General features: G+C 41.4%; 78 protein-coding genes, 3 tRNA genes and 1 other RNA gene (1 of these 82 cut by a window edge). 38 read left to right on the top strand and 44 right to left on the bottom strand.

The window, feature by feature from the left end; genetic code table 11:
* The first annotated feature begins 363 nt into the window (after positions 1 to 363).
* Positions 364 to 1,407, top strand: coding sequence for an acyltransferase (locus FTU46_RS05720; protein WP_257224602.1), 1,044 nt, complete (start codon positions 364 to 366; stop codon positions 1,405 to 1,407).
* A gap of 163 nt (positions 1,408 to 1,570) precedes the next feature.
* Here the strand turns inward: FTU46_RS05720 and FTU46_RS05715 are convergent, their stop codons facing one another.
* From FTU46_RS05715 to FTU46_RS05705, 3 genes are all read right to left on the bottom strand, one after another.
* Positions 1,571 to 1,810 (bottom strand): DUF378 domain-containing protein, encoded by a 240-nt coding sequence (locus FTU46_RS05715; protein ID WP_034703714.1) that lies wholly within the window; start codon positions 1,808 to 1,810, stop codon positions 1,571 to 1,573.
* A gap of 399 nt (positions 1,811 to 2,209) precedes the next feature.
* Complete coding sequence (gene pepP, locus FTU46_RS05710) at positions 2,210 to 3,544, bottom strand: Xaa-Pro aminopeptidase (RefSeq protein WP_180104523.1); 1,335 nt, start codon at positions 3,542 to 3,544, stop codon at positions 2,210 to 2,212.
* Between the two features lie 150 nt (positions 3,545 to 3,694).
* Positions 3,695 to 4,327: a UPF0149 family protein gene (locus FTU46_RS05705; protein WP_034703706.1), complete on the bottom strand. Its 633-nt coding sequence runs from the start codon at positions 4,325 to 4,327 to the stop codon at positions 3,695 to 3,697.
* A 65-nt stretch (positions 4,328 to 4,392) separates the two neighbouring features.
* Here FTU46_RS05705 and FTU46_RS05700 point away from each other — a divergent pair, with 65 nt between their 5' ends.
* The 5 genes from FTU46_RS05700 (at position 4,393) to lon (ending at position 8,960) form a co-directional block, all read left to right on the top strand.
* Positions 4,393 to 4,950 (top strand): hypothetical protein, encoded by a 558-nt coding sequence (locus FTU46_RS05700; RefSeq protein WP_004782884.1) that lies wholly within the window; start codon positions 4,393 to 4,395, stop codon positions 4,948 to 4,950.
* Positions 4,947 to 5,234 carry a cell division protein ZapA gene (locus FTU46_RS05695; protein WP_180010784.1) on the top strand — a complete coding sequence of 96 codons (288 nt, stop codon included), beginning with the start codon at positions 4,947 to 4,949 and terminating at the stop codon, positions 5,232 to 5,234. The genes FTU46_RS05700 and FTU46_RS05695 overlap by 4 nt, the downstream gene beginning before the upstream one ends.
* A 97-nt stretch (positions 5,235 to 5,331) precedes the next feature.
* A non-coding RNA gene (gene ssrS / locus FTU46_RS05690) (6S RNA) lies at positions 5,332 to 5,516 on the top strand.
* Positions 5,517 to 5,804: 288 nt separating this feature from the next.
* Positions 5,805 to 6,386, top strand: a complete 582-nt coding sequence (locus tag FTU46_RS05685; protein ID WP_180104532.1) for a 5-formyltetrahydrofolate cyclo-ligase — start codon at positions 5,805 to 5,807, stop codon at positions 6,384 to 6,386.
* Positions 6,387 to 6,533: 147 nt separating this feature from the next.
* The gene (gene lon / locus FTU46_RS05680; RefSeq protein WP_180002307.1) at positions 6,534 to 8,960 is read left to right on the top strand and encodes an endopeptidase La; all 2,427 of its coding nucleotides are present in this window, start codon (positions 6,534 to 6,536) and stop codon (positions 8,958 to 8,960) included.
* Positions 8,961 to 9,025: 65 nt separating this feature from the next.
* On the opposite strand, the gene FTU46_RS05675 is transcribed toward lon, so the two are convergent.
* Positions 9,026 to 9,985, bottom strand: a complete 960-nt coding sequence (locus tag FTU46_RS05675; RefSeq protein ID WP_180104522.1) for a M28 family peptidase — start codon at positions 9,983 to 9,985, stop codon at positions 9,026 to 9,028.
* A 155-nt stretch (positions 9,986 to 10,140) separates the two neighbouring features.
* Here FTU46_RS05675 and rlmH point away from each other — a divergent pair, with 155 nt between their 5' ends.
* The 3 genes from rlmH to FTU46_RS05660 all read left to right on the top strand — a co-directional run bounded on the left by rlmH (position 10,141) and on the right by FTU46_RS05660 (position 12,428).
* Positions 10,141 to 10,623 (top strand): 23S rRNA (pseudouridine(1915)-N(3))-methyltransferase RlmH, encoded by a 483-nt coding sequence (gene rlmH, locus FTU46_RS05670; RefSeq protein WP_004782895.1) that lies wholly within the window; start codon positions 10,141 to 10,143, stop codon positions 10,621 to 10,623.
* A gap of 106 nt (positions 10,624 to 10,729) precedes the next feature.
* Positions 10,730 to 11,506: a dioxygenase gene (locus FTU46_RS05665; protein ID WP_180104521.1), complete on the top strand. Its 777-nt coding sequence runs from the start codon at positions 10,730 to 10,732 to the stop codon at positions 11,504 to 11,506.
* A gap of 139 nt (positions 11,507 to 11,645) precedes the next feature.
* Positions 11,646 to 12,428, top strand: a complete 783-nt coding sequence (locus FTU46_RS05660; RefSeq protein ID WP_180104520.1) for an META and DUF4377 domain-containing protein — start codon at positions 11,646 to 11,648, stop codon at positions 12,426 to 12,428.
* 69 nt (positions 12,429 to 12,497) lie between these two features.
* On the opposite strand, the gene gdhA is transcribed toward FTU46_RS05660, so the two are convergent.
* Positions 12,498 to 13,841, bottom strand: a complete 1,344-nt coding sequence (gene gdhA / locus FTU46_RS05655) for an NADP-specific glutamate dehydrogenase (protein WP_004782901.1) — start codon at positions 13,839 to 13,841, stop codon at positions 12,498 to 12,500.
* 347 nt (positions 13,842 to 14,188) lie between these two features.
* Here gdhA and FTU46_RS05650 point away from each other — a divergent pair, with 347 nt between their 5' ends.
* Positions 14,189 to 14,980, top strand: coding sequence for an RnfABCDGE type electron transport complex subunit B (locus FTU46_RS05650; protein ID WP_166136924.1), 792 nt, complete (start codon positions 14,189 to 14,191; stop codon positions 14,978 to 14,980).
* 4 nt (positions 14,981 to 14,984) lie between these two features.
* Positions 14,985 to 15,698, top strand: coding sequence for an endonuclease III (gene nth / locus FTU46_RS05645; protein ID WP_180104519.1), 714 nt, complete (start codon positions 14,985 to 14,987; stop codon positions 15,696 to 15,698).
* Between the two features lie 35 nt (positions 15,699 to 15,733).
* On the opposite strand, the gene FTU46_RS05640 is transcribed toward nth, so the two are convergent.
* The 4 genes from FTU46_RS05640 to FTU46_RS05625 form a co-directional block, all read right to left on the bottom strand.
* Positions 15,734 to 15,943: a hypothetical protein gene (locus tag FTU46_RS05640; protein ID WP_034170490.1), complete on the bottom strand. Its 210-nt coding sequence runs from the start codon at positions 15,941 to 15,943 to the stop codon at positions 15,734 to 15,736.
* An 82-nt stretch (positions 15,944 to 16,025) separates the two neighbouring features.
* Positions 16,026 to 16,685, bottom strand: coding sequence for an adenylate kinase (adk, locus tag FTU46_RS05635; RefSeq protein ID WP_004782907.1), 660 nt, complete (start codon positions 16,683 to 16,685; stop codon positions 16,026 to 16,028).
* Between the two features lie 82 nt (positions 16,686 to 16,767).
* A complete protein-coding gene (locus FTU46_RS05630) occupies positions 16,768 to 18,084 on the bottom strand; it encodes a membrane protein (RefSeq protein WP_034170491.1) in 1,317 nt (438 codons plus the stop codon).
* A 65-nt stretch (positions 18,085 to 18,149) separates the two neighbouring features.
* Complete coding sequence (locus FTU46_RS05625) at positions 18,150 to 18,668, bottom strand: hypothetical protein (RefSeq protein WP_034703685.1); 519 nt, start codon at positions 18,666 to 18,668, stop codon at positions 18,150 to 18,152.
* 234 nt (positions 18,669 to 18,902) lie between these two features.
* Here FTU46_RS05625 and mrdA point away from each other — a divergent pair, with 234 nt between their 5' ends.
* Both mrdA and rsmD read left to right on the top strand, forming a co-directional pair.
* Positions 18,903 to 20,945, top strand: coding sequence for a penicillin-binding protein 2 (mrdA, locus tag FTU46_RS05620; RefSeq protein WP_180104531.1), 2,043 nt, complete (start codon positions 18,903 to 18,905; stop codon positions 20,943 to 20,945).
* 3 nt (positions 20,946 to 20,948) lie between these two features.
* Positions 20,949 to 21,506, top strand: coding sequence for a 16S rRNA (guanine(966)-N(2))-methyltransferase RsmD (gene rsmD, locus FTU46_RS05615; protein ID WP_180104518.1), 558 nt, complete (start codon positions 20,949 to 20,951; stop codon positions 21,504 to 21,506).
* A gap of 79 nt (positions 21,507 to 21,585) precedes the next feature.
* On the opposite strand, the gene FTU46_RS05610 is transcribed toward rsmD, so the two are convergent.
* Positions 21,586 to 21,792 (bottom strand): hypothetical protein, encoded by a 207-nt coding sequence (locus FTU46_RS05610; protein WP_004782913.1) that lies wholly within the window; start codon positions 21,790 to 21,792, stop codon positions 21,586 to 21,588.
* 244 nt (positions 21,793 to 22,036) lie between these two features.
* Between FTU46_RS05610 and FTU46_RS05605 the strand changes: the two genes are divergently transcribed.
* The 3 genes from FTU46_RS05605 to FTU46_RS05595 all read left to right on the top strand — a co-directional run bounded on the left by FTU46_RS05605 (position 22,037) and on the right by FTU46_RS05595 (position 24,088).
* On the top strand, positions 22,037 to 22,786 hold the full coding sequence (locus FTU46_RS05605) for a sulfite exporter TauE/SafE family protein (protein WP_180104530.1): 750 nt from the start codon (positions 22,037 to 22,039) through the stop codon (positions 22,784 to 22,786).
* Positions 22,787 to 22,870: 84 nt separating this feature from the next.
* The gene (locus FTU46_RS05600; protein ID WP_125278718.1) at positions 22,871 to 23,632 is read left to right on the top strand and encodes a 3-oxoacyl-ACP reductase; all 762 of its coding nucleotides are present in this window, start codon (positions 22,871 to 22,873) and stop codon (positions 23,630 to 23,632) included.
* 132 nt (positions 23,633 to 23,764) lie between these two features.
* The gene (locus tag FTU46_RS05595; RefSeq protein ID WP_034170495.1) at positions 23,765 to 24,088 is read left to right on the top strand and encodes a hypothetical protein; all 324 of its coding nucleotides are present in this window, start codon (positions 23,765 to 23,767) and stop codon (positions 24,086 to 24,088) included.
* Between the two features lie 64 nt (positions 24,089 to 24,152).
* Here FTU46_RS05595 and FTU46_RS05590 read toward each other — a convergent pair whose 3' ends face one another.
* On the bottom strand, positions 24,153 to 24,731 hold the full coding sequence (locus FTU46_RS05590; RefSeq protein ID WP_180104517.1) for a 1-acyl-sn-glycerol-3-phosphate acyltransferase: 579 nt from the start codon (positions 24,729 to 24,731) through the stop codon (positions 24,153 to 24,155).
* Between the two features lie 309 nt (positions 24,732 to 25,040).
* Here FTU46_RS05590 and FTU46_RS05585 point away from each other — a divergent pair, with 309 nt between their 5' ends.
* Positions 25,041 to 26,225 carry a hypothetical protein gene (locus FTU46_RS05585; RefSeq protein ID WP_180016817.1) on the top strand — a complete coding sequence of 395 codons (1,185 nt, stop codon included), beginning with the start codon at positions 25,041 to 25,043 and terminating at the stop codon, positions 26,223 to 26,225.
* A gap of 38 nt (positions 26,226 to 26,263) precedes the next feature.
* Here the strand turns inward: FTU46_RS05585 and FTU46_RS05580 are convergent, their stop codons facing one another.
* Entirely contained in the window at positions 26,264 to 27,418 is a 1,155-nt protein-coding gene (locus tag FTU46_RS05580; RefSeq protein ID WP_180016815.1) for a helix-turn-helix transcriptional regulator, read from the bottom strand.
* Between the two features lie 230 nt (positions 27,419 to 27,648).
* Between FTU46_RS05580 and FTU46_RS05575 the strand changes: the two genes are divergently transcribed.
* A complete protein-coding gene (locus tag FTU46_RS05575) occupies positions 27,649 to 28,155 on the top strand; it encodes a copper resistance protein NlpE (protein ID WP_180033409.1) in 507 nt (168 codons plus the stop codon).
* A 70-nt stretch (positions 28,156 to 28,225) separates the two neighbouring features.
* Here FTU46_RS05575 and groL read toward each other — a convergent pair whose 3' ends face one another.
* The 4 genes from groL to FTU46_RS05555 all read right to left on the bottom strand — a co-directional run bounded on the left by groL (position 28,226) and on the right by FTU46_RS05555 (position 32,094).
* Positions 28,226 to 29,860 carry a chaperonin GroEL gene (groL, locus tag FTU46_RS05570; protein WP_005234685.1) on the bottom strand — a complete coding sequence of 545 codons (1,635 nt, stop codon included), beginning with the start codon at positions 29,858 to 29,860 and terminating at the stop codon, positions 28,226 to 28,228.
* Positions 29,861 to 29,929: 69 nt separating this feature from the next.
* Complete coding sequence (gene groES, locus FTU46_RS05565) at positions 29,930 to 30,220, bottom strand: co-chaperone GroES (protein WP_004646315.1); 291 nt, start codon at positions 30,218 to 30,220, stop codon at positions 29,930 to 29,932.
* 178 nt (positions 30,221 to 30,398) lie between these two features.
* On the bottom strand, positions 30,399 to 31,175 hold the full coding sequence (locus tag FTU46_RS05560) for a metallophosphoesterase (protein WP_180104516.1): 777 nt from the start codon (positions 31,173 to 31,175) through the stop codon (positions 30,399 to 30,401).
* Entirely contained in the window at positions 31,156 to 32,094 is a 939-nt protein-coding gene (locus FTU46_RS05555; RefSeq protein ID WP_180104515.1) for a diacylglycerol kinase family protein, read from the bottom strand. Before FTU46_RS05555 ends, FTU46_RS05560 begins: the two co-directional genes overlap by 20 nt.
* Before the next feature lie 414 nt (positions 32,095 to 32,508).
* Here FTU46_RS05555 and FTU46_RS05550 point away from each other — a divergent pair, with 414 nt between their 5' ends.
* The 3 genes from FTU46_RS05550 to FTU46_RS05540 all read left to right on the top strand — a co-directional run bounded on the left by FTU46_RS05550 (position 32,509) and on the right by FTU46_RS05540 (position 36,605).
* Positions 32,509 to 34,338 (top strand): phosphoenolpyruvate carboxykinase (GTP), encoded by a 1,830-nt coding sequence (locus tag FTU46_RS05550; protein WP_034706283.1) that lies wholly within the window; start codon positions 32,509 to 32,511, stop codon positions 34,336 to 34,338.
* A gap of 355 nt (positions 34,339 to 34,693) precedes the next feature.
* Positions 34,694 to 36,046: an MFS transporter gene (locus tag FTU46_RS05545; protein WP_171523054.1), complete on the top strand. Its 1,353-nt coding sequence runs from the start codon at positions 34,694 to 34,696 to the stop codon at positions 36,044 to 36,046.
* A gap of 136 nt (positions 36,047 to 36,182) precedes the next feature.
* Complete coding sequence (locus FTU46_RS05540) at positions 36,183 to 36,605, top strand: hypothetical protein (protein WP_034590028.1); 423 nt, start codon at positions 36,183 to 36,185, stop codon at positions 36,603 to 36,605.
* Between the two features lie 55 nt (positions 36,606 to 36,660).
* Here the strand turns inward: FTU46_RS05540 and FTU46_RS05535 are convergent, their stop codons facing one another.
* A complete protein-coding gene (locus FTU46_RS05535; RefSeq protein WP_180002286.1) occupies positions 36,661 to 37,329 on the bottom strand; it encodes a methyltransferase in 669 nt (222 codons plus the stop codon).
* 263 nt (positions 37,330 to 37,592) lie between these two features.
* Complete coding sequence (gene folD / locus FTU46_RS05530) at positions 37,593 to 38,441, bottom strand: bifunctional methylenetetrahydrofolate dehydrogenase/methenyltetrahydrofolate cyclohydrolase FolD (protein ID WP_034704935.1); 849 nt, start codon at positions 38,439 to 38,441, stop codon at positions 37,593 to 37,595.
* Between the two features lie 153 nt (positions 38,442 to 38,594).
* Between folD and FTU46_RS05525 the strand changes: the two genes are divergently transcribed.
* Both FTU46_RS05525 and FTU46_RS05520 read left to right on the top strand, forming a co-directional pair.
* Positions 38,595 to 38,668: transfer RNA gene (locus FTU46_RS05525), tRNA-Cys, on the top strand.
* A gap of 11 nt (positions 38,669 to 38,679) precedes the next feature.
* Positions 38,680 to 38,765, top strand: a tRNA-Leu gene (locus tag FTU46_RS05520).
* Between the two features lie 131 nt (positions 38,766 to 38,896).
* Here FTU46_RS05520 and FTU46_RS05515 read toward each other — a convergent pair.
* The 3 genes from FTU46_RS05515 to FTU46_RS05505 form a co-directional block, all read right to left on the bottom strand.
* Entirely contained in the window at positions 38,897 to 39,802 is a 906-nt protein-coding gene (locus tag FTU46_RS05515; protein ID WP_180104514.1) for a YafY family protein, read from the bottom strand.
* 139 nt (positions 39,803 to 39,941) lie between these two features.
* Entirely contained in the window at positions 39,942 to 40,142 is a 201-nt protein-coding gene (locus FTU46_RS05510; RefSeq protein WP_159123322.1) for a hypothetical protein, read from the bottom strand.
* Positions 40,143 to 40,379: 237 nt separating this feature from the next.
* Entirely contained in the window at positions 40,380 to 41,372 is a 993-nt protein-coding gene (locus FTU46_RS05505; protein ID WP_180104513.1) for an NAD(P)H-quinone oxidoreductase, read from the bottom strand.
* A 129-nt stretch (positions 41,373 to 41,501) separates the two neighbouring features.
* Here FTU46_RS05505 and FTU46_RS05500 point away from each other — a divergent pair, with 129 nt between their 5' ends.
* Both FTU46_RS05500 and FTU46_RS05495 read left to right on the top strand, forming a co-directional pair.
* Positions 41,502 to 41,942, top strand: coding sequence for an N-acetyltransferase (locus FTU46_RS05500; RefSeq protein ID WP_180104512.1), 441 nt, complete (start codon positions 41,502 to 41,504; stop codon positions 41,940 to 41,942).
* 24 nt (positions 41,943 to 41,966) lie between these two features.
* Positions 41,967 to 42,317 carry a co-chaperone YbbN gene (locus FTU46_RS05495; RefSeq protein ID WP_180010762.1) on the top strand — a complete coding sequence of 117 codons (351 nt, stop codon included), beginning with the start codon at positions 41,967 to 41,969 and terminating at the stop codon, positions 42,315 to 42,317.
* Positions 42,318 to 42,334: 17 nt separating this feature from the next.
* On the opposite strand, the gene FTU46_RS05490 is transcribed toward FTU46_RS05495, so the two are convergent.
* From FTU46_RS05490 to cysD, 6 genes are all read right to left on the bottom strand, one after another.
* Positions 42,335 to 42,595 (bottom strand): DUF2798 domain-containing protein, encoded by a 261-nt coding sequence (locus FTU46_RS05490; protein ID WP_179992105.1) that lies wholly within the window; start codon positions 42,593 to 42,595, stop codon positions 42,335 to 42,337.
* Between the two features lie 18 nt (positions 42,596 to 42,613).
* On the bottom strand, positions 42,614 to 42,925 hold the full coding sequence (locus FTU46_RS05485; protein ID WP_180002281.1) for a DUF3861 domain-containing protein: 312 nt from the start codon (positions 42,923 to 42,925) through the stop codon (positions 42,614 to 42,616).
* A gap of 9 nt (positions 42,926 to 42,934) precedes the next feature.
* Positions 42,935 to 43,450, bottom strand: coding sequence for a PadR family transcriptional regulator (locus tag FTU46_RS05480; protein WP_180104511.1), 516 nt, complete (start codon positions 43,448 to 43,450; stop codon positions 42,935 to 42,937).
* A gap of 254 nt (positions 43,451 to 43,704) precedes the next feature.
* Complete coding sequence (locus FTU46_RS05475) at positions 43,705 to 43,971, bottom strand: hypothetical protein (RefSeq protein WP_180016796.1); 267 nt, start codon at positions 43,969 to 43,971, stop codon at positions 43,705 to 43,707.
* Positions 43,972 to 44,117: 146 nt separating this feature from the next.
* A complete protein-coding gene (gene cysN / locus FTU46_RS05470) occupies positions 44,118 to 45,731 on the bottom strand; it encodes a sulfate adenylyltransferase subunit CysN (protein ID WP_180104510.1) in 1,614 nt (537 codons plus the stop codon).
* A 169-nt stretch (positions 45,732 to 45,900) separates the two neighbouring features.
* Entirely contained in the window at positions 45,901 to 46,815 is a 915-nt protein-coding gene (cysD, locus tag FTU46_RS05465) for a sulfate adenylyltransferase subunit CysD (RefSeq protein WP_034170514.1), read from the bottom strand.
* Positions 46,816 to 47,132: 317 nt separating this feature from the next.
* Here cysD and FTU46_RS05460 point away from each other — a divergent pair, with 317 nt between their 5' ends.
* The 3 genes from FTU46_RS05460 to FTU46_RS05450 all read left to right on the top strand — a co-directional run bounded on the left by FTU46_RS05460 (position 47,133) and on the right by FTU46_RS05450 (position 50,350).
* Entirely contained in the window at positions 47,133 to 47,675 is a 543-nt protein-coding gene (locus FTU46_RS05460) for a hypothetical protein (RefSeq protein WP_180104509.1), read from the top strand.
* A gap of 269 nt (positions 47,676 to 47,944) precedes the next feature.
* Positions 47,945 to 48,580, top strand: a complete 636-nt coding sequence (locus FTU46_RS05455) for a YqiJ family protein (RefSeq protein ID WP_180069419.1) — start codon at positions 47,945 to 47,947, stop codon at positions 48,578 to 48,580.
* A 51-nt stretch (positions 48,581 to 48,631) separates the two neighbouring features.
* Entirely contained in the window at positions 48,632 to 50,350 is a 1,719-nt protein-coding gene (locus FTU46_RS05450; RefSeq protein WP_180104508.1) for a flotillin family protein, read from the top strand.
* A gap of 101 nt (positions 50,351 to 50,451) precedes the next feature.
* On the opposite strand, the gene sucD is transcribed toward FTU46_RS05450, so the two are convergent.
* The 9 genes from sucD to sdhC all read right to left on the bottom strand — a co-directional run bounded on the left by sucD (position 50,452) and on the right by sdhC (position 62,482).
* On the bottom strand, positions 50,452 to 51,342 hold the full coding sequence (gene sucD, locus FTU46_RS05445) for a succinate--CoA ligase subunit alpha (RefSeq protein ID WP_004782969.1): 891 nt from the start codon (positions 51,340 to 51,342) through the stop codon (positions 50,452 to 50,454).
* 11 nt (positions 51,343 to 51,353) lie between these two features.
* Positions 51,354 to 52,520, bottom strand: coding sequence for an ADP-forming succinate--CoA ligase subunit beta (gene sucC, locus FTU46_RS05440; RefSeq protein ID WP_004782971.1), 1,167 nt, complete (start codon positions 52,518 to 52,520; stop codon positions 51,354 to 51,356).
* A 184-nt stretch (positions 52,521 to 52,704) separates the two neighbouring features.
* Positions 52,705 to 54,138: a dihydrolipoyl dehydrogenase gene (gene lpdA, locus FTU46_RS05435; protein ID WP_004782973.1), complete on the bottom strand. Its 1,434-nt coding sequence runs from the start codon at positions 54,136 to 54,138 to the stop codon at positions 52,705 to 52,707.
* Positions 54,139 to 54,198: 60 nt separating this feature from the next.
* Complete coding sequence (odhB, locus tag FTU46_RS05430) at positions 54,199 to 55,419, bottom strand: 2-oxoglutarate dehydrogenase complex dihydrolipoyllysine-residue succinyltransferase (protein ID WP_005234619.1); 1,221 nt, start codon at positions 55,417 to 55,419, stop codon at positions 54,199 to 54,201.
* 18 nt (positions 55,420 to 55,437) lie between these two features.
* The gene (locus FTU46_RS05425) at positions 55,438 to 58,260 is read right to left on the bottom strand and encodes a 2-oxoglutarate dehydrogenase E1 component (RefSeq protein ID WP_180104507.1); all 2,823 of its coding nucleotides are present in this window, start codon (positions 58,258 to 58,260) and stop codon (positions 55,438 to 55,440) included.
* Positions 58,261 to 59,082: 822 nt separating this feature from the next.
* The gene (locus tag FTU46_RS05420; RefSeq protein WP_004782977.1) at positions 59,083 to 59,793 is read right to left on the bottom strand and encodes a succinate dehydrogenase iron-sulfur subunit; all 711 of its coding nucleotides are present in this window, start codon (positions 59,791 to 59,793) and stop codon (positions 59,083 to 59,085) included.
* A 14-nt stretch (positions 59,794 to 59,807) separates the two neighbouring features.
* A complete protein-coding gene (locus tag FTU46_RS05415) occupies positions 59,808 to 61,706 on the bottom strand; it encodes an FAD-binding protein (protein WP_004782979.1) in 1,899 nt (632 codons plus the stop codon).
* 12 nt (positions 61,707 to 61,718) lie between these two features.
* Positions 61,719 to 62,084: a succinate dehydrogenase, hydrophobic membrane anchor protein gene (sdhD, locus tag FTU46_RS05410; RefSeq protein ID WP_004782980.1), complete on the bottom strand. Its 366-nt coding sequence runs from the start codon at positions 62,082 to 62,084 to the stop codon at positions 61,719 to 61,721.
* Positions 62,084 to 62,482, bottom strand: coding sequence for a succinate dehydrogenase, cytochrome b556 subunit (gene sdhC / locus FTU46_RS05405; protein WP_180104506.1), 399 nt, complete (start codon positions 62,480 to 62,482; stop codon positions 62,084 to 62,086). The genes sdhD and sdhC overlap by 1 nt, the downstream gene beginning before the upstream one ends.
* A 1,004-nt stretch (positions 62,483 to 63,486) precedes the next feature.
* On the opposite strand from sdhC, the gene gltA reads away from it, so the two are divergent.
* From gltA to FTU46_RS05390, 3 genes are all read left to right on the top strand, one after another.
* Positions 63,487 to 64,761: a citrate synthase gene (gene gltA / locus FTU46_RS05400; protein ID WP_004782984.1), complete on the top strand. Its 1,275-nt coding sequence runs from the start codon at positions 63,487 to 63,489 to the stop codon at positions 64,759 to 64,761.
* A gap of 169 nt (positions 64,762 to 64,930) precedes the next feature.
* On the top strand, positions 64,931 to 65,434 hold the full coding sequence (locus FTU46_RS05395; protein ID WP_180104505.1) for a hypothetical protein: 504 nt from the start codon (positions 64,931 to 64,933) through the stop codon (positions 65,432 to 65,434).
* 372 nt (positions 65,435 to 65,806) lie between these two features.
* Positions 65,807 to 67,432: an NAD+ synthase gene (locus tag FTU46_RS05390; RefSeq protein WP_159122816.1), complete on the top strand. Its 1,626-nt coding sequence runs from the start codon at positions 65,807 to 65,809 to the stop codon at positions 67,430 to 67,432.
* A gap of 200 nt (positions 67,433 to 67,632) precedes the next feature.
* Here the strand turns inward: FTU46_RS05390 and FTU46_RS05385 are convergent.
* Positions 67,633 to 67,709 (bottom strand) — tRNA-Met (locus FTU46_RS05385).
* A gap of 1,151 nt (positions 67,710 to 68,860) precedes the next feature.
* On the opposite strand from FTU46_RS05385, the gene FTU46_RS05380 reads away from it, so the two are divergent.
* On the top strand, positions 68,861 to 69,301 hold the full coding sequence (locus FTU46_RS05380) for a universal stress protein (protein WP_004782991.1): 441 nt from the start codon (positions 68,861 to 68,863) through the stop codon (positions 69,299 to 69,301).
* Between the two features lie 39 nt (positions 69,302 to 69,340).
* Here the strand turns inward: FTU46_RS05380 and FTU46_RS05375 are convergent, their stop codons facing one another.
* Both FTU46_RS05375 and FTU46_RS05370 read right to left on the bottom strand, forming a co-directional pair.
* On the bottom strand, positions 69,341 to 69,637 hold the full coding sequence (locus tag FTU46_RS05375; protein WP_180104529.1) for an MGMT family protein: 297 nt from the start codon (positions 69,635 to 69,637) through the stop codon (positions 69,341 to 69,343).
* 65 nt (positions 69,638 to 69,702) lie between these two features.
* Positions 69,703 to 71,202, bottom strand: a complete 1,500-nt coding sequence (locus FTU46_RS05370; protein WP_004782994.1) for a sodium:proton antiporter — start codon at positions 71,200 to 71,202, stop codon at positions 69,703 to 69,705.
* Positions 71,203 to 71,418: 216 nt separating this feature from the next.
* Between FTU46_RS05370 and FTU46_RS05365 the strand changes: the two genes are divergently transcribed.
* Positions 71,419 to 71,973 carry a hypothetical protein gene (locus FTU46_RS05365; RefSeq protein ID WP_180104504.1) on the top strand — a complete coding sequence of 185 codons (555 nt, stop codon included), beginning with the start codon at positions 71,419 to 71,421 and terminating at the stop codon, positions 71,971 to 71,973.
* Positions 71,974 to 72,022: 49 nt separating this feature from the next.
* Here the strand turns inward: FTU46_RS05365 and FTU46_RS05360 are convergent, their stop codons facing one another.
* Complete coding sequence (locus FTU46_RS05360; RefSeq protein ID WP_179992117.1) at positions 72,023 to 72,925, bottom strand: neutral zinc metallopeptidase; 903 nt, start codon at positions 72,923 to 72,925, stop codon at positions 72,023 to 72,025.
* A gap of 48 nt (positions 72,926 to 72,973) precedes the next feature.
* The gene (locus FTU46_RS05355; RefSeq protein WP_166137010.1) at positions 72,974 to 73,900 is read right to left on the bottom strand and encodes a DUF808 domain-containing protein; all 927 of its coding nucleotides are present in this window, start codon (positions 73,898 to 73,900) and stop codon (positions 72,974 to 72,976) included.
* 190 nt (positions 73,901 to 74,090) lie between these two features.
* On the opposite strand from FTU46_RS05355, the gene trpS reads away from it, so the two are divergent.
* Positions 74,091 to 75,104, top strand: a complete 1,014-nt coding sequence (trpS, locus tag FTU46_RS05350) for a tryptophan--tRNA ligase (RefSeq protein WP_005234596.1) — start codon at positions 74,091 to 74,093, stop codon at positions 75,102 to 75,104.
* Positions 75,105 to 75,447: 343 nt separating this feature from the next.
* On the opposite strand, the gene FTU46_RS05345 is transcribed toward trpS, so the two are convergent.
* Positions 75,448 to 76,899 (bottom strand): capsule assembly Wzi family protein, encoded by a 1,452-nt coding sequence (locus FTU46_RS05345; protein ID WP_180104503.1) that lies wholly within the window; start codon positions 76,897 to 76,899, stop codon positions 75,448 to 75,450.
* A 271-nt stretch (positions 76,900 to 77,170) separates the two neighbouring features.
* On the bottom strand, positions 77,171 to 78,697 hold the full coding sequence (gene lysS, locus FTU46_RS05340) for a lysine--tRNA ligase (RefSeq protein WP_034704199.1): 1,527 nt from the start codon (positions 78,695 to 78,697) through the stop codon (positions 77,171 to 77,173).
* A 387-nt stretch (positions 78,698 to 79,084) separates the two neighbouring features.
* Here lysS and FTU46_RS05335 point away from each other — a divergent pair, with 387 nt between their 5' ends.
* The gene (locus FTU46_RS05335) at positions 79,085 to 79,579 is read left to right on the top strand and encodes a YqiA/YcfP family alpha/beta fold hydrolase (protein WP_180104502.1); all 495 of its coding nucleotides are present in this window, start codon (positions 79,085 to 79,087) and stop codon (positions 79,577 to 79,579) included.
* 39 nt (positions 79,580 to 79,618) lie between these two features.
* Here the strand turns inward: FTU46_RS05335 and FTU46_RS05330 are convergent, their stop codons facing one another.
* Positions 79,619 to 80,161 carry an adenine phosphoribosyltransferase gene (locus FTU46_RS05330; protein ID WP_004783009.1) on the bottom strand — a complete coding sequence of 181 codons (543 nt, stop codon included), beginning with the start codon at positions 80,159 to 80,161 and terminating at the stop codon, positions 79,619 to 79,621.
* A gap of 478 nt (positions 80,162 to 80,639) precedes the next feature.
* Here FTU46_RS05330 and rubA point away from each other — a divergent pair, with 478 nt between their 5' ends.
* The 3 genes from rubA to estB form a co-directional block, all read left to right on the top strand.
* Positions 80,640 to 80,804 (top strand): rubredoxin RubA, encoded by a 165-nt coding sequence (rubA, locus tag FTU46_RS05325; RefSeq protein WP_004783011.1) that lies wholly within the window; start codon positions 80,640 to 80,642, stop codon positions 80,802 to 80,804.
* Positions 80,805 to 80,892: 88 nt separating this feature from the next.
* The gene (rubB, locus tag FTU46_RS05320; RefSeq protein WP_159122822.1) at positions 80,893 to 82,071 is read left to right on the top strand and encodes a rubredoxin reductase RubB; all 1,179 of its coding nucleotides are present in this window, start codon (positions 80,893 to 80,895) and stop codon (positions 82,069 to 82,071) included.
* 57 nt (positions 82,072 to 82,128) lie between these two features.
* Positions 82,129 to 82,266, top strand: partial view of an esterase EstB gene (estB, locus tag FTU46_RS05315; protein WP_218945715.1) — the start only. It continues 801 nt past the right edge of the window; only the first 138 of its 939 coding nucleotides appear in the window; it begins with the start codon at positions 82,129 to 82,131; its stop codon lies beyond the right edge, outside the window.

Here is an 82,266-nt window from a genome sequence, read left to right as displayed (position 1 = left end):
TAAGAAATCCGGAGTGCAAATATTAACCAAAAAGAAGATCGTTTTTTGATTTATGAAAGAGATCTAATGGTTTCTGGAATTTCTTTTATTAAGCAGTGTACTTTTACTTTTTATTAAAATTTTGAAACATATTTAAAGCGGGTTAATAAATAATAATAATTAATAAAAAATTCAAATTTTACCAGTTTCTAAAACTCTAGTGAATATCTGAATTCCCGTAAAATAGGCTACTTTTATATAAAAATAACCGTAATAATTTTAGATTAAATAATCAGTAATATTCACGGTCTTTCAATAGGTATATTTGTTAGACAAACATTGAGTATGGTAGTTTAAATTAAATACTTTAATAAAATAATAACTATGCTTTATTCAGTGCAATTTCTTAGGGGGATTGCTGCCTTAATGGTAGTTATAAGTCATACCTCCTTTAAAGGACAACAATACAGTGTTGATACGCTTCAGTGGTATCACATAGGTGGTTCTGGCGTTGATTTATTTTTCATAATCTCTGGCTTTATTATGTGTTATACAACATATAATAAAAAAGTTAATTTTCTAAATTTCATGAGAAACCGATTCATCCGAATCATTCCTCTTTATTGGGTTCTCAGTTTTTTTGCTTTAATCGTATTTCTGATTTCTCCAAATCTTATAAATTCATCCGGTGGTGAAACAGGAATTTTCGAATCTTTCTTTTTAATTCCGAATGGCAGTAAATTTTTAATTAATAATGGATGGACTTTAAGCTACGAATTTTATTATTATTTTATATTTTCTTTTTTCCTAATCTTTTTATTAAAAGACTTATATAAATATCTTTTTATCATTCTATATTTTTCAGTTGTTGTGGCTATAGGTTTAATACTCCAACCAAAATCTGAATTTCTGATGTTTTTAACCCATAATCTTTTGCTTGAATTCGCTTTAGGCGTTCTGGCATTTATCATTATAAAAAATACTAGTCTTTCCCGATTAATGTCTATATTTATGATTCTTGTCGGTGCTTCCCTATTAGCCTATCAAAACTTTTATAAACTACCTGATTTCATCACTTTGAGATCATTAAAAATCGGGATCCCAATGTTTTTCATTTTTGTTGGATGCGTAGCTTTAGAAGACTTAATCACAGAAACTAAATCACTAATTTTAAGATTCTTTAATCATCTTGGAGATTCATCTTACTCTTTATATTTGATTCATCCTTTTACTTTAAGCCCAGTTGCTATGGTTTTAAACAAACTCAATATATTAAACCCTTACCTATTTAGCTCTATACTTATTACCTCTTCGATCTTGGCAGGCTCTATTACGTATCTAGTTTTAGAAAAAAGGTTAATTAAATTAGGCAAAGAACCATTTAACTTCTTTAGGTATTTTTATCCGGTCGATAGAAAAAACTTATAGAGATTTTTTGATCTCTTTAGGCATTATCAAAAATTTAAATACTAAAAACGGAGCTTAAGCTCCGTTTCTGTTAAATGTCCTTTATATCTTTTAGATTAACTAATCTGTTATAGAAATCAGTTAATTAAAAAAATATAAATGACTTCAATTAACTTTTAGTCAGTTAACGTACTACTCGAGCTTGAGACTCATGATGTACATCACGTCGACCCAATTTTGTACCAGTATAGATCAGATACAAGGCAGACAAACCAACCAATACATAGATAATTCGAGATAGTGCACTCATTTCACCAAAGATGGCAGCGACTAAATCAAAGTTAAACGCACCAACCAGACCCCAGTTGATGCCACCAATAATCGCTAAAGCATAAGCAATCCAGTCAAGCGTATTTAGTCTCATCATTTTTCTCCTGCTCTTCTTTGAGTTTATTTAAGGAACAGGTCAAGTATGAGAATGAAATCGGAATTAATATGTTGCTTTGATGCTAAAAACTCAATTGCTGTGTTGAATTCCTGTCATCTTATAATTCTCAATTTTAACAAAGTTAATTTTATTTGAATAAGTCGCGATTAACGTAAGTAAAAGTCTTTCATGTTTCTCGACAGTATCTTTGTTTTATGTAGCCATTGGATAATTTATTCCCTAAGAAATTAATTCATTTTTTCTTAAAATCTTATAAATACTCATTTTAATATCAATATATTAGAAAAATTAATTTCCTTAATGAGTCAATTTTTAGCTTTTTCCTATGATAATAAAAAAGCCGATGAGATCACCGGCTTTTTTTATATCTTTTATTTAAGCAGCACGTGCTTTGGCCATTAAGGCTTCAATATCTTCCACGGTTTTCACAACTTTTGCAGTTAACACCAACGGGCCATTTTTGGTAGCAACCACATCATCTTCAATCCGGATTCCGATACCACGCCATTTAACATCTACAGTTTCATCATCTGGCGCAATATAAAGACCCGGCTCAACTGTCACGACCATACCTTCTTCATATGCACGCCATTCACCGTTGGCTTTATAAGTACCTACATCATGTACATCCATACCCAGCCAATGTCCAGTACCGTGCATATAGAACTGGCGGAAACTTTCCGTCTGGATAATTTCTTCAAGATCTCCCTGCATAATCCCCAGATCAAGTAAACCTTGAACCAGAATGCGAACCGCCACATTATGCGGCTCTTTATAAGAGTTCCCGATTTGAACTGCATTGATGGCAGCAATCTGTGCATCCAGTACGACATTATATAAAGCTTTTTGTTCCGGACTGAATTTACCATTCACCGGGAAAGTACGGGTAATGTCCGAAGCATAAAACTGATATTCACATGCAGCATCAATCAGAACCAGATCACCATCTTTCAGTTCTTTGTCATTCTCTACATAATGCAGAATACAGGCATTTTCACCGCCACCAACAATACTGTTGTACGATGGTACACAGCCATTTTTACCAAAAACATAATTTAATTCTGCTTCTAAAGCATATTCCATCATGCCTGGACGAACTTTCTGCATAGCCAGTGTATGCGCTTCTGCAGAAATATCTGATGCAAGCTGCATCAGTTCAATTTCATTTTCATCTTTATGCAGACGCATTTCATCAATGATACGATCCAGCTGCATGATCTGTGCCGGTGCAGAAGTACCACGGCGGCTTTCACCACTGGCTGTTGCGACCCATTTGGCTACACGTGCATCAAATTCGGCATTGTGTCCAATCCGGTAGAAAAGCTTGTCTTTGTTCTGAAGCTTGGTGAGGATTTCCTCATCCAGTAGATCAATCGCATAAGCTTCGTCTGCTTCATAATCATCAACGGCGCCATCTACTCCGGCACGGTAGCCGTTCCAGATTTCCATTTCACGATCACGTTCACGGCAGAACAGGCTATAGGTATAGCCTTCTTCTTCAGTATCGAAAGTTTCAATGACTGCAACTGCTTCAGGCTCAGCAAATCCGGTCAGGTAAAAGAAACTGCTGTCCGCGCGGTATTTATAATCTGCATCACGGTTACGCAGGGCAACCGGGCTGGTGGCAATAATCGCGATACTACGTAATCCCATTTCCCCTGCGAGGATGTCACGACGTTCCTGAAAATCGGCTTGAGTCAGTTTCTTCATTACACCTTACTTCTTATCAATTGCTACTGTTATTTAAAATTTGGTCCTGAAAACAGGTCAGATTAATTTACTATCATCATGAGAAGGATCAGCAAAAAATATGCCGGTTTTCAGAACCGTTTTTTAATTTGTGTTTAGAACCGCTTGAACTTAACTCGGACGTTTCGGCGAGAAAATTTCAACTACAGATTGCGCTTCAGTTGCAGAAGCTGGAGTAGGTGCTTTTTGCGTGAATTTCTGCAATAAAGGTGTTTCTTCAACTTCTAGTTTCTTACGGCCGACGGACAGGCTTACCGGAATCAGACGAACAAACTCATACAGCTCCTGATAGCTTTCTTCGCCTTCGGCATCGTCATCAGAATCTTCAAACTCGACTGCTGCAACATCTTGTAAATGTTCAATCAGTTCCATTTCATCATTGCGGATATGCCCTGAAGCCAGACCGAAACCAAGCACTACGCCTGCACACCAGTCAGCCAGTGCCTGAACGCGTTCAGCCAAGCTATGCTCATCATCTGGTAGTAATGGCAGATAATCCAGCTCATCTTCAGACAGCGCATGAAATATGTCTTCTGCCTCACCCGTTAACAATTCTAATGCTTCAGGGTTCAGTTCAGGAACATCTAGCGTTTCTAGAATCTGTACCCATTCATCACTTGAAGGTGCCTGAGTGACACAGACAATTCCGGTAAGCAAACCATGCAATTCGCTTGGGCTAGAAATTTCTTCAATTGAGGAAAAATTGCGGTACCATTCTGACCAACCTGAAATATCGTCTTGCATTCGTTTATCCAATCTCTATACTGCTTTATATATTACCTTTGTTTGCAACACTGTGCGACCTCGATATGTTAGAAGAATTACAGCGTCTACAAGTGCATATTGGCGTTTTAAAAACGCGACTTGCACAACTTGAAAGTGAGAATACCAGTTTACGTGAGAAGCAAGAGGCTTCAAGCGTGCAACATGAAACTCAAATTGAACAAAAAAATAGCTTTATTGCGCAAAAACAACAAGAAATCCAGAACCTCAATCAGCAACTGACAGAATCACGTAACCAGTTTCAGCATTTAAACCAGGATGCTACAGCACTGGCAGATCGTTATAGCCGTCTGGAAAAAAGTTGTACTGATCTAAAGAACCGTTTTCAGGAAATTCTGGCTGAACGCAATGAGTTACGCGTGCTGAAAGAAAAGTTATTGCTGGAACAGCGTCATGCCCAGCAGGAAATTCAGCGGCTGAATCAGGAATCTGAACGTCTTACCCAGAAAAATGAAAATGCCAAAGCTAAAGTTGAAGCCATTATTCAACGTCTGGCAATTTTGGGAACAGCCCAGGATCAAAATGCACAGGAAATTCAGCAATTGGCCCATCCTACTGAAGTGACTGAGGAAGCTTCATCATGAGTGAACAAATCGCAATCGACTTAAAGGTATTGGGTCACAGTTTCCGTCTGGCCTCCACTGCGGATCAGCAGGATGAACTACAACGTGCAGCGCAATTACTCAATGAAAAATACGATGAATTTCGCCGTAAAGCACCTCGTATGGAACCAAGTAAACTGATCATTATGGTGGCACTGGAACTGATGCAGGAAGTATTGACGATGAATAAATCCCTGCAACAATATGCACACTGCGAACGTTTGTTACAAACTATTTTGCAAGAAGTTGAAGAACTAACTGAATAATCGAGTTTTTTGTTTAAACTTCGGTCGTTCGACTAAACTGTTTACAGTTCACGAACAGCATAGAGTTGCCACATCAACATTATCGTTTATACTTAGTCTAACTCTGAGATGTTCGCCAGCGGGTCAGATTCCCCTGAGCCGATATTTAAATCTTAGGATTGAGTTCTGCATATTTAGAGTGTATGCCCATCCGGTATGGGAAACCCAGCAAGTATGCGTCTCGTCCACCTTGAACTTTAGGGTTCAAGGGTAATGACATGCAGCGGCATCCTCGGAGTGCTTCTATTTTTCTCAAAATATTTCATCATTTATCTTCTTTTCTAATTCTTAAATTTATTGCATTTTTCCTGGTTTAGTGTCCTATACCCGTACCTTTTTTCGTCCTTTAAAAAATTGACTAGTCTAAACATAGATCGATTAACTCATCATAAATGTTTCATTATTTTTAAAATTTAATCAAAAATTCATACAGATGCCTATAATACTCGTTATGTTGCTACCCTCTATTTAAGTTATGGCATTTTATTAATCTAATGCCTTAAAATCCTGAAGACCATATTTATGACGACGATGAATCTTTCCGAACTTCGCAAACAGCTACGTAAACAGCGCCGTCAACTCTCTCGTTTTACCCAGAAACAGACTCAACAACGTATCCTGAATATGATTCGGACTTTGCCAGAATTTCATGCAAGCAAATCTGTTGGGGTTTATCTGGATGCTTTCGGTGAGGTTCGGACTCAGGCGCTGATTGAATACTGCTTTAAGCATCATAAAAGGGTTTATCTCCCAAATATTTGCAATATGAACCAACAGCTCACATGGGTAGAAATCAACCAGAATCAATATCGTTCCCAGCGTTTTGCTCATCATCGATTGGGAATGCGTGAACCCATGGCTACACGGGGGCTGCATGTCTCAAAACTGGATCTGTTAGTTATGCCACTGTTAGCCTGTGATCAATATGGTACCCGGATTGGTATGGGTGGTGGCTATTATGATCGTACGCTGGCAACAGCAGCGCGTCGCCCTTTTCGTCTTGGACTGGCGCATGACTTTCAGCTGATCCAACAGCCTTTAACTCGAGAAGCTTGGGATCAGCCTTTAGATGCCCTGCTTACGCCTACACTTTTACAACGTTTTAAGCGTTAAATGATGTATTTCCAAATACATAAGTACTTTAAAATCACATAATTAGTCATTTTTTATACAATTTAGTCGCTATAGCCCTTGTAATTTTTAAATTACCCATCACTATTAAAAACATGGCAACACCGTTGTCACTCATTAGGAGTGCCCATGTCTGAAATTATTATGAATCAAGAAACCTTAGAGCCTCAGGTTCCAAGTGTATTACCACTTTTGGCGCTACGTGATGTGGTGGTGTACCCACACATGCAAATTGCGCTATTTGTCGGTCGTGAAAAATCGATCAATGCAGTTGATGTGGCTCGTAACAGTGACAATCTAGTATTTGTAGTTGCGCAAAAAGATTCGCTTACAGAAGAAATTGATCACGACAACTTATATCAATACGGTACTGTCGCGAAGATTGTGCAAGTTGTGAATCACGAAAATGATGAAAACTGTATTAAAGTCCTGATTGAAGGACTGTATCGTGCCAAGCTCAAAACCATCATTGATGAAAATGAGTATTTGACTGCTGAGCATGAACTTAGCCCAATGACTGTATCAGTCGATGAAACAACTCAAGCTACGCGCTTGCAGGAGCTGCGTGCCCTGTTCGCTCAGTATGCTGAAGCAAAACTTCGTAATGCTCGTGAGCTGATTGCAGCTGCGAATAAAATCGAAGACTTGTTGCAATTGTTATTCTTCGTAGCGACCCGTGTTCCTTTGAATATCGAAGTGAAACAGAAATTCCTGGAATACGACGAGTTCGATGCACATTTAACTGAGTTGATGACTTATTTATTGCAACAGTCTGAAGAACAGCAGATCGAACAGACTTTGCATGACTCTGTTAAACGCCAGATGGAAAAAAACCAGCGTGAATACTTTCTGAATGAAAAAATGAAAGTCATTCAGCGCGAGCTTTCCGATATGAATGGCGGTGCGGAAGATGACGTTGCGGAAATCGAAAAACGTCTGGCTGAAGCTGATCTGCCTGAGCATGTGCGTAAAAAAGCGGAATCTGAGTTCCGTAAACTCAAAGCAATGCAACCAGCCTCTAGCGAAGCTGCGGTAGTTCGCAACTATCTGGAAGTGATTCTGGATACCCCATGGAACAAAGCCAGCAAAGTTAGCATTAACCTGAACAAAGCTCAGGAAATACTGGATGCCGATCACTATGGTCTGGACGACGTCAAAGACCGTATTGTGGAATACCTAGCGGTTCAGTCTCGCGTGAAAAAATTACGCGGTCCAATCCTGTGTCTGGTCGGTCCTCCTGGTGTAGGTAAAACTTCACTAGGTGAATCGATTGCCAAAGCGACTGGTCGTGAGTTTGTCCGTATGGCCCTCGGTGGTGTACGTGATGAAGCTGAAATCCGTGGTCACCGTCGTACCTACATTGGTGCGATGCCAGGTAAGATCGTGCAGTCATTGACCAAAGTTGGCGTGAAAAACCCGCTGTTCTTGCTCGATGAGATCGACAAGATGGCTCAAGACTACCGTGGTGATCCAGCTTCTGCAATGCTTGAAGTACTTGACCCATCACAGAACAGCAAGTTCAACGATCACTATCTTGATCTGGACCTTGATCTGTCAGAAGTGATGTTCATCTGTACTGCCAACAGCATGAATATTCCTGAGGCCCTGCTGGACCGTATGGAAGTGATTCGTCTGCCTGGTTATACCGAAGAAGAGAAAGTTAACATTGCTGATCGTTACCTTGTTCCTAAAGCAATTAAGAATAATGGTTTACGTGCTAAAGAGTTGACTGTGCATGAGGAAGCGATTCGTGACATCGTGCGTCGTTATACTCGCGAAGCCGGTGTTCGTAATCTTGAACGTGAAGTGTCTAAAATTGCACGTAAAGTAGTGAAAGAAGCGGTTAGCAAGAAAGCTAAGAATCTTCAGGTTGAAGTGAATGCGGGTAATCTTCCAGACTACTTGGGTCCACATAAATTTGACTACGGCATGGCGGAAGAAGAAGCTCAAATCGGCCGCGTAAACGGCTTGGCTTGGACTTCAGTGGGTGGTGAGTTACTGACTATTGAAGTTGCAGCAGTACCTGGTAAAGGTAAATTCATTACCACCGGTTCACTTGGTGATGTAATGAAAGAATCGATTACCGCTGCCATGACTGTCGTTCGTACCCGTGCGGCTGAATTAGGTATCGAAGCTTCCCGCTTCGAAGAAACTGATGTGCACGTGCATTTACCAGAAGGCGCAACTCCGAAAGATGGTCCATCTGCAGGTTTGGCTCTGACCACTGCCCTAGTGTCTGCATTCACCGGTATTGCGATTCGTCCAGATATTGCGATGACAGGTGAAACCAGCTTAAGTGGCCGTGCAATGCGTATCGGTGGCTTGAAAGAGAAACTGCTTGCTGCGCACCGTGGTGGCATCAAACTGGTGTTCATTCCACAGGAAAATGTTCGCGACCTTGCGGAAATTCCTGAGAATGTAAAAGAAGGCCTAGAAATCAAAGCTGTGAAATCGATTGATGAGATTTTACCTTTGGCTTTGATCGATATGCCGAAAGCACTGGTGAAACCACCAATTGTGAAAGCAAGTGAAGAAGCTAAAGCTGCACGTCATTAAGACCTAAAGGCTTCGAAAAACACCCTGCTCTGGCAGGGTGTTTTTGTATCCAGACGAAGATAATTTTAAAGACGAATCACCATATCAACCAAACCATTCACGACCTGAGCCATCTTGGTCAGATCCAGTTTATCTAAGGTATCCTGCTCGGTATTGTAGTAAGGATTACGATAATGGGCTGTGTCTGTAATCAGCATAGTTGAATAGTTAAACTTGGCATAATTCAGATAACCAGAAAAATTCATGTCCTGAGCGAATGCCGGACTGACAAAACGCTGACAGTCCAGACGCTTGAAACGTTGCATGGATGAACAGTAATCTCCTGTCAAACCGGCTGATGCCAAATGTCCAATCGCAGCAATGAAGTTGCCATGCCGTGGATAGATCCATTTCAAACCTGTCGGATAGGTCTGCACCAGATTTTCATCATAATAGCCAATAGAATCCAGAATAATGACACCTTTCACTTTCTTTTTCTGGGTCTTTAAAGCTTTGGCATGTAGATAGCTTCCCATATGTTCAGTCTTGAAATAGGGTGGCTCCTCCAGTGTATAGAAAGCAAACTCGATATTATGTTTGAGTTTTGACTTTTGTAAGGCCAATAATCGAGCTGTTTCCAGTACCCCTGCTACACCGGAAGCATTGTTATCTGCTCCATACAGATCACTAAAGACATCATAATGCGCGCCAATAACCAGTTTGGTTTTGGCTTTGGCATTCAGTTGACACACCACATTTCTATAGCTTAGGCTATTTACAATATAGTTTTGAAATTGGCAAGGAATGCCAAGTAAACGCATCTGTTCTTTGAGCCATGCTGAGACCCGGTTTAATTCACTGGTATTTTTAAAATTCCGGTATTCATCTACACTGATAATTTGTTTGATAAACAGTTCCAGATGTTCTGTCTGTGCCTGTTTAGAGGAAAAATTTGCAGGTGCAGCAAAGCTCATGCCTGAACTGGTTAAACCGAGAATAATTAGTAGAAAAGTACAATATCTTTTAATAATGAGACTGGTCCGCATTTCTTATTATCCATTCCTTTATTATCAAGCGGATACTTGAATTATGGATATTAAAGCAACATTAAATTCATGATTTCAATTTCAATTTGTTTCCCTAGCTCAACTTCGTGTTGTTTGATCGTTATAATGAAGTATCTAATTATTGATCCAGTTCTATGAAAATCCGTATCTTAACCATCGGCCAGAAAATGCCGGCTTGGGTGCTGACAGGCTTTGAAGACTATTTCAAACGTATTCAGCCTTTTGTACAGACTCAGGTGGTTGAATTGCCAATGGCAAAACGGGGCAAAAACGATTCTGAAGCCGATATTCTGAAATACCGGAATATTGAAGGTGACAGTATTTTAAATGCCTTAAAACAGAATGAAGTCCTGATTGCACTAGAAGTCGGTGGCCGTGAGTTTAGTACGGAAAAACTGGCTGAAACCATGAAAGGCTGGATGCTGGAAGGTCATGATATTGCCTTGGCGATTGGTGGGCCAGATGGCCATTCTGAAGCAGTCCGAAAAGCAGCAGCCTGGCATTGGTCCCTGTCTAAACTCACCTTGCCACATCCGCTAGTCCGTGTAATGCTGATTGAACAACTGTATCGCGCCATGAGCATCAACCATAATCATCCTTATCACCGTGCAGGCTGATCTGTTGATGCGTTCTGATTATGCAACGTTTTGTTGAACAATCCCCCCTGCCTTTGCTTCTCTTTTTATTGCATGATTAAAACATTGAATTAATGTGGTTTGACTTATGAACTTACAGACTTTGCCCGGCTTATTTATTTCTCATGGTTCCCCTATGCTCGCGCTCAATCCTGAGCAGGTTGGCCCGGCATTGCACCGTTTAAGCCTGAATCTGCCACGTCCAACTGCCATTATTGTTATGTCGGCACATTGGGAAAGTGAAGCTCTGGAAGTCAATACAGGTATTCGTCCTGAAACCTGGCATGACTTCCGTGGCTTTCCACCTGAGTTATATGAGTTACGCTATCCTGCTCCTGGCAATCCAGAGCTGGCTGAGCAAGTCTTGGGCTTATTGGCCAATGCCGGGTTCTCTGCACATGCCAACAGCACCCGTCCGCGTGATCATGGCGTCTGGATGCCGCTATTACATATGTATCCGGAAGCAGATATCCCGGTAGTTGAAATTTCTTTACCAATGTCGATGAGTGCAGAAGAGATTTACAAGATTGGCCAGACGTTGGCGCCCCTTCGTGAGCTGCAGGTTTTCCTGATCGGGTCAGGGAGCATTACCCATAATTTACGTGAATTGTCCTGGCAGGGAAATAGCGATGAAGTTCCGGAATGGGCATCGGCCTTCCGCAACTATGTGGCCAATAAATTAACCCATAGCGATTTTGATGCCGTTCTGGACTGGCAGTCTATTCCTCAGTTAAAACGTAATCACCCAACGCTGGAACACTTTGCGCCGCTATTCTTTGCCATGGGCACCGGCAACCGTTTCAGTATCGTGCATAGCAGTTTTACGATGGGCGCTTTGGGAATGGATATTTACCGTTTTGACTGACAGTTAACTCCAACTATTTAATATCCGACTTTTTAATTTGGATACATTTTGTTAGCAAAAGCTACGTTTTGTATCCATATTTTTTGTTAATCTCTTGATTATAATCACGTTGAAACTTTAGCACATAGAATATAAACCAATGAAATTCAGTATTTTTGCGCTTGCCCTGCTCCCTTTGGCTTTAACTGCATGTCAATCTTCACATCTTCCTGCCACTTCAGGAGATCCGGCTATTTCTACTCTATCCACTACATTAAAAACGCCTACACAAATTTTGCCCGCTTATACTTGGGAACTTGATCGTGGGCTGCAACGCCCGATTGTTCTGAGCTTTGATCAGCAAGGCAGACTGAGTGTAGCTTCTGGCTGTAATGGCCTTGGCACGAGTTGGACTGTTAAAGATAATACCCTGAGTACGGGTGACATGATGGGCACCATGATGGCGTGTGATGCACCATTAATGGAACAGGAACGTTTTATCAGCCAGCTTCTGCAAAAGCGTGATATTCCGTTTAGTCTGGATCTAAGTGATGCCAATCAGCCGAAACTGAGTATTACTACAGCTGATGGTCAAAAATATGTCTTTACCGGAAAAATGACACCGGAAACCAAATACCAAGGTCAGGCAGAAACCATTTTCCTGGAAGTTTCGCCACAGACTAAAGCCTGTACGGGTGTAGCTCAGCAAACCTGCTTACAGGTGAAAGAAATTAAGTATGATGAAAAAGGTTTAAAGACTCAGGTCGATAAAGACTGGACTTTATTTTACGATCAGATTGAAGGTTTTCAGCATACACCGAATGAGCGTCAGATTATTCGGGTAAAACGTTATGAAATTAAAAATCCGGCAGCTGACCAGTCTAAATATGCCTATGTATTCGACATGGCGGTAGAGCGTGAAACAGTTAAAGGCGCTCTTTAAAGATAAAATCTGAACATAAAAAAACCGAGGCATTCACCTCGGTTTTTTAAAGCTTAAACTAAGTCAGACTTAGAATACGCCTTGAGAAAGCATTGCATCAGCAACTTTTACGAAGCCAGCGATGTTTGCGCCGTCTACATAGTTTACAGTACCGTCTTCTTTAGTACCGTATTTCACACAGTTGCGGTGAATTTCTTTCATGATCGCATGCAGACGTTCGTCAACTTCTTCGAAAGTCCAGCCTAAACGCAATGCGTTTTGAGACATTTCAAGACCAGAAGTTGCTACACCACCGGCGTTAGATGCTTTACCTGGAGCATAAAGGATTTTCGCTTCAACGAATTTCTCAACTGCTTCAAGTGTAGAAGGCATGTTCGCGCCTTCAGCAACACAAATTACACCGTTTGCAAGAAGCGCTGCTGCATCATTCGCATCAAGTTCGTTTTGAGTCGCACATGGAAGCGCGATATCACATTTGATACCCCAAGGACGTTGACCTTCAAGGTATTCAAAACCGTGTTTAGATGCAAATTCAGAAATACGGCCACGTTTAATGTTTTTCAGTTCCATCACTTCAGCAAGAAGCTCTTCAGTGAAACCGTCTTTAACGTGAACAGTACCCGCAGAGTCAGATAGAGAAACAACTTTAGCCCCCAGGAACATTGCTTTTTCAGCAGCGTACTGGGCAACGTTACCAGAACCAGAGATTGTTACCACTTTATCTTTGAAGCTTTCGCCACGAGTTTTCAGCATCTCTTCAGCGAAATACACTGTACCGTAACCAGTTGCTTCTGGACGAGCCAGAGAACCACCGAAAGTCAGGCCTTTACCAGTGAATACACATGAAGTGTCATTGCTGAGTTTTTTCATCATACCAGCCATGTAACCAACTTCACGGCCACCCACACCGATATCACCCGCTGGGATATCTGTATTAGAACCAAGATGACGATAAAGCTCGATGATTAACGCTTGGCAGAAACGCATGATTTCGCCTTCTGATTTGCCTTTAGGGTCAAAATCAGAACCGCCTTTACCACCACCCATAGGCAATGTAGTCAGGGCATTTTTGAAAGTTTGCTCGAAACCGAGGAATTTCAAAATAGAAAGGTTCACTGACGGGTGGAAACGCATACCACCTTTGAATGGACCAATCGCTGAGTTGTACTGTACGCGGAACGCACGGTTAACCTGTGTTTGACCTTGGTCATCTACCCAAGCAACACGGAACTGGATCGCACGCTCAGGTTCAACTAGACGTTCTAGTAAACCATGTGCTGCGTATTGTGGATTCTTTTCAATGAATGGCCACAAACTGGTCATCACTTCTTCTACAGCTTGAAGAAATTCGGGTTGATGTGCATCACGTGATTTTACGTAATCTAGGAACTCATTAAGTGTGTTGTATTTCAACGCTTAATCCTCAGCAGAAAATGGATCAAAATTGGTCAAATTTACAATCAATGTTAAATTTTGGCGCAAAATATTAAATATCTTTTGTAACTAATCTACAATACTTTTTTGAAAAATAGTTTAAATTTAATTTGATAACAATTATTTATATTGATTATGAATATTTTTTCTGTGTGCTTAAATGCCAATTGAATCAATGCTTAATTGTTAATTTATGCCTGATAATAATGCACAAAGTGACCTTTAATCGTGCATAACTTAGTTCCTTAAAAACATGTTAAAATTGTTAAATTGACATATTTTGTTTCATTCACTCTAAGGCTCAGCCCGAGCAGCCTAGGTTATTCATGAATTCGCAGATCTCTCTAGTCCAGTCTATTGATGCTTTATTGCCCCAAACCCAGTGCGGTTTATGTGGTCATCGTGATGGCTGCTTGCCCTATGCTCAATCCATTGCTGAGGGCGAAGATGCCAATAAATGTGTACCGGGTGGACAGCCCGTCGCTGATGCTCTGGCAACATTGTTAAATCGTTCTAAACTGCCCGCTGAAGAAAGTGTCTGGCCCATTCAGACGAATGGTCGTCCTCAGCGCATGAAAGCCATCATTCGTGAAGATGAATGTATTGGTTGTACCAAATGCATCAGTGCCTGTCCGGTCGATGCGATTATTGGCTCAGGTAAATTAATGCATACTGTGCTCACTGACTTGTGTACCGGCTGTGAACTCTGCATTTCGCCTTGCCCGGTAGACTGTATTGATCTGGTCGAAGATCTTCAGCCTTTGCCAACTGAAGCTCAGCGTATTGCTGAACAGGATGACTTGCGTAAACGTTACTATGCGCATATTCAACGCGAAGAAAAACGTCGCATTGACCGTAAGGGCCCTGTCGTTCGTGCCGAGATTAATACTGCCCTATTTGCCCAGTTCTCTGCTCAGGTCGATCAGGTTCCAGCCATTGAAATCGTGAAAAAACCAGCCGATGAAGTGGTTACACTTGATGCCAAAACCACGATTGAACTTGCAAAATTACGTACACAAATCAAAAAGTTAGAAAAACAGCTTTCGGTCCGTGAGGATGCACGCAAACGTCTGCAACTTGAAGAACTGATGCAGCAATTACAGGCTTTACAGGGATAAGATCATGACTACAGTAACAGCTAAGCCTGTAAAAAACATGACTAAAAAACAGATTCAGACTTTCTTTGAGCGCCTGCGTGAGCAGCGTCCGAATCCAAAAACTGAATTGAATTATTCCAGTCCATTTGAATTACTGGTTGCAGTGACCCTGTCTGCCCAAGCTACGGATGTGAGCGTCAATAAAGCCACCGATAAACTGTTTCCGGTCGCCAATACACCGGAAGCGATTTATGCACTCGGTGTGGATGGGCTGAAGGAATATATTAAAACGATTGGCCTGTATAATTCCAAAGCTGTGAACGTCATTAAAGCTTGTGAAATACTCATCAAGAAGCATAACAGCGTAGTACCGGACAATCGTGCAGATCTGGAAGCTTTACCGGGTGTAGGACGCAAAACGGCGAATGTGGTGCTGAATACCGCCTTTGGTCAACCGACCATGGCTGTGGATACGCATATCTTTCGTGTTGGTAACCGTACCGGTTTGGCGGTGGGTAAAAACGTGCTTGAGGTCGAGCATCGTCTGGTCAAAGTGATTCCAAAAGAATTTATTATTGATTCACATCACTGGTTGATTTTACATGGTCGCTATTGCTGCATCGCACGTAAACCGAAGTGTCATGAATGTGTGGTCGCCGATGTCTGTAACTGGCCAGACCGTTTTGAATTTGGCGCAGGTCGCGCAATTCCGGTGAAAAATATTGAAGCTGAACGCTAGGTTCAGCTTTTTAATTTAAGTACTCGAAAAGTTTTTTATTTTTTATTTTGCTCAGCCTGTTCTTGCTTGCGCTTTTGCTCAAGCTCTGCCTGTAATTTAGGATGCAGCTGACGCTCAGGCACCTTACCCGCATTTTCAGCACGTTCTTCCTGGCGTACTTTTTTTAACATCTTAAAGCTCACATAGAACAGCGCAAACAGTACTGCCAGAAATACAATCATCAATCCCAATACAGCAAATTTCACAGCAGATCCTTTTGAACAATACAATAAAAAGAGCCCTAATATGACTTAGGGCTCTTTGAAAGTCAAAATGATCGGAAACCGATTATTTTGCTTGATCCAGAATCGCGAAAAGATCTTTTTGAACTTCTTCGATTGGACGTAGACCGTTTAACTTGTCATAAGTCGGTGCATTTTCGCCTGAAGCTGCACGGCCTTGATAGAAGCCAACCAGCTGTTCAGTTTCAGTGTGGTATGAACCTAAACGGCGACGAATAGTTTCTTCCTGGTCATCTGGACGTTGTACCAGATCTTCACCAGTTTCATCATCTTTACCTTCCACTTTTGGCGGGTTGTAAACGATGTGATAAACGCGACCAGACGCCGGGTGTTGACGACGACCAGATAGACGTTGAACGATTTCTTCATCCGGCACATCAATTTCAATTACATGATCAATTGCAATGCCTTCTTTTTCCAGCGCTTCAGCTTGAGGAATCGTACGTGGGAAACCATCAAAGATACAGCCATTTGCACAGTCAGGTTGTGCAATACGCTCTTTGACCAGACCAATGATCAATTCATCAGAAACCAAACCGCCATTGTCCATGACGCTTTTAGCTTGTAGACCTAATTCAGTTCCTTCACGAATTGCAGCACGGAGCATATCACCGGTTGAAATTTGTGGGATATTGTAGCGCTTACAGATCAACTGAGCTTGTGTACCTTTACCTGCTCCAGGTGGTCCGAGTAAGATAATGCGCATATATAAACATCCTCATTTTTTAACTATGTATAAGATACCCAGCTTCACACGACCAAAACGTGTGCTGCTCTTTGGCATCTAATTATAAGAAAGCCACAAACAAATGGATTAAACCCGCAACAAAACCGGTAACTCCCCCCAGGACAATCAAGATCCATTCATCTTCCTGAAAAGCAGGACGTAATAGATTCTGAAACTCGTTAGGCGTCAAATCACGTATGCGGTCTCTAAACATTTGGTAGATCTTCTGTGCACGGCTCGCATTAAACGCAGGGTCGCTTACAGGCACCATCGTAATTTCAATCGAGCGATCGATCAAGTCTGTCTTGAGTTTTGCATACTCTTTTGGCCCTAAAGACAACTGTAAAGAGGTTCGAACCAGCGGTGTTTCCATAATTTCGTTAATATGACGTTTGACAATACGGCGGGTTTTATCTTTTTTACCACCATACATCATTTCTGTCATGATCGATTTTAGCGTAATCAGATCTTCTGTGACCACACTTGCAAATACGTCAGAGACTTCCTCCTGACGTTTCATAAATGCGCCTTGTATGTTATAGGTGCCAATTCTTGGAATCACCGGCTTGATCCAAGGGAATCTGTGATCGGCCGTACGCTTAAAGAATTGCGGGTATTTAATATAATGCGGTTCTACCGGATTAAATACCATCCAGATCGCAATCCAGTTAGTCAGGAAGCCCCAGATAGCCGCCCAGAACGGTACGGTCCAGTGCCATGGCACCACAAACCAGACCACCATTTGGAACAGGCCAAAGAACATCCCGATCAGGGCACTGATATGCCAGATAAAGTTGATTTCTTTCTGTCCGACTTTCAGGAACATGCGCACCATTAAACGGCGATCGCCTTCCATTTGACTTACCACCATGTCGCGCATATCCACTAGTGACTCGACGTTCATGGTCAGTTCAGTCACCAATTCTTTTAATACCTGTGGCAGCTGTTTATGGGCTTGGGCATAAATACGGCGCTTGATTGAATAAGGCAAGTTTTCCCATAACACCGCATTTCGGTCCATCATGACTTCATCAATCAGATGTTCCAGTTCAAAACCGACCTGTTCCCCGATAATACGTGCCATATCATCCGGATCCATTGCCTGCAAGAACTCTTGGATAGAACCCAATTTAGACAAGGTATTATCCGTGATAATTCCTGAGATTCTTCCAGCTTTACGCGGCACAATACCTTGCCAGCCAACAGGAACAGGCCCGACATGAAAACCCCAAAAATTAATTGGATAAAACACCATTTTTAGCGCCATCCACACGTGAGCCCATGTTACGAATGCGGTCACCGGGATAATGCTGAGCACTGCCCAAAAATCTGGGCGATTCAAGAAGGCTTGCCACAATTCATTGACGTACTCAAGCATGCATAAATTCCATATTTAATTTTTTGTTCACAGAATACAGGTATTAATAAAGTTGAATATTTTGTCTATAAACCGATACTTAAAGTATAGGAGAATTGTAGTCTGGGTTCAGTTTCGGCTACAACGCGACCATTACTGTCCTGTAATTTCTCCCCCGCCCCAATACCGATACTAAAACTGCTGATCCGTTCTGAACTAAGCAAAACATACGCCAGATCAATGCCCCCACCTAAACGGCTTTCGTATTTGCCATCAACCTGTTTGCTATCGATATGACCGGCATAAGCCCCTACATAATAACCATTTTTGTCCTTGCCGGTGAGGTGTGCAGGATAACGAAAGCCAACTTGTGCTCCAACTGTACGATCATCGTTGAGAAAAGCACCACCTTTCACATAAGCAATCCCATAAGGATTCACCCATTCAGTGTTTAGATGGATAAGTTTCTGGGTAAAACCGACCCCAACATTAAATGCTTTAGGCTCACGATCCTCAGTTCTGTTTGTCGTATTATTCACTTGATCATGTGCATATACCCCATTTGCAAAGAATGCAAATGCCAACAAAGGGTAAACTTTGTTCATTCCTTCACCATCTTCCTTAATTATAGTTTTTGGTAGAGTCCTATTTTTATTTAATTTTGACTTTATCAGAATTATTAAAACTCTTGTACACAGCACTTTACAATTTTCATGTCTGCAAAGTCAAAGTTTAAACACAGGAATTGCTACAGCCAGTTTTCCATTATCAAATCCCGTACAGTTGCGCTAGAATACTCCACTTTGATTCCTTTCCCTCTGGTCTTAAGTCGATCGCGTATGAAGCAGCACTTTCCTTTAAAAAATGCACAACAAGAAAAGCGCATCTATAGCAGTCGGGTCTGGATCTCTGTCGGTATTGTGGTTTTCTTTATGCTGCTGCTGGTCAGCCGCTATGCCTATTTGCAAATTTTTAATTTTGAAACCTTCTCTACGGCTTCTGACCAGAACCGTATTCGTCTGCAGCCCTTAGCGCCAGCACGCGGTTATATTTATGATCGTAACGGTATTTTACTTGCCGATAATTACCCGGTTTTTACAGCTACCTTAAGCCGCGCTGATGTGCAGGATATTGATGATACATTGAAACGTCTTACACCGATTCTAGAATTAACTGAAGAAGATATTGAACGTTTTCAGGCACGAATCAAGACGGCGCGTAAAACTGAGCGGGTATCGATCAAGCTGAATCTGAATGAAAATGATATTGCCCGTTTTAGTGAGGTGAAATATCTATTTCCGGGCGTCAATATTGAAACGCAGATGACCCGTTATTATCCGCATGGTGAACTCTTCGCGCATGTGATTGGTTATGTTGGCCGTATTAATGACAAAGAACTCAAAGAAATTGATAAGGACCTCTATGCCGGATCTAACCTGATTGGGAAAATCGGGGTAGAAAAATACTATGAAGATTTATTACATGGTGTGCCGGGTAATGAATCTGTTGAGGCTGATGCTTTCGGTAATGTTCTGCGTCACTTAGGCCGTAAAGAGCCGGTACGCGGTAATGATCTGTATTTATCACTGGATTATGGTCTACAAACCATTGCCACTGAACAACTGGCCGGTCGTCGTGGTGCTATTGTCGCGATTGACCCACGTACAGGTGAAATTCTGGCGCTGGTTTCCAGTCCAAGTTTTAACCCTAATTTATTTGTCACCGGGATTAGTAGCAAAGACTATTCAGGCCTTCGTGACAGTTTGGATCAGCCACTCTATAACCGTGCGGTTCAAGGGGCCTATCCTCCAGGTTCGACCATTAAACCGATGTTTGGCCTGGGTGGCCTTCATTATGGCTTGGTCGATTGGGATACAGCAATTTCCGATCCCGGCTATTTCACACTTCCGGGCGATTCGCATAAATTCCGCGACTGGAAAAAGTCAGGACACGGCGTAGTCAACTTGCATAAATCGCAAGTGGTCTCGTGCGATACCTTCTTCTACATTTTGTCGTTCCGTATGGGCATTGAAAAAATGAACACATGGATGCGCCAGTTTGGCTTTGGTGAAAAAACTGGTGTCGATCTGCCAAGTGAAAGCTCTGGTCTATACCCAAGTCCTGAATGGAAAATGCGTACCCGTAAATCCAAATGGTCACGTGGTGAAACCATTTCGGTGAGTATTGGTCAGGGTGCATTTACCGCCACACCATTACAGCTCGCTATGGCAACTGCTATTACAGCAAATCAAGGCTCACATGTTACGCCTCACGTACTGCGTGAAAGTAAAGGTGCCAAACCTTTTACAGTACATAATGCCCCTAATGGTAAAATCGACTTTAATGGTCAACCAGATGACTGGATCAAAATGCGTGATGCGATGATCGATGTGGTTCAGTCAGGGACAGGTCGCGGAATCCGCACGCCGATGTATCAAATCGCAGGTAAAACCGGTACGGCACAGGTAAAAAGTATTGCCCAAGGTAAGCGCTATAATGAAGCCCTGCTGACTGAACGCCAGCTGGATCATGGTCTATTTGTTGGTTTTGCACCTGCTGAAGCCCCTGAAATTGCAGTAGTCGTTGTCTGGGAAAATGGCCGACATGGGGGTTCTGCTGCGCAACTGGCTAAACCGTTATTTGACTACTGGTTACTGTCTCGCGATAAAAATCCGATTCACCCTGCCGGCCATCAAATTAGTGGCGGTCTCATGACAGCAGGTATTAAACCGGGCGAATTGCCAAGTGGACCGAATCTGTTAAGTGCTGATCCGAATGCGACCCCAACCCAAGAAGGCGGTCAGGCGACCCACGCACAGCCAAACAATCCGCAACCTGCAACTTCTCGCTCTACCCCTTCAGCCAATGACGATCAGGAATAATTCATGAAAAATCAACTTAGAATTATTGGTGGTGACTGGAAACGCCGTCAATTGGCTTTTGCCAGTATCGAAGGATTACGCCCCACACCTGATCGTGTGCGTGAAACTTTATTTAACTGGCTGATGTGGGATGTCCAGAATGCCTGTGTCTTGGATCTGTGTACCGGTTCAGGTGCTTTATCTTTTGAAGCATTATCACGTGGTGCAGCTTCAGTGGTGATGATTGAGCCGGATCGTACTCAGGCGCAATTCCTCACCCAAAATCTGGAATTACTCAAAGTCACCAAAGCACGTGCGCAACTTAAAATTGCGACAGCACAACAAGCATTAACCAGCCTGAAACAGCAGTTTGATCTGGTCTTTCTAGACCCACCGTATAGTCTGGACCTATGGGAAAGTTTGGCTACTCAGGCTGATCCACTGATCAAAGAAGATGGTTTTATCTATGTAGAAGCCGATCGTGAACTGAGTACATTGAAGTTACCAAGTTCATGGCATTTAGTCAAAAATACCAAAGCCGGCACAGTACGCGCAGGGCTGTATCAGAAAAAAGCAGCTTAAGACTTACTTATATTAAATACTTAAATAAAAAAGGATTCTTTCCTTTAAGGAATCCTTTTTTATAAATGGAAGGTAACGGTTAACGATTACGACGCCAGTCCCGATCGCCTCTGTCACGTTTCCAGTCACGATGATCTTTATGTTTTTTCCAATCCTTATCACCACGATCCCGATCATAATGTCCATTACGATCATGATGACCGCGATAACCTTCATCCCAAGGATCAACCACACAGCCTGTTAGCGCTACTGCCAATACAGATGACAGTAATATCATTTTTTTCATGTTCATCACCTCTATACCGCACTCAATTAGTATCAAGTGATTTCATGAAGAGTACGCGGAGCCATTGTTGCACTCTTGTATGATTTTGTTCATTTTCCATACTTAATTGAAGGATTTGTCTCGGATGTAATAAAAATCATTTATGCATATTTACACTTAGATTCGCACAAATACAGCTAAGGATCTGCTTGGTTTTTCTCGCCATATTTTGAATACTACAGACTTTTCCAATGCCCTGATTTTTATGACCTGGCTACTCTTTATTCTTGGTGCAATTATCGCAGGATTTGTACAGGGACTTACCGGTTTTGCTTTTGCATTAATTGCCATGTCATTTTGGGTATGGGGATTAAGTCCTCAACTTGCTGCACCCTTAGTAGTTTTTGCCTCGGTGTGGAGTCACCTCATTTCATTATCTAATGAGCCTAAACTTCCTCATCTGCACCGAACCTTATATCTACCTTATTTAATTGCTGGTCTGATCGGTGTCCCACTCGGCACCTGGTTACTGAATATCGTTGAAGCGAGTACTTTTCGTATTTTGCTTGGTATATTTCTCGTGATCTGGTGTCCACTGATGTTGCTTAATCCACAGATTAAATTGATTCAACATTCAGGTAAAACTGCGGATGCAGGGATTGGTTTGGTTGGCGGCATCTTAGGAGGTTTAGGGGGATTCTGTGGTTCTGTGCCATCTGCCTGGTTAATGCTAAAGCAACTACCGAAAGAACAGCAGCGCTATATATTGCGTCATTTTAATTTTGCCATACAGGTGTTTACCTTGGCCGCCTATTTACTGCAAGGCACCTTAAATCAGACTCACCTTCCCTATATGGCGGTACTCATTCTAGCTGTAAGTATTCCCGCTATTTTAGGCGCATGTCTGTTTCATCGAATTTCAGAATTACGTTTTAAACAGATTGTCTTAAGCTTGCTCTTCAGCTCGGGCTGCTTTCTCCTGATCAAGGAAGGCATTGACTCATTTGCGCGATAGAGCAGCTCTAAAACCTTACATCACTTTGCTTTCAGCCCTATTGCTGTTATGTTAGCCCGAATGATTCTCAGGCGGATATAAGCAATGCAAATTCGTGATCAAATTGTCCTTGTGACTGGTGGTGCTCGTGGATTGGGACTAGCCATTACCCAGCTCCTGATTCAGGAAGGTGCACGTGTGGTAGTAAATTACCATAGCAGCAAAACCCAAGCTGAAGCTTTGCAAAATCAGTATCCTGATCAGGTCTTTGCCTGTCAGGCAGATGTAACACAAGCTGATCAGGTACAAGCTTTATTCACTGCCAGCAAGGCCCATTTTGGAGAAGCCATCCATTCCGTCATTAATAATGCGCTGGTGCAGTTTGAGTTTAATGGCGATGAGCGACCTAAAGTTGAAGATCTGACCTGGGAAAGCATGGCCCGTCAGTTTAGTGGAGCAGTTCAAGCCTGTTTAAATACGACGCAAGCTGCATTAGAAGATATGAAACAGGCACATTTTGGTCGTATCGTGAATATTGGGACTAACCTGGTTCAAAACCCTGTCGTTCCTTATCATGATTATACGACTGGGAAAGCGGCGCTATTGGCCTTTACCCGAACTACTGCGCAAGACCTGGGTCAGTATGGGATTAACGTGAACATGCTTTCAGGCGGATTACTGCAAACTACAGATGCAAGTAAAGCAACGCCTGACTTTGTCTTTGACCTGATTGCTCAATCCACTCCTTTACGTCGCGTGATTACACCTGAAGAATTTGCGTCTGCTATTTTAATGTTCCTGTCACCTTATTCACGTGCAGTGACAGGTCAAAACCTGATTGTCGATGGCGGACTGGTTAAAGGTTAAAGATCGCCAAGGAAGAATGAGATTCTGAATTTTATTCTTCTATTTTTTGACCAGTTGTTGAATAAAACTACTTTTGCATAGCGCATTTACTTCTACAATAGTGCGCTCCCCATCAAAGTTCATCTATTTTCTATGAAACTCCTAACGGCATTGCTCAGTAGCATGTTACTGGCAGGTTGTATGTCCAATGATCTTAAAAAGTCAGAACAGCTTCTGCAAAACTTCAATTGTGCCAAGATTGATACAGCGCAAATGCCACACAGTAGTATGACGGATTATTATCAACACATGCTGTACAGCAGCAAAACCAAGGTCGAGTCTTATATTGAGCAATATCATCAAGGAGAAGAGCTTTTTGACCTGCCTTTATATGAAGTGGTAGAACAGCAATACAATCTTTATAAAGATGCCTGCCAGAATCTGGGGGGAATTTTATCTGAAGAGAATCAAAATTAAATTCGGTATTTATATATCGTACAGAAAAGCAGAGTCCATCCCTCTGCTTTTATTTTTCCTGAAATTAAAAATAGCGTTGATCAATACTGAATTTTTCAGGGAATTTAGGTTCAATATTGGCATAGAACGTCATGATCTCAGCCATATCCTGTTCATAATTTCCTGTTGGATAAATGATTTTACCAACACCCGCTTCTTTTTTTGCATAATCCATATAAGCCAGCGCAATCGGCACACCCGCATTGATCGCCACGTGATAAAAACCAGTTTTCCATTGTTCCTGACGGGCGCGTGTACCTTCTGGTGTAACCAGCATCACCAGTTTAGGATGCTGGTTAAATAGATCTGTCATGACCTGAACCATGCTTGGACGTGGCTCACCCGGTTGTTTAGGACGACGGTCAATACCAATTCCACCCATCGCACGTACAAAAGGCCCAAATGGAAATTTCATATAGCTGTCTTTAATGGTCAGACGCACATTCACTTTTAATGCTTTTAAGGCCAAACGTGCATATAGCGCGTCCCAGTTACTGGTATGTGGTGCTGCAATCATCACACATTGATCAAGGTCTTCAGGCCATTGGTCATCGGTTTTCCAGCCCATTAAATTTAAAGTTTTCTCAGCTAAATTTTCAAACACAGCTACATCACAATCATTATCAAAATTTCGCCACAGTCTAACAATGCAGCAGAATATAGATAGTGCATCCTGATCAATAAAACATCAATTAATATATATTTGTATTTTTAAACTTTAGGAAGAATTTTCAATTTATTGTTATTTTAATATTTCTTCTTTCACTACCTATTGCAAGCTCACTCTTTTAAGCAAATAGTGAGTTCAATTTATTTTACTGATTTATATATTTTTCCATCCTAATTTTAGGATATGTCGATTTTAGCTTTCTTTCTATACTTCGCTGACATAATAAATTTCAGGAAGATTTTCATGAAAAAGACTTTAATTTGTCTTGCCTTAGCGGGGTTACTTACAGCATGTGGCGGTTCAGATAATGATCGTACAGAGGGTTCATCACCTGTTCCACCTACAGCTCCGGTCGGGACCGAAACTGGTGTACTGACAGATGGAATTATCTCAGGGGTAACATATATCACCAGCAGCGGTGCGGAAGGGGTTACTAATGAAAAAGGTGAATTTAAATTTAATGATGGAGAAAAGGTTAAATTCCTGATTGGTGACGTACAACTAGGTCAAGAAATTGAAGCGAAAGAACGTGTTACTCCGTTAGATTTAGCACAAACTGAAAATGCACGTACCAATCTGATGGTGCTTTTACAGTCTTTAGATACAGATAGTAATCATGACAATGGGATTAGCATCAGTACTGAAGCTGCTAATGCCCTTCTTAATAAAAGTTTAGATTTTTCTAAGGCCCCTACAGCATTTGCTACAGACGTGGTATCAACAGGCGTAGTTACCACAGAAAAATTGATTACACCTGAAAAAGCTGCAGAAAACTTCCAGTCAACTTTCTATAAAGATATTGCCGGTACTTGGGAAATTGGCCGTAATGCAAACAGCGCTGTTCTAATCCATATTTTAGAAGATGGCCGTTATGCCTTAGGTCAAGCAGAAGCAGCTGATGGTGATGGAACGCCTGGCATTGAAACTGGAGAGTTAAACTGGAATGCAACTACCAGTGTAATTTCACCGCGTATTATTCAGGACAGTAATGGTGAATGGGGACTCTCACATCCTGCAGGAGGCAAACCTTATACGTTAAACTATGATGGAACGACCTTAATTCTGACAGAACCGGGGATCAATACCGAATACCGTTTAAGCCGCGTCAAACAGTCTGCTAATGGTCTGGTAGGTGCATGGAGATTTAGTGACACCCATTTATTTGCCTTCTTTGACACAAACTATTATTTCTTCCTGGACACTGAAGGCGGAGATGATTGTGGCTGGCCTGGTATTGAATATGGCAAATTTATCCTCTCAGGTAATACACTTACGACCACTGAAGTTTTATTCGATACCAATGAATGTGGCGGATTACAAGACAGTTCCGATGGCAGCAAGACCATTGCAAACATCAATGTATCGGCTGAAACTCTGATCTTGCATCCACAAGGTGAAGGTCCTGTAACATTACAGCGCGTTAGATAATGAGCACTGCCTACCTAAAGAATTATCTTTAGGTAGGTTTAATTAATATGTTCAAAATGAATCGTACATCCCATCAATAAGTGCATCAGCTCAATTTGTGAAGTGCAGTCAGTTTTTTCATAAATATTCTTAAAATAAGTGCGTACTGAACTTAAAGTGATCCCACATTTCACTGCAATTTCTTCTAATTTATAGCCATTGATTAAAAGTTCACACAAATCAAATTCACGTTTTGACAGTTGATATGCTTGCTGCAAATAAGCTCTAGATAATGAATAATGCCGGTTTTTGTCTGTCATAAATACAGCAATCTGATGCTGAGCTTCAGAAAATTGCTGCATTTTTCTCAACCTTTTAAAAGGCACAACAGTGAGCATCAATTGCTGTCCTTTAGAATCCTGCAAAGCCAAGACCCCGCCTATTTCACTCGACATACTGGTATCTTCCAGCAAAGCACTCGATAGCAATCTTTCCAGACGTTCCTGATCACCTACCGGTGTTTTCAGCCGGTTATGCATATCCATTTCCAGACATGTTGAAGCTTCAATCATGCTTTGTGCTAGTGGATTTGAATAAGATAACTTGAGATCCTGATCCAACAAAATAATACCGATTTTTAAACAGTCTAATACGGTATATAAGCTGATATTGTCTTGTTGTACTAAACTGATTTGCCGATGAATCTGTAAAGAGCGACGTAAATGTATGCCGATCCGTTTGAGAAAATTCAGTTCAGCTACTTCAAAACCTTGAGTGTGCGGAGCACGATGTAGTCCCATGACTGCCCAGCGATAATTTCCTCTGTCCAGTAATACTCCCGCCATATATCCTATCCCTGTAGGCTTAAGGCATTTTTCATAAAAGATATACTGCTCTGTTCCAGGTTGATCTGCATAATGACGGCAGTCCTGATTAAGTGCCTCCCCCATATCAATTTTATTCCATAAAGGCATATGCAGCTTCATGTCAATGACCCGAATCCGTTCCTCCTGATAAGCAGCCAGACTTTCTTCCGGGATATTGTAAGTATAAACAAAGTCATAGGCTGGATTGAATTGATCAAGGCCGGTAAAAATTGCACTATGACTCTGGGTATATTGCACAATATCCTGAATGACCTCTAGCCATAAAGCAGGCAATAAAGCAGCATCATATATTTTCGCGATGATATTATTTTCCTGTTCTGCTTTCATGACCGCTCTTATTAATAATTATTTCTATCAAATCATAACCTTAAGGTTTATAAAATAAAACTAAAGAAAACCTATCGCTTATTTTGTATTTTAATTATCTTAGTTTCTCATCTACATATATTTAATCCGTTTCACTTAACGAATCAATTTTTAACAAGATCTCTCTGTATATTGATAGCTCATACTTTTAATGTAAATCCTAATACAGAAGAACAAGAGGATGATCTTCAATGAAAAAAATATTATGGCCTGCTTTATTGGTAGTAACAGTTACTAGTTTAAGTGCATGTTCTAAACAGAATGACCGCGATATGGTCAGTGCAGATACTCAATCTAATACCACAAATGCTCCTGTTACTACAGAGACTACAAATAGTCAAAGCAATATGAGTACTAAGATGAGCAGTAATGCCACTGCCAACTCAAACTGGGCAGGTGAATATGAAGGTGTTTTCCCGTGTGCTGACTGCGAAGGTATTAAAGTTGAACTAGATCTTAATCCTGACAAAACTTATGAATTGAGTGAGGAATATTTAGGTAAAACTGGAAATAATGAAACTGAAACCAAAGGTAGCTTCACTTTCGATCCTCAACAACCTTCTATTATCGTCCTAGATGGAAAAGCTGAAAACCGGAAGTTTTATGTAGGTGATAATTTCGTTGAAGCTCGTGATATAGAAACAGGTAGGGAAATACAGAGTAATCTGAATTATAAATTAGTTAAAAAATCACCTTAATTATTTTCTAACTTAATAAAAAATCCCCGCAAATGCGGGGATTTTTTACATCATATGATCGAACGATGAATTACATCATACCGCCCATACCACCCATGCCGCCCATATCAGGCATAGCTGGTTTTTCTTCTGGAATTTCAGTAATCATACATTCTGTTGTTAACATCAAGCCAGCAACAGAAGCTGCATGCTCAAGTGCAGAACGAGTTACTTTAGCAGGGTCAAGAATACCCATTTCCAGCATGTCACCGTATTCGCCTGTCGCAGCGTTATAGCCATAGTTACCTTCACCGTTCTTCACAGCATTGATCACTACAGATGGCTCATCACCAGCATTGGCTACGATTTGACGAAGAGGAGCTTCGATTGCACGACGAAGAATGTTGATACCTACGTTTTGGTCATCGTTAGCACCAGTCAGACCATCAAGTGCAGATGCAGCACGTACCAGTGCAACACCACCACCCGCAACAACACCTTCTTCAACCGCAGCACGAGTTGCGTGAAGCGCATCATCCACACGGTCTTTCTTCTCTTTCATTTCAACTTCAGTTGCAGCACCGATTTTAATCACTGCTACACCGCCTGCTAGTTTAGCAACGCGTTCTTGAAGTTTTTCTTTGTCATATTCAGAAGTAGATTCTTCGATTTGTGCACGGATTTGTTGTACACGTTCAGAAATCTGATTTGCATCACCAGCACCATCAACAATCACTGTATTTTCTTTAGATACAGTTACTTTGTGGGCAGTACCTAAATGTTCTAGTGAAGTTTGATCTAACTGCATACCGATTTCTTCAGAAATTACAGTACCGCCAGTCAGGATCGCGATATCTTGAAGCATTGCTTTACGACGATCACCAAAACCAGGTGCTTTAACAGCACATACTTTGATAATGCCGCGCATGTTGTTTACTACAAGTGTAGCCAACGCTTCGCCTTCAACATCTTCAGCAATGATAAGAAGAGGCTTACCAGTTTTCGCAACAGCTTCTAGAACAGTGATCAATTCACGGATGTTGCTGATTTTCTTGTCAACCAACAAGATGTATGGGTTTTCAAGTTCAGCAGTCAACGTATCTTGTTTGTTTGCGAAGTATGGAGAGATATAACCACGGTCAAACTGCATACCTTCTACAACATCAAGCGAATCTTCAAAGCCTGAACCTTCCTCAACAGTGATTACGCCTTCTTTGCCTACTTTTTCCATTGCTTGTGCAATCAGAGAACCCACAGTGGTGTCAGAGTTTGCAGAGATCGAACCGACTTGCTCAATCGCTTTAGAATCAGAAGCTGGTTTTGCAGTTTGTTTAATATTTTCAACAACAGTTTTAACTGCAAGGTCGATACCCCGTTTCAGATCCATTGGGTTCATACCCGCAGTTACTGACTTGATCCCTTCGTTCAGGATTGCTTGAGCCAATACAGTTGCAGTGGTTGTACCGTCACCTGCGATATCATTGGTTTTTGAAGAAACTTCACGAACCAGTTGCGCACCCATGTTTTCGAATTTGTCTTTCAGGGTAATTTCTTTCGCAACAGATACACCATCTTTAGTAATGTGCGGTGCACCGAAAGAACGGTCGATTACAACGTTACGGCCTTTAGGACCTAAAGTCACTTTCACCGCATCTGCAAGGATGTTCACACCAGCGATCATTTTTGAACGAGCTGAATCACCAAATTTTACGTCTTTAGCTGACATATTTGACTCCGAATATTGTTGTATCTTTACAAAATCTGAATTGGAATGAGTAAAACGATCTGGCGCAGATTAAGCTTCTAATACTGCCAGAATGTCAGACTCTTTCATGATTAAAAGTTCTTCGCCGTTTACTTTTACAGTTGTACCTGCATAAGTACCGAACAATACTTTGTCGCCAACTTTTACGTCTAACGCGCGTACGCCATTGTCAGTGATTTGACCATTACCAACTGCAATGATTTCACCTTGTGCAGGTTTTTCAGCAGCAGAACCTGGAAGTAAGATGCCCCCAGCTGTTTTTGTTTCTTCTTCAACACGACGAATAACAACGCGGTCATGTAATGGACGAATGTTGCTCATAAATAACTCCATCAGACTAAGTCTTTTTTAGATCACCGATGACGACTTATTTATTCCATTGGTCATCATCAAAATTTTTTGATGTCCTTTTTATGGAGATGGAATAAAACGCTTCAAGGGCAAAAATGAAAAAAAATTGGTTTTTTTTTAATTTTTTGGTGGATTGCGTATTTTTTGTCTATTTATTCACGGGATCAGGCTGTTGAACAAAGGTTTTTAACTGTTCATCAAAACAATATTGCGTAATTTTTCCTGTTGCATCAATTGCATTAAAGCTATTCGGCTGATTCTTATGGAGTCGATGCGACGCAGAAGTCCCAGCATGTACATCATAAACTGGATGATCTCCTCCCAATTCGAATATACGGTTCAAATCATAGACTGCGATACGATGCAAATGCCCATGCAATACAGCAAACAGACCATGTTGCGACCAAGACTCCAATGCAATTTTGGCCATCAGGGGAATATCCTTAAACCCCCGCCTATTCTGAAATGGCACATAAAAAGGTTGATGACTGACAATAATCTTAATTTTGGAAGCAGGTGCCTGCTGTAGTTTTAGGTCAATCCTTTGAATCTGCTCAAGGGATAAATGGCCTTTGGTATGATATCGACGTCTAATCGAATTTACCCCGATCAGATAAAAATGTTCAGTTTCTAAAACAGGCTCGAGTTCACCGAAAAATAAATGATAACGGGTAAATGGAGTAAATAGCCTATTCCATAAATGATAAAGCGGAATGTCATGATTCCCTGGTATCACCAGATAAGGCGTATTCAACTGATCTAAAAACCGTTTACAGGCAAAGAACTGTCCCAAACGTGCTCGCTGGGTCAGATCACCGCTGACTACCACCGCTTCCAATGGATGATCCTTACAAAATTGCTGAATAGCCTCTAAACATTCAGGTCTTTCTGTACCAAAATGCAGATCAGAGAGATGTAGAATCATGCGGCACCATTACACTTAAACTATTTTTTAAAACTGAAATATTTAAAGGTGGTATCATTTCTACCGTTTCTCCATCTATAGCCACCATTAATTTCTTACGTTTAGACTCAATTCGCACCTGTTCTGCAGCAAAACTATAGACATCAGAGGCTTGATCAATCTTGCCCCGAATTAACTGATATACCAGCTTGAATAACGTCAGCTTGTCACTTTTGGAGACCACAACCCCAGCCACCTTCCCTTGCTCAGCAGCTTGGGCAATCCGCATTTTCATGTCTGCCAGTTGAAGTGGATTATTACCAAAGAAAATCAGTGGAGTTTTGACCGGATATTTCTTCTGACCTACCCAAATTTCCAGTTTTAATTCTTTACGGTCACGAATCAAAACATCGAGTGCTGAGGTATAGGCATGTAAAGGGAAACGGCCAAATATGCGATTATAGTCTTCACGTTTTTTAATAAATAAGGGATATAAGCCCAGACTAGCATTGTTCAGGTAGATTTCCTGATTGATGCGTGCCACATGGATACGTTTGGTTTGACCCGTTGCAATGACTTGTGCGGCTTCAACCAAATCTAAGGGAATATCCAGCAATCTTGCCGCATAGTTAAAAGTACCTAGAGGCAATATTCCGACTGGAATATCAGTTTCAAGCAGGTGTTTGGCGACTGAATTGAGCGTTCCATCTCCTCCTGCTGCCACGACCACACCATGATCCGGCGATTGTTGATGCCGTTGCAGCACTTCAGCAATGACTTTTTTGAACTGTTCTGGATCGTTGATTTCAAAGGCTTTAGTCTCAAAATCATGCGCTGCAAAAATATCTAGTAATTGCTCATATTTTTCTTGTTGGTCGAATAGACGGAAACCAGAATTATGATTATAAATAATGGATAAGGGTTTAGATTGATTAGACATTTTTTACACAGATTGATGCACACCTATTGGCATTTTGTCCAATTCATAAACAATTAATAGTTGCTTTATGTAAAATTCGAATGGCGACCATTTATTTAATCAATAACAAATATAACTGAACAATTTTATTTAAACATTTGATTTAAATAAAAATAATTAAAATAAATACCACACATAAAGTTAATAAATATATATTTAAGATTTTGAATTTATTTATATCTTATTGTTTTATATAAATTTAAACAGAAAATAGCATAATATTCCAAATAAAATCCAGCACTTCTTTAGTCTTATTTTTTTGATGATTTTATGCTTTAATACAGCCACTTTTTTTCATATTTCATCTGGCCAGTATTTTATTGACCAGATTGTACTTTGTACAAAATTTTGTACACATTTGAGATAGGCCTCACCATGACCCAAGTGAACGCACCAGAATTCGTTCGTCACCCTAAGCTTATTGCATGGGTGGAAGAAATTGCTAAATTAACAAAACCAGCAAAAATTGAATGGTGTGACGGTAGCGCAGAAGAATATCAACGTTATATCGACTTGATGATCGCTAACGGCACAATGCAAGCGCTTAACCAAGAGAAACATCCTGGTTCTTATCTTGCAAATTCTGATCCTTCTGACGTTGCTCGTGTTGAAGACCGTACTTTTATCTGTTCTGCAAATAAAGAAGACGCTGGCGCGACCAATAACTGGGAAGATCCAGCAGTTATGCGCGAAAAATTGAATGGTCTGTTTGACGGTTCAATGAAAGGTCGTACCCTGTATGTGGTTCCATTCTCTATGGGTCCTTTGGGTTCACACATTGCGCACATCGGTATCGAATTAACTGACTCTCCTTATGTGGCAGTCAGCATGTCTAAAATGGCTCGTATGGGTAAAGCTGTTTATGACGTTCTAGGTACAGATGGCGAATTTGTCCCTTGCGTACACACTGTGGGTGCACCACTTGAAGAAGGTCAAAAAGATGTTGCTTGGCCTTGCAACAAAGAAAAATACATCGTGCACTACCCAGAAACTCGTGAAATCTGGTCATTTGGTTCTGGTTACGGCGGTAACGCATTGTTAGGTAAAAAATGCCTGGCTTTACGTATTGCATCTTATATGGGTCGTCAACAAGGCTGGTTAGCTGAACATATGCTAATCCTTGGCGTGACTAGCCCTAAAGGCGAAAAACACTACATCGCAGCTGCATTCCCATCTGCTTGTGGTAAAACAAACTTCGCGATGCTGATTCCACCAGCAGGTTATGAAGGCTGGAAAATTGAAACTGTAGGTGACGATATTGCCTGGATCAAACCAGGTGAAGATGGTCGCTTATATGCAATCAACCCTGAAGCTGGTTTCTTCGGTGTAGCTCCTGGTACAAATACCAAAACTAACCCGAACTGTATGGCAACTCTTCATAAAGACGTAATCTATACAAACGTTGCTGTGACTGACAACGGTGAAGTTTGGTGGGAAGGTCTGACTAAAGAAGCACCTGCGAATCTGACTAACTGGAAAGGTCAACCACACACTGGCGAAGAAAAAGCGGCTCATCCGAACGCTCGTTTCACAGTTTCTGCTGGTCAATGCCCTTCTATCGATGCGGATTGGGAAAATCCAGCAGGTGTTCCAATTTCTGCGTTCATCTTCGGTGGTCGCCGTGCAGACACAGTGCCTCTGATTTCAGAAGCATTTGACTGGGTTGATGGTGTTTATAAAGCTGCAACCATGGGTTCTGAAACAACTGCTGCTGCTGTTGGTCAACAAGGTATCGTTCGTCGCGACCCATTTGCGATGCTTCCATTTGCTGGCTACAACATGGCTGACTACTTCACTCACTGGTTAGAAATGGGTGAGAAAGTTGGCGAGAAAGCTGCTGCTGCTGGTAACAAGCTTCCTGGTATCTACAACGTGAACTGGTTCCGTCGTGATGCTGAAGGTAACTTCGTATGGCCTGGTTTCGGTCAAAACATGCGTGTTCTTGAGTGGATCATCGATCGTTGTGAAGGTCGTGCTGATGCTGTTGAAACTCCAATCGGCCGTGTACCTACTTACGAACAGCTAAACTGGACTGGTTCTGATTTCACTAAAGAACAATTTGACCTGGTAACTTCTCAAGACAAAGATCAATGGATCAAAGAACTTGAAAGCCACACTGAATTGTTCAACAAATTAGGTGATCGTCTGCCAGAAGCGTTGAAAAAACGCCAAGCTGAACTTCTTGAAGCGGTTAAATCTGCTTAATTGCTGATTTAATTTTAAAAAGGTCGCGTAAGCGGCCTTTTTTATTACCTTAAGATAAGGTTAAAGCCAATCGTTTAATCTGTTTTACATCTAAATAAAAACCACATTTACTGTTCATTAATCTCCTTAAAGAACAGCATTTAACCAGTTAATACAATATAAAAATCAAGCAATTACTCTAAACAAATGGTAAATTTATGTTTTATAAAAATATTTAAAAACTACATTATTTATTAAGACTAAAGTCCTATAAAAAGAGAAAACTTGGAGGCGTATAAGTATATGAAATCTCCTCACTTTCTCTCTCACTAAAACATAACTTTTTAGATTTTATAGCAATGAAAATTTAAAAAAGATGTGTTTTACAGCATTCCTTTGGAGCAATGTTGTGAATCAGCCACTTCCTGAAGCTGCTACACCGCAGCTTGATCGTAAAACACGGGTTAAATCTATTCTCGGTGGTTCTGCAGGTAACCTGGTCGAATGGTACGACTGGTATGTTTATGCAGCCTTTACCTTATATTTCGCTTCACAGTTCTTCCCTGATGGCGACAATACCGTCAAACTTCTTCAGGCTGCTGCTGTATTCGCACTTGGTTTCTTGATGCGTCCGATTGGCGCATGGATTATGGGGATTTACGCTGACCGTAAGGGTCGTAAAGCCGGTTTAACACTTTCTGTATCTTTGATGTGTGTCGGTTCCCTGATTATTGCCTGTGCACCCACCTATGATTCAGTGGGCATGCTCGCCCCTGCGCTGCTGTTATTTGCTCGTTTATTACAAGGTTTGAGTGTAGGTGGTGAATACGGTTCAAGTGCCACTTACTTGACTGAAATGGCAGGTAAAAATCATCGTGGTTTCTACTCAAGCTTCCAGTATGTGACCCTGATCTCAGGTCAACTATTGGCACTCTGTGTCTTGATCTTCCTACAACGCACTTTGACTGAAGCACAACTCACTGAATGGGGCTGGCGTATTCCCTTCCTGATTGGTGCATTCTTAGCGATTGTGGTGTTCTGGATCCGTCGCGGTCTGGTAGAAACACAATCTTCAAAACAGGCTGTTGAACAGGCGAAAAAAGGTGGCCCTAAATCCGGTGCCTTAGCTTTATTCACTAAATATCCTAAACAGGCATTTACCGTGATCATGCTAACTGCAGGTGGTACTTTAGCTTTCAATACTTTCACTACTTATTTGCAGAAATATCTGGTGAACACCTCAGGATTTGAAAAAACCACAGCGACTGAAATCACGACTCTTGCGATCTTTGTATTCATGCTCTTGCAACCTGTGATTGGTGCACTTTCTGACAAGATCGGCCGTAAGCCAATCATGATTGCTTTTGGTGTGCTTGGTGTACTATTTACCATTCCTATCTTTAATGGCTTAGGCTCAACTACCAACCCAACTACAGCATTCATGCTGTGTATGAGTGGTATGGTGATTGTGACTGGTTACACAGCGATTAATGCAGTGGTAAAAGCTGAGCTATTCCCTGCCCATATCCGTGCCTTAGGCGTAGCTTTGCCTTATGCGATTGCCAATACACTATTTGGGGGTACAGCAGAACTGGTAGCTTTAAGTTTTAAAAATGCCGGCCATGAAAACTACTTCTTCTATTACATTACTTTTATGATTGGCCTGTCACTGCTGACTTATGTCTTTATGAAAGACACTAAAAAGCACAGCATGATTACTGATGACTAAGTAACTGTATTGCTTTAGGAGCTTTCCGGATGGAAACATTCGGAAAGCTTTTTTATTGGAATTTTATGTTTACTGCCATTCCGCTATTTCATTGCTATGGCATACTTGTCTGATAAAAATACGGGAAATCATCATGATGAAAAAAACAGTTTTTTTACTCGGTTTAACTATCGGCACTTTAGGCCTGACAGCATGTCAGACGGCACCTCAACAATTTAACGGTCAGACCGGTTATGAAATTCTGGAACGTTCAGAAAATTCCGCAACCTTAAGCTATACATTAGCAGGACGACCAAGTCAGGATGAAAACAGGTTACAGGCTGCTTGCAGACAAGTTCTTGGAACCTCTAAAAGTTATAATATCCAGATTATTAATAGTCAGGAAATAGTTAACCCAACTCCTGAACAGGTTCAGTATGGCCGTCAACTCGGGGATAGCCGCACCCAAATCAGTTTGAGTAATACACCTGATTTATATAACAGTGAAAATCCGGGTGCCCGAGAGGCATTAGAAGCTCGCCCTACCACTGTACGTGTGATTCGCTATACCTGCTCATAAAACAGAGCATAAAAAAGGGCTTGATGCCCTTTTTTTCTTTTTCAATTCTTGGATGTTATTTAGTTCGATAGAAGCTGACATTACGGAATTCTGGTGATTCATCCAGATCTGGCCAGGTAGTCGCACTACGTTCATCCAGTTTGAGATATTGCGGATGACTAAAATTTTTCACCCGACTATCTGCGACCCAGACTTCTGGTGCAAATTTCAGGAATTCATCCAGGAAGAAACGGTTACACTGATCATAGAGCACATCTGCCGCTAGCAGTATATCCACCTGTTCTGCTTTATAGAGATCATCCAGATATTCCAGCTCAACATCATTTAACTCAGCATTGGCACGACAGGCATCCAGACTGACCTGATCGATATCACAACAGATCACACGTTTGGCTCCTGCCATTTTCGCTGCAATAGCAACAACACCTGATCCTGCACCAAAATCTAGTACCACTTTGTCTTTGACATGATGCGGTTCAGCCAGCAACCACTGTGCCATGGCCAATCCTGATGCCCAGCAGAAGATCCAGTACGGCGTATCATTCCAGATACGACGAATCACTTCATCATCTAGTTTGTCTGTCGGAAAGACTGGTGGAATCAGCCAGAGTGAAATCGGTGTTTCTGGTAGCTGCTGTGCCATCAGTTCACAATTAGGAATAACTTGGTGTAAGGCTTGAAGTAAATGCTCAGGGGCTTTAGGAAATTGGAAAGTACAGCTCATGAAGAAAGCCTTGATGCGAAAATATCTTTATTGGAATTTATACATTAATCGGATACATGACCACGTCATTCGCAGCTGTTCGAGGCAGACTGAAATCTAATTCGTCCTGTTTTTGCGACACATCAACCACGCAAAAGAAATATGACGAGTTCTGCGAATGACAAATGGTTTTGGTTACTTTTGCCGAAACAAAAGTAATGAATGAGCTTCTTACATCTATAGTCACAACGATACAACTCCGCCGTAACTAATTAAAATTTCAATTAACCCAAAGCCTTCTCAGCAGCTTCTACAGTTTGACGAATCAGCGTAGTGATTGTCATAGGACCTACACCACCCGGAACTGGGGTATAAGCAGAAGCGATTTCTTCGATACCGACTAATTGAATATCACCCACACCACCGCCATCACGTGGGTGGAAGCCAGCATCAACAACCACTGCACCTGGTTTAATCCAGTCTTTCTGGATCAGTTCAGCTTTACCCACCGCACCCACGATAATGTCAGCTTGTTTTACAAATTCTGGAAGGTTTTGAGTACGTGAATGGCAAATAGTCACTGTAGCATTCGCTTCAAGCAACATTGCTGCCATTGGTTTACCTAGAATCGCAGAACGACCAACCACTACCGCATGTTTACCTGCGATTTCAATATTGTTTTCTTTCAGGATAGTCATGATACCTGCAGGAGTAGCAGAACCATAAGCTGCTTCACCCATCGCCATACGACCATAGCCCAGACAAGTCACACCATCGACGTCTTTTTCAAGCGAGATAGCATCAAAACAAGCACGTTCATCAATTTGTGCAGGAACCGGATGTTGTAACAGAATACCGTGAACATCCGGATTTGCATTCAGTTTTTCAATTTCAGCAAGCAATTCTTCAGTAGTCGTTTCTTTTGGAAGCTCAACTTTTAGTGAATCCATACCAACACGGCGGCAAGCATTGCCTTTCATACGAACATAAGTTGCAGATGCGCCATCGTCACCCACTAAAATAGTCGCAAGAATTGGAGTACGACCTGATTTTGCTTTCAGCGCTTCTACGCGAGTTAACAAGTCAGCTTCAATTTGCTTCGCCAATGCACGACCGTCTAAAACTAATGCCACGGCACTTCTCCCAAGTGTTGATATGAATCAATTTTGCACATTCTACATGATAATTCTGAATATTTTCCGCCATATGCTGTTTTTATGCGCATACAAATGAATATCCTATTGTTTTTTTTTCAGAGCTTGATAATATACGCATCAACAAGACGCGGCGGGGTGGCAGAGTGGTCATGCAGCGGACTGCAACTCCGTGGACGCCGGTTCGATTCCGACCTCCGCCTCCAATCTTGTTAAAGCCCGAGTGGTGAAATCGGTAGACACAGGGGATTTAAAATCCCCCGCCCACAAAGCGTGCCAGTTCGAGTCTGGCCTCGGGCACCATTCTTCTACTACTGAAGATGGTGCAAATAAAGAACCCAGCGAAAGCTGGTTTTTTTATGCCTGTAATTTGCTAAATCTAATTCTCAATAGAATTCTATAAGCATTCGACAACCTGCTCTGCTTTCAAAATATTATCCAGCAGAGCGTAAATAACCTTCCAGATCCTGTTCCAGTTTTTCCTGAAAATGAATCGGCTCAATGATCTTTACATACGGTAGCCAGTAACGTACCAGTGGCAATAACTGCATTTCATGACGAATCTGACAACTAATTAACAATTCTCCAGACTCTGATTCCTGTTCGATCTGCTGTTCCGGAAATAAACGGCGCTCTTTAAAAAACACCGTGACTTCAGGTTGCACCTTCATCAAAACCTGCTGTTTTTGCTGGCCAAACCAGATGCTGTCTTCATCTGCCAGCATTTTCAGAACTTCAGGATCATGCTCAAAGCTTTCATTTTCAAAAACCAGCTTGACTTCCTGCAACTGACTTAAACGATAGGTTTTGAGCTCAGCTTCAGTGACACCGGCCAGATACCAGATGCCATGATGATGAATCAACCGGTATGGCTGGATGATTCGTGCTTGATCGGAATATTGCAGCTCAACCTGCTGTCGTTTATAGATCGCCCCTGCAAGCAGCTTGAAATGCTCGGCAAACTGTTTGGCATCTTCAAAATAATAGCCTTTTGCCGAAAATACCTGATTTGCCTGCTCATCCAGCAATTCACGAATAAAAGACATATCCAGTGCCGGATACAGCTCACTGATTCCGGACAACTGTGCAAAATTCTGGATATCCTGCAACTTGAAACGCCCTAAATATGAAGGCTCAAGATAATAGCGTTTGGTATTTTGATCCTGTATGAGCGGTAAATACGCATTCAGACGAACAAAATCACGCTCAATGGTACGGGTGCTGACCTGAAATTCTCGTGCCAGCTCCTGTACACTTAACTGATGCCCTATATTAAGTTTGGTTAAAATATTTGCCAAACGGTCTGCGAGGCGCTCATGCGTTGACGCATTGCCCTTCATAAATACCCTCTTCGTGCCGCTTGTGCAGCACAATGAATCATTTGCTTAGAATTTTTAAATTATGGGAAAATTATACAGCCAAATAAAAACAAGATTAGAGTTATTCACTTCAACTTAAGGCTAATAGGCAAGATGTTTTTTAAGATTTTTTACGACGTTTGTAGTGAGGTTTTGGTGCTGAGTGGCTCAGCCGTTCCATATAGCGTTCCAGATGCAACATGGCTTGATACAGCTTGTGTAAATCGGAACGAAGTAACTGATTACGGATAATCGCTTTATGCAAACGCTTCAATGCACGAAAGCCATGTTCATGCGTATAAGGGGCCGACACTATCTTCATAATATACTTCCTTTTAATACGTGACATTTCATCAAATACCAAACAATTTAGTCAGATTATATTTAAGCGCTAATTTACTCCTCAGTTTTGACAGGTTGTGTCGAACAATCGACACTTTTTACCGTTTTTTAAAATTTATACTCCTATTTCAAGCAATTAATTTAAATTATTTATCGTTTTTTATGCAAAATAAAAGCCAACAAAAGTTGGCTTTTAGTATTTCTATCACAAGAATAATTAGATGATTTCCACCACAATCTTACCGATATGTTCACCTGTATCCATCGCTGCATGCGCATCCTGAATCTGGTCAAACTTGAAGGTTTTATAGATCATCGGTAAACATTCACCTTTTGCCCAGAGTGGTGCCACATGCTCTTTCAGGCCCTGGGCAATTCCAGCTTTCTCAGCCGTATTGCGTGCACGCATGGTGGAACCGGTAATGGTCAAACGCTTCATCATGATTTGACCCAGTTTTACCTCCTTAGCCTTAGCACCGCCCAGGAAAGCGATATAGACCAGGCGGCCATCGCGACGCAGCAGATTCAGGTTTTTCTCCAGGTACGGCGCACCCACCATATCCAGAATCACATCTACACCGGCATTATCTGTAGCTTCATTGATAACCTGTTCAAAGTCCTGGGTCTTGTAATTGATTCCTGTGGTCAGATGTGAAATTGCCTGGATTTTTTCATCACTACCTACTGTCGCAAAGGTTTTGATGCCTAATGATTTGCACAGCATTAAGGCCGTGGTTCCAATCCCACTGGTACCGCCATGAATCAGTACAGTCTCTCCTGCCTTAGCCTTACCCATCTGGAACACATTTGCCCAGACAGTGAAAAAAGTTTCAGGAATCGCCGCAGCCTGTACAAAACTCACACCTTCAGGAATGTTTAAAGTCTGACTCTCTGGCACAACGCAATATTCTGCATAACCACCACCATTGGTCAGGCCACAGACTTTGTCACCTACTTTAAACTGACTTACTTCACTTCCGACTGCAACCACTTCACCGGCAACTTCCAGACCCGGTACCGGAGTCACACCCTTAGGCATTGGATACAAACCCTGACGCTGCAAGATATCCGGACGGTTAATCCCAAAAGCATGAACCTTAACCAGAACTTCATCTGCTTTTGCTTCTGGAATGGCAACGGTTTCATAAGCGAGTTTCTCTACACCGCCCGGTTCTGTAATGATGACTTGTTGCATGCTGTATTGCGTCATGGATTCTTTCCCTAATATTCATGTTTCGTATTTTTCGAACTTATTTGAACATAGAAATGCTATGGATTGAAGCAGCATGGACTTATGTATAATCAGCTGCCTATTTAGTAAATTGATATAAGACCATTGATGACAATAATTATAAAAGCGAAAACAGAGGATATCGACGCTATTCTTGAGATCTGGTTCAAGGCTTCTTTAAAGGCACATGATTTTATTCCGGCTGATTATTGGAAAAATCAGCTGCTTCCAATGCGGGATCAATACCTACCTCTGGCAGAAAACTATGTCCTTAAAGAAAATCATACGGTGCTTGGCTTTGTTTCATTATTAAAATCGGAAAATATATTAGCTGCACTTTTCATTGATCCTGAGCAGCAAGGTGCTGGCTATGGTCGCCGTTTAGTTGACTTCTTAAAACAGCAATGTAATCAGCTGCATTTAAATGTCTATGCTGCAAATACATCAGCAGTTCATTTTTACCAAAAGCAGGGTTTTAAGATGATCAATCAAGGAATCGATGAGAATACCGGTCAGGCTGAACTCACTATGAGCTGGTTTAAATCTTAATTTTGAAATGATGAGAGCAAATTCATGTCAGCAGTCATCCCCTACAATGAAGATAATTACAGTGACTTCGAATGGTTTGAAGGCTTTGCTGTGATCCGTTTCTATGCTGACTGGTGCAAGCCCTGCGTACAGAATTTTTCAGTTTTTGAGGAACTGGCAACACAATATGCTGGGCATGATCCAGAAATTAAGTTCGGTAAAATCAATGTCGATCAATCACCGATTCTGACCTTACGCTATAACGTCTATGGCCTGCCTACTACTCTTATCTTTAAAAATGGGCAGATCATTCAACGCATTGCTGGTGTGAAAAGCCTGACTGAAATGAAATCTATTTTGTCTCAAGTTCTGAATAAGTCATCCGATTCCGACTGATTCGAATAAGCAATTTCTTATTTAGCAGATTGATCTGACATCTGCACAAACTGCATCAGAAATTTGCGTACCAGCGGCAATACAAGCAGAATCAGTGGAAATGCCACCAGCCATGACAGCCCCCAAGCATGTAACCATAGCGAGATAAACGCATCGCTCCAACCTTTATTCAGCAGCATATTAAAGCAGGAAATCGCACCGCTCATAATGCCGGAAAGGATTAAGGGCATTAACCAGTTCAGATGTTTTGAGTGAAATTTTGGGAGATTCTTTTTCATAAATGACCTTTAGAATACTTACTGTTCTTCACTTTGGGCTTTCACTGTCTGTTTTAAGGATTTCATAAACTGGGCAAATTGCGGCATGAATTCCTTGAAGAGTGGCAACTCTTTATTTTCCAGCATGACTTCACTAAACAGTTTTAAGCCGATAACAAATGCTTTGGTACTTTCCTCATCTAGCAACTGACTGGCTTGAAGTTTTTCCAGTATTTTAAAGATGTCATCGTGATTACCCACCTGAAACTGTAGCTCCTCAGTATAGGTTGATGGATTACCTTGGGCATCAGCCAGATGTTGAACAGTCACTTCATAGAGATGTTGTTTCATGTCCTGCTCCTACAGTTGACGGATATTGATTGCAGCCAGTTCGATCTGAGCAGCAATATCACTGATCTGCTCTGGACGAAGTTCATTTTGCAGTTTGAATCGTAGTGAAGCTTTCAGGCTTTCCATTGAATTATGGATATCGATATAGCGCTCATCTTCTTGAATGCGGCGACGGGTTTCAAAACGGCTAAGAACTCTTTGTAGAGTTTCCTGATTATCTTTCAGATGCTCACGACCTTTATCAGTAATGTGATATTGCTTACGTTCATCCACACTCATGATCACTTGGGTATATTGCTGTTCTTCAAGATAGTTAATTGTTGGGCAGATCGTACCTGTACTCGGCTTATAGTTACCTCCAACCAGCGCAGCTACATCTTTAATAATGTCATAGCTAAACTTGGGCGCTTGAGCAATAAAATGCAGCACGAGCAGTTTCATTTCACCTGCTTCAAAGAGCCGTCTACGAGGTTTTGGAGAGTTTTTTCGCTCTTCTTTTAATGCAGAATCAGAAGTTCTAGACATACAAAAGATATATCTTAAATTTAATTAAGATATATCTTATCATAGATAATATTGAATTTATTTCAAGTGAAGCAATAAAAGTTAAATTTAAGAAGAAAAAATAGGCACGAAATACTTGTGAAAAAATCCTTCCTTATAAAGCCATTTTCTCAGTTGAGATTACAACAATTAACTAGGAACTTTTTTTATAGTTACTGTCTTATCTAAATGTATAAAAATAGATGATTTATAATCTTAGTCCCTCAACTTAAATTTTAACTTTTATATTCTCGCACCATCCGATCACTGACATCTTCCGGATAGCAAAACGGTGCATAACCACCAGCACGGTTATAAGCACTACGCTTGCCGCAACGACTACCATTACGCGCTGTATTGTATGGACAAGGACAATTTCCCGGATAGCTTTCAATCGACTGTTGAATAATCTTCTGTTTAATTGCTTCCGTACTTTGGCTGCTCTGCTTGGCTTCTGCTCCAAAAGCTACACATAGTCCAACTAGTAATAATAATTTTTTCATACATTCCCCCATCTACGGAGCATTGTATAAAGCTACATATAAATTGAAAGATCACATTTTGAATAACCGAATGATTTTCAAACATTCAAAATTCAGGCAATAAAAAACCCGCCTTACAGCGGGTTTTTCTTAAAATCAGTCCAGTCTTATAGACGAACCAATTCCACAATTTTCTCAGCCAGTTCTTCAACTGCATCGGCTGTGTAAGTCACATCTGTACCTTCTGCAAGGTCAGTAATGACTACTACACCAGTTTCACGAACAAGTGTAACCTGTACATCAGTCAGACCCGCTTTCGCAATTGCAACCACACCTTGTTGAATCAACAGGCTTTCAAGTGCTTGAGCATTTTCCAGTGCTTTTGCAGTTACTGTCACCGCAGCAGGTTTTTGACCCAAACGTGCAGCACGTGCTTCAGCAGTTACAGGTTCATTGTGTGCAGTCCATTCCACTGCAGCTTCAACCATACCCGCACCAACAGTCACGTTGCTTAGACGGTCGATGAAAATGAATGAACCGGTGTAACGGCTGTCTTGATAACGGTCAAATACCACTGGCGCATCAAATTCGATGGTCACATCAGCAATTGCATTCAGATCCAGCTGCTCTACTTGTAGTTTTTCCAATGTATTGACATTGGTACGGTAGTTAATTTTCGCAACTTTCGCTGGAATAGTTTGAGTACCAAACTTCACATTATAAAGTTTGCCAACCACGAGCGGTTGATCGTTCATCCATACTACAGACGCGCGAGCAGAACGTGAAATTAACGGTTGTTCACCGGCTTTCACCAACACGTTACCACGTGAAATATCAATTTCATCGTTCAGTGTTAATGTAATTGCCTGACCTGCAACAGCGTGATCCAGATTACCGTCAAAAGTCACAATTTCTTTTACTGTTGATTTCTTGCCAGATGGCAGCGCAACAATTTCATCGCCAACTTTCACTTCACCCAGTGCGATGGTACCGCAGAAACCACGGAAATCGAGGTTAGGACGGTTAACGTATTGAACTGGGAAACGGAATTCATCTTTGCTGGTATTACGTGTAATTTCTACAGTTTCCAAAGTCTCCATTAAGGTTTGACCTTGGTACCACGGCGTATTTGGTGATTTGTTTACAACATTATCACCGTTCAATGCAGAAATTGGCGTGAATACAATATTTTCAGGTTTACGATCGCTCAGCTGATCCACGAACTTGTTGTACTCAGCCTGAATTTCATTGAAGCGTGCTTCAGAGAATTCAACCAAGTCCATTTTGTTCACTGCAACCACAATATTACGAATACCTAGAAGGCTCGCAATAAATGAGTGACGACGTGTTTGAGTCTGAACACCGTAACGCGCATCGATCAGGATAATTGCAAGATCCGCAGTAGACGCACCAGTTGCCATGTTACGAGTGTACTGTTCGTGCCCTGGGGTGTCGGCAATGATGAACTTACGTTTTTCAGTAGAGAAATAACGGTAAGCTACGTCAATGGTAATACCTTGCTCACGTTCAGCTTGCAGACCATCGACAAGCAGCGCCAAGTCAGGTGCATCGCCTGTGGTACCTACTTTTTTAGAGTCACGGGTAACCGCTTGCAGCTGATCTTCATAAATCAGTTTTGAATCATAAAGCAGACGACCGATCAGGGTTGATTTACCATCATCCACATTACCGCAAGTCAGGAAACGCAATAAGTCTTTATTTTCGTGCTGTTTCAAATAAGCCAAAATGTCTTGGCTAATAAGTTCTGATTGGTGAGACATCGCTCATAGCTCCACAAATACGTTGAAATCGTTTCTAATCTTCAAATCCACCTAAATCCTCCTTTACTAAAGGAGGACTTTCCTCCGCTTTTTTAAGCCCCTCTTTGGTAAAGAGGGTGAGCAGCACTGCTGCGCAAGGAGATTCTTAGGAGGAGATTTCTTAAGATTCTTAGAAGTAACCTTCCTGCTTTTTCTTTTCCATCGAACCTGCTTCATCATGGTCGATCATACGGCCTTGACGTTCAGATGTGGTCGCTAAAAGCATTTCCTGGATAATTTCCGGTAAAGTTGTTGCAGTTGATTCAACCGCACCCGTTAATGGGTAACAACCTAAAGTACGGAAACGAACCGATTTCATTTGTGGCACTTCGCCTGGATTCAGGCGCATACGCTCATCATCAACCATGATCAGCGTACCATTACGCTCAACGACTGGACGTTCAGCAGCTAAGTACAATGGAACAAGTTTGATATTTTCTAGGTAGATATATTGCCAGATGTCCAGCTCAGTCCAGTTAGACAATGGAAATACACGAATACTTTCGCCTTTGTTCACTTTACCGTTATAAAGATTCCAAAGTTCTGGACGCTGGTTTTTCGGATCCCAACGGTGTTTAGAGTCACGGAATGAATAAACACGTTCTTTGGCACGTGATTTTTCTTCGTCACGACGTGCACCACCGAAAGCAGCATCAAACTGATATTTATCCAGTGCCTGTTTCAGACCTTGGGTTTTCATAATGTCAGTATATTTAGAGCTACCATAGTCGAATGGGTTTACGCCCGCATCACGACCTTCTTTGTTCTGATGCACGATCAGATCAAAGCCATGTTCTTTGGCCATGTTATCACGGAACTTGATCATGTCTTTGAATTTCCAGCCGGTATCTACATGAAGTAGCGGGAATGGAAGTTTTGCAGGATAAAACGCTTTCAGTGCTAAATGCAGCATAACTGCTGAATCTTTACCGATTGAATAAAGCATAACCGGATTTTCAAACTCGGCAGCAACTTCGCGAATGATGTGAATACTCTCAGCTTCAAGCTGTTTAAGATGAGTAAGTCTTTCCTCATTTAATGACATGGACAACCTGCGTATTACACGTGTACTTATTACACTTTATAAAATTTATATTCATTATAGTGATTAACTTTTCATAACGATTGCTTGTTTTGTGATATTCATATATTAAAACGTCATATAAAAATTCACTAATATCAACTATCAGTTTTTATGAATCTGATAGCTTAGCTAAATAAAGACAATTGATTGTTTAGTCAAAGCACTCTGGAAGATTACTTTTAGCAATGAAATGATATATTAATCATCTAAACGGACAGTTCACATCGTGGTGAAAAAAAATTAGAGTAGGATTAGTTCTTCCAATTTATAAACTATGTATGCCTTATAACGAATTTGATTTAGATACTTTAAAATCCCGTCTGGAACAGGCAAAACTTGCCGGTTTTATTTACCAGCACCAGCAACATATTTTGGTTCTTCAGGAACCTTATACTGAAGATGGCAGTCCACTAAACATTTATATCCAGCATGAACTGACAGCGGATCAAATTGGCCTGCAGTTTGGCCTGCGTAAGCTGAACGGTCAATGGGAATACCTGCTCGGTATGACTTATAGCAACCAGCAGGCAGGTTACGAAATAGGTGTCGGCAATCTGAGAGGCGATCAAAAAGCTTTCAACCTGCTTTATGCTTTCTATAACTATCCTAAAGCCTTCTTCTTGGTGGCCTTACCTTTGTCTGCAAATACTCAGGCATTGGAACAGGCTCTCGACGAACAACTATTTAATCAGCCTGAACTTAAATTTCTGGAGACTGCAGTAAAAACCAATCCAATGGGCGAACAGGTGCAATGGATGAAGAACTATATCCTGCAACAAGCCCTAGAAATGAAAGTCCGTATCCAGACCGCCATCCTTTAATTCTTTTATACATCTACCTAGGGACAGAAAAGCAAATGTACACAATTGCTTTTCTATTCTTTACATAAAACCTCAGATTCGCCCACCTATAAAATAGTCGACATTTATTAGCATCTAAGAAAAACACATCACAAATTGTTAAATTTTGGATTTTATCAAGTTATCCCAATAGGGAATTTTGTTGTTTTTTGCTTACAATTTTATTAATAACTGTTATCTTTAACAGGGTCATAAAATTTCTATAAAACCATAATTAGAGACAGAAACTCATGTGGGAACTGTTCACTCATCCTTCCAACATTGTATTTAGTATCAGTTTAAGTCTGATGCTGATGTTTGCTGCCTTGGAATGTGTCTTGCTGATGCTGGGAGGTGGCTCCCAGAATATGTTCGAACAATTTCTGCCTGAAGAACCGCTTCACCCAGAAGTAGGTGTTGATCAGCATACTGGCCTGTTCCATAAAGTATTCGACTGGCTTTATCTGGGTCGCCTGCCTCTCTTTATTTGGCTCATTATTTTCCTGACCAGTTATGGTCTGAGCGGATTATTGATCCAAGGTCTGTTTGAACGATTTACCAGTCAGCTTTTAAATGCATGGATTATTTCCCCTGCCTGTTTATTTTTATGTATGCCGATTGTACGTGGGCTGTCCGTGCTTGCTGCCAAAATTCTGCCTCAGGATGAAACCATCGCGATCTATAGCGATGAATTGATCGGACGAACCGCCACGATTATTCTGGGAGATGCCAAAGCTAACTCCCCTGCTCAGGCCAAAGTTCAGGATCAGCATGGTAAGACCCATTATGTGCTGGTCGAACCTGAACGCAATGAAATATTTAATCAAGGTCAGACAGTGGTTCTGACTCAAAAAACTAAAAATGGCTTTCAGGCTATTGAACTTTAATTAAACCAATTTCCTATAAAAATCAAGCTTGCCCAAAGAGACTTTATAACAATGCTAAATTTTGATTTATATAATGTTTTGATTATTGCAGGGACTATATTCGTTGGCCTAGTCACCTTCGGATTAATCATTGCACGTTTATACCGTCGCTCCAGTAAAGAAATTTCTTTTGTGCGTACCGGTTGGGGTGGTGAAAAAGTGATTTTAGGCGGCGGAGCTTTGGTGCTACCGGTGCTACATGAAATCATTCCCGTCAATATGAATACCCTACGGCTGGAAGTCCGTCGCGCCGATGATCAGGCGCTGATTACCCGTGATCGCATGCGTGTCGATGTGATGGCTGAATTCTATGTGCGCGTAAAGCCTACTGCCGATTCGATTGCTACGGCAGCACAAACTCTTGGTCAAAAGACCATGTCACCAAATGAACTGAAAAATCTTGTGGAAGGTAAATTTGTCGACTCTTTACGCGCCGTTGCCGCTGAAATGGCCATGGAAGAATTACATGAAAAACGGGTCGACTTCGTACAAAAAGTACAGCAAGTGGTATCTGAAGATCTGCACAAAAATGGTCTGGAACTGGAAACTGTTTCTTTAACTGGCTTAGATCAAACTGGCTTTAAATATTTCAATCCACAAAATGCTTTCGATGCTGAAGGTTTGACCAAACTCACTGAAACGATTGAAGATCGTCGCCGTAAGCGTAATCATATTGAACAGGATACAGATCTGGCCATTAAAGCCAAAAATCTGGAAGCCGAGCAAGCACGTCTACAAATTATCCGTGAAGAAGAATATGCCAAGCTGCAACAGGAACGTGAAATTTCGATTCGCCGCGCTGAACAGTTAGCTGAAATTGCAGCTCAGGAAGCTGCAAAAAAACGTGAAGCGGAAGAAGCTCGTATTGCTGCTGAACGTGAAGTAGAACTGAAACGCATTTTGGCGGCTCGTGATGTTGAAAATGAAAACATTCAGAAAGCCCAGCTTATTCAAAAAGCCCAAGTTGAACAGAAGAAAACGATTGAACTGGCTGAACAAGATCGTGCAATTGCGATTGCAGAAAAATCACGTGCTGAATCTGAAGCCAAAGCTTTAGCTGATCAGGCACGTGCTCAAGCGGTTAAAGCGGAAGAAGAAGTCGTCACTGTCCGCCAGATCCAGCAAGCAGAACGTCAAAAAGCGGTTGAACTGGTTGCAGCGAAAGAACAGGCTGAGAAAGATGCAATTGCCATTACCGTTGCAGCAGAAGCTGGCAAACAGGCAGCAGCTGATGATGCAGAAGCGGTTCGTATTGCCGCTGAAGCCGAAGCTGAAAAAGTTCGCTTGAAAGCCAAAGGTGAAGCGGATGCAAAAGTCTTACTTGCTCAAGCGATGGAGAAACAGTATCAAGTCGATGCTGAAGGTACCCGCGCAGTGAATGAAGCAAATAATGTACTGTCATCTGAACAGGTGGAAATGCAAATCCGGCTAGCCATGCTGAAATACTTACCTGAAATCATTCGTGAAAGTGTTAAGCCGATGGAAAACATTGATGACATCAAGATTCTGCAAGTCAATGGCCTACATGGCACACATGCGGGTTCTTGCCAAGCAGATGCCCATCATGAAGGCGGCAATGTTGCCCTCTCCGATCAGGTGGTGAATAGTGCTTTGCGTTATCGTAGCCAGGCACCTTTGATTGATAGCCTGATGAATGAATTAGGCATTCAGGGTGGTGACATCAATGGGATGACTCAAAGCCTGAAAGCTAAAGCTGGTATAGATAACTAAATACTCAATTTTCGAATTATCATTTAGTTAGACTTTAATCTCCTTTTGCAGCAATTATAAAAAAGCCCTCAATATTGAGGGCTTTTTATCAGCTTAATAAATTAAGCCAAACCTTTTTCTTTCAAAACCTCAAGCATGGTTGAACCCAACTCTGCAGGACTACGTGTATACGCCATTCCCGCGCGTTCAAAAGCTGCAAACTTCTCTTCAGCAGTTCCTTTACCGCCAGAAATGATGGCACCTGCGTGACCCATACGCTTACCTTTCGGCGCTGTTACACCAGCGATATAACCTACCACCGGCTTGGTCACATGCGACTGGATATACTCAGCTGCTTCTTCTTCCGCAGTACCGCCAATTTCACCAATCATGATAATGGCTTCAGTTTGCGGGTCTTCCTGGAACAGTTTCAAGCAATCAATCTGGTTCATGCCTGGAATCGGATCACCACCGATTCCGATACAGGTTGACTGTCCAAGGCCTAATTTAGTGGTTTGTGCAACCGCTTCATAAGTCAAAGTACCTGAACGTGAGATAATGCCGATCTTACCTGGCTGATGAATATGACCCGGCATAATCCCGATCTTACACTCGCCTGGCGTAATGATACCCGGACAGTTTGGACCGATCAGACGCGTACCATTACCATTGGTTTCCAGATAACGTTTAGCTTTTAGCATATCCAGTGTTGGTACGCCTTCAGTAATCACAACAATCAGCTCAATACCTGAGTCAACAGCTTCTACAATAGAATCGAGGACAAAAGGTGCAGGCACATAAATCACAGAAGCATCAGCTTGAGTTTCTTGCACCGCTTCACGCATAGTATTAAATACTGGCAGATCCAGATGTGATTGACCACCTTTACCCGGTGTTACTCCACCAACAACTTTAGTGCCGTAGGCAATAGCCTGTTCAGAGTGGAATGTACCGTTCTTGCCTGTAAAGCCTTGGACTAAAACTTTGGTGTCTTTATTAATTAATACGCTCATTGTGATACTCCTTAAGCTTTTACTGCAGCAACAATTTTTTCTGCAGCATCGGCCAAGCCATTTGCAGAAATCAATTTCAAACCAGATTCATCCAGTAACTTGGCACCAAGCTCTGCATTGTTCCCTTCAAGACGAACGACTACAGGTACAGTGACATTTACCTCCTGAACCGCTGCAATAATTGCCTCAGCAATCATGTCACAACGTACAATTCCACCAAAAATATTAATCAAGACACCTTGTACAGAAGAATCTGCCAAGATAATTTTAAATGCTTCGATGACACGCTCTTTGGTTGCACCACCACCTACATCCAGGAAGTTAGCTGGTTGACCACCATAAAGCTTGATAATGTCCATGGTTGCCATCGCAAGACCGGCACCATTGACCATACAACCAATATTACCCTCTAAAGCAACATAGTTCAGGTCAAATTCAGATGCTTTCAGCTCACGCTCATTTTCTTGTGATTTATCACGTAAAGCAGCAACTTCAGGCAGACGGTATAGCGCATTTGAATCAATACCGACTTTGGCATCGACACAGAGAATGTCACCATTTTCACGAACAGAGAGCGGGTTAATTTCAAATAAAGCAAAATCATTTTCGACAAAGGCTTGGTAAGCAGCTGTCATGACTTTAACAAATTGATTGATCTGGCTATCTTTTAACTTAAGTGCAAACGCCACTTCACGCGCCTGAAATGGCAATAATCCTACTAAAGGATCAACTTCGACTTTAATGATTTTTTCAGGATTTTCTTCTGCAACTTTTTCAATTTCGACACCACCTTCAGTGGATGCCATGAAAGTAATACGACGGCTAGAACGGTCTACCACTGCACCTAAATAGAGTTCACGCTCGACCGGATACACATCTTCAGACACCAAAATACTATTGACTGGTTGACCATTTGCATCGGTTTGATAGGTCACTAAACGTGAACCAATAATCTGATTGGCATATTCAGCTGCTTCTTCAGCCGACTTTACCACTTTTACCCCACCCGCTTTGCCACGACCACCTGCGTGAACCTGCGCTTTTAATACCGCAAACTTCCCACCAAGCTGCTCAAAAGCATGTACTGTTTCCTCAGCATTGGTAGCAAGAATACCTTCTTGTACAGGCATCCCATATTTTTTTAATAACGCTTTTGCTTGATACTCATGTAAATTCATTGATTAACCTTTTACTACTTATTTGACTTTGTTATTACACGTTTTCCCAATATTTCTTGGTTCACATCAATCAATATTGGTATTTTTGGATCTTAGATTTTACTTATCTTTATTTTTAGATGATTATTCATTCAAAAACAACCACCAAATGTAAAAAGAGCGGCCTGAGCCGCTCTTCGAAGAATTACTTACGCTTACGTTGGATCGCGTGGATCGCACGACCATCGACTGCAAGAGCAGCTTCATGTACCACTTCAGAGAATGTTGGGTGACCGAAAGTCATCAACTGTAGATCTTCAACTGAAGATACAAACTCAAGTGCAATCATACCTTGGTGAACGATGTCAGACGCAGCAGGTCCAATCACGTGCATACCAAGTAGACGGTCAGTTTTTGCATCAGCAACAAACTTCACGAAACCGGCACCTTCACCAGCAGCCAAAGCACGACCATTTACAGCAAAACCGAATTGACCAGTTTTCACTTCATGACCTTTTTCTTTGGCTTGCTCTTCTGTTAAACCTACCCAAGCCGCTTCCGGGTGAGTGTAGATGACAGAAATGATAGTATCGTAGTTCACTTGAGCAGCATGACCGTGGATACGTTCAACAGCCATTACGCCTTCTTCCATTGCTTTATGTGCAAGCATTGGACCACGTACCAAGTCACCGATTGCGTATACGCCTTCAACAGAAGTTGCACACCAGTCGTTTACCTCAACCAGACCGCGCTCAGTCAGTTTGATACCTGAGTCTTCAGCCAATAGGCCTTCAGCATAAGCACGACGGCCTACACAAACGATCAGTTTATCGAAAGTCTGTTCTTTGTCTTCGCCGCCCTGGCTGTATTTAACAGTCACTTCACGACCGTTAACTTCAGTACCAGAAACTTTTGCACCAATGCGGATATCAAGACCTTGTTTAGTCAGCAGTTTTTGGTAGTCTTTTGCCAATGCTTTGTCAGCCATTGGCAAGAATGCGTCCATTGCTTCAAATACAACAACTTCCGCACCCAGACGACGCCATACTGAACCAAGTTCAAGACCGATTACACCAGCACCGATCACACCAAGACGTTTAGGCACTTCTGGGAATTCAAGCGCACCAGTTGAGTCCACGATCAGGTCTTGATCTACAGGAGCAACTGGAATATTGACTGGTACAGAACCAGATGCAAGGATGACATATTTAGGCTCTAAAACCTGAGTTTCACCTTCATGCGGTACAAACTCAACTTTTTTACCAGCAAGTAATTTACCAGTACCTTGTAACCATTCAATGCCATTACCTTTAAGTAACTGCGCAACACCACCAGTCAATTGCTCAACGACTTTGTCTTTACGCGCCAGCATTTTAGACAAATCGAAAGCAACTTCACCCGTTGTAATACCGTGGTCATCTAAATGCTTAACAGTATCTTCATAACGGTGAGAAGAATCTAAAAGTGCTTTAGAAGGAATACAACCTACGTTTAAGCAAGTACCGCCTAAAGAAGGTTTACCTTTATGAATACGTTTTTCGATACACGCAACTTTAAAACCAAGCTGTGCAGCACGAATTGCAGCTTCGTAGCCACCTGGGCCACCACCGATTACAACTAAATCGAATTGTTGAGACATTATTCTCTCCAAAAATGGGCCTAGAGGATCACCCTAAGCCCATGGATTTATTCTTTAGAATTAAAGATCAAGGATCAGACGAGCTGGTTCTTCTAACAATTCTTTGATTGTTACAAGGAAACCTACAGCTTCTTTACCATCGATTAGACGGTGGTCATAAGAAAGCGCTAGGTACATCATTGGCAAGATTTCAACCTGACCATTCACTGCCATAGGACGTTCCTGGATTTTATGCATACCCAGAATCGCAGTTTGTGGAGTGTTCAAGATTGGAGTTGAAAGCAATGAACCGAAAGTACCACCGTTGGTAATTGTGAAAGTACCACCAGTCATGTCTTCGATTGCAAGTTTACCTTCACGCGCTTTACCAGCGTATGCACGGATACCGTTTTCAACTTCAGCATAGTTCATGCGGTCTGTATCACGAAGTACAGGAACCACCAAACCACGGTCAGAAGAAACTGCTACACCGATGTCATAGTAACCATGGTAAACGATATCATCGCCATCGATAGACGCATTCACTGCTGGATAGCGTTTCAGTGCTTCAGTCGCAGCTTTAACGAAGAATGACATGAAGCCTAGACGCGCACCATGACGTTTTTCAAACGCTTCTTTGTACTGGTTACGCATTTCCATGATTGGTTTCATGTTAACTTCGTTGAACGTAGTCAACATTGCTGTTTCTTGAGTTGCAGCAAGCAGACGTTCAGCAACACGTTTACGCAGACGAGTCATTGGAACGCGTTTTTCAATACGTTCGCCAACCGCAACGCTTAACGGTGCAGCAGCAGGCGCTGCAGGTTTAGACTGATGGTTCGCAACATCTTCTTTAGTAATGCGACCGCCACGACCTGTACCAGATACGTCAGCAGCATTGATACCAGATTCAGTCAATGCTTTACGTACTGCTGGAGCTTGGTCTTGAACCTGTTGACGCTCAACGATCGGTGCATTACCCGCTTCAGTTTTTGCAGCAGCTTGCTCTACTGATGCTTCAGTTTCAGATTGAACTGCTTGAGTTTGAGTTGCGCCAGATACGGCACCCTCTTCAAACTGTGCAATCACTTCAGCAGAAAGCACTGTATCGCCTTCATTTTTAACGATTGATGCAATTGTACCGTCTGCAGGAGCAACAACTTCTAAAACAACTTTATCAGTTTCAATATCACAGATCACTTCATCACGTGATACTGCTTCACCTGGTTGTTTGTGCCAAGTTGCGATCGTACCGTCCGCAACTGACTCTGGAAATACCGGTGCTTTAATTTCGGTTGCCATTATTTAGAATCTCCTGGATTATTCAGCATCGATCGCTAGAGCGTCGTTAACGAGCTGAGCTTGTTGTTTTGCATGCAAGTATGGTGAACCACACGCCGGTGCAGCTGAAGCTTCACGGCCTGCGTAACTAATACGGATTTGTTTGCCCGCTTTCATCACATCGTCATATAAACGAGGCGCGATGAACAACCAAGCACCTTGGTTTTTCGGTTCTTCTTGTGCCCAAACCAGTTCTTTCACGTTTGGATACTGAGCAAGAACTTCTGCAAGACGTGCTTCTGGGTACGGATACAATTGTTCAATACGTACAATTGCAGTGTTGTTCAATTCTTTTTCACGACGTTTTTCAACCAGATCGTAGTAAACCTTACCACCACACAATACCAGACGGGTTACGTCTGCTTTGCTGATGTTGTCTACTTCGTCGATCACAGTCTGGAATGTACCGTTAGCCAGTTCTTCCAGGTTAGACACCGCCAATTTGTGACGAAGCAATGATTTAGGTGACATGATGATCATTGGTTTACGGATCGGGCGGATTGCCTGACGACGTAACGCGTGGAAGATCTGTGCAGGTGTAGTTGGAGTCATCACTTGCATATTGTCTTCAGCACATAGCTGCAAGAAACGTTCCAGACGTGCAGATGAATGCTCAGGACCTTGGCCTTCGAAGCCGTGTGGCAGAAGCATAGTCAGACCACATACACGTTCCCATTTGGTTTCACCAGATGAGATGAACTGGTCGATCACCACCTGTGCACAGTTTGCAAAGTCACCGAACTGAGCTTCCCAGATGATCAGGCTCTTAGGAAGAGTAGTCGCGTAACCGTATTCAAATGCCAGTACTGCCATTTCAGACAATAAAGAGTCATAGATCGCAACACGCGGTTGGTTCTCTTTAATATGGCAAAGTGGAATATAAGTTGAGCCATCTACCTGGTTATGCAGTTTTGCATGACGGTGTGAGAATGTACCACGACCCACGTCTTCACCAGTTAAACGGACCAGATAACCATCATCTAGCAGTGATGCATAGGCTAGAGTTTCAGCAGCACCCCAGTTCAGCGGCATTTCACCAGTTTGCATTTTCAGACGGTCGTCAATTACTTTAGATACCTGACGCTGCATCACGAAGCCTTCTGGAAGCTCACGCATTTTGCGGCCAAGCTCTTTAAGACGTTCTAGATCGCAAGTAGTATCCCACTCGTCTGTGTATTCATGACCCAGGTAGGGTGTCCAGTCTACAAACATTTTTTTGTTCGGTTCTAGAACCAGTGCATTGGCAACATGTTTACCTGCTTCAAGATCAGAACGGTATTGTTCAACCATTTGATCTGCAGTAGCACGATCAAGTACACCTTCTTGAACCAGTTTGTCAGCATAAAGCGTACGAGTTGTCGCTTTTTTGCTGATCACTTGGTACATCATTGGCTGAGTTGCAGCTGGTTCGTCCGCTTCGTTATGACCACGACGACGGTAACAGAACATGTCGATCACAACGTCTTTACGGAAAGTATGACGGAAATCGTGGGCAAGCTGAGCAACAAACAACACAGCTTCAGGATCATCACCATTTACATGGAAGATCGGCGCCTGAATCATTTTCGCGATATCAGTACAGTATTCTGTAGAACGCGCATCACGTGGATCAGATGTGGTGAAACCAACCTGGTTGTTCACTACGATATGAACTGTACCACCTACTGTGTAACCACGAGTCTGTGACATCTGGAAGGTTTCTTGGTTTACGCCCTGACCTGCAAATGCAGCATCACCGTGAACAATGACTGGCAATACGTCATCACCGCCAATGTCTTTACGACGGACTTGACGTGCACGTACAGAACCTTCAACTACAGGTCCAACGATTTCAAGGTGAGATGGGTTAAACGCCAATGCCAAGTGAACTTCACCACCTGGAGTCATCACGTTAGAAGAGAAACCTTGGTGATACTTAACGTCACCAGAACCTTTCTTGTGTAGTGATTTGCCTTCGAACTCACCGAACAGGTCAGCCGGGTTTTTACCCATGATGTTAACCAGAAGGTTCAGACGACCACGGTGTGGCATACCGATTACGACTTCTTTACAGCCTACAGAACCGGCACGCTGGATCAATTCATTCACCATAGGAATGAAAGACTCACCACCTTCAACACCAAAACGTTTTGCACCCACGAATTTATTACCGAGGTATTTTTCCAGACCTTCAGCCGCAGTTAAACGTTCAAGAACATGTTTTTTCTGATCAGCACTCAGGCCATATTGACCACGTGCGCTTTCAAGACGTTGCTGGATCCAGCGTTTTTCTTTGGTATCCACGATGTGCATGTATTCAGCACCGATAGAGCTACAGTAAGTCGCTTCCATCGCTTGGACCATTTCGCCCAAAGTCGCTGCTTCCTTACCAATCGCAAGGTTACCGGTATTGAATATAGTGTCCAGATCAGACTGAGTTAAACCGTGCGCAGAAAGATCAAGATCTGGCACAACTTCGCGTTTAGCCAGACCTAATGGATCCAATTTTGCTTTTTGGTGGCCACGGTTACGGTACGCAGCAATCAGCTGTAAAACGCCAATTTGACGACGTTCATGCTCTGAACTTACTGTCGATTGGATAACAGGCTGAATACGGCTTGAATTGCGACCTAAAAGTAGGAATTGCTCACGTACATTACTGTGTGGTTGATCACCTTTTGGGAATTTATCGAAGTACGCTCTCCAGTCAGCACCCACTGAGTCTGGAGCAGTGAGGTACTGCTCATAAAGTTCTTCAATATACGCTGCACTATCAGCGGAAAGTTCAGTGTCAAGACGCAGAGCGTCAGCAACTTCTTGCATTTGTGGACCCATTTCCTATTGCAAAAACATTTTCAGGATGCTTTTTAAGCAAAACCCAGGATTAGTAATGTCAAATTGATAATTCAACATTAGTCCCCCATAAGGCATAAGCCATGAGGCGTTATCACCACACCAAGAAAATTCTTGATATGTTTAATGAACAATAACGCCCCTCAGCGGCATCATCACTCATTGAATACCCGATCGTGACCGAGCAATTTTTTGCAAATCGACTTAGAAAAAACAAAGATTTAAACTATATTTTTTCTAAAGCGACTTTGACTTACATTTATATACTATTCTCAACCTCTTCCGTGTTTAAAAAATGTACATCGGCCCACACATTTTTTAAATATAGTCTTGTGCTAAATGCTATCACGATCTCGACTAATCAATTGATTTTTTTGACGAGGAACGCATGTTTTTTAGTCAAATACTTCTATCAGAAATTACTCTAACATAGGGAGCTTTAAATGAAAAACACATTCAGCGTAGACCAAAGTCCTACATCTTTTTGATAAACAAAAAGAGAGTAAATCTTCCAATCCACTCCCTTTGCAACTTTGCGTTATATAATAACATTATTGAAAACCTTTTTCAGTCCAGAATTACATCTAAAAATCATAAATACCTCAAACAACATCATAATAGTGCATAAATCCGACCAAAATGTTCTGCAATGATTCATCACCCGATTTGATCATATGAGATACAGCACCAATAACAGCAGTTTTCACGACCACTGTTCGTTTATGGAGCCCTATAAAGCAAAAAGCACACCAAGTGGTGTGCTTTTTGAAAAACTGTTTATTGCAGTCTAAATTAGCCAGCCATATCTAGAAGCATGTTACGGATGTGACCGATTGCTTTAGTAGGGTTCAAGCCTTTAGGACATACAGATACACAGTTCATGATACCTTTACAACGGAACAGAGAGAACGGATCGTCAAGACGAGCCAGACGCTCTTGAGTACCTGTATCACGCGAATCGATGATGAAACGGTATGCATTCAATAATGCTGAAGGACCCAAGAACTTGTCTGGGTTCCACCAGAATGATGGGCATGAAGTTGAACAACATGCACAAAGAATACATTCATACAGACCATTCAAGTGTTCACGTTCTTCAGGAGACTGCAGACGCTCTTTAGGAGGTGCAGGCTGGTTGTTGATCAAGAACGGATGAATCTTGTTGTACTGGTCGTAGAACTGGTTCATGTCAACTACAAGGTCTTTGATTACTGGAAGACCAGGTAGTGGACGAATCGTGATTTCATTTGGTAAATCGTTCAGGTTCCAAAGACACGCCAAACCGTTTTTACCATTAATGTTCACACCATCAGAACCACAGATCCCTTCACGGCATGAACGACGGAATGTCAAAGATTCGTCCTGTACTTTTAATGCAAGAAGCGCATCAAGCAACATACGGTGCTTATCAGTCAGTTCAAGCTTAAAAGTTTGCATATACGGTGCTTTATCCTTATCAGGATCGTAGCGGTAGATATGAAATGTACGAGTACCTCTACTCATCTTTAATCTCCTGATTAGAATGTACGTGGTTTCGGTGGAATTGCATCAACCGAAAGTGGTTTGTAACGCACTGGCTTGTACTCAAGACGGTTATCAGCAGAGAACCACAAGGTGTGTTTCATCCACTCGTCGTCACGACGGCCATATGGATACTCTGGGTGATCTGGTGGTAATTCGAAATCTACCACAGTGTGAGCACCACGACATTCTTTACGTGCAGCAGCTGAAATCAAGGTCGCTTTAGCAACTTCATACAGGTTTTCAACTTCTAGAGCTTCAATACGTGCAGTATTGAATACTTTAGATTTGTCTTTCAAGTGAATGTTGCGAACACGCGGCTCAATTGCAAGAATTTGTTTTACACCTTCTTCAAGCAGCGCAGTTGTACGGAATACACCCGCGTGGTCTTGAACGATGTCACGGATTGCATCAGCAACTTCTTGAGCATTCTCACCAGTTGTTGATTCATCCAGCTTACGAACACGCTTAATTGTGTTTTCAAGCACAGTTGTAGGAAGCGGTTCATACTCATCACCGTGGTGTTTAGTCACGTAGTCGATGATGTGCTGGCCAGCAGCCTTACCAAATACAACCAAATCAAGCAGTGAGTTTGTACCTAAACGGTTTGCACCGTGTACAGATACACATGAACATTCACCGATCGCATAGAAGCCTTTCACTGGTTTCGTGAAGTTGCGACCTTCTTGGTTAGTAGAATAGGTATCAGTATTCTTGTCGTAGTTCGTTACTAGAGCTTCAGATTCTGGAGACTCAGGAACAACTACCTGACCATGAATATTCGTAGGAATACCACCCATTTGGTAATGGATTGTTGGTACTACAGGAATTGGCTCTTTAGTAATGTCAACGTTCGCAAATTTCTTGCCAATCTCGAATACAGATGGCAGACGTTTCATGATGGTGTCAGCACCCAAGTGAGTCATATCAAGAAGGATATAATCGCCTTTAGGACCACAACCACGACCTTCTTTGATTTCCTGGTCCATAGAACGTGATACGAAGTCACGAGGAGCCAAGTCTTTCAGAGTCGGTGCATAACGCTCCATGAACGGTTCGCCGTCTTTGTTACGAAGGATTGCACCTTCACCACGACAACCTTCAGTTAACAGTACGCCTGCGCCCGCAACACCTGTAGGGTGGAATTGCCAGAATTCCATATCTTGTAATGGAATGCCTGCACGAGCTGCCATACCAAGACCATCACCAGTATTGATATAAGCATTAGTAGATGCACGGTAAACACGACCAGCACCACCTGTAGCGAACAATGTAGCTTTCGCCTGGAATACGGCAATTTTACCAGTTTCCTGATCGATTGCTGTCACACCCAGTACATCACCAGCTTCGTTACGGATCAGGTCAAGCGCGATCCATTCAACGAAGAACTGAGTACCCATTTTCACATTGCTTTGATAAAGCGTATGAAGAAGCGCGTGACCTGTACGGTCGGCTGCAGCACATGCACGTGGAACTGCTTTTTCACCGTAGTTTGCAGAGTGACCACCAAATGGACGTTGGTAAATCGTACCGTCTGCGTTACGGTCAAATGGCATACCTAAATGTTCTAATTCGTATACCACTTGCGGTGCTTCGCGAGTCATGAACTCGATCGCGTCTTGGTCACCTAACCAGTCAGAACCTTTAACTGTGTCGTAGAAGTGGTAGTGCCAGTTATCTTCTTGCATGTTACCAAGAGATGCACCGATACCACCCTGCGCTGCTACAGTGTGAGAACGTGTTGGGAATACTTTAGTCAGTACCGCAACTTTCAAACCTGCTTGAGCAAGTTGGTAAGAAGCGCGCATACCAGAACCACCACCACCAACGATAACTGCATCGAAAGTTTCGTGTGGAATATTTGTGTAATCTTCTTTAGGGGTTATAGCGCCCATGATTGTTTCCTATCAATTCGCCCAAAAAATCTGGATTGCCCAGATCGCATATGCAAATACAGCAATAATCACTGCTGAAGTCAGTACAAGGCGTAAACCTGATGCTGATGGACCCATTTGACGAGTAGTCACATAGTCAGTGAATACCTGCCACATACCGATCCATGCATGCGCAACAAGAGATAAGACTGCCAACAAAGACATGATCTTCATTGGAACTGTCATCATAAAGCCGTACCATTGCTCGTAGTTGAAGCCACCATTCAGTAGGATCCAACCAAACACCACAACGGTATAAACAGCTAGAACTACAGCACTGATGCGTTGGACAAACCAATCACGAGAACCTGAACCTGTTAAACCAGTAGCACTTTTCATTAGAGTACGATCCATACAAATGCTGCAACAATACCGATTGCAGACAAGATTAATGAAATAGTAGCTGCAGTACGACCGCTTTGCAGTTCTTCTGCAACGCCGATATCTGCAAATAAGTGCTTAATACCAGTGAACAAATGATAAATTAAGCCGGCTACAAATACCCATACGATAAAGCGGACAAAGAAACCGTTAAAGATTTCCTGCACTTCAGCAAAACCTTCTGCTGAAGACAATGATTTATCCAACAGCCACAAAAGGACCGGTACGAGTAAAAATACGATGACACCTGAAAGACGGTGTAGAATTGATGCAATAGCCACGGGTGATTTTAAGTTTACTTCTAAAACTTGACCCATGGACAAATTGACAGGTCTGTTGCTTTTCACAGCGGGCATCCTGTAGTTAAAAACTCCATCCGGAGTTTGTTGGAATTAATTCGAAGGAAAGCTGGCATTATCAGGCAAATACATGCCTAAACATAAAACGACACTGAATTATAAAACGTGAACTATTAAAATACAAACAACTGTATTTGGCTTTTTGAACAAAAAACCTTTAAATAAGAATCATTAACAACAACTTTAAGTTCTCCCCTACTTGCTTTATCTTCATATTCTCATTCTAGATATTTGTTTTTTAATAATTAACTTGATTAATTTAGTCTATTATCTAGCCAAGCTTCGACTAAGTAGATTTAGACTAAAGATGAACAGCAAAAATATAATTTCGATCCTAAGTCCTTATTAATCCCAAGTAAAATCATAAGGATATATTTCACAAATAAATAATGACTATTTATATAAAGGCATCTCAATTTAGAATTTTTATACTAAAACCTACTTATCTCTTTGTAGATCATAGTTTTTTTGATGTTTTTAGACATTTTATATTCAAAAAAACACTTATTTATTTTTGTTTAAGTTGTATTAAACAAAGTGAAGCAAATTTACGAGCTATTTTTTAGCCGATTAAACAGAGCCAAAAAGAAAATTTATTGCTTTTATTTATAATTCAAGTTTGAAGTAAAAACTTAAGGAAATCGATGTAAGTTACGAGATTTATATAATTTTAAGTTGCAGTCTTAGAATATTTTCTCAATTTCTCCTTTATTTTTTGCTAGGAAAAAACGCTTACAAATACGGCAAAGACTATATTTTTTTCTGCACCTTCTGTTCAATTTGACTTATTATAGAGGTTTGGTACTGTGATTTTATTAAACTTTTTATACCAAGATAAATGACTAAACCACTGTGAGAATGTCATTTTTCATCCATAAGTATAATTGACAAAATTTCAGTAGCCACTAATCTTATAGCAAATTTTTGATCCGTCCGTTTTGTGCATTAAAAGATTGATAGGCAACTCGGATATACATTCACCAGGACAGGAGATCTATTGAATGTCTGAAGCAACTGGCAAGAAAGCCGTTTTACAGCTTGATGGCAAAGAAATTGAATTACCAATTTACAGCGGCACATTGGGCCCAGATGTAATCGACGTTAAAGATGTGTTGGCTGCAGGTCACTTTACTTTTGATCCTGGTTTTATGGCAACAGCTGCATGCGAGTCTAAAATCACTTTCATCGATGGTAATAAAGGTGTTCTTTTACACCGTGGCTACCCAATTGACCAGTTAGCAACTAAAGCTGATTACCTAGAAACTTGCTACTTACTTCTTAATGGCGAGCTTCCAACAGCTGAGCAAAAAGAAGAATTCGACGCTAAAGTTCGTAACCACACTATGGTTCACGATCAAGTAAGCCGCTTCTATAACGGTTTCCGTCGTGATGCTCACCCTATGGCAATCATGGTTGGTGTTGTTGGTGCGTTGTCTGCGTTCTATCACAACAATCTGGACATCGAAGATGTTAACCATCGTGAAATCACTGCGATTCGTTTAATCGCTAAGATTCCTACTTTGGCAGCTTGGAGCTACAAATACACTGTTGGTCAACCATTCGTTTACCCACGTAACGATTTGACTTACGCTGAAAACTTCCTGTACATGATGTTTGCAACTCCTGCAGACCGTGACTACAAAGTAGATCCAATCCTTGCGAAAGCAATGGACCGTATCTTCACACTTCACGCTGACCACGAACAAAATGCTTCTACGTCTACAGTACGTTTAGCTGGTTCTACTGGCGCTAACCCATATGCATGTATCGCTGCTGGTATCTCTGCACTTTGGGGTCCTGCTCACGGTGGTGCGAACGAAGCTGTTCTTAAGATGCTTGATGAAATCGGCACTGTAGAAAACGTTGCTGGCTTCATGGAAAAAGTGAAAACTAAAGAAGTTAAACTCATGGGCTTCGGTCACCGTGTGTACAAAAACTTCGATCCACGTGCGAAAGTAATGAAAGAAACTTGTGACGAAGTTCTTGGTGCTCTTGGCATCAACGATCCACAGCTTGCTCTTGCTATGGAACTTGAACGTATCGCGCTTTCTGACGAATACTTCATCAAACGTAACCTTTACCCTAACGTAGACTTCTACTCAGGTATCATCCTTAAAGCGATTGGTATCCCAACAGAAATGTTTACTGTGATCTTCGCGCTTGCACGTACAGTTGGTTGGATCAGCCACTGGTTAGAAATGCACAGCGGTCCTTACAAGATCGGTCGTCCTCGTCAGCTTTACACTGGCGAAGTTCAACGCGACATCAACCGTTAATTCGGTTAGCGTTGAAAGACGTAAAAACCACCCTTCTGGGTGGTTTTTTTATAACTGACAAAAACCAACACAACCAAGATGTGAAAAACTTAAAATAGTAAACCTGAAGAATTTTCAATTTCTGCAAATTTCTAGAAATTACTCTTATATCGTTAAGGATTGAGTTTTAATGCTGTTTTACCTGCTTCCCTTCATCCTGAAAATAATTCGTTTTGATCAGTTTAAAAGCCGGAACTTAACTTCAGGTGAAATCAAGCTTTGCCAACAAGTCTTTGCTGACCTGATTGACTATTCAGCAGTCCGTGTCATGAATCACCCTTTCCTGCCCTGGCAATCCAAGCATGTGATTATGGCACCAAGTGGTTATATTCATGTGCGTAACCTGAATTATAGGGACGATTATTCTGAAGAAAGCCGTTCTTATCAGGCGCTTTTCATTCATGAAATGGCGCATATTTATCAATATCAGCAGAATATTAATGTGTTGTTTAAGGGCGCTTTTTTACAAGCCGCTTATTTTTTAAGTATGGGAAAATATAATCCTTACAAATATCAATTTAATCCCAACAAATCCTTTTTAGACTATAACATTGAACAACAGGGAGATATTGCACGCGATATTTTTCTAAAAAAAATTCCCAATATTATTTTAAAAAATCAGATAAGCAGATGATATTGAATACTTTTCACTCAAGTATTCTGTTGATTTCTATTTATGAAAAATAAACTTATTTAAATCCAATTGAGTATTTTTGTGCATTTATCAGAATAAAAAAGCACCATAATAAGTCATTTTTGACCATAACTTTTGCATCTGTTTCAATTCTCCTGAAACAGCTCTAGCATCTGCCTCAAATTTCGATAAAATAAGCCAAGTATGATATTTTTAGCTCGCAAATCAAGATTTAATGATCATGCGGTCATGACTTTTTTAATTTTGGCCATTTGGCATTTTGTTCGTATCAAACTGCACTCAGCTGGATAATTAGAATTTTAAAAATCAGTGATTTAGTGTATTCACCTATAGGAATAGGACTTAATTGGAATGAAAAGTTTTAAAATTGCGATTGCTCAATTCTCTCCACATGTGGGCAATTTAGATGCAAATACGCAGACAATGATAGATTTGGCAAATCAGGCCAAAAAAGATAATGCTGATCTTATTATTTTCCCTGAACTTTCAACTTTAGGTTATCCGGCTGAAGATTTATTAATTCGTCCAAGTCTGGCTAAACGCACAAAACTGGCGTTTGAGAAACTAACTGAAGTAAAAGATATCGTCATGGTCTTTGGTTTTGTTAATCAAACCGAAGATGGTGAACGCTATAACTCAGCCGCTGTCATGAAGGATGGTGAAGTTTTAGGGGTTTATAATAAACAGACTTTGCCAAACTATGGTGTATTTGATGAGAAACGCTATTTTGGTGAAGGACATCAGCATCTGGTCTTCGAATATCTGGGACACAAGTTTGGTGTTCTGATCTGTGAAGATGTCTGGTCATTATCTACGGTTCAACAGCTGGCTCAATTGAATATTGATACTGCACTGGTTCTGAATGCTTCTCCATATGAAGTTGGCAAACCGCAACACCGTATCGATACCATGGCTGCGCTGGTCAAACAGTTGAATATCAATCTGGTGTACTGTAACCAGGTAGGTGGCCAAGATGATCTGATCTTTGACGGCACCAGCTTTGTACTCAATAAATCAGGCGAAGTGGCTCTGCAAGCACCTAGCTTTGAAAAAGGCCTGTATATCGCTGAATATGATGCAGAAAAATTAGAGTTCAGCAAAGGCACGATTACTCCAGCGCTGGAAACCATGGCTGAGATATATCAAAGTCTGGTGATGGCAACCCGTGATTATGTACAGCGTTCAGGTTTTCCAGGTGTAATTCTGGGTCTGTCTGGTGGTATTGACTCTGCCTTGACTCTTGCCATCGCAGCAGATGCGATTGGCCCTGACAAAGTCCAAGCAGTGATGATGCCTTATACCTATACTGCTCAGATCAGTGTAGAAGATGCCACTGAACAGGCAAAAACTATGGGTGTAACTTTCGGTATTGCCGAGATTAACCCGATTGTAAGTGGCTTCTTGCAAACCCTGTATCCATTCTTTGGTAATGCCCCTGTAGATGCCACTGAAGAAAACCTGCAAGCACGTGCACGCGGTACACTATTAATGGCGCTTTCTAACAAGTTCGGCAATCTGGTTCTGGCAACCGGTAATAAATCTGAACTTGCCGTTGGTTACTGCACACTATATGGCGATATGGTCGGCGGCTTCGCGGTATTAAAAGATGTGTATAAAACCATTGTGTTTGAACTGGCGAAATACCGTAACAGCATCGCAGAAACTCCTGTGATTCCTGAGCGTGTGATTACCCGTCCACCATCTGCAGAACTTCGTCCAGATCAGGTCGATCAGGATTCATTACCGGCTTATGAAGTGCTTGATGCGATTCTTTATGCTTATATTGAAGAAGATCTGAGCCAGGATGACATCATTGCCAAAGGCTTTGAAGCTGAAGTTGTGAAAAAAGTGATTCGTCTGGTGGATATTAACGAATACAAACGTCGTCAGGGTGCGATTGGTCCACGTATTAGCTCGCGTTCTTATGGTCGTGAACGTCGCTATCCGATCGTTAATGGTTGGAAAGCAGGTATCTAAGTTTTAACTAAACCAGATCAGCCATAATGCCCAAGTAAATGCTTGGGCATTTTTTATCTTTAAAAAATGATTCGGGTTAAAAAATAAAAAAGATTCAAAAATTTAAACAGACAGAAATTTAGAAGAACTTTCTCTTAATTTTTATTGATATTTTCAAGGCACAAAAAAAGAGACCAAGCTGAGAGCTTGGTCTTTAAAAATGGTGGCTATGACGGGACTTGAACCTGTGACCCCCGCATTATGAGTGCGGTGCTCTAACCAACTGAGCTACATAGCCGTAAACTGTGTGCGCATTATCGTAATTTCAGGTTGTATCGTCAAGCATTTTAAACCACAAATGTTCAGTCTTTATGCAAATTAATCATAAACTCTTAAACTTTGTACAAATCATGCTTTAATTCGAAATCCCATAACAGAATCTACAAAAATTGGTACCAACTTTTAAAGCCAAATCTAAATCGAAGTCGTATCATATAATATTTAATTTTAAGAATAACTTGCTGAAGAAACAAAATAAAAAGTGAATCTAGGACCTTTTCCTATCGCTATAATACTTTTCCAAATATGGCCAATAGTATCTCTGGATTAAAGCAAAACTGAAGATGACGAAATTCAAAATATACCTAAGCCTGCTCCTGTGTTATAAATTTAGCCAATGCAACTGTTATTCATCCAAGCAGCAGCTTTTCAGGATGTGATGATGTGAAGAGTCTGGCTCAAGAGGTCATGCTTTTTAGACTGAAAGGTGCACCTCAGAAATGGATGATTCAATAAATGAAGCACCGCTACGGTACAGCGAATGATCTCCATACTCTGATTGGTATAAAACTTACTGAAAAAGCGTTTAAATATGAAATACCCTAAGATCAGTCTGGACGTTCCGCCTTAATTAAAAACTTTGCAATTGATCACTATAATGAATGTGAGAAATCCATTACAGATCGTGCTCAATTTAAAAAAGAAAATAACGGTATTAACCCACCCTTGGAAAGGGAAGTTTTAGAACACTAAAATTATGCTGATAGAAGGTTACTATTAGAAATAGCAGTCTATCTTTATGCAGTTTGATAGATTTTTCATTATTAAAATCTCAATTTTAAACCTGTTCCTATAGTTTTATATAACAGGGATTTTTTGAATCTAAAATTACAGGTAATAACGCAGTATTAAAATCAGATGGCTTTTTTAAGTGAGTTCATTAATATTCTAAAATCATATTATTTTAATCTCAAAATATAAATATAAATCAAAAACTTATAAAATATACCAACCATTAAAAATTATTGCTTTGTTAAACATAATACTGAGGTATTTACTTGGTTTTATTTTTATAAAATACGCGTTATGATCAAAGTATAAACAACAATTCGTATACGATTTTAACGCGTCATATTTTTATAAAACTTATTTCCTATAAGGAGAATTCTAATGTCATTTGAACATATTTTAGTACCCGTTGACGGTTCAGAAACTTCCTACGCTGCAGTCGATAAAGCTGTCGAAATTGCCAAAGCATTTAACAGTAAAGTGACAGTGGTTCAGGTGCTGGCACTTGATCCCTATATCGCTGCTGAATACATTACAGCAGCTCAAACCAATGACCTGGTTGAACGTGCCCGTACTGCAATTCTGAAGACACTTGATGAAGCAAAAGCGAAATTTGCTGCGGCAGGTATTGATGCAGAGACCCAGCTACTCGAAGGTCAGGTGATTTATAGTGAAATTGTCAAAGCAGCAGAATCCTTGAATACTGATCTGATTGTGATTGGCTCACATGGCCGTACTGGCTTCAAGAAACTGTTCCTGGGTAGTGTTGCGCAAAGCATCTTGGGACAGGCCAATGTTCCTGTAATGGTTATCCGTAAATAATAAAAAAATCCCCACTTCAATCAAGTGGGGATTTCTCTTTCAAACAAATCCATCCCATTGATACTGCTTTAAGCTGACCCGATTTCCAACACATAGAATTCCTTCTGCGCCTAATTTTTGCTGTTGAATATTATGTCCATATTCATCCAGTTTATTGAGACTGATCTTACCTTGAACGTTCAGGACACGATGCCAAGGCAAATCGGTTTCTGTATCAAGCTGGCTTAAAACCCTACCTACCAGACGTGCATGTTTGGGCAAGCCAGCCAGCTTAGCGATCTGTCCATAGGTCGCTACTTTCGCATAAGGAATCTGGCTGACTACACTCAGAATCATTTGTGCCATTTCCTGGCTTGCACTTGATGTCATAGGCTTTCAATCTTGATAGAAAATTCTAAAAATTAGAAATTCTCCGGATTCTCTAAACGTTTCACTTCCTGTACTTTATCAGGATGATGCACGGTTGCTACACCATCGGCATCTTTCTTATCAATCAGCATCTCAGGCTGGAAGATGGTGATGGTTTCATTTCCATTCGCATCCTCCCCTACAATATACTGAAAACCGCGACGGTTCATCTTGTGGCACATTCGCTGATACCAACCTTTAAACCCTTGGGTTTCTTCATTTGGGTTGTAATAGAAGGCATTCATTACGGCTGGCAAACCTAGGCCACAAACCACCCCGGAAAGAAGCACCACAATAAAGGTATATCCAATCAGAATACTGCTATACGCTTCCAGTTGTGGAATATTGGCCACTGCCAGAATCAGGGCTAAGGAAATCCCGCCACGTACACCGCCCCAAGACAGAATGGTTAAACTGCCGTTATAACTTTTCTTACGCATTCTAGGGAATAATGCAAAAGACAGATGATTGGCCAGGAATCGTGCCAAATGCAGAATTATGAAAGCAACAATTCCGCCTAGAACCAGACTGGTACTCAGATCAATAATGAACAGTTCCAGACCAATCAAGGTGAACAGGAAGGAATTGATAATCCCCTCTACCGTATGCCAGAAATGGTTTACATCACCGATATCTGCATCAGCCAGAATTTCTTTCCATTTATTACCAACAATCAAACCACCGATCACACAGGCAATTGGCGCAGAAGCATGCGCCAATAAAGCAACCAGATATGAACCACAAGCCAACAGTGCAGTAGTTAATATCAGTGATTCCATTTCATGCTTACCGCGCAGAATACGTAGAATCGCCAGACCAAAACCGATTCCGATCAAGACTGCCACGACAATTTCATAAAGCAATGTTTGCAGGACGGCGAGTACGGTAAAGTTTTCACCTTGCAGTACATTCAGTAAAGTCATAAATAATGCAATACACATCGCATCATTAAACAGCGACTCACCTTCCAGTTTCACGATCAAATGATGGGGTGCGCGTACCGAACTGAGGACACCTTTAATCCCAATTGGATCCGTTGCTCCGAGCGCAGCACCCAGCAATAGTAGAACCAATATATCGACGTGGTTACCAATCAGAAACTGATAACCGTACAGCGCAATACCAAAGAAAACTGCACAGAAAACCAATGCCAGACTGGCCAGAATACCAATCGGCCGCCAGTGATTGCGTAAATCTGAAACCTTAAACTTCAATGCGGATGAAGTCAGAATGAAACAGATCACCCCATTAATCAGGAAGTCATAAAAATCGACATGGCGCACTGCTTTCTCAATATTATCAATATTGATGCTAAAAAATGGATTACCCTGTAACAGGCTGGCGCACCATTGCAGGATAAATACAAAAATAGCGGAAACAATCGGCACACCAATGGCCTGAGGAAAACTTAGAACACGTTTGTTGAACATGGTGGTGGCAATTGACAGAGCAAAGACCACCGTCAACAGTTGTAAAAAAAAGAAACTTCCCATTAGGTTTCCTAAGATTTGGCAATTTGCAGCCGTGAGCTGAAAGATTTACTTGAAATATAAATTTAAAAAAACAGTATATTTTAGCGGATCAAGTTTAATCCCATTTTTTTTCAAATTAAGTTAAGTTTCTTTTCAGTATTCACAACTGATGATTTAACATACAGCCTTAAAGCACTTTATTGCTCACCTCTTCTTTATATTTAGAAATTTTCTCCCATGCATCAAACTGTCAAAACTATATTCCGTCTGTGTCTCGCTGCTGTCATTTTTCTGGTCACACTTTCCTTGATGTTCACTTGTGTTGCCAAAATTCAGGAGATCCTGAAAGCAGATCAATATTATCAGCAAGCCGTGAGCATTCCTTTAAAAAGCAGCACCAAAGCGCAATATGTACTGGTGTCTAATAATCAACGTCCAGACAATGCGCTGTTTATCCTGATTGCCGGAAATGGTTATGCAGCAAAAATCAGCTGTGAGCATTATACTGCCCTATGTACTGATGACTATAACCAGTCACATACCCGGCAGATTCAAAATGTTAATTTAGTTAAAGTGAGAAATTATTTTTATATTGAAAATATTCAGTTCCAAGATAGTCGAACTGGTCAGATCACTAAACTCAGCTATTCCATAAATGAATTGAAGCAATTTTATAATAATGACATCAGTAATTTAAAATATATTCTCTTTGCGATTTCGCTATTTGCCTTGGCTGCCTTATTTGTCAGTATCAAGATTTTGAAAAACTTCCGTCGTTTTCTGGAAAAATAACTATTCAATCATTAGGGGAGCATTTGCTCCCCTTTTTTGATTTTTAGTTTTAGATATTTTGATTAAAAGTATCACAAGCAGACATCTGACCTGATTTCAGGCCGGTATTAAACCATTTTACCCGCTGTGCACTGGTACCATGCGTAAAGCTGTCCGGTACGACATGGCCTTGTGCCTTTTTCTGCAGATAGTCATCACCGATCTTGTGTGCCGCATCCATGGCTTCCTGCACATCACCCTGCTCCAGGAACTGCGTACGCTCATGGTTATGATAAGCCCATACCCCAGCCAGACAATCCGCCTGTAGTTCTTGACGTACAGAAAGCTGATTACCCTGCGCTTGAGTGGCTTGTTGACGTGCCTGCTGTACCTGTGAAGAAATACCTAAAATGGTCTGGATATGATGACCCACCTCATGCGCTACCACATAGGCTTGAGCAAAATCGCCTGCCTGATCATTGCGAGATAACTCGGTTGAGTTCTGTTCCCCACTGATTCCCATCTGAGTACGCATATCTTTAAAGAATGCCGTATCAATATAAACTTTCTGGTCTGCCGGACAATAGAAAGGTCCCATGGCGGATTGCGCTGTACCACAACCAGAATTTACCACACCACTAAATAGAACCAGTTTAGGCGGAGTATATTGCTGGTTCAGCTGCTGCTGAAATACTTGAGACCAAGTATCTTCTGTATCGGCAAGCACAGTTCCTACAAAATCAATCGCTTCTTGCTGCTCTGGCGTTGGATTTTCCAGGCCCCGTGTTTCTGCACTAGAAACACCTTGTGTGACCTGCTTGGTGGTTTGATAGGCTTGCTGTGGATCAACGCCAAAAAACTTCCAGGCCACGAAAGCAATAATCAACCCGAGAATACTGATTCCACCGGCTTTGGCACCACCGCCACGACGGTCTTCTACATTGCTACTAACACGACGTCCTTTCCAGCGCATAGTGAGATTCCTTATAGTTTAAAGTCAGCTTATTTTAACGGGCCTGATTTATGCCTGCTTTGATTTCGATCTGATTTTTTGAATAAAGCCAATCAAGATAAATACGATTAACCCTGCCACAAAACCAATCACCAGATTAATAAGTGTAGGCGTAACAGCCCCTACGATACTGCCCAGACTAGGCATATGCTCTACATACTCAACCGAATCTTCAGTGAAATGATGAAACCATGGAATGGTATGAGCAATAATCCCGCCACCGACCAGGAACATTGCAATCGTACCTACAATCGTCAGGGTTTTCATCAATTTAGGAGCAAAAGCCAGCAATCCACAGCCTATACTTTGTTTGAAGCTGGATGCCTGCTTAGTCAGGTACAAACCTAAATCATCAATTTTAACAATCATGGCGACGAAGCCGTACACCCCGACTGTCATTAATATGGCAATTCCTGCCAGTACGATGACCTTGGTGGTAAAAGCTGCGGCTGCCACCGTACCCAAAGAAATCACTACAATTTCCGCAGACAAAATAAAGTCAGTTCGGATCGCACCCTTAATTTTCTCTTTTTCAAATGTAGCTAAGTCAGTTTCGATCGTAGTGAATTCAGCCTCAGCATCTTCTTCAGTCTTGGCTTTCTTATGCTTTAAGCTATGCAGGACTTTTTCTACGCCTTCATAACAGAGAAATAAACCGCCAATCATCAGTAAAGGATTGATTAACCAGGGCGCAACCACACTAATAAGTAAAGCCAAAGGAACAAGAATCAGCTTATTAATAAAAGAACCTTTCGCTACCCCCCACACCACAGGAAGTTCACGTTCTGCCCGTACACCGCTGACTTGCTGGGCATTTAATGCCAAGTCATCCCCCAAGACACCTGCCGTCTTTTTTGCAGCCATCTTGCTCATCACGGCAACATCGTCTAAAACAGTCGCAATATCATCCAATAATATTAATAAGCTGCTCGCCATTCTTGTTATCCTTATCATCTTTAGACATATTTTAATGAAAATATTTAAAAAATATTGTATTCACTTGTTTAATTAATAAGATTTTTTTACTGCGGCTTTTTTTCTGGCTGACATTCAAAAACAGAATGCCGTACAATGTGGCCATTCGTTAAAATATAGATGTAGTACAGACTACTTTTTGGAATAGATAATGAGTAATCAAGATAATCGTCCAGTAATCTTGACTGGCGACCGTCCTACCGGACAGCTTCACCTTGGCCATTTTGTCGGTTCATTACGCTCTCGCGTAGGTTTACAAGATTCTCACCATCAACATTTGTTACTCGCTGATGCTCAAGCCCTGACAGATAATGCAGACAACTTTGAAAAAGTACGTCGCAATATTATTGAAGTAGCAACAGATTATCTGGCTGTCGGTATTGATCCAACCAAAACTACTATCTGTGTTCAGTCTTGCCTGCCAGCCTTAAACGAACTGACTATGCTCTATCTGAACTTTGTGACAGTTTCACGTCTAGAGCGCAACCCGACCATTAAATCAGAAATTCAGATGCGTGGTTTTGAGCGTGATATTCCTGCAGGTTTTTTATGCTATCCAGTGGCTCAAGCAGCAGATATCACAGCCTTTAAAGCAACTGTAGTTCCGGTGGGCGAAGACCAGATTCCAATGATCGAACAGACCAATGAGATTGTACGTCGCCTTAACCGTCAGATTGGCCGTGAATTACTGCCTGAATGTAAGGCGCTGCTTTCTAATGTGGGACGCTTACCAGGTTTTGACGGCAAAGCGAAGATGTCTAAATCATTAGGTAATACCATTGTTCTAGATGCTTCTGATAAAGACATCAAAAAAGCAGTCAATGCGATGTATACCGATCCGAATCACCTGCGCATCGAAGATCCAGGCCAGGTTGAAGGCAATGTGGTATTTACTTACCTTGATGCATTCGACACCAATAAAGAAGAACTGGAAGAACTGAAAGCACATTATCGCCGTGGTGGTTTAGGTGATGGTACGGTGAAAAAACGTCTGGAAGGTATTCTGAAAGAGTTGATCGGTCCGATTCGTGAACGTCGTATGGAACTGGCTAAAGACCCGGATTACATCATGGATATTTTGAAAACGGGTACAGATAAATGCCGTGACATTACACAGGCCACTTTAGATGAAGTGAAAACAGGCTTAGGTGTTTTCCATTTCTAAGCTAGACAATATTTAAAAAAGCCCTTCATAAAGGGCTTTTTTATTTAAGGCCAAAATGCGCAAAAATAAGGCAAGTTTCCACACAGATTCTTCATAGTTTTAACCTTATTTAACATCTATTAACATGAATACTGATGAGTCGCATGAGAATGAGTCCTAATATATTTACATACAGTAAGGAATCAAATTTAACTCTCTCCACAGTTAATCTTGATTTAGTTTTGAAAGAAACTTCCTTTTTCTACGCAATGACAACCCCAATCATTGCGTTTTTTTTGTCTGTAATTTTTGAAAATATAAAAAAATCCTGCCAGATGAGCAGGATTTTGTTGTGTCTTGAATATTAATATTTGAACAAGCCTTTTTCTAATGGAATTTCAATTCCAATAGAGGCACCGCCATCCTGACCATTTACATCTGAGTCACTTATCCAGGCATTAATTTTAAGTGGTATTTCTGGACGAATATAATGCGACCAGGTGACATCTAGTGCTTTAATTTCATCATCAAAAGCAAAAGCAGCATTATTTAAACTTGCACGTTCAGACTGATTCACTTCAGCAAACAATACCCGCCCAGATAAACGGTTCATCGGGTCAAAACGGATATCACCACCTACTGAAACCATCTGTGCATCACCACCTAAAGCATGTGCCAGCGGATAACCATGCTGATAAAAACCATCAGTATAATTGGTATGGTTATAAGAAATACCTCGCACCTTGCCGTTAGTACGTGTATCTGCCCATTCTGTATAAAGTTGATATGGCATATTTCTTACAGTCGAAGAATAGTCTATTCCAGCCAGATACATTTTCTTCGCAGGCAGACCACCCGCTTCATCTTCACCTACATATTGCCCATAGAAGCCCATAGGTACCTGTGTCAAAGGAAACAGGTTCAGGCGTGCATCGAAACCAGCAATCTGGTTTGATGGGTCAGGTTCACCCGTACCACCATTATCTTTATTCCCGACAAAAGCATCCCATAATGAACTTAAGCTTTCAGGACGTCCTTCCCCACCCCATTGAATCGCACGAGAAGCACCTAGCTCCAGGTAAGATAAAGGTTGTGCTGTTACACGAAGGCCAATAAGTTTGGCATCTGGAACGGCAGTATAATCATCCAATTGTCCTGCAAAAGCCTGATATTGCCACGGTCCAATCCAGGACAGCCATTTAGTTTCAAAAGCTGTTTGTTCTGCACGTTGTGCCATAAATCCATATACTGGGCGGCTAGCATCGCCGCGAATCAAGCTGCCATCATGTCCCGGACCCCAATAGGTCGGAATTTGGCCGGCAATCAGCCATTGATTCCAGAGTTTCCCTGCTAGATAAGATCCTTCCAGATTTACATCCTGATCATTCTCAATTTGTCGATCTTTTTCGGCATTAACCCGGAGTTTGGCATCCCAGTTTTCGCCGCCTGCATTAAACTCTAAAGCTGCCTGAAATTGTGCCTTTTGCTGATCGCCAAAGGCTTGAGGAATATCTTTTGGATCACTTTCCGCAAATAAGCCTACTTTGAGCTGCTGATTGTCTGCTGTTAATTTTGCCAGAACTGAATCAATAACACGTTGTTGTACTTTGTTACTCACTTGTGCATTGGATAGAGCACGTTGAATTTCATCACCACTGAGCGGCCAGGTCGAGGTACTGATCTGGATCACCCCTTGCTGGTTTAACCAGTTCAAGTCAGTACGAAGATTTGCATCATTCAGAACCAGCCCTTGAGCAAAAACAGGAAGTGAAAGTGTCGTAAGAAGTACACTTAATAATGGTTTTTTTAGAAACATGGGATCAATATTCTCAAGTTTATTTTTGCCTAACCATAGATATTTCAAAAACAATATTCAATGGCGAAACTGTATCAGTATAATATGAAACCCTAGATTTAATTGACTTTCAAAATAATAAATCGCTTCGAGAAATGAGATAGAAATACAAAAATGAAATTACAAATGTAAAAAATAGAATTAAATAATGCTGGGTTTTAATTTTATTTAAAATAAATACTGAACACATAAAAAAGGCAGTTTTAAAAACTGCCTTTTTTCGAATAAGTCATTAGTGTTTATGACGCATATGCGGGAATAAGATTACATCACGGATACTTGGTGCATTCGCAAAGATCATCACCAGACGGTCAATACCGATCCCTTCACCTGCTGTAGGAGGCAGACCATATTCCAGAGCTTCAATGAAGTCAGCATCATAGTGCATTGCTTCATCATCACCCGCATCTTTCTCAGCAACCTGTGCCTGGAAGCGTTCAGCCTGATCAATCGGGTCATTTAATTCTGAGAAGCCATTTGCCAGTTCACGACCACCGATAAAGAATTCAAAACGGTCTGTAATATGCGGATTTTGATCATTACGGCGAGCTAGTGGAGAAGTTTCCGCTGGATATTCAGTCACGAATGTAGGCTGACGTAGTTGAGTTTCTACCGTTTCTTCAAATACGATGGTTTGCAGTTTACCCAGACCAAAACCTGGTTTTACCTGTTCTTTCAGTTCTTCCTGAATGAATTTCGCCAGGAACTCACGGTCATTGACATTTTCTGGAGTGAACTGTGGATTGTGCTCAAGAATGGCGTCAAACATTGAGATCTTTTTAAATGGTCCTTTGAAGCTAAAGACTTCATCGCCATAAGGCACATCAGTGGTACCCAGAATATCAATTGCCAGTTTTTCCAGCATTTGCTCTGTCAATTCCATCAGGTCTTTGTAATCTGCATACGCCTGGTAGAATTCGATCATAGTGAATTCAGGGTTATGACGAGTAGAAACACCTTCATTACGGAAGTTACGGTTAATTTCGAATACGCGCTCGAAACCACCCACAACCAGACGTTTCAAATAAAGCTCAGGTGCAATACGCAGGAACAACGGCATATCCAGTGCATTATGATGCGTTTCAAATGGACGCGCAGATGCTCCACCAGGAATTACGTGCATCATCGGGGTTTCAACTTCCATAAAACGTTTGTCGTTCAGGAAGCTACGAATACCGGCAACAACTTTGGCACGAACTTCAAAAGTTTTACGGGTTTCTTCATTTACGATCAGATCAAGATAACGCTTACGATACTTCACTTCAGTATCAGTCAAACCATGGAACTTGTCTGGAAGTGGACGTAATGATTTTGTCAGTAATTCAAAATGTTCGATATGAACATACAGGTCACCTTTACCAGAACGACCGATATAACCTTCAACTGCAATGATATCGCCCAGATCCAGGCCTTTGATCGTTGCAAGTACTTCTGGCTCAAGTTCTTTACGTGGAACATAAAGCTGAATACGACCGGTCATATCCTGAATCACGATGAATGAACCGCGGTTCAACATTACACGACCTGCTACTTTTACATGAACGTGTTCGCCAGCTTCAATTTCTTCTTTAGATTTATCAGCAAACTGGTCTTGTAAATCTTGCGCATAATGTTCACGTTTAAATGTGTTTGGCCATGGGCTAACACCAGTTTCTTTTGCGTGGTCTTGAATCTGCTTTAACTTGGCATGACGCTGTGCAATTAAATCGTTTTCGGAAATGATTTGTTCAGAAGTCGATTGAGCGTTATTTTGCGTCATCTCTGCCTCGGATAAGATTAGTTAAAAAATAGAAGTTGCATAGAATAGCAGAAATCTGCATCAAATCGTAGCGTAAAGACTTCCCTCACGTGGCTTTTCTTGAGAAAAATTTCTGGATATATGAAATTCTTAAAGACAAATGATTTGCATTATTTTCAGTTTCGAATTTTATGATTGTTTTTTTTAGAATATTGCCCAACTTTTGTTAGATGAAAGTCCAAGACCTCAATCCTCTGCACAAATTCTGCCTTTATATCCCGTATCAGCTTAGACCAATAGCTAACTGCTTCCTCGAAATAGACGTTTTACAATAATGACCATATTAGAAGGTGGTGTCTTAACACCCTGACCACGACTTTGCCATGTCCGATAAAAATGAGTAAAAATATGTCTAAAATATTGTTTTTTCATGGCTTGGATTCGTCAAAACAGTCCACGAAATTTCATGCAATTGATGCAATGCATAAATATTGTATAGATGTGGATTATCGCAATCTGAGCTACCACTCGGTAGCCGATTTCTACCACGAAATGGTTGAAACCATTAAACCGGATATTCTGGTCGGACACAGTCTGGGCGGTTATTGGGCGCTAAAAATGTCACAAGCTCATCAGATCCCTTGTGTGATCGCGAATCCTAGCTTGCAACCGAATTTCCGCGATGATTATCCTGCGATTTGTGACAGTGATTTGCAGCATGATATTCCGCAAATGGCCTATCTGGAATTAGGCGATGAAATTCTGGATATGCATGCAGCACAGGCACAGCTTGAAGATTATATGCAAATTCATGCCATTGAAGGTGGTCATCATCGTCTGGAACATCCCGAACAGATTAACGACCTGATTCAGGAAATTGAATATCATTTTATCCAGCAATAAAAAAGCCCCAATAGTTGGGGCTTTTTTGATCATCTAGACTTAAGCAACTGCAGCTTCAGGCTGGGATTTATCATCAAGTACTGACCAGATGTCCAAGCCTAATTCACCGTGTAAATCTGGCAGATCAAGGAAGATGCTCGCACCTAGAACCTGATGCTGACATTTCTCAGCCAATTCATGAACTGCTTTCAATGTACCACCAGTTGCCAGTACATCATCCACAATAATTACTTTTTGTCCCTGAACCTCTGCAGACATTTCCAGACGGTCCAGACCATATTCAAGGCTATAACCTACACCTACGACTGGAGGCGGCAATTTACCTGCTTTACGAACCAGCAATAAGCCTTTGCCCGTACGCTGCGCCAACAGGCTTGCCAGCACAAAACCACGTGCTTCCACTGCCACAAAGCTGTCTACTTCAGCAAGCTTTTCTTCAGGAATGCTGGCAATCAAAGCATCAGTTAATGGCCCTAGATTATTCATGAATAATGGAGTCAAATCGAAGAAACAAATGCCTGGTTTTGGGAAATTCTGGACAGTACGAATGTGAGACCACAGAGAAGTAGACAAATTGCTCATGGGAGATCTTTAAACAAGGAAAGGAATAGGTGAATTTTAAACTAAATTAACAATGTGTAACAACAACGACTGTGCAATATTAAAGCAGAAAATAATAATAACCAATTGATTTAAATATATAAATTTATTTTAAAAAATATTTAATAAAGACTTTGCTGAGTCTAAGTTAACTGATTTTAATCATTTTTTCTGCCCGACTTTGGTCTACAACTTAAAATCTAAGCCAGAAGAGTGTTTGATAAAACTAAAAATACAACTCTTTGCCTAACCTTAAATATATTTCTAATAATGAAATACCTAGAGACTGCCCTTTCTGCTGTTAATTTCACTGATTAAACTTTTATTCGCTTTACTTTATGAATAGAACTGCGTAAAAATTTAGCCAAATATGTTTACTATTAAAAGTCATATTCTTTAGGGTCTTGCCATTTGTGGATTTTAAGCTGACAGCTACAGTTGGTCAGTTTTGGAGAGTTATATGAAAAAATATCAATGCATCGTTTGTGGATGGATTTATGACGAGGCAGAAGGTTGGCCTCAGGACGGAATCGTTCCTGGAACCAAATGGGAAGATATTCCTGATGACTGGACTTGTCCGGATTGTGGTGTTTCTAAAGTCGATTTTGAAATGATTGAAATCTAATCATGTTCTTTTAAAGACCATATTGAATGGTCTTTTTTATGTCCTTTATACCTGAAAAAAACTAATTTAAAAAAGCATGGAGAATCGTATGCATCCTATCGTCATCATTGGTTCGGGCATGGCGGGTTATGCTGTTGCCCGTGAGTTTCGCAAACTCAACCCAGACCATGAACTTGTCATGATTTGTGCTGATGATGCGACTAATTATGCAAAACCTACGCTTTCTAATGCTTTAGCAGGAAACAAAGCGCCAGAACACATCCCTTTGGGTGATGCAGAAAAAATGTCAGCGCAGCTGAAAATGCGCATCGAAAAAAACACCTGGGTCAAAGTGATTCATCCTGAACAACATCAGCTAACTTTAGAAAAAGACGGTCAGGAAAGCACACAGGATTATTCTAAACTGGTGCTAGCTGTAGGTGCCAATCCAGTACGCCTAGCCATTGCCGGTGATGCCAGCGACGATATTCATATGGTCAATAACCTGACTGACTATAAAGCTTTCCGTCATAATCTGGCAGCACGTGAGGATAAACGCGTAGTAATTTTAGGCGCAGGCCTGATCGGCTGTGAATTTGCCAATGACTTGCAGCATACCAATCATCAGGTCACCGTGATTGATCTGGCACCCCAGCCTTTAGGTCGCTTATTACCAGCTCATGTCGCAGATGCTTTCCAGCAAAATCTTGAAGAGACGGGTATTCATTTTGTATTAGGGACAACAGTTGAAAAAGTCTCTAAAGTTGAAAATGGTAATTATCTGGTCACACTTGCCAATGGTCAGTCAGTTGTTGCTGATGTGGTGCTGTCTGCTGTGGGCTTACAACCGAATATTTCTGTCGCAAAAGAAGCCGATATTCATACCAGTCGCGGGATTCTGACCAATACAAAACTAGAAACCAATCAACCGGACATTTATGCAGTAGGCGACTGTGCGGAAGTAAATGGAATGCTTTTGCCATATGTCATGCCAATCATGCAGCAGGCCCGCGCCCTGTCTAAAACATTGAATGGCGAACATACTGCAGTCCATTATCCAGCAATGCCTGTTGCGGTAAAAACGCCAGCTGCGCCATTGACTGTCCTTCCTGCTCCGGTTGATGTCGAAGTAACTTGGGAAAATGAAGAGTTTGATGACGGTATGCTGGCCAAAGCCTTTGATGCTAGTGGCACTTTACGTGGTTTTGTCCTGCTCGGTGCCACTGCTGCCAAACAACGCCTAGCATTGACCAAGCAGGTTCCTGACTTGATTCCAGCTACAGTTTAGATGTTTAATACAAAGGACATTTTTTAAGCGAAATGTCCTTTAATCAGGAAATACATCATGCACAGTGCCCTGCAGTTCAATCATTCTCCGTATACAGCTTTCATGCGTGAAACCAAGGCCGATCTTGGCAATGGCATCGAATTGCACGTGGAAGTCGGAGGAAATCCTGAACACCCGACCATTCTGCTGATTATG

Origin of the sequence: Acinetobacter sp. YH12108, assembly GCF_013419055.1 — a bacterium.
In the GTDB taxonomy this organism is placed as follows: Bacteria; Pseudomonadota; Gammaproteobacteria; order Pseudomonadales; family Moraxellaceae; genus Acinetobacter.
The sequence above is the reverse complement of the archived record's forward strand: the minus strand, read 5'-3'. Positions and strand labels throughout refer to the sequence as shown.

Bases quoted from the DNA above. Each gene is read 5' to 3' on its own strand.
- FTU46_RS05420 (WP_004782977.1), bottom strand. From the start codon at position 59,793: ATGAGTAGAGGTACTCGTACATTTCATATCTACCGCTACGATCCTGAT.
- FTU46_RS05675 (WP_180104522.1), bottom strand. From the start codon at position 9,985: ATGCGGACCAGTCTCATTATTAAAAGATATTGTACTTTTCTACTAATT.
- FTU46_RS05515 (WP_180104514.1), bottom strand. From the start codon at position 39,802: ATGAAGGGCAATGCGTCAACGCATGAGCGCCTCGCAGACCGTTTGGCA.
- FTU46_RS05485 (WP_180002281.1), bottom strand. From the start codon at position 42,925: ATGAAACAACATCTCTATGAAGTGACTGTTCAACATCTGGCTGATGCC.
- FTU46_RS05395 (WP_180104505.1), top strand. From the start codon at position 64,931: ATGCTGTTTTACCTGCTTCCCTTCATCCTGAAAATAATTCGTTTTGAT.
- groL (WP_005234685.1), bottom strand. From the start codon at position 29,860: ATGTCAGCTAAAGACGTAAAATTTGGTGATTCAGCTCGTTCAAAAATG.
- sdhC (WP_180104506.1), bottom strand. From the start codon at position 62,482: ATGCCCGCTGTGAAAAGCAACAGACCTGTCAATTTGTCCATGGGTCAA.
- FTU46_RS05505 (WP_180104513.1), bottom strand. From the start codon at position 41,372: ATGACGCAATACAGCATGCAACAAGTCATCATTACAGAACCGGGCGGT.
- FTU46_RS05535 (WP_180002286.1), bottom strand. From the start codon at position 37,329: ATGAGCTGTACTTTCCAATTTCCTAAAGCCCCTGAGCATTTACTTCAA.
- FTU46_RS05355 (WP_166137010.1), bottom strand. From the start codon at position 73,900: ATGGCGAGCAGCTTATTAATATTATTGGATGATATTGCGACTGTTTTA.
- FTU46_RS05555 (WP_180104515.1), bottom strand. From the start codon at position 32,094: ATGTCTAATCAATCTAAACCCTTATCCATTATTTATAATCATAATTCT.
- FTU46_RS05360 (WP_179992117.1), bottom strand. From the start codon at position 72,925: ATGCGCTGGAAAGGACGTCGTGTTAGTAGCAATGTAGAAGACCGTCGT.
- FTU46_RS05450 (WP_180104508.1), top strand. From the start codon at position 48,632: ATGCTAAATTTTGATTTATATAATGTTTTGATTATTGCAGGGACTATA.
- FTU46_RS05390 (WP_159122816.1), top strand. From the start codon at position 65,807: ATGAAAAGTTTTAAAATTGCGATTGCTCAATTCTCTCCACATGTGGGC.
- FTU46_RS05605 (WP_180104530.1), top strand. From the start codon at position 22,037: ATGACCTGGCTACTCTTTATTCTTGGTGCAATTATCGCAGGATTTGTA.
- lon (WP_180002307.1), top strand. From the start codon at position 6,534: ATGTCTGAAATTATTATGAATCAAGAAACCTTAGAGCCTCAGGTTCCA.
- rlmH (WP_004782895.1), top strand. From the start codon at position 10,141: ATGAAAATCCGTATCTTAACCATCGGCCAGAAAATGCCGGCTTGGGTG.
- FTU46_RS05365 (WP_180104504.1), top strand. From the start codon at position 71,419: ATGCATCAAACTGTCAAAACTATATTCCGTCTGTGTCTCGCTGCTGTC.
- FTU46_RS05705 (WP_034703706.1), bottom strand. From the start codon at position 4,327: ATGCAAGACGATATTTCAGGTTGGTCAGAATGGTACCGCAATTTTTCC.
- groES (WP_004646315.1), bottom strand. From the start codon at position 30,220: ATGAGCAACATTCGTCCATTACATGACCGCGTTGTTATTCGTCGTGTT.
- FTU46_RS05595 (WP_034170495.1), top strand. From the start codon at position 23,765: ATGAAACTCCTAACGGCATTGCTCAGTAGCATGTTACTGGCAGGTTGT.
- FTU46_RS05610 (WP_004782913.1), bottom strand. From the start codon at position 21,792: ATGAAAAAAATGATATTACTGTCATCTGTATTGGCAGTAGCGCTAACA.
- FTU46_RS05345 (WP_180104503.1), bottom strand. From the start codon at position 76,899: ATGTTTCTAAAAAAACCATTATTAAGTGTACTTCTTACGACACTTTCA.
- FTU46_RS05545 (WP_171523054.1), top strand. From the start codon at position 34,694: ATGTGTTTTACAGCATTCCTTTGGAGCAATGTTGTGAATCAGCCACTT.
- FTU46_RS05600 (WP_125278718.1), top strand. From the start codon at position 22,871: ATGCAAATTCGTGATCAAATTGTCCTTGTGACTGGTGGTGCTCGTGGA.
- FTU46_RS05665 (WP_180104521.1), top strand. From the start codon at position 10,730: ATGAACTTACAGACTTTGCCCGGCTTATTTATTTCTCATGGTTCCCCT.
- FTU46_RS05335 (WP_180104502.1), top strand. From the start codon at position 79,085: ATGTCTAAAATATTGTTTTTTCATGGCTTGGATTCGTCAAAACAGTCC.
- FTU46_RS05460 (WP_180104509.1), top strand. From the start codon at position 47,133: ATGCCTTATAACGAATTTGATTTAGATACTTTAAAATCCCGTCTGGAA.
- FTU46_RS05685 (WP_180104532.1), top strand. From the start codon at position 5,805: ATGAATCTTTCCGAACTTCGCAAACAGCTACGTAAACAGCGCCGTCAA.
- FTU46_RS05560 (WP_180104516.1), bottom strand. From the start codon at position 31,175: ATGATTCTACATCTCTCTGATCTGCATTTTGGTACAGAAAGACCTGAA.
- odhB (WP_005234619.1), bottom strand. From the start codon at position 55,419: ATGGCAACCGAAATTAAAGCACCGGTATTTCCAGAGTCAGTTGCGGAC.
- FTU46_RS05660 (WP_180104520.1), top strand. From the start codon at position 11,646: ATGAAATTCAGTATTTTTGCGCTTGCCCTGCTCCCTTTGGCTTTAACT.
- sdhD (WP_004782980.1), bottom strand. From the start codon at position 62,084: ATGAAAAGTGCTACTGGTTTAACAGGTTCAGGTTCTCGTGATTGGTTT.
- FTU46_RS05380 (WP_004782991.1), top strand. From the start codon at position 68,861: ATGTCATTTGAACATATTTTAGTACCCGTTGACGGTTCAGAAACTTCC.
- FTU46_RS05500 (WP_180104512.1), top strand. From the start codon at position 41,502: ATGACAATAATTATAAAAGCGAAAACAGAGGATATCGACGCTATTCTT.
- sucD (WP_004782969.1), bottom strand. From the start codon at position 51,342: ATGAGCGTATTAATTAATAAAGACACCAAAGTTTTAGTCCAAGGCTTT.
- FTU46_RS05375 (WP_180104529.1), bottom strand. From the start codon at position 69,637: ATGATTCTGAGTGTAGTCAGCCAGATTCCTTATGCGAAAGTAGCGACC.
- cysN (WP_180104510.1), bottom strand. From the start codon at position 45,731: ATGTCTCACCAATCAGAACTTATTAGCCAAGACATTTTGGCTTATTTG.
- FTU46_RS05695 (WP_180010784.1), top strand. From the start codon at position 4,947: ATGAGTGAACAAATCGCAATCGACTTAAAGGTATTGGGTCACAGTTTC.
- rsmD (WP_180104518.1), top strand. From the start codon at position 20,949: ATGAAAAATCAACTTAGAATTATTGGTGGTGACTGGAAACGCCGTCAA.
- FTU46_RS05720 (WP_257224602.1), top strand. From the start codon at position 364: ATGCTTTATTCAGTGCAATTTCTTAGGGGGATTGCTGCCTTAATGGTA.
- rubA (WP_004783011.1), top strand. From the start codon at position 80,640: ATGAAAAAATATCAATGCATCGTTTGTGGATGGATTTATGACGAGGCA.
- FTU46_RS05510 (WP_159123322.1), bottom strand. From the start codon at position 40,142: ATGAAGATAGTGTCGGCCCCTTATACGCATGAACATGGCTTTCGTGCA.
- FTU46_RS05495 (WP_180010762.1), top strand. From the start codon at position 41,967: ATGTCAGCAGTCATCCCCTACAATGAAGATAATTACAGTGACTTCGAA.
- FTU46_RS05415 (WP_004782979.1), bottom strand. From the start codon at position 61,706: ATGGGCGCTATAACCCCTAAAGAAGATTACACAAATATTCCACACGAA.
- lpdA (WP_004782973.1), bottom strand. From the start codon at position 54,138: ATGTCTCAACAATTCGATTTAGTTGTAATCGGTGGTGGCCCAGGTGGC.
- lysS (WP_034704199.1), bottom strand. From the start codon at position 78,697: ATGACGCAAAATAACGCTCAATCGACTTCTGAACAAATCATTTCCGAA.
- sucC (WP_004782971.1), bottom strand. From the start codon at position 52,520: ATGAATTTACATGAGTATCAAGCAAAAGCGTTATTAAAAAAATATGGG.
- FTU46_RS05475 (WP_180016796.1), bottom strand. From the start codon at position 43,971: ATGAAAAAATTATTATTACTAGTTGGACTATGTGTAGCTTTTGGAGCA.
- cysD (WP_034170514.1), bottom strand. From the start codon at position 46,815: ATGTCATTAAATGAGGAAAGACTTACTCATCTTAAACAGCTTGAAGCT.
- FTU46_RS05585 (WP_180016817.1), top strand. From the start codon at position 25,041: ATGAAAAAGACTTTAATTTGTCTTGCCTTAGCGGGGTTACTTACAGCA.
- FTU46_RS05625 (WP_034703685.1), bottom strand. From the start codon at position 18,668: ATGAACAAAGTTTACCCTTTGTTGGCATTTGCATTCTTTGCAAATGGG.
- gltA (WP_004782984.1), top strand. From the start codon at position 63,487: ATGTCTGAAGCAACTGGCAAGAAAGCCGTTTTACAGCTTGATGGCAAA.
- FTU46_RS05550 (WP_034706283.1), top strand. From the start codon at position 32,509: ATGACCCAAGTGAACGCACCAGAATTCGTTCGTCACCCTAAGCTTATT.
- adk (WP_004782907.1), bottom strand. From the start codon at position 16,685: ATGCGCATTATCTTACTCGGACCACCTGGAGCAGGTAAAGGTACACAA.
- trpS (WP_005234596.1), top strand. From the start codon at position 74,091: ATGAGTAATCAAGATAATCGTCCAGTAATCTTGACTGGCGACCGTCCT.
- FTU46_RS05540 (WP_034590028.1), top strand. From the start codon at position 36,183: ATGAAAAAAACAGTTTTTTTACTCGGTTTAACTATCGGCACTTTAGGC.
- FTU46_RS05575 (WP_180033409.1), top strand. From the start codon at position 27,649: ATGAAAAAAATATTATGGCCTGCTTTATTGGTAGTAACAGTTACTAGT.
- mrdA (WP_180104531.1), top strand. From the start codon at position 18,903: ATGAAGCAGCACTTTCCTTTAAAAAATGCACAACAAGAAAAGCGCATC.
- FTU46_RS05330 (WP_004783009.1), bottom strand. From the start codon at position 80,161: ATGAGCAATTTGTCTACTTCTCTGTGGTCTCACATTCGTACTGTCCAG.
- rubB (WP_159122822.1), top strand. From the start codon at position 80,893: ATGCATCCTATCGTCATCATTGGTTCGGGCATGGCGGGTTATGCTGTT.
- FTU46_RS05580 (WP_180016815.1), bottom strand. From the start codon at position 27,418: ATGAAAGCAGAACAGGAAAATAATATCATCGCGAAAATATATGATGCT.
- nth (WP_180104519.1), top strand. From the start codon at position 14,985: ATGACTACAGTAACAGCTAAGCCTGTAAAAAACATGACTAAAAAACAG.
- FTU46_RS05480 (WP_180104511.1), bottom strand. From the start codon at position 43,450: ATGTCTAGAACTTCTGATTCTGCATTAAAAGAAGAGCGAAAAAACTCT.
- FTU46_RS05700 (WP_004782884.1), top strand. From the start codon at position 4,393: ATGTTAGAAGAATTACAGCGTCTACAAGTGCATATTGGCGTTTTAAAA.
- FTU46_RS05455 (WP_180069419.1), top strand. From the start codon at position 47,945: ATGTGGGAACTGTTCACTCATCCTTCCAACATTGTATTTAGTATCAGT.
- FTU46_RS05370 (WP_004782994.1), bottom strand. From the start codon at position 71,202: ATGGGAAGTTTCTTTTTTTTACAACTGTTGACGGTGGTCTTTGCTCTG.
- FTU46_RS05630 (WP_034170491.1), bottom strand. From the start codon at position 18,084: ATGCTTGAGTACGTCAATGAATTGTGGCAAGCCTTCTTGAATCGCCCA.
- FTU46_RS05650 (WP_166136924.1), top strand. From the start codon at position 14,189: ATGAATTCGCAGATCTCTCTAGTCCAGTCTATTGATGCTTTATTGCCC.
- FTU46_RS05715 (WP_034703714.1), bottom strand. From the start codon at position 1,810: ATGAGACTAAATACGCTTGACTGGATTGCTTATGCTTTAGCGATTATT.
- pepP (WP_180104523.1), bottom strand. From the start codon at position 3,544: ATGAAGAAACTGACTCAAGCCGATTTTCAGGAACGTCGTGACATCCTC.
- FTU46_RS05425 (WP_180104507.1), bottom strand. From the start codon at position 58,260: ATGCAAGAAGTTGCTGACGCTCTGCGTCTTGACACTGAACTTTCCGCT.
- FTU46_RS05490 (WP_179992105.1), bottom strand. From the start codon at position 42,595: ATGAAAAAGAATCTCCCAAAATTTCACTCAAAACATCTGAACTGGTTA.